Raw genomic sequence first — 115,343 nt, forward strand, 5'->3', positions numbered from 1 at the left:
CTGAGCCGTAGCTTGAGGTTCGAGAGTAGCTGCTTCGAGTTACTGCTGATGGGGTATTGCTACTTCGACTTAACCCTGACGCGCCAGACTTTTTCTTGGCATAGGGACTGGTAAACTGTTTGCCTTGGCGTTGGTACGATTGTTGAGTACGCTTGGCGAGTTCAGTTTGGCGTTTGTAGCTTTTATAACTGGTGTATCTATGACGACCATAGTCGCTGTAGTAACTGTATTTGCGGTGTTTACTCCAGCGACCATATTCAACATCACCAACAATATCGCCAAGCATGCGATACATGCCGTACCACATCCAAAAGCTAGTGCCGTTTGAATTGGTCTGCCATTCGCCATAGTTGGCATTACCAACAAGCTGATTGCCGACACCGGTCTGACCGTTTGCCGTTTGTTCCGCTTGCTGACTGATTGCGCCAACTCGCGCTAGCTTTCCATCTGACATATCGGCTAAAACATTGATTGGATCTGTCAGCGCATCATTGAACAAACTGATGGAAGCGGCTTCTTTTAACAAGAGCGCTTGGTTGATAATATCATCGCTGTTCATACTTGGAGCGGGGGACTTGAGGGACTGATAACGAGTCAATAAACTCTGATATAAGGTTCCACTGCTTGTTGCGTCTTGGGAAATAATTTGCGCAATTTCACTGAGCTGAGGTTTTTGCTGACCAAGTACTTTGCCATACTCAGTCAAAAGGTTGGCATTTCTCACCTGCTTTTTATCAAGGGCGGTTCCCAGCGTATTTATCGCTGTTGAAGCTTCTTGAAGTGTATGTGTAATGGTTTGCTGGATACGTTCTTCTTTCGATTCGCAGCCCAGCATTAGGCTCAAAACACACAGTAGGCTAACCAGTTTCCAAATTCTAAAGTTGGACATTCATTGTCACCTAATCTACCTTGACCATTCGTTTTAATGTGCTGTTTTATTGAGTTTAAGTCAACTCAAACGTGCCGTGAACGGCATGTTAAAGGGGCTTAAATTGTAACAATAAATCAGTCTAGAAAGTTATTACCTATACACCTTAACATTTGTATTAACATAAACCATAGCGTTAGGTGGACTGGGATAATAATAGAGTTTGTTCATATAGAAGTTGCATTCGTATGAATGCAACGATCACCAAAGCATCAATATAAATCTATCAATACTATAAGGTTAATATACCTTAGCAATTCGCCTCTAGAATGTCATAGATAGCATCTTCTAGGTCTTCTAAATCTGCTTCATCTATCAACAATCTGGCTTTTGACTCATCAAGGTCTAGCGCCTCCGCAAAGAAGCCTTTAAAGCCTCGCGCTTTGCGATCAATCTCAAAGATGATTTCGAGTTGCTCACCACGATTAAAGAAAACCACTTCTACCTCATCAAAGCGACCATGGAAGTCACCTGTGATCGTTTTAAACTCTAGTTCTTGTACGAATGGCAGGCGTGAGAATGATACTTCATCAATACCTTCACAGTCTGATTCATAGAGTTTAAAGCCAAGCGCTTCCATCGCATCGATAGCCGCTTGTTGTAGCTCGGTAGGTACGATATGTAAATAGTCCCTATCTGACTTGTCGAGCGCCATATCAATATCAAGGTTGGTAGCGATCCAAGTTTTGGATTGGCCAACAGTAAGCGGGGTTTCTTCAGCGAGGTCAAGCGTGAATGGAATGTGCTTTTCATCACCGGGTTCGATAGTAAATCGTTCGTTGATTTGAAATTTAGCAAGGGTGTGGTTTTTAGTGATGGTCGTTGTTTCACCTTCACTGTCTTCTCTTTCAACTGTGTAGTTGCACATTACGTTAAGATCTATTTTGTTGATCTCTTGAGCAACTTTGCCACCGATGATTTTAACCGTTCCAGAAATTTCTTCGCCAGGGGAGGCGTGATGGGTTTCTAAGATGGTATCTACTTTTGCTGCACCGATACCGACTGCGCCAAGGGCTTTTTTGAAAAAAGACATAGTCATCCTTATATATCTTGTGACCTTCCATCATGGAAAGCGCTGCCGTGTCGATTATAGGAATTATTATCAATTCGTCAATTGCTTTTCTCCTTCAAAGCCAATGACTTGAAAATATTTTTTATGATGCAGTCGGTAATTAACCTGAGGTTTGGATAAGGAATGTTCAAACTCATTGTTTCTAAAGAACAACTTAGTTTTTTCCTTGTCTAGCCAGAGAGTTTTAGGGAAAACAAGGCGAATTTACGCACCAATAGCTGGCTATTGGAAGTGAATTCAACGCAGTTAGCGCTAAAACTGGCTGCTAGAAAGGCATTAATTATGCGCAGCTCAGGTTAATTAGTCATTATTCATAAAATTGGTATATTATTTTTATAACGATAGCCGTAGATGAGCAGTGTTCATTGGCATGTTTCAAATTGCAAAGTTCAAGTTTATAGAATTATGGAACAGGATGTTGCAACGCCTCATGGTTAAGGACCGACGTATGGCCCGCACTCAAGCTTTGGCGCAACCGAGCTATGAGGAATTGGCGTCGACATTAAGTGCGATGCCGGATTTGATGTTTGAACTGGATGAAGAGGGGCGGCACTGGGACGCCAGAATACTTCGCCCTGAGTTGTTAGTCGCGCCTGCAGAACAATTGATTGGCCATACGGTGACTGAAGTGATGCCAGAGCAAGCCGCTAAAATAGTGATGCAGGCATTACAGGAAGCAAAAGTTAACGGCTATTCACATGGTAGCCATATTCACTTGTCTACACCGGTTGGTGAGCGTTGGTTTGAGGTCTCTATTGCCCGTAAGGTTGTCACTGCAAACGATAATCATGCTGAAACACGTTTTATCGTGTTATCTCGGGATATCAATGACCGTAAGTTGGAGTATCTCGAAGCCGAGAAGTTGGCCTATCATGACCAGTTAACCGAATTACCGAATCGCCATGTTCTCCAGCATGGATTGACGGAGCAACTCCGTGTAGGTCAAAAGCTTGGTAGTTACAGCGCAATCTTGTTTTTGGACCTTGACGATTTTAAAAAAGTAAATGACTTGCATGGCCACCATGTGGGGGACCAGCTACTTAAGGCGGTTGCCCAGCGTTTGTGTGCTAGCGTACGCCAAGATGATGTGGTGATCCGTTGGGGAGGCGATGAGTTTGTGATTCTAATCACTCACTTATCTCCACAACAGCCTCAAGCCGAATCTCATGTGGTTGGGATCTGCCAGCAAATAATCAACAAGGTAGATAAACCCTATCTTTTTGAAGGCAATAAGCTAAGTTGTCGGATTAGTATCGGCGTCAGTCTATTTAATAACCTCGACATCGAGACTGGGATCCAACAGGCAGATTCCGCTATGTATCAAGCTAAGCAATCTGACAGTGTGCGCTATGCTTTCCACGACAAGCCTATTAAGGATGTGGGAACCTAGATAAATTCATCTGGCAATAACGACAACCATGATACACTTCGCGACTTTTCAGCAGTTTGAGGTAGAGAATGAAAGTCGGGTTTGATTACGGAAGCTCTCATTGTGCAATGTCTAGTGTGTTATGCAAAATGGTTTCATTCCACGACAAGCCTATAAAGGATGTGGGAACCTAGATAAATTCATCTGACAATAACGACAACCATGATACACTTCGCGACTTTTCAGCAGTTTGAGGTAGAGAATGAAAGCCGGGTTTGATTACGGAAGTTCTAATTGTGCGATGGGTGTCATGCAAAATGGTGAAGTGGACTTACTGCGTCTCGAGCAAGATAAATATTACCTGCCTTCGACTATGTATGCGATGCACAATGCGTTAATTTCTGCATTTGTTAATCGTCATCTCAATGAACCAGATCCAGTCTACACACAGTCTCGCCAAGGGCTGCTAACGGTAGCGCAGCAAGCTAAGCGCGATCTTGATTTAGAAGCACATGAAGCGGGCGTTTTTTTTGGTCAAGCGGCAATTTCTGAGTATATTGAATTTCCCGAAGAAGGTTTTTTTGTTAAATCACCTAAGTCCTTCTTTGGGGCGGTTGGGCTTAAATCTCAACAAATCGCCTTCTTTGAAGATATTGCTGCGGCGATGATGGTTGAGATTAAGCGCCGTGCCGAGTCGCAGCTGCAACAGTCCATTACCGACACTGTGATTGGTCGACCTGTTAATTTTCAGTCCGTCGGCGGAGAAGAAAGTAATCAACAGGCGGTTAATATTCTTACTACCGCTGCAAAAAGAGCAGGATTTAAGGAAGTGGATTTTCTCTTCGAACCGCTCGCAGCGGGGATTGAGTATGAAAGTCGTCTTCAGCAAGATAAACTTGTGCTGGTCGTTGATATCGGCGGTGGTACTAGCGATTGTTCGTTTGTCCGAATGGGGCCAAGCTATCGCAATAATACACAGCGCCAGCAAGACTTTTTAGCGCATACGGGTAAACGTATCGGTGGTAACGATTTAGATATTGCACTTGCTTATCACCAATTAATGCCGTTGTGTGGTCTAGGCTCTAACATGAGTTCAGGTTTGCCGATGCCTAGTCAACTGTATTGGCAGGCATGTAAAATCAATGATATTCAGTCTCAACTAGACTTCTACAGCGATAAATTAGCGCGAGAATTGCAAAGCATGTTGCGAGATGTCGCCGAGCCGCAAAAGCTGGCGCGTTTACTTCACATTCAACAGAACAAACTTACCCATCAAGTGGTTCGTGAAGGTGAGCTTGGTAAGATAGCACTCTCTGAGCAAGCAAAGTTTAATGCCAACCTTGGTTTTATTGAGCCACAGTTAACCTCTGAATTTACGCAGCAAGATTTTGCCGAGTCGGTCATGTCGAACTTAGAGCAGATGGGCATGCTTGCGAAAGAAGCCATACATCAAGCGGGGTCAAAGCCCGATGTAATTTATCTGACTGGCGGTAGCGCGCAATCACCGTTACTCAAGGCAACGCTTGCACAGCAAATTGGCGATATTGAAATGGTGAACGGGGATAACTTTGGTAGTGTTACTGCAGGCTTGACTAAGTGGGCGGATAAAATATTTAAGTAATCGAAGTCAAAATCAAAGAAGCGGTCACAAACCGCTTCCTTACTCATCTATTTTATCAATCTAAGCGACTAGCAAGATACTGCTCATAATCAGGTAAATGTCTTGCGATTGGCTGGCTCATTTTATCGCACGCCATCAGTAAATCTGCCGTTGCTTCATTACAGGCAACGGGAATATTCCAAACAGCAGCGAGTCTCAACAGTGCTTTTACATCCGGATCGTGAGGCTGTGACGCAAGCGGATCCCAAAAGAAAATCAAGACATGAACATCTTGCTCCGCGATTTTGGCACCAATTTGTTGGTCGCCACCCATTGGGCCACTAAATAGCTTTGTTACTTCTAAACCAGTATGCTTTTCTATTAGGTTACCCGTTGTGCCCGTAGCGTAAAGCTTGTGCTGTTTTAGGCTATCTAAGTGGGTCTGACACCACTCAAGTAGGGCTGGTTTCATGCCATCGTGTGCAACCAAAGCAATGTGCTTTTTAGCTGGCAGTGGCTGTGAACGTTTTTGCATGTGTACTGCTCCTATTTTGCGTAACTGTTTAGAATAATAAGTTGACTGCCAATGCGATAAAAATTAAGCCTGAAATACGATCAATCCACACTGGCGCTGCAGGATGCTGCCTAAAATAGCCTGCGATTTTATCACCACCATAGATATACATGCAGTCGATGGGAAAAGCTAAAATAGGATACAGTAAACCAAACATGGCCAGTTGCATTGTTGTCGAGGTCGCCAAGCTACTATCGACAAACTGAGGAATAAATGCAATAAAAAACAGGGCGACTTTGGGATTTAAGACTTCCGTCATCATTGCTTGGAACATCACGTTTTTAGGCTTTTTGGTGCTCACGTGCGGTTTTTCCTCGCAAGCTATCTGCGCCTTTCCAAGCGTTTCTTTGATAGTCATTATACCTAGATAAGCTAAGTAAGCTGCGCCGAGATATTGCACTGTGGTATAGGCGGTCTCTGAGGCTTTTAGGAGTGCGGATAAGCCAACAACGGCAAAGAGTGTGTGGATCACCCCACCGAGTGCAAAGCCTAATGCGCTTTGCATGCCAGCTACGCGGCCATTAGTAAAGGTCTGCGCCATTAAAAACGCATTGGATGGGCCCGGTGCCACGGCAATTACCGTGCTGGCGATTAAAAATGAGAATAAGTATTCAAGATTTAGCATCGTATTATTAAATTAGATCTTTACCAATCCATACTACTTTACCGAGAATTTCCAGCTGCTCCAATTCATTCGGCATCACAACTTGTTCCCGGTATTCTTTATTATCGCTAATCAAGCGTACTGAGCCATCAAAGTTTTGTTGTAAGCGCTTTGCATAAAGCTCTTCACCAAGGCGGACAACATAGATCAGACCTTCGCTTAATTTTTTATCCGATAAATCCACCAAAATCGTATTGTTATTATTAATCGTGGGTTCCATAGAGTCGCCTTTGGCAAACACCACGACCAGCTGTGACTTATCTAGATTTTTAAATTCAATCCACTTTTTTCTAAATGCAAGGTAACGTGCAACCTCGGCACTTTGGTTAAATGCACCATAACCCGTACTGACAGAGACATGGTAGCCAGGCACAACAACAAAGTCCTCATTGAAGTCTTCCAAGGTAATACTTTGCTGGATGATTGGTGATTCGGTTTTGCAATCAAGTGGGATCCCGGTAACGAGCCACATCAAATCTACGTTGGCTTGTTTAGCAATGCGTTCAATTACACTGAGTTTTGGGTCTTCCCCTTTTAATATTCTGCGCAGCGTCCCTTCAGATACATCAATTTTTAACGCAAAAGCTCTAATACTGTCCGGCTTGATCGCATATTCTACGCGCTCCGCTAGGCTCATGAGACTTTGTTCCATGCGTTGCCTCTTAAATAATGATACGTGTGCGTCATTATATGGGCTATTTTTTGCGAAGTAAAATCATTTTTGACGCAAAAAAGATCTATTTTCTCGTTGAAATGCGTAAAAAATAGATCTATCATCTTCATTAAATTACGCAGTGAATGCATTTAGTCAGTGAGTGCGTAAATAAGTGATTTTTCTAAATGTCATATATTTGCGCAATTTTTTAAGGAATGAGTGTGATGTTAATGAGCCAACCTTTAGTTTCTGAACGCGCGCCGCTTGGTGCTGCCATACTTAGATTTGCACGTAAAAGTCGCGGTTTTACTCAAGCTGAATCAGCCGCAAGCTATGGTATAGAGGAGCGAACATTAAGGCGCTGGGAGAATAACGAATACAACCCTAAATGGAATGATGTGATTGCTTTGGTTGAAGATGTTTATTTAATGGACATTGTTAATGTCATTGTGGGATTAAGGACATCAAGCGCTGCGTAAAAAATTAAAGCCAGCTTGCGCTGGCTTTGGTCGATAAAATCGCTATGGCTAACATAGCGACTTATATTCTTTTACTCTTCGTCTTCAACAAGCGTCATCAGTGAAGTGTTACCACCAGAAGCTGTGGTATCGATACTGATGGTTTTCTCAGTCACTAGACGATTGATAAGCGTATCGTAGTACTCTGCACTGATCACCGGCAGGATTGCACCTTTGCGCTCCGCAAGTTGCTGTGAGAAGTAACCAAGGCGTGAAGAGCGCGCAGCCACAACAGCACCTGCAAGGTGAGGGTGTGCCAAAATCGCTTGTAGCTGGTTTTGCTTCGCTACTTGGAATACGCCTTCAGCAACGCCAGTTGAGATGAACTTATCTCTAAATGCCAATGCTTCTTCATAGAATAAGTCAGAGGCTACTGTGATCACTGTGTTACCGGCAGCAAGTGCTGTGATAATTGATATCGCCCAGAAGTTGAACGAAGTACTCTTATCGGCATATACCACTACACAACCACGCGCTTCTAAGTGCAGCGTGTTCGACTCACCAGTAGGTCCCGGTAGCGTTGTGTAAGTACGCATACGCTTTTCTAAGCGGTTTAGCTGAGCACGCGCATCAGAAAGCGTTAATGACAAATCATCCGCCAGCTCATCAATGATGTCTACTGTTGCCACTTTTGCGAGTAGCTGACGCACTGCCGAAACACGGTCATTAAGCGCAGTACGACGCCAGATCTTCTCATCACGCTTAGAGTTTTGCATCAGTTTTTCAACTTGCTCAACGGCACCTGGGAAGTGGTGGATCTCTAGCTCATCAGGCGTCAGATCTGTCATTTGTACGTTGTCTGGTGACGCTTTTTCTTTCACAAGGCGAAGTAGGTAGTTTGGACCACCTGCTTTTGGACCTGTACCAGAAAGACCACGCCCACCAAATGGTTGCACACCAACGATTGCACCAATCATGTTACGGTTCACGTATACGTTACCCGCGCGAGACATCTTAGCTAGGTATTCGCAGCGCTCTTCAATACGTGAATGAACGCCCATTGTTAGACCGTAGCCTGTACCATTGATTTGGTCGATCACATTATCAAGTTGATCTGCTTTAAAGCGTACAACGTGAACTACCGGACCGAATACTTCACGCTTAAGCACGGATAGATCAGAAATCTCATATAGGCGCGGAGCGAAGAAGTAAGCGCCGTTCTCACTGTTATCAGGGATCTTAGCTTCGAATAGTAGCTTACCGTTCGACTTCATGTAATCAACATGCTTAGTCAAAGTGGTCAGCGCTTTTTCGTCGATTACTGGACCTACGTCTGTAGATAGTAGCGATGGGTCGCCGATATGTAGCTCTTTAAGTGCACCTTGGATCATTTCGATGATACCGTCAGCAACATCTTCTTGTAAGAACAACACACGAAGTGCTGAACAGCGTTGACCGGCGCTTTGGAAACCTGATGAAATAACATCGTCAACCACTTGCTCTGGTAATGCTGTTGAGTCAACGATCATACAGTTTTGACCACCAGTTTCTGCGATCAGAGGAACCTGAATATCGTTACGCTCAGCAAGAATTTGCGAGATAAGCGTGCCTGTCTCTGTTGAACCTGTGAACATAACCGCTTGGATACGCTCGTCAGGCACGATGTGTTTACCCACTTCGCTACCGCGTGCGATAACCGGTTGTACTACGTGCTCTGGTAAACCAACGGTATGCATTAATTCAATACAACGCAGTGCAATCATACTGGTTTGTTCAGCTGGCTTTGCAATAACGGTATTACCCGTCACGATAGCAGCAGCTACCTGACCTAAGAAGATCGCAAGCGGGAAGTTCCACGGGCTGATACATAAAATCACGCCACGAGCTTCAAAACGCTCATCTTTAGAAAGCTCTTCTGCACGCGCTGCATAGTAGCGACAGAAGTCAACGGCTTCACGTACTTCATCGATGCTGTCTTGGGTTACTTTACCTGCTTCTTTAATACAGATAGCAACAAGTTCATCATGGTGACGCTCAAGGATGTCAGCAGTGCGGCGTAGTAAGTTTGCACGCTCTTCAACAGAGGTTTGAGACCAACTTTCAAAAGCCGCATCAGCATTGGCAAGCACGCTTTGCATGTGTGCTTCATCGTGTAAAGGCACAGATCCAATCACTTGTTTGTGGTTCGCAGGGTTACGAACAGCAAGGTGACCTTCTGGTACTTGGCTTTCATCGATTAGGTGTTCGGTAAACCAGTTGTCTAGGTTTTCTTTAAACGGTGTTAAATCGTTGATGTCCGTAAGGTCTTTACCTTTTGAGTTTGGACGCTCATCGCCATAAAGCTCGATAGGTAGCTTAATCTGCGTATTGTAACGGTTACGTAGGCCTTGCAGTGTTTCTACAGGATCTGGAAGTAGTGACTCAACAGGCTTCGTAGTATCAACAATTGCGTTTACGAATGATGAGTTTGCACCGTTTTCAAGTAGACGGCGTACCAGATAAGCAAGTAGGTCTTCGTGCTGACCAACTGGTGCATACACACGACACTGAATTCCTTCGTTTTCAACGATTTGGTCGTAAAGTGATTCACCCATACCGTGTAGGCGTTGGAATTCGAACCCTTTGTTATCGCCTTTGGCCACTTCTAGAATGGTTGCTGCGGTGTAAGCATTATGCGTCGCAAATTGCGGGAATAGCACATCGCGTGCTTCAAGGAGCTTAATAGCACACGCTTTATAAGAAACGTCAGTCGTTGCTTTACGAGTGAACACAGGGAAGTGCTCAAGACCATCTTGTTGAGTGGTTTTGATTTCTGTATCCCAGTAAGCACCTTTAACTAGACGCACCATCAGTTTACGGCCTACGCGGCGAGCAAGTTCAGCTACCCATTCCACAACGAAAATGGCACGTTTTTGATATGCTTGTACTGCAAGACCAAAACCATTCCAGTCGCCAAGTGCGTCGTCTGAGAATACCGCTTCGATGACATCTAGTGAGATATCTAAACGATCCGCTTCTTCCGCATCAACCGTGAAACCGATATCGTATTCTTTCGCAGCAATCGCAAGTTCTTTTAGCTTAGGTACAAGCTCGTCCATCACGCGGTCGCGATGTGTGAATTCGTAGCGCGGGTGGATAGCAGAAAGCTTCACTGAAATACCTGGGCTCTTAATTGGGCCACGGCCTTTCGCTGCTTTACCGATCGCGTGGATAGCAGTCATATAGCTTTGGAAGTAACGATCTGCATCTTTCATCGTACGTGCGCCTTCACCTAGCATGTCGTACGAATATACATAACCTTTTTGTTCTTTATCAGCGGCGCGATCGATAGCATCTTGAATGGTTTCACCCATTACAAACTGCTTACCCATGATCTTCATTGCATAGTTAACGGATTTACGGATAACTGGCTCACCAAGACGACCAATTGTACGCTTTAGCACGCCAAATTGTTCTTCTTTATTCTTGTCTGAATAGTTAACCATTTTACCGGTAACGAGTAGACCCCAGCTTGAAGCGTTAACAAATAACGAGTCGCTGCTGCCTAAGTGTGAACTCCAGTCGCCTTTTGCGAGCTTGTCGCGGATCAGGCTTTCTTGTGTTGCTTTGTCTGGTACACGAAGTAAAGCTTCGGCCAAACACATTAGTACCACGCCTTCTTCGGTAGAAAGAGAGAATTCATTTAAAAGCGCGTCGACACCGTTTTGACCATCTTGATCTCTACGAATGTTCAATACCATTTGACGTGCACGTTCCCATGCTCGGCTTCGAGCTGTAACGCCTACCTCTGCTAAAGGTAAAATATGATCAATTACTGCATTCTCATCGATGCGGTAAAAATCACGGATCTTTTGTCGGATAGGACAGTTAGTTGTCAAATCGCCGTTATAAAGCATAAGCAACCCTCAAAAATTGGAGTCAAAAATACATGTAATTCGCGCCTGCCTATGGAATCACACACCTGAATGTGCAGATTACAAAACTACATCTGAACTGATGCCAAACTAAGCAACCAAAGGTTGAAAGTGTAGTTTAATTTGTATAGGAAGCCTCAATTACGACAAAATGATGCAGTCACATTGCTAACCATAACACACCCATTTGGGGGTTCAAATTTTAGCCAGAATGCATAATCTAAATGTTCGAACAAAGCCGCGTTAAAGACTGAAATAAGCCGCTTTGCCCTTTATCGTTAATTTCGCGGGCATTCTATCGAAAAGACAGCAGAATATGCTGTTTTATTTTTAAGGAATACGGTAAATTTGCGGGTAATCTCAAACCCTCACAAAATTTTATGCTGATATGACGACTTCCATTAAAACTCGGGTATTAGATCGCATCGATTTAGCAATCTTAGACGCGCTCCAGCGCAATGGCCGGATCTCTAATGTAAACTTGGCGAAAGAGGTAAACTTGAGTCCGAGTCCGTGTCTCGATCGAGTAAAAAAACTCGAGTCGGAGGGGTATATCGAAGGGTATACGGCAAGATTAAATGCCGCAAAACTTGGCCAGCATTTGGTTGCGCATGTGGAAATCACCTTAAAAAGCTCGACCGAAGCGGTATTTGAGGTGTTTAAACAGCATATTGTAAAAATCCCCAACGTCGTTTCTTGTGATATGGTAGCTGGTGGCTTTGATTATTTAGTTAAAATCCGAGTCCAGGATATGCGTCAATATCGTGAGGTATTAGGTCAAATTGTTGAAATACCTGGAGTTGGTACAAATCATACCTATATGGTGATAGAACACGTCAAAGAAGACATGGGTGTAGAAGTACTGAACTATCAGTAGCTGTTGGCCCAATTTAAGGAATAATAGATGCAAAAAGTGGTACTTATCACCGGTGCGAGCCGTGGGATTGGTGCGGCAACGGCTCAACTGCTGGGACAACAAGGATTTACCGTTGTTATAAATTACAAGCAGAATGTGCAAGCCGCAGAAACGGTTGCTGATACCATCCTATGTAATAATGGTAAAGCGTATTTGTTACAAGCAGATGTCACAGATGAAAAATCCGTAGAGGCAATGTTTGACAAGATAAAGACCGATATTGGCATAGTTACGCATCTGGTCAACAACGCGGGCGTGCTGAACGTGCAGACTCGAGTTGAACACATGACTGCAGCGCGTATCAACAATATGCTTACTAATAATGTTACGCCGTATTTTATTTGTGCTCGCGAAGCAATTAAACACATGCGTTTAAGTGCCAATCCAGCACAATGCGCAATAGTGAATGTATCGTCGGCAGCTTCTTATTTAGGTGGAGCTAATGAGTATGTTGACTATGCGGCTGCAAAAGGTGCAATAGACAGCTTCACTAAAGGTTTATCTCTGGAATTAGCCGCTGAGCAGATCCGCGTGAACTGCGTGAGACCGGGCTGTATTTATACCGATATCCACGGCGACGGGGGCGAACCAAACCGAGTTGATCGCCTAGCCGATTTTTTACCGCTGAAGCGAGGTGGAACCGCGATTGAGGTTGCCAATGCCATCGCTTGGCTTTTAAGTAATGAAGCAAGCTTTGTTACAGGAACTTTTATTGATTTAGCTGGAGGGAAATAGCAATTTATGAAAAATAAAATTGTTTATGTCTCAGGAACATTTGATTTATTTCACAGTAATCATTTAAAAATGATTAGTTATGGCCGAGGTTTAGGAGACACATTGATCGTTGGTGTGAGCACCGATGAACTTGTTTGTTCTTATAAAAAGCCACCGGCAGTGCCATTTGAAGAGCGTTTAGCGATTATCGAAGGGTTAAGAGACCCAGATCTTGCTATTCCACAACGTACTTTAGATCATCGTGAAACAGTGAAAAATCTAAATATTGATGTGTTCGTGATTGGCGATGATTGGAAGGGAAAATATGATTATCTGAAAGAGCTTGGAGTTCAGGTATTTTACTTTCCTTATGGTGCTGGCGTTAGCTCCAGTAACTTAAAGCAAAAAATCTACGATCAGTATAAAAAGCTGATAGAGCAAAGTGACAATCATCCAATCCCAGAGCCACAGAAATGAAAGTGTTAATAACGGGCGGACAGGGTGGTCTTGCCGCTTATTTAAGCGATGAATTGAAGCGCTTAGGACACGAAGTAGAAGCACCATCACGCGCGCAGCTTGATGTCTCTAAACCAGCTGGAGTTGAGCGTTTTTTTGACGACAAATCTTATGACTGTGTAATCAATGCGGCAGGAACGCTTTACTCAAGTTTAGTGGCAGACTCAGACCCAAATCTTTGGATCCGTGACATCGAAGTAAATCTAATCGGTACTTATTTAATTTCTCGTGCTGCAATTAAAGCAAACAAAGCGGTACATTTGATCAATGTGGCGTCGACGGCGGCATTTAACAGTTACAAAGATTGGACGTCTTATTGTGCGGCGAAAGCGGGCGTGGTGACCTTATCTAAAGGTCTTCACAAAGATGGCTACAAAATAACGGTATTGTGTCCTGGGGCAATAGATACTAAGCTGCGCGATGGTCTTACTATCAATAATCCCAATGTGATGAGCATACCACAAGGCGCTGCGCCAATCTTAGAGGCTGTAACTACACCGCAGCACACCGGTAAGCTGTTTTTTTATCGCCTGAATGAAAGTCGTAGCGAGTCGCTTGATTAGACTGGTTTGCTAATATTCATTGGCATAATGCGCTTGAGCTAGGTTCTCAATACGATTGCGCAAGGTCGGTGCAAGCAGTTTGTAATAGTATGTGGTGGCATGGAAGTCACCGCGTTCATCACTGACAAAATGAGGGATTTGCCCAGCAACTTTAAAGCCCAAACTCTGATATAGGATTTCTGCGTCCGAATCCGATTGTGTATCAAGGACGAGTAACGATATCTGCTGCCGTGTAGATTCTTGCTCTATGGCTTGCATCAGCTTTGTTGCCACGCCTTTTCGTCGGCTGTTTGGATGCACCAATAGTTTTTCCACTTCTGCCCGGTGCTGAGCATTATCTTTTGTTGCTGGTGAGAGTTGCACACAACCTGCCATTACGCCATTAAGTTCAGCGATAATAAGCGTCTTTTGCGACTTGATCACAGCATCGAATACCTGCCACCAGTAGTTTTGTATTGCTCTGCTAGAGGATGAGCGCAAAAAGCCGATAGAGGCGCCAAGATTAATACAGGCTTGCGTCAGTGCGCTGAGTTGTTTTACCCAAAGCTGACAATCTAAGCGATTGTATTTCAAGCTAGGCGCCTGAATAATGCGAAGCTGCATAGCGCTATTAGACAAATTGTTCATGCAGTTCCTTATTTATCCGAGCCAGACTTCGCTCAAGCCTTGCCTTTTCATGCATTAATTTTTGCCATCGAGTTTGCTGTTTCTCTTGGGAGCGTCGCAGTGCTTCGTAAAGTGCTCTCTGCGACACATGATAGGCTTTTGCAGCTTGTGATGGGGTGAGCATATCGTTCATTACTGCGTGTACTGCTGTGTCTAGTTTGCCAAGTGTCATTGTGTCTTCTCCTTAACATCTACTGGGTTTGTTGCTGTATCGTGCACAGGCCAGATACTCACATCCAAATGCCAAAGTAAGTACATCGTTTGATATAAAGTGTACATAATTACGCTCCTTTCTTTGTCGTGTTAGTTGATAAGGAAAAACTGTGCCAGAAATTAAAATTATTTAATATCAATAGGATGTGATTTTTGTTGGTCTGTAAGTACGTTCACATTGCACTGCTTTAGTGAGGTGAGTGCAGCATTTGCACCGAATTGAACAGAATTAGCGCGAGAGTGCTTAAAAGTTAATTTGGATCAAATTAAAGTGAATAAAGTAAATAAAATGTTTATTTTTAATATTTGGATAGTAGGCTTTGTGCGACTTTATTGAAGGAGCATTTTTTCATGTCTGAATTATCCAGAACCCAAGATATTACAGACCCTGAGGGGTTACAGTTCCAAATTCAAATCGACGACATTGCGGTTAACGCATGCGATGGTGAAACCGTGTTGTCTGTTTTGCTTGCGGCAAACTACAAGCAAATTATGGAAAGCGATCGAGAGGCCGTATCTGGTGCTTATTGTGGTATGGGGGTTTGTCACTGTTGTCAGGTAACAATAAACAAACAACATAAACAAAAGGCTTGCCAAACCTTAGTACAACCCAATATGCAGGTTGAAACCAAACAAAATCGTTTCAAGCAGGTCGGGGTATAGTGTGATGTCTAGTTGTCAAAAAGAAAAAATCGTTATTGTCGGTGCAGGGCCTGCTGGCGTTAGCTGTGCAGCTGAGCTGGCTAAATATGGCATTAGTAGCACCTTAGTTGACGAAGCACCAAAAATTGGTGGGGTGATCTATCGCGGGCCACTTCGACAAGCAAGTAAGCTTCCTCATTTAGATGAAAATCTTAAACGAGCGATGGCTGCACTAAAGGTACGCTACGAACATCATAAACAAGATATAACACTACAACTACAAACCAAAGTGCTTGGGCCTGAAGGCGAGAGCGGTTTGCTGTTGCAAACACAAAATCAGTTAACACAAATTGATTACACCAAGTTGGTTCTGGCAACTGGTTGTCATGAGCGCAGTGTGCCATTTGAAGGATGGCAGTTACCTGGTGTGATGTTAATGGGTGGGATGCAACTTCAGCTTAAAAGTGGGTTAGTTCGACCAGGGAAAAAAGTGGCTTTAGTCGGAACTGGACCATTATTGCCACTGGTTGCTTGCCAGTTACATAAATCTGGTGCACAAGTGGTTGGCGTATATGAAGCGAGTCGCTTTAGTGAACTGGCGAAAGAGACTGTGGCGCTGCTTAATAAACCTAAGCTTACGCTTTCGGGATTGAGTATGTTGGCGTATCTCAAAAAGCATAATATTCCATTCAAGTATGGCTATGGCATTGTGAAAGCAGAAGGCCAAGAAAAACTCTCCAGTGTTACCGTAGCGCCTTACGATGAGCATTGGCATGCGGACTTGTCAAAAGCGCAGCATTTAGCCGTGGATAGTCTAGGGGTCGGCTATGGTTTTGTTGCCCGCACCCAGCTTGCCATGCTACTTGGGGTTTCTCATCAGTACACCACCACGAATGGCTATGTGCCTTTATTAGATGACAATTTACGCAGTAGCTTAAATTCAATTTTTGTCTGTGGTGACACCAATGGTTTGCTAGGTGCCGAAGCGGCTATCATTGAAGGGAAAATGGCCGCAACCATGCTTGCCTATGAACAAGCCTGTTTAAGCGAAACGGCCTTCCACACGCGGATGCGCAAGCTCAAAACTAAGCGTAAGCAAGCACAGAAGTTTAGAGCCGGATTTGACCGCTTCTCGGCGCGCAGAGAGGGGTTACTAGCGTTAACCCAACCAGATACTGTGGTGTGTCGCTGCGAACAAGTAAAGCGCCAGCAACTCGATTTAGCATTACAACAAGGTGCAAAAGATTTATCTAGCGTGAAAATGAGAACCCGTATTGGCATGGGAGACTGCCAAGGGAAAATGTGTTCTAGCTATGCACTAGACCGACTGCACGCGGCAGGGCACTTAGATACACTCGGTGTGATAAGGCCAAGATTCCCACTTGACCCAATTCCATTTACTTTACTGGAGAAAAACCATGAAGCAGTATGATGTCATTATCGCAGGTGGCGGTGTAATTGGTGCTGCCTGTGCCTATTTTTTAAGCCGCGATACCAACCTAAAAATCGCGTTAGTGGATTTAAAAAAGCCGGGTAACGCGTCTCGTGCATCTGCGGGTGGATTATGGGCGATTGGTGAGTCGGTTGGTCTTGGCTGTGGTGTGATCTTCTTCAAAACCTTGTCTAAGCTCCAAAGTGAAGGAGATACCGAAGCTGCGGAAACATTGCGGCCGCATCAATTACCAGAATGCTTTTTTGAACTTGCGCTCAAATCAAACGAGTTATATCCAGCACTGCATGAAGAAATGCTGACCAGACACGATGTCGACTTTAAGTTTGAACGTACCGGTCTTAAATTCATTATGTACAATCGCGATGATGAAATATATGCAGATAGCATAGTGTCAGGGATCCCTAATTTGTCTTCGCAGATCCGTTGGCTAGACCAACAGCAATTACGTGCAGAGGAGCCTTACATCACTCCTGATGCGATTGGTGCAATAGATTTTATTTGCGACCATCAGGTAAACCCATACCGATTAGTTGATGCGTATACCGAAGGAGCACGCCAAAATGGTGTTGAGTTATTTCTGAATACCGAAGTGCTAGAGGTACTGCGTGAAGGCAATAAGGTGATAGGCGTGAGGACGCAAGATAAAAGCCTGCATTGTGAGACCTTGATTAATGCCGCTGGTGCTTGGGCGGATGACATTTACCATCAGGCGACAGGTAAACACATGCCAGTTTACCCGGTTAAGGGTCAAATAGTGTTGTCCGAGCGCATGCCTAAAGTATTAAATGGTTGTATCAGTACCAGTGATTGCTACATTGCACAAAAGGACAATGGCGAGATTTTAATTGGCTCATCAACGGAGGAAAAAGGTTTCGACACCACCAATAGTCTAGATAAAATAACCGAGTTGTCACAAGGTGCTATGAAGTGTTTGCCGGTGCTAAAAGAGTCGAGTATTAAACGTTGTTGGGCAGGGCTTAGACCCGGTACACCGGATGAGCTGCCAATTTTGGGCCCCGTTGATGGCGTGGAGGGTTACATTAATGCGTGTGGGCACTTTAGGACGGGGATTTTAATGTCGGCCATTACTGGCACGCTTATTACTGAACTCATGACAGGCAAACCTACCTCTGTTGATTTAGCTCCATTTCGCGTTGAAAGGTTCGAATAAGCGTTTGATTCTGTTGTCTTAATGGGATATATCTAGTCGCTGATGAATATTCCATTAAGGCAAAATAGACGGTGCAATTACGCAAGCCTAAAAAACTAAACCGAGGTGATACCCTTGCGATTGTATCACCTAGCTGGGGTGGCCCAGGTACATTTCCTCACATCTTTGAGCAAGGGTTAGCAAACCTGCGTTCGCTTGGTTTTAATATTGTTGAAATGCCGTCGGCTCGAACGGCTGCGGATGTGCTCTTTTCACAGCCACAATTACGTGCAAAAGATATTAATGATGCCTTTGCCGACCCGAATATAGCCGGGATAATTTCTTCTATTGGTGGTTCAGATTCCGCGCGGATCCTATCTTATTTAGATAAATCCGTTATCTTGAATAACCCTAAGTTTATGATGGGCTATTCTGACTTTTCCACGCTCACCACACTGCTGAACCAGTGGGGATTAGTCACCTTTAACGGCCCATCGATCATGGCCGGTTTCTCCCAGTACCACAATGCTAGTGCTGAGTATCAAGCCTATTTAGCGCAGGCGCTACTAGGTGAAGTCCAATACCCAATATTCAACGCTTATTCTCATGGCTATCCGGAGTGGGCAATACCAGAAAACGTCGGTAAGCTGCATCCCGCTATTGCGACAAATGGTCCAAAAGTACTGCAAGGTACAGGGCAAGTGGAAGGGCGGCTATTTGGCGGCTGTTTTGAAGTGATGGAGATGCTAAAAGGCACTGAATACTGGCCATCGCCGTCATTTTGGCAAGACAAATTGCTATTTTTAGAAACCTCTGAGGATAAACCCAGTCAAGACTATATTCGTTTTTGGTTACGTAACTATGGGGTGATGGGGGTGTTTGAAAAAATATCCGGCTTAATGATTGGCCGTGCGCGGGATTACAGCGAGCGCGAGATGGCTGCGCTTGATGAGGTGATTTTATCGGTTGTACGTGATGAGTTTGGCTGTGACAGTTTACCCGTAATAACTCGGCTTGACTTTGGCCATACTGATCCGCAGTGGATTTTGCCGTTAGGAATACAGCACCGCTTGGATTTGGATAACTTCAGTCTAGTTGCGATAGAGCCGGTATTTGATTTGTTGTAGTGGTGTGATGCTGGGGCGACGTTTTCTTGGTTCGCTCGATCGCGTCGTTTCAAAAGAATGAACGAGAAGCGCATGGATGCGCTTTGATATTAAACATGGAGGTTTATTTTGCTAACAGCTGATAGCTCGAAATTTATCGTAAAGTCAGCTTGTCCTCCTGACTGGCTTCGACGCCCATCCATGGGCTACGACATACTTTTCTTTGATGCCCAAAGAAAAGTATGCAAAAGAAAGGGCACTCCCAACATCACACTGACTCCTCAAGCAAATTGCCAATATGAACGTCACCGCCGTGTAAGGGCCATCCTTGACCCTGTCACAGCTTTTCACGCATCCATGCGTTGAAATGACTCATTGGCAATTTACTTTCGGGTGTGATTAGGGAGGAAAACGGTGCTGATAGTTTTGTTTGGTGCTTGCAGGCAAATTTGCTGCTTTGAGAGAAAAACTAGAGCTCGCAGTCAAAACTAATCCCCCCTCCATCACACCCGAAAAGCATAAGCTGATATACAATGTGCCGACAGGATGTCGGCCAAGTCTTGTCTGGCATAGGGATGTGCCTTACAAGGCGGTTGCGATACCAATTGTATTAGGTAAATGAGCAATTTGAAGCGGAGAAATAGCTTTAGTAGCTAGGCAAAAATTTTGCTATTTAGTTGTTCTAAATGAGAAATTTTTAACGACGCTAATATGGTATTTCACCCTTCAAATTGATTGGAGACTTAGTGCAATTGGTATTATATATCGGCTTAGGGTTTGAGGATTAAGTGTGATGCTGGGGCGACGTTTTCTTGGTTCGCTCGATCGCGTCGTTTCAAAAGAATGAACGAGAAGCGCATGGATGCGCTTTGATATTAGCCAAGGAGGGTATGTTTGATTATGACTGCTTTGTAAAATCAAGTAGTTAACCTGCTTAATTGCTCTGGCTAGCGGCCTCTGCATGCGTAAAAAATATAATTGCTTATTAAGCCAAATTTAGGTGTAATGAATACATAATAAGCGCTGAGCAATGCAGGGAAAGCTTACATATGATTACACTAACTAGGAAAGTGAGTGCCTCCAAAAAGTCTATTTTTTTTAAGTAAGTCATAGTATAAACAACACCAACTCTGCCATACCGAGCAGGTAGCGGCTCAGTCCAACATGCGATTATGCAACACAAACTGCGTGTTGCATAAATACTAAAATGTTAGCTTTCATCGACCATCTATCTATCAAGGAATCAGGTAATAAATGTTTATAAAAATAGTTAAGACGTTTTTGATCGCACTGTCTTGCATAATCACACTAGGAGTTGTTAACGCATATATGTTCGTTCCTGACCTTCAGCGACATGGCGAGATCGTGGCCTATCGAGGAGGCGGAAGTGCAGTTAACTATGAAAAATTAAAAAAAACTGGCTGTACCTCCCTTTCAATAGAAGCATCAAACACCAATTCAGTTGAGAACACACTAGAAGCTGTGGCTTCTTCCGTTGCAGCAGGGGCTAACGTAATTCATTTAAATGTTCACAGAACGCGTGATGACCAACTGGTTGTTTTTCATGACTGGACGTTAGATTGTGCTACAAACGGGTCTGGGCCAGTACATAAAACATCGTTTGAGCAGTTGAAAAATCTTGATGCAGGATATGGATATACGTTTGATGATGGTGCGACTTTCCCATTTAGAGGAAAAGGTTTTAGGATTTCCAAGTTAGAGGCGTTTTACGAACGGTATCCAAAGCATGAGTTTTGGCTAAACCTAAAGGATAACGACATACGTTCATTCGAAACTCTATATGAGTATCTAGCTGGAAAAAAATCTAACCATATTGTAATTACCTCTTCAAAAGGTATGGAGTGGTTTCGAAACAAGGATTTATCTTTACGGTTAGCAAGCGTTGGTAGTGTAAAGAGTTGCGGAATAAATTATCTTTTAGTTGGATGGGCTGGACTAGTTCCTGAGTCCTGTAGGAACACCATTCTTTTTATACCACCCTCAATGACAAAGTATTTTTGGGGCTATCCTAAACGCCTCGCATCAAGATTGCAGAGCTATGGTTCGGATGTTTATCTTTGGTCTCGACATGAATCGATCACCCAATCCTACGATGACGTTGTCGCATCGGGTATTGGAGTTATCACTAGTGATCTTGATTTTATTCGTGCAACACAAGCTAGCAAACGCGTCAATCAGGACGCTCGCTAACTCGCGCACGCGAGCAGTATAAATACTTTCAGACACTGTGCGTAAATACATTAGGGAATAAATATGTCTTCGATTTATCAACGTTTTTTCTTGAGCAAGCTAACTTTAGCGATATTAATAATATTTAGTATTTATATATTGTTGCGTACTATTGCGTTTTTTGTTCATCAGCCAATTCCTCTTTCAGGCGACTATTTCTCATTTGAAGGCAAACAAGTGAGGTATGTCTGTAAAGGTAGCGGAAATCCCTATGTTTTTTTTGAATCTGGTTATGGCGATGACTCGGAACAGGTTTGGTCATCAATTTCTGAGCAATTACCACAGACATTCACGTCATGTTATTACGACCGATTAGGTCATGGCGGCAGTGACGACATTCCAACTGATTTTACGACGAAACAAAAGGCTCAACTTCAAGCATCTCTTATTCAACATGTTGCTGGTGACAACTCGGTCATTATAGTTGCGCGGTCATACGGCGGAATTATCGCAAGACACACTGCCGCAATAACCAACAGTAATTTGGCTGCGCTAATATTGTTAGATTCAGCGCACGAGAATCAACATGAAATATTACGCGGAACCTTCTCTCCCATCGCGACACATGTGCAAATTTGGCATTACGCTGATCCGATTCTGGGGATATCAGATATCAAGAATCTCTTTAAGAAATATGATTCTTCGTTGGCGCAACGACTAGACCAGTACTATTCCAGTTTTCGATACGCGCAAGTGATGTCAGCTTACCGAAACGAAGGCGGCTTCTTCACACCCTTAGAAGATTTCAATTATGACTTTGGTAATTTAAGAATGGTGGTAATGAGTCATGACAGAGAAGCCTACAAAACGGCACCTCGCTTCTACAACGTCGGAGATAAGTGGGCTGAAATGCAAAAAAGTATCGCTCAGCTTTCTCGCAATTCAGAACATATTGTTGTTAAAGGCGCTACTCATAACATTCCAGACGATGCGCCTGACGTGGTTATAAGTAAGATTATTGAAACTGTCGATATTATGTCTAAGCAACCGAGCTTAAGTAGTCGATTCTGAATATTGGCGTTTTGATGTTCTGAGACAAAAAATAAGGACAAAAATAAGGGTAAATAAGTCACGCCCATCACTATTAACATCCAAGCTGAGGAAGTGAAGTAAACACTTAATGCGATGTTTCCATCGCTCGCTATTGGAGCATATACGACCGTTAGATTTAACTAAGTTCTACCAATCAAATCTAACAGAGCAAGTTAAGGCTTACTCACATTAGCTCTTGCCCAAATTAGCATAAAAAAACCAGCGTACTGACGCTGGTTTTTTGGGTTACTTTTTCTTTTTAACCTTGGCGGCTTTCTTTTTCGCCTTGATTTTAACCGGATCTTTTTTCTTCTTCGGTGCTTTCGCTTCTTTATGTTTAGGTTCTAAGCCTTTAATTACACGGCGCTTAAGTTTTTGGTCGGTGTACCGCTCAACCTTTCCTAAAATTTCGACATCGTGGGCTTCAACCAAGGAAACCGCGGTGCCTTTTTTACCAGCACGGCCTGTACGACCGATGCGGTGTACATAAATATCTGCGGTGCGTGGCATATCAAAGTTAAATACGTGGCTGATATCCGCAACATCGATACCACGGGCTGCAACATCTGTTGCCACTAAGATATTCGTCTTACCACTGTGAAAACTTGCCATTGCAGCCATGCGTTTGTCTTGTGGCATTTCACCACGCAGCCAAGTGGTTTTAATGCCTTTGGCAAATAGCTCGCCAACGAGTGTTTCTAGGCGTTCACGCGTTTTTACGAAGATAACCGCTTTGGTTACTTCTTCGTCATCAAGCAGTTGTGCGAGCAAATTGACTTTGTGCTCGTAGTTATCTGCAAGATGAACCCACTGATGAATTTTACCTTTTTCTTTACGTGATGGCGTGGCTTCAAGTAGTGCTGGGTCTTGTAATATACGTTCAGCAAACTTCTCAACGCTTTCGCCCTCAAGGGTTGCAGAGAACAAAAAGCACTGACGACGGTTAACCGCTTCAGAGCAAATACGTAGCATTTCTTTTCGAAAGCCCATGTCTAGCATGCGATCCGCTTCATCTAAGATCAGTAGCTCAACGTTTTCTGCGTGGAAGTTCTCGGTTTCAAGATATTCCATCAAACGACCTGGGGTTGCGATGAGGATATCATTGTTCTTTTCGAAGATTTCTTTGTGACTACCGTAATTAATACCGCCAGTTACCACGCCTATTTTAAGGTTAACACCTGCGGCAAGGAGTTCACATTGCTCGTGTATTTGATAGGCAAGTTCACGCGTTGGCGTCATGATAAGTACGCGGGCAAAGCCTGGCTCTTTGCGAGGAAAATCAAGCAAATACTGAATCGCAGGGATCAAGAATGCAGCGGTTTTACCCGTACCGGTTGGTGCGCTGGCGAGAATATCTCGGCCAATTAGCGCTTCAGGAATAGCCATCTGTTGAATGCTGGTGGGAGTATCGAAACCCATTTTTTTAATCGCACTAATCAGCTTGCTGTCTAAATCAAATTCAGTAAATTGCATATTGCATCACAAATAAAGGACAATAGCGGAATTATACGTTGCTATTGCATTTTCTCAAAGGTATAGGATGTCTCAGTTTGCATTTAAACAGTTTTCGGTGACCCAGCATCATGCGGCAATGAAGGTTTCGACGGATGGTATTTTGCTTGGCGCATGGGTTCCACTCGCTGAAGCCAAGCGGATTGTTGATGTCGGAACGGGAACTGGGCTTATCGCATTGATGTGTAAACAGCGAAGTCCAATGAGCACAGTCCATGCGGTTGAGCTTGATGACGATGCGTTAAAGGATGCAGAGTCTAATATCAAGCACAGCCCGTGGCCTGATATTGAGCTACATCGCTGTGCAATACAAGAGTTTGATAGCGAGCTGCGCTTTGACCTCATGGTATCAAACCCACCTTACTTCAACGCGAGTTTGAAAGGAGAAAATCAAGCGAGAAATAGAGCGAGACACACGGACAGCCTAAGTTTTGATGCGTTGCTTGATGCCTTCGAAAAGTTTACGACGGATGCTGGGCAACTTGCAGTAATTTTACCCTATCAAGAGAGTTTGCTCTTTTGTCAGCTTGCCAAAGCGCGAAATTGGTTTCTTGTTTCAAGCTGTGCGATTAAAACCACCCCGAGTAAATCTTACTCTCGCAGATTGCTACTGATAGGCAAACAAAGCATAGCACAACCAAGTCATGAGCAATCGTTGGTGATATACGATGTAGATAACCAATATACGAATGATTTTGTTTCTTTATGTCATGAGTTTTACCTAAAAATGTGATGGATATTTTTTGCTCGTATCGTGATTTATCTTCTACACTTTAGCTGAGAAATGGTCAGAATCATCGTGTCAAAAGTGCAGTCTGATTTACGTGTACTTAGCTGGTTTAATTCGCTTGTGTAGGTGTTCATGAAAAAAGCCGAGATCCCAAATAACGAAGAAAATCGTCTCAAAGCGCTGCGCGAATATAAGGTATTGGATACAGCTGCAGAAGCAAATCTTGATGAAATTACGCAGTTGGTGTCAGAGATCTGTGAAACGCCTATCGCGCTTATTAGCTTGATAGACACAAATCGCCAATGGTTTAAGTCTAAAGTGGGGCTGGAGGTGGATGAAACCCATCGAGATATCTCCTTTTGTTCTCATGCTATTTTGCAAGAAGATGTATTTGAGGTGCAAGATGCCCTAGAAGATGAACGCTTTTTTGACAATCCACTGGTTACTGGTGGCCCGAAAATCCGCCATTATTCCGGTGCACCGCTGATTAGCTCTGGCGGTTATAAGGTAGGCACTATTTGTGCTATCAGTGATAAGCCCAAAAAACTCACCGATTTGCAAAGGAAAACACTCGTCACCTTGGGTCGTCAGGTAATTCGGCAACTTGAACTGCGCAGAGAAGTAAACGTACTTAAGCTGCTCAATGATTCCAAAGACAATTTTTTATCTGATATCAGCCATGAATTACACACCCAACTTAATGCCATCATTGGTTTTAATGATGTGGTACTCAACTCAGCTGAAGCTGAAGGGTTTTCTGAATCTACGACGAGCTACCTGCAAAATATAGAAACAGGGGGGAGTAAACTGCTTACTGTCATTGATTCCGTATTAGAGCTTGAGCTTATTGAAGGTGAAAAAGTTCAGTTTGAACCTATTCTTTGTTCATTATCCGATCTACTAAAGCAGTCAGTTGCTCGCTTTGCTACTGAGGCAAAACAACATGATATTACGATTACGCACTCTATTGCTGGCGTCTATAAAGGTGAGGCTTTGATGCTCGATAAGGATAAAGTGTCGCGCGTCATAGAGACTTTACTCGACACTGCAATTCAGAGCAGCGAGGCTGGGCAAGAAGTGGTACTCAGAGCATATGTCATTGGTAATGAAATACAGTTTATTGTAAAAGACAGTGGTAAAGGCCTTTCAGCGCTTGAGCAAAGTAATCTATTTGACCGCTTTAGCATGTTTGAGGGCAGAGGAAACTTAGGGGTTGGATTAAGCCTATGTGTGACTAAAGCACTTATTGATATTATGGGGGGGCGGATCAGCGTTTCCAGCCAAGAGGGTGAAGGGACTGAGGTGGTGTTTATTATTCCATGCAAAAGCGAAAGTGGAGTAAAAGTCGCTTCGCCACCAAAAACAGAGCATATCGCCATTTTCTATCATCAGATTGGTGTAATAGAAGACAATCCGCTTAATCAGCTACTGATCACTGCGATACTCGACAAACTTAGTTGTAGCTATGATATTTTCGAATCTGCTGAAGCCTATTTTGAAGTGGCAAAAGAAAAACACTTTGACATCATTTTTATGGATGTGAATCTTCCGGGTATGAGTGGTACAGAGGCCGCACATTTAATCAAACAAGAAAATTCAAGGTTACCGATTTTGGCGATAACCGCTGATATTTTCTTAACTCAAGCTCAAAATGAAGTTTTTGATAATGTGATCCATAAGCCGTATAAGCTATCACAAATTGAGGCCGCATTGAGTCAGTTTTACAGATGATATTAGGGATGGGCGTTAACACTTTGGATTAGTGCTAACGCTTACTGCGCTAAACATCTAATTCGGCGTATTCCGTCATGATTTGCTCTATCCAAGTCGCGATACGCTCGTCGCTTTTGTCGTATTGACTGTCTTCATCTAGTGCCAGACCAACAAACTGACTTTTATCTTCGGTCAGTGCTTTTGACGCTTCAAATTCATAGTCGTCTGAATTTGGCCAGTAGCCTAAAAAGGTGACGCCTTGAGGGGCAATTTTTTCATGTAGCATGCCTAGTGCATCTTGAAACCATTCACCATAACCTTGTTGGTCACCCATGCCGAATAGCGCTATGACTTTGTTGCTCAGATCAACGCCGTCGATATCGTCCCAGTGAGATTCCCAGTCTTCTTGAAGTTCGCCGAAGTCCCATGTTGAGATACCAAAAATGAGGAAGTCAAACTGCTCAGCTTGTTTTAGCGGCTCGTCCTTAATATTAAATAAGGTAATTGTGTCTTTGCCGATGATTTCCTGAATCTTTTCTGCGGCCATTTCTGTGTAACATGTTGTCGAGCCGTAAAATAACCCAATTTGCATTGTATTTATCACTTTCAATTTGACTGGTATTATAGGTGGCAAGTCTACATCATGACGTTAATAATTAATACAGGTACTCTGTGAGCGAACACCAAGCAACTACCCATACACTGTCTGATCTGCAATATATAGAAGCCTTTTTAGATGCGCTATTTTTAGAGCAAGGGCTCAGTGAAAATACCATTGCAGCCTATCGCAGCGACCTTGAAAAGTTTCTCTTATTTATAAAAGCAGAAACCTCGGTGTCTTCTTTACTGGCAATCACAAGCCAAGACGTCGAGGCTTATTTGGCACACAGAATAGACAAGGGCTTAAAAGCAAAGAGTAACGCGCGAGCCATCAGTGCATTAAAGAGATTTTATTTATATTGGTTGCGAGAAAAACAAATCGCGCAGTCTCCACTGGATACTATTGCGCAACCTAAAACAACACCATCGCTGCCAAAAACCTTGTCAGAGCAAGAAGTTGAGGCCTTGTTAAATGCTCCTGATTGTGACGATCCGATGGGGCTGAGAGATAAAGCAATGCTCGAGCTCTTGTATGCCACGGGGTTGCGCGTGACTGAGTTAGTCGGGCTAAGAATGGAGCAAGTCAACATGAGACAAGCTGTTGTACTTGTGCGTGGTAAGGGAGGCAAGGAGCGCTTAGTGCCTATGGGTGAAGAAGCATTGCATTGGATCGAACAATTTCTCAAAAAAGGGCGGGGCTTAATGATCAAGCATGCTACCGATTTTGTCTTTCCATCCAAGCGAGGCATAGGTATGACGCGACAAACTTTTTGGCATCGCATAAAACACTATGCTATTTTGGCAGACGTTAAGTCGCCGTTATCGCCACATACGCTACGTCATGCTTTTGCAACACATTTATTGAATCATGGCGCTGACTTGCGAGTTGTGCAAATGATGCTTGGCCATAGCGACTTGTCGACGACTCAAATTTATACACATGTTGCCAGTGAACGTTTAAAAACATTGCACCAGCAGCATCACCCAAGAGCTTAATTTTTGTTGCTTGGGAATTATTTATGGTTACTCCGGTCTTAGTGAGTAGCACAAAGGGGCGCGTGAACCCCTCAAATAACAGGTTTAGAGAGAACATAATGAAAAAACTAATAGTTGCCGCTTCACTGGCATTGAGCTTTGGCGCTTTCGCTGAGCAAGTTGAGGGTCCTGTCGCACCAACAGCACCAGTAGATCCAATTACAACGCAATTTAGCGGATTAGGTATAACGGTTAAGCAAATCAAAGATAGTCCGCTTGCGGGCTTAAAAACAGTGATCACAGATAAAGGGGTACTGTATTCAAGTGCTGATGGTAAATACCTAATTCAGGGCACTATGATTGATCTTGATAACCGCCGTAATATCACCGAAGACGCGTTGAGTGATGTGCGCCAAAAAGGTATTGCTGAATACGAAGACTCAATGATCGTCTACAAAGCGGAAAATGAAAAACATCAAATCACGGTATTCACAGACATTACTTGTGGCTACTGCCGCAAACTTCACCGTGAACTAGAAGATTACTTAGCAGCTGGTATTACCGTGAAATACCTAGCTTTCCCACGTGGTGGTTTGCGTGGTTCAGGCTATGAAGATTTGAAAAATGTATGGTGTGCAAAAGATGCCGCTGCTGCACTTACTGAGGCGAAAGCTGGTAGTGAAGTGAAACCAGTTGAAAACTGCCAAGCGCCAGTAGCCGAGCACTATCAACTAGGGCAAAGCTTTGGTATTTCAGGAACACCAGCGATCATTCTTGAAGATGGTTCAATGATCCCAGGTTATCAACCTGCAGCAGCTATCGCACAAATGCTAGATGCAAATAGCCCTAAGTCATAATGACTCACGCTTAGCGATGGAGTTCGCGTTGAGAACTCGATAAGATAGCAAGATAAAGAATATAAAAGGCCATTTTGGCCTTTTTTGTTTTGTGAAAAAGTATGCATACAGAAATTAAACCAAGAGAGCGGGTTGATGACAGCCATTTACCGGCTTCACTACATCCCGTGATCAAACAGCTTTATGCTGCCAGAGGGGTTAAATCGGTCGTTGAACTCGATAATAGCGCCGCAACCTTACACGATTTTAAATTATTTAAAGACATCGAGCTTGCAAGCCAAATTCTGGCTGAAGCACTTTCTTTGCAACAACAAGTGTTGATTGTTGGTGACTTTGACGCCGATGGCGCAACGAGCACCGCCGTGTTAATGGAGGGGTTACCTCAGTTTGGTTTTCAGCGTGTGGATTACCTCGTGCCGGATAGATTTAGCTTGGGGTACGGCCTAAGTCCAGCATTGGCCGAGCAAATCGTTGCCATAAAACCTGATTTGGTGATCACCGTAGATAACGGTATTTCCTGTATTCGCGGTGTCGAAATCGTGAAGCAGGCGGGTATTAAAGTGATTGTTACCGATCACCATTTACAAGGTGATGAGTTGCCGATTGCCGATGCGATTGTTAATCCGAATCGTCTTGACTGCGATTTCCCATCTAAGTCTATCGCGGGGGTTGGGGTTGCCTTTTACCTACTGATAGCGCTGAGGCATTACTTAAGAGCGCAAAACTATTTTGTGGAACAAAATGTCGCGATGCCAAATTTGGCGACATTATTAGATATTGTTGCCCTAGGAACCGTGGCTGACGTTGTGGCTCTGGACGCGAATAACCGCACTTTGGTACATCAAGGGCTCGCCCGGATCCGCAGCGGTCAGACGCGACCAGGGATCCAAGCGCTTATCGAGGTTTCTAACCGTAATAATGCTAGATTAAGTGCCAGTGATTTTGGCTTTGCGTTAGCGCCAAGACTCAATGCCGCCGGGCGTCTTGACGATATGAGTTTAGGTATTGCTTGCTTGTTATCGAAAGACATTAACCAAGCTCGCCGTATTGCGTCTGAGCTCGATAGTCTAAATATAGAACGACGCGAGATTGAGCAAAGTATGCAGCAAGAGGCGCAAGCGGTATTGGAGCGTTTGGTACTTAAAAGCCAAGAAGTACCAGATGCCTTGTGTTTGTATCAAGATGATTGGCATCAAGGTGTGATAGGTATTCTAGCGGGACGCTTAAAAGAAAAATATCACCGTCCGTGCATTATTTTTGCACAAGGCGACAACGGCGAGATAAAGGGCTCATGTCGTTCTATTGAAGGTCTACACATGCGCGACCTGCTGGAGTCAATCAATACCCAGCATCCAGAGTTAATTGTAAAATTCGGTGGCCATGCGATGGCAGCAGGACTGACCATTTTAGAGTCTGAATTTGCGCGGTTTAAACAGGTATTCGAACAAAACGTCAGTGCGACGCTGAGCGAAGAAGCAAAGCAAAGCATTCTGTTGACGGACGGTGAACTGCCGGGCGATTGCTTTACCATGGATTTTGCTTTTGAACTACAGCAGGCAGGTCCGTGGGGGCAGCAATTTAGTGAGCCGGTATTTCAGGATGTATTTGAGTTGGTGCAGCAACGTATTGTTGGCGACAAACATCTAAAACTTGTGCTTAAGCATCGCTCGGGTCGATTGGTTGATGCGATAGCATTTAACGTTGACGTTCGGGCTTGGCCAAATCTCCAGGCAACCCATGCTTTATTTGCTTATCAATTAGATATTAATGAGTTTCGTGGTAAATATAATTTGCAGCTCATTGTGCGTGAACTTCAGGCGCAACCGAATTAATAGAGATGTGCGTACTGAGTTTGTTAAAAAACTCCCAAAATTCTCACTTTTAGGGATGCTAAGCGCGGTTATTATTTGATACTATTGGTCGCTTAAATCTATGGTCTGACCCGTTGTCAGACCTGTTTGTGTGAATTCACAAACCGACAAATTTAGTTCTGGAGTAATGGTAAATGTTTGAAGTGAATCCTGTGATTAACCAAATCAAGGAAATTCGCGAACGTACAGAGCTTCTTAGGGGGTATCTTTGACTACGCTCTAAAGCAAGAGCGTTTAGAAGAAGTTAATGCCGAATTAGAAGATCCCGCTGTATGGAATGAGCCGGAAAGAGCCCAAGCACTGGGCAAAGAAAAATCGAATTTAGAAGTGATTGTTGAAACCATCGATAATCTCGTGTCTGGTGCCGATGACGCAGAAGGTCTGGTTGAGCTTGCTGTAGAAGCCGAAGATGAAGAAACCTTCACTGAAGCAGAGCAAGAGGTCAACGGCCTTGTTGAGCAGCTGGAAAAACTAGAGTTTCGTCGTATGTTCTCAGGCGAGCAAGATGCCAACGATGCGTACATCGACTTGCAGTCAGGCTCTGGCGGTACTGAAGCCCAAGACTGGTGTAACATGTTGCTGCGTATGTATTTGCGCTGGGCTGAGGCGAAAGGTTTTAAAGCCGAAATCGTTGAAGCGACCGATGGCGATGTTGCCGGTATTAAGGGCGCAACAGTTAAAGTCACGGGCGAATATGCTTACGGTTGGCTTCGTACAGAAACGGGCGTACACCGCTTAGTACGTAAGAGTCCTTTTGATTCAGGCGGCCGTCGTCATACTTCGTTTGCTTCTGTATTCGTTTACCCAGAAATTGACGACAATATCGAAATCGATATTAATCCTGCAGATCTTCGTATCGATGTATATCGTGCATCGGGCGCAGGTGGTCAGCACGTTAACCGTACAGAATCAGCGGTACGTATTACGCACTTACCAACCAATACGGTAGTGCAGTGTCAGAATGACCGTTCGCAGCACAAGAACAAAGATCAAGCGATGAAGCAGTTAAAGGCGAAATTGTTTGAACTTGAACTGCAAAAGCAAAACGCTGAAAAGCAAGCCCAAGAAGATGCAAAATCTGACATCGGCTGGGGCAGCCAAATCCGTTCATACGTGCTAGATGATTCACGTATTAAAGATTTGCGTACAGGTATTGAAAATCGCAATACCCAAGCCGTACTAGACGGCGATTTAGACAAATTTATCGAAGCAAGCCTGAAATCAGGCCTTTAATCCACAAGCTAAACTAAGAGCTAAACAATGACAGATCACAATCAAGACGAAAATAAACTTATTGCTGAGCGTCGTGGCAAGCTAGATGCGATCCGGGAAAATTGCCCTGCGAATGGCCACCCGAACTCATTCCGCCGCGAAGACTACACACAAGATCTACAAGCTAAGTTTGGTGATAAATCGAAGGAAGAGCTAGTAGAACTTGATCATCATGTTTCTGTTGCGGGTCGTTTGCTTGCGAAACGTGGTCCTTTCTTAGTGTTGCAAGACATGAAAGGTCGTATTCAGGCTTATGCTTCAAAAGACGTACAAAAAGACCTAAAAGAGAAGTATGGTCAATTAGATATCGGCGATATCGTTGGTGTTAAAGGTCCGCTTCATAAATCTGGTAAAGGTGACTTATATGTCGACATGGTTGAGTATGAACTACTGACTAAGTCGCTACGTCCACTACCTGAAAAGTTCCACGGTCTGACTGATCAAGAAGCAAAATACCGTCAGCGTTATGTTGATTTGATCACTAACATGGATACGCGTGAAACATTCCGTATTCGTTCAAAAGTGATTGAAGGTATTCGCCGTTTCTTAGCTGAACGTGACTTTATGGAAGTGGAAACGCCGATGCTACAGGTTATTCCAGGCGGTGCGTCTGCACGTCCATTTGTAACGCATCACAATGCACTAGATATTGATATGTATCTACGTATCGCGCCTGAGCTATATCTTAAGCGTCTAGTGGTTGGTGGTTTTGATCGTGTATTCGAAATCAACCGTAACTTCCGTAACGAAGGTTTATCTACGCGTCATAATCCTGAATTCACTATGATTGAGTTCTATCAAGCATACGCGGATTACAATGATTTGATGAACTTGACTGAAGACATGTTACGCACCGTGGCACAAGACGTGTTAGGCACTACTACGGTTGTTAATACTGTGAAGAATGCTGAAGGCGAAGTGACAGAGACGATTGAGTATGACTTTGGCAGTGCGTTCCAGCGTTTGTCTATGGCTGATGCTATTTTACAATACGGCCCAGATGCTGAAGCACAAGCTGAAATCTTTAAAGATCCAGAAAACCACTTTGAAGCACTAAAAGCATACGCTAAGAAAGTTCACGTTAAGATCCCTGAAAACTGTGTATGGGGCCCAGGTAAGTTCCTATGTGAAATATTCGAAGAAGTCGCTGAGCACAGACTTATCCAACCGACATTCATCACTGAATATCCTTGGGAAGTGTCTCCGCTGGCGCGTCGTAACGATGAAAATCCATTTATCACAGACCGCTTCGAGTTCTTCGTGGGTGGCCGTGAGCTTGCAAATGGTTTCTCTGAGCTTAATGACGCTGAAGACCAAGCTGCACGCTTTGCGCGTCAAGTGGAAGAAAAAGATGCAGGTGACGATGAAGCAATGCACTACGATGCGGATTATATTCGTGCGCTAGAGCATGGTTTACCACCAACAGCAGGTGAGGGGATTGGTATCGATCGCCTTGTGATGTTATTCACAGACTCACCGACTATTAAAGACGTTATCTTGTTCCCACACATGCGTCCTGAAGTACAAGCTGAACAGTAAGTATTTTCACGTAATCTGAAAATACATGTAGAAAAGCGCCTTATGGCGCTTTTCTGTTAATTGCGTAAGATAAATCTCACAGTATTTTTAAATACATAGTTTTATTATGTAGTTATTGCCAACTCCTATTCATAATAAAAGTTGTTTCTCTTTTGAAACTAGATTATCCCAATTTCCTAACTAGTCTTTTTCAAGTTCTAATGCTGCGTTAAAAATAACAAATAGGGAATCCGATAAGATGAGCAATAATGAGTTTGAAAATGTCGATGAGCACGAGCAAGCGAGAATTTTATATTATCGGGCTTGTATCGCTGAGTTTCAGCAGCTTGGTTATCAAGAAGCATTTTTGGACGAAGTTTTGCGTCAACAACGTGCATTAAGAAATACCTACAGCGATCCTAACCCCCTACAAAATGAGTAAAAATTGGCGTTAGTGCCGAGTAACTAAGCAGACTGCACAATCTATCACCATTCAGTGCGTTTTTACAAGAAAAGTATTTGACATATTTTTTCTAACCTATATTATACGCCCCACAAGACGGAGAGGTGGCCGAGTGGCCGAAGGCGCTCCCCTGCTAAGGGAGTATAGGGTTTGTAGCCCTATCGAGGGTTCGAATCCCTCCCTCTCCGCCATTTTTAATGGTTGTCTTGTACGGACGCATAGCTCAGCTGGATAGAGTACCTGGCTACGAACCAGGCGGTCGGAGGTTCGAATCCTCCTGCGTCCGCCACTTTTCTTTAAGTGGTTAAATATAAAGAAAGTTGGAAAACTATACATTCATAACGGACGCATAGCTCAGCTGGATAGAGTACCTGGCTACGAACCAGGCGGTCGGAGGTTCGAATCCTCCTGCGTCCGCCACTTCTCCTTGAGTGGTTAAATAATAAAGGTAGGAAACAGGAAGTCGGAGGTTCACCTTCACAAATTACGTCCTGTGTCCGGCACTTTTCTTTAAGTGGTTAAAATATAAAGAAGTTGGAAAACTATACATTCGTAACGGACGCATAGCTCAGCTGGATAGAGTACCTGGCTACGAACCAGGCGGTCGGAGGTTCGAATCCTCCTGCGTCCGCCACTTCTCCTTAAGTGGTTAAATAATAAAGGTAGGAAACAGGAAGTCGAAGGTTCACCTTCAAAAAATACGTCCTGCGTCCGCCACTTTTCTTTAGGTGGTTAAATATAAAGAAGTTGGAAAACTATACATTCATAACGGACGCATAGCTCAGCTGGATAGAGTACCTGGCTACGAACCAGGCGGTCGGAGGTTCGAATCCTCCTGCGTCCGCCACTTTTCCTCAAGTGGTTAAAGAATGAAAGTAAAAACAGGCGGCCGGAGGTTCACTCTCCACAACATACGTCCTGCATCCACTACTTATCTCAAGTGGTTAAAATAAAGAGATAAACAAGCCGACGAAAGTCGGTTTTTTTGTGTCTAATATCCATGTAGGAGCAGGTTTACCCTGCGAGCTGTTACGAAAGTTGAATACATCGACGCTCGGAGGTTCACCCTGCGATCTATTACGCAAGTTGAATACATCGACGCTCGGAGGTTTACCCTGCGATCTGTTACGGAAGTTGAATACGACAACGCTCAGAGATTCACTACTGCATGATTAAACTCCCGAAACACTTTTCATTTTTTTTCTGACTGATACCCTAATCGCGTATTTATTTAGAGAAAGCATTATATGTTTCAATCACTCAGAATTTGTTTACTACTTGTTTTTTGTTGTGTTCCTTTAACTGTTGAAGCGCTTACATTAGGTGCTGAGCGCGCAGAAGAGTATTTACCTGTGTTAAAAGGTAAGCGCGTCGGATTAATCGTAAACCAAACATCCCGCGTTGACGACCAACATCTAGTTGATTACTTACTTAATAAAGAAGTGGATGTTAAAAAGGTCTTTGCACCGGAACACGGTTTTCGTGGTAATTATGATGCGGGTGCTAAAGTAGATGATGCAAAGGATGTGAAAACTGGGCTACCAATCATTTCGCTTTATGGCAGTAATAAAAAGCCAAGGCCTGAGCAGCTCAAAGATATTGATGTGCTTATTTTTGATATTCAAGATGTGGGGTTGCGCTTTTATACATACATCAGCACTATGCACCTCGCGATGGAAGCTGCAGCCGATGCAAATATTGAATTTTGGGTTTTGGATAGGCCAAATCCAAATATCGCATATGTTGATGGCCCATTATTAGAAAAACCATTTCAATCTTTTGTTGGTATGCACCCCATTCCCGTATTGCATGGCATGACCGTTGGCGAACTGGCGACTATGATTAAAGGAGAAGGGTGGTTAACCTCGCTTACAGCGCTACAGTTACGTGTATTTCCAATGCGAAACTATAGTGGCAGCACTGAATATAGATTGCCGATACCACCAAGTCCTAACCTACCAAACCAACAAGCAATCTACTTGTATCCATCTTTGTGCTTTTTTGAAGCGACACCTATTTCTGTTGGTCGTGGAACGAATTTTCCATTTCAAGTTTTTGGCTACCCAGATCCTAAACTGGGTGAGTTTCAGTTCACACCTAGACCTGTGTTGGGGGCGGCTTCCAATCCTAAATTAAATGGTGTGACTGCGTTTGGCCTGGACTTAAGAAACAGCAATGTACGAGGTTTTGATTTAACTTGGTTTGTTGCTGCATACGCACAGTTCAAACACGAGAATAAAGCGTTTTTTCAGTCCCCCGATTTTCTCGATAAGCTTGCAGGCACGGACAAAATCCGCAAAGCCATTGAGTCTGGCCAATCGGCATCAGAGTTGAGAAAACTGTGGCAGCAGGATGTACAAGACTTTTTAAAGCAGCGGAAAAAGTATTTATTATACCCGAGATTGTAACGGGTTTTCGCTAGAGGTAAACGGCAGCACGAGTCTGCCGAGGGTGGCTTAAGTCTTACTCGCTACGCAATACTTGCATGTTTTCATTGGCCTTATCCACGCGTTTTTGCCAATGCAGGTTTGATTGTGCAAGTGCCGTGAATAAAACATCAATAAGGTAGGCTTGAGAAGTACGAGACAGCATACCTGAATGCTTAAGTGGCTCCCCTTCATTGATGCAATACAGTATCGCATCTGCCATTTCCGCAAGTGAGTGGCTACCATAACGAGAAATGGCAAGACATTTACAACCATTGTCCAATGCTTGATTAGTCAAGGTTAGTAAGCTCTTACTGGTTCCTGTATTGCTAATCACAATAAAAAGATCGTCTTTCCCCATCGTTGCAATAAAGCTAGAGGCGCTGATTTCATCAACCTGAGCAATTGCCGGAATACCAAGCTTTTGGAGTTTCCAAGTTAAATCTTGGGCCATAGTGAAAGTACTACCAAGTGCACACACAATGACTTTTCGTGCGGTCTTCACCAACTGAATTGCGTTCTCAAACTGTTTTGCTGAGTTAAGTTTTCGAGTTTCGGAAATAACATTTTGCTGTTTTAGTTGTAATTTATCTGCGATTAACTCGATGGAGTCATTACTGGAAATTAACTCATCAATTGGTGCGCTGGTATCCGTTTGCTCGTTGAGCGCATCAACAACGGCAAGTTTAAATGCTGGAAATCCTTTATAACCCAGCTTTTGGGCAAATTTTACGACGCTAGATTGGCTGACACCGGCTTCGCGTGCCAGCTCAACGGAAGAAAGCGCACGGATTTTATCGCCCGAGTTCAAGGTAAAGTCAGCAAGCTTTGCTTCACTATTTGATAGTGATGGACGAAGTGCTTTTATTTTGACAAATGTAGACATGCGATACTCAATCCGAACTAAATTAATCTGTCCATATTATAGGTTCAATTGGAACGTTACGATAGACCAAAAAGGAATATCATTGCACAAAACACACTCATTGTACCAGTATTGGGGTTAAATGTTGACTTAAATTTAATTTAGTCGCAAAGACTTGGTGTTTTAAACCGCTTAACTTAAGCTAAGTGTTTTGAATTTATAGATTAAACTATATGGCTTGGTACTCGATTTTGCCACCTTTGATTGCAATTGCAGTCGTGTTTTGGCGTAAAGAAGTGATTATCGCATTGATTTTAGCGCTAGTTTCTTCCGAATTTTTATTGGCTCTACATGGTCAGCAGTCGCTAATTGCAGGCACATTCGTAGGCAGTATTGAACGTGTTATTGAGGTTGCGACATCGGCAGGTAACAGCCGAATCTTGATTTTTAGTATAGTGATCGGTGCATTGCTCGCCTACATCAGAGAGTCTGGTGGAGTTGCTGCAACGGTGAATATGCTGCTTAATCGAGGTGTCGCTAAAAGTAAACGTCAGGTTGGCTTACTAACCATGTTTACTGGCACGGCAGTGTTCATCGAATCAAATATGAGTGTACTAACCTCTGGTATTGTTGCGAGGGGACTATTTGATAAGTTCAAAATGAGTCGGGCTCGTTTGGCTTATATCATCGATAGTACTAGCGCTCCTGTATGTATTTTGATTTTGCTTAATGGTTGGGGTGCTTATGTGCTTGGATTGCTGAGTAACTACGAACTTGAGCAGTCGGCAGTGAGTATTTTATGGGGTAGTGTCGCGTTTAATTTTTATGCGATTATTGCACTGTTAATTGTTCTCTATACGATTGTCTTTGATAAAGTTCATGGACCGATGAGGGCCGCAGAGCAAGAGTTAAAGCACCATACAGCTGAAATAAGTAGTGGGCCAAGTGCCACCAAATCGCGTTATATGCTGATCCCTTTGTTAACGCTGATTGTAAGTATGATTGGATTTATGTTTTGGACAGGCAATGGTGTATTGGCAAATGGTAGTGGCTCTAAGTCAGTACTTTATGCCACAATTTTAGCTTCAACCGTTGCGTACCTGCTGCTTTTAACTGGTAAGAGGTTTAGTCATCATGAGCTAATGGATGTTGGCTTTAAGGGGATGGGGGAGCTGCTGCCATTAGTAAGCATTGTGTTACTCTCTTTGACTTTAGGCGCAAGTCTAAAAGAGTTGGGAACAGGCACTTTTGTTGCGTCTTTAGTTGGTGACTATCTGCCTATTTACTTGATAGTGCCTGTACTCTTTATTACTGGTGCAATCATGTCATTTACAACAGGTACATCATGGGGCACCTTCGCCATATTAATACCGATTGGTGTACCACTGATTCAAGCGCTAGGCTTGCCACCATCGCTTGTGCTTGGTGCCATCTTAAGTGGTGGGATATTTGGCGATCACTGCTCGCCTATCTCAGATACCAGCGCGGTATCGGCACTGGCATCTGGATGTGACTTACTGACTCATGTTAAAACCCAGTTACCTTATGCATTGGTGGGTGGGGTATTAGCAATTATCTGCTTCTTTATTGCCAGCCTTATTATGATTTAAGAGTAAGTGCCAGTTAGGGGCAAGCCAAAACTTGGTTTTGCCCCGTACTTTCAATAGCAATAATTTGCCCGTTGTTGGCGGTCGACAGTGCTAGCATAACTGGCGTATTAAAATTGATAACACTAGTTTTTGGCTGTGGCATCACGCTAAGTAAGCTTTGTTTTAACTCGATGAGAGTATGGGTATTACACTCTTCAATTAACCAAGCATCATCGTTAATCGCAACGAGTCGACCGTAACGCTGTTCTTGAACTTGTTGTTGCGCAGCCTCAAATCTAGCATCCAGCACTTTTTTCTGTTCATCTATACGGGCAAGATACTGACCTTGCTGTAGCTCATGCGTTTCGATGTGTTGAAAATCTCCATAACTGACTAAATGAGCACTTGAGTTATATTCTTTATCAATATCAACATGTTGATTTTGATACCATAAGGTGAAAAGTAAAGCGACTGAACAAGTAACCGCGCTCCACTGCCAAGTTTCTATACGACCCAAAAAATGATGGGCAAAGCTAACTAGTCGCACCTTGATACGAGTAGCCAAAGTTAACGGTTTGTCCTGCTTGTTAGCTTGGTAAGCCGCTTTTAACTTGGCGTCAAATTTGTCTAAATTACTCATGATTTTCACCCACTTGAGACTTTAGTGTCTCTTTTGCGTATCTAATTCGAGTTTTTACAGTCTCTTGTGTGGCCCCTACAATTTGCGCTATTTCAGCTAAGCTGAACCCCTCTAACTGTAAGCTTAGCGCCTCTTTTTGTAATAAAGGAAGTGTAGCAATTTGCTGGTATAGCCACTGTTCCTCCGATGTTTTTGTAAACTCATTGGAGTTGGTCATACCTACTTTACTATCAGTCAACTCAGAGAGTTTACCTGATGCTCTGATTGAATCGATTAGCAGGTTACGTGCAATGTGAAACAAGTAAGCCTTGGGGTGGCCCTGCTGTCGATAAGCGCTTTTCTTTTCGATGACTTTTAGCCATGTTTTTTGACATATATCTTCTGCCGACGCCGCCTGTGTTTGTGTTTTCAGAAAGTGAAATAAATCACTTTGATAGCGCTCAATGACTTGCTCGAGGTATTTTACTTTACCCGTTGTTGCATATTCATAAAGCGGATCTTCTACGTTGCTGATGGCGCGAGCACGCCACATTTTCAAGCTACTCAGCATAGGTAATCCTAAGTCTCAAGGGTCAATAGACCCTAATATCAATAAGCTAAATTAAGAAGTTTACTTCGTGACTCAGCGACTCAAATTGATTACATATCAATGGCTGTTACTGTTCCAGTGTAAACTCTAATACAACGCGCTGAGCGTATTGCGGTTGCGGTTTTCCATCAACAATAAGTGGTCTATATTTCCATTTCCTTAGTGCTCTGACAGCAGCCTGATCAAATACTCTTTTAGGTTCCGCATTCGTCACTTTAACATCAATCACTTCGCCTTGTGGAGAAATGGCAAACTCCATTTCTACCCAGCCTTCCACTCCATCTCTCGCAGCCGCAGGTGGATAGTTAGGGTTGCTTCTAACAAGTGGAGTCGCTTGCCCATCGGTGGAGAATTGCAGCGTCATTGTGTTAGTAAACTTACCTAAATCTAAGCTAGGTGTCTCGCTACTAATTTGTAGATTCTCTCCTGTATCAACGATATTTTCAGTAGGTCTAATCGGGGCCGTTATTGGTTTTGGTGGTTCTGGCATTATCCTTTTTTCTTCGACTGGAGAGTCCTCTCTATCCGCTGCAATAGTAAGATCAAATACTTCTATGTCGATAATGGGGCGAGTGAGTTCTTGAGAAACCAAGTTTTGCATAAAGCCAAAGGTGGCAAAAGTAATAATAACTGCGCCAACAAGCGATAGTGCGAGTTTTGGAATTGCTGAATTAGGCTGTTGAAGAGTGGCTAATGTCGTCATGATTTTATCCCCGTTATGTTGTTCTCGTAAATAGAACGTTTGGGTAACGGAAACGGGGTGAAAGTTTTTAGATTTTTTTGATATGTATCTTGGTTTGGTCACAGGCCTTGGATTACAATGCACGAGGAGCAGAGTACATTATTTAATTTTTCGTGATCATAGGTTGTTATGAAGTTAGTTGAGATCAACAAGGCGCGTTATCGCAAACATCTAAATCAAGTTATCATTGCTTGCGTTGCAGCGCTAACAATCGGTAGTTTAGGGGTTGCTCAGTTATTGATCCAATTATTTCCTGATGTAGATGGTAGCCATTTTCATTGGAATTTAACTGGTGTAGTCGTGACCTGCATCGTTATTGGGCTCGTGCTCAAAAAGCATAAAGCGCACCCCTTTATGACCGAAGTAAGTTATGTGTGGGACTTAAAGCAATCACTGAACAAAATCACTCGTAAAATGGCGAAGTTAAAACAGGCTGCGCAGCAGGGGGATGTGGACGCGATGACGGCGATTCAGTATAGCTATGCGGGATCTCGTCAGCTATGGCAATTGGATGACAATACCATAACGATGGATGATTTGGCGATGTGGCAAGCGGAGCTGGATTCACTGGCTAGCAAATATCAAGTTGAAATAAAAGCAGAAAACTATAAAGAAACGATGTTGAAACAGTACTAACAAAGCGGCTTGATTCGGCGTTAAACTTTTTCACAATTTTTAATGTGACACTAATGTGTCAGAACGGTAATATAACAGTCGAATTTTCTATTAAAGGAACAATTTGAACTGTGCTATTGCGTCATCAGTTTCACCAGTTCGGCTGGTTGGTTCTTATCAACTCTCTTTGCTCAATCTTAATTACCATAAACGTTGTAAATACCAACCCTGCCGATTATCAAGGACTGACATTATTTTACGTTTCCGTATCAACGTGGAGCCATATGGCTTTACTCACAGCATTAGTGAGTATTGTCGCTATGCCTTTAGTATGGTTACAGTCAAATAAAGTGAGATCCGTATGCTTTGCTTTATTTTATGCATTGTTTTTCGTAGCACTTATTGCAAATAGCTTGTGCTTTGAGCTTTACAAGTTTCATATTAACGGTGTTATTGTCGATATGCTGCTTGCAGGCCAAGTTATTGAGCTCTCGCCAATTGCATGGGCTCAAGCGATAGCCATTTTTGTTATGATATTTGTTTTCCAGTTTTACCTGTCAACGTGGTTAAGTAAAGCCCGAGCCGTAATGCAGCTGCGTTTTGGTCGAAAGTTTACCAGCGTAACCATTTTTGCGCTGTTGGCGAGCAATACTATTCATGCTTGGGCAAGTGCGACGGTATATCAACCGATCACAGGGTTCAGTAAGTACTTACCCCTCTACAAACCCGCAACAGCAAACTCCTTTTTGCGTAGATATGATTTGCTAGATGAAGCTGCATTGGCGCAGCAGAAATCCATGTCTTTAACACAAGGACAATTTAACTATCCTTTACAACCTATTGAAGTAGAGCCAGTTAAGAAGCCTCTTGATATTGTTTTTGTGGTGCTGGACTCATGGCGGTATGATGCTTTTACAGCGCAAGTGACTCCCAATATTTGGCGATTCTCACAACAGGGAGTGGTCTTCAATCAACACTTCTCTACTGGAAATTCTACACGTACAGGGATAACCGGGTTATTTTATGGCTTGCCAGGCACCGCTTGGCAGGACATTTACAACAATCGTGTTACGCCGTTATTGATGGACAGAATGCGGGAGTTGAACTACCAACTTGGAATATTCTCTTCTGCTCAGCTTGTTCGCCCTGAGTTCAATGAAACAGTCTTTGCCAACATTATAGGCTTGAAAACACATACTGAAGGTGATGACGTTTTAGCTAGGGATGAGCAGATCACCAAAAATTGGGCTAAATGGTATGCTAATAAAGATCCAAACCAGCCGTCTTTCAGTTTTCTCTTTTATGATGCAATCCATGGCTACGCAGTTCCTGAGGGTTACCATGCCGGGTTTGAGCCAATGCACGGTCCCATTAACCATATGTTATTGGACAACGATTATGATAGAGAACCAATTTTAAATCGTTATCTTACCAGTACACACTTTGTAGATAGTCTTGCTGAATCGGTATTAGCGCAGCTTGATATAGAGAATACACTGGTGATTATCACGTCAGATCATGGTGAAGAGCTGAATGACAACAAGCTTAATTACTGGGGACATAATAGTAATTTTACTGAGCCGCAGATAAAGGTGCCATTTATTGTTGTTGGACCAAAAAGCGAAAAGTGGCAGCATTGGCAAGCCTCAAATGTGATAACCAGTCACTTAGACCTGGCTCCGACGTTGATGAATGAGTACTTAGGGATTAAAAACACACCTGAAGAGTATAGTACGGGTTATAACCTAACCGGGCCCGTTAAAGAGAGAAATTGGTTACTACTTAGTAGCTACAACAAATATGCGGTTGTGAGTAAGCAACAAATTATTGAAGTCTCGCCCATGGGAACTTACGAGACGCTCGATGAAACTAACAGGCCATCAGAGCAAGAGCCAAACTTTGAATATATTCAAGAGGCAATGCAGCAGATAAGTCACTTTCAGTAGATAAAGGCAAGTTAGGTGTGCTGGTGGACTGTCGTACATCGGTACACACTAATACCAATTAGTCTTAATACTTGCTCAATTTGAAGGAGTAAATCTGACGCTAACAGCGTTAAAAATTTCTCGTTTAGAATAACTAAATAGCAAAATTTTCGCCTAGTTATCGACAAGATTCTCTCGCTTCAAAATAGATCACTTAATTAAGCGAATTGGTATAACTTGAGCGGTAGGACTAAGCGCTTAACGAGTAAAATTGAAAGGCGTTTTTCTTGTCTTTTTTTACCGTATACATAGCGACATCAGCACACTCAATTAATTGGCTTAGCTCAACCGCGTCTCTTGGATAGCTTGCAATACCTATGCTCGCGCCAACTCGCAGTGGCAGTGATTTCCCCTCTGGCGTTTGCCAAATCATCTCGGTGTTTATCGCCTCTAGCAGGTTTTCAGCGATGCGCTGCAACTTTTCATTTTTAGCGCAGTGCAAGGCAATTAAAAACTCATCACCTCCCCAGCGACAAACCACATCTTGTTCTCTAACCTGAGTACTAATTTGAGTGGCGATATGCTTTAACATAGCGTCGCCGGCGTTATGGCCATAAATATCATTGATTGGTTTAAACTCATCTAAATCAATAATAAATAAGCTAAACGGAGTTTCGGTATCTAACCACTCGTTGATCTTGATCTCAGTACCATGGCGATTATAGAGGCCTGTTAGCTTATCGCGGTTAGCCTTTTTATTGAGTTCTTGAAACACGGTTTTTCTCAGCGTGATATCTGATAAAAACACCTGTAAATAGAATTGTCCGCTGCTTTCCACTCTCAGCATGATGACACTCAGCCAAACAGGTTGTTCGGTCATAGGGTTAATAAACTCAAACTCTGATTGAGTTGGCTGGTTAAGCTCCAAGGTATGCTCCGTAAAGGTGTAGAGAATATCCGGAGTTTTGCAGTAGCGACCGAAGCTTTCGGGAAAATATTCATCAAGGTCAATTGCCATACCTGCCAGCAAATCACAAGCGGCATCATTAGCTAATATCACTTCACCTTTGTCTTTTACCAGTAGAGTGGGAGAAGATGAGCGCTCAAACATGAGTCTAAAGCGCTTCTCAAGGATTTCGATGTCAGCTCGTAGTTGCCGTTCTTGCTCGAACATAGAAGCGGTTTTTGCAATAAGTTGATTGGTATTGCTCGCAATATCACCGATTTCACTTGATTCATGTCCTTTAGGCACGACTAAATCCAATGGTGCTCCGGGAATAACCTTAGCAATTTGACTACTTAAGTTACTTAGGGGTTTCGTCACTATGAAGTGTGTAACAACGGTAAAGATGATTAAGATAGGGATGATGACGACCAACAAAGTTTGAACGCTTGAACGAGCGATATCTCTAGCACTTTGCTCGATAAAAATGGAATTTGGTTGAATATAGATCTCACCAACGATTTCACTCAATAAAAACGGATGATTAAGCTTAATAATGGTAGCATTTTGCGGCTTAAATCCTACGCTTTGAGCGAGCCACTTTTCTTCACTTTTGATTGCGGCAGAAGAGATAACGTCGTTACTGACTAGGCCATTAATAACTTCTACAGCAAGGTCTTTGTCATTGAGATAAGTTGCAATAGAGGAAGAAGATGACACGGTTTGGCCAATTTGCCCGATAATAGTATTAGAGCGCCGAAGTTCACGCTCAACAATATGGTCGTGATATAACTTAGCGTAAAGCATTGAAAAAATTAAAGTCGAGACAACAAGCACGAGTGCTAGTCGCACGATCAGCCCATATTTAGTCATCGATTTGGTAAATTACCTTCACATCACCGGTCACAAAGTCTGCTGGAACATAGCCGATTGCATTTGGCGTATTTCTGATATTTTCAAGTATAGTCGACGGTGAGGAAAATGACTGAGGGGGAGAAACTTTGCCGCTGAATTTTATTCTTGACCAATAGGCGTTGATTTGGCTTTCATTACGTCCTGTCAGTGCCAGAAAAAAAGGGCCTCTTAAAGGGTGTGATTTTTCGTAGTCATAGGTCACGGCCATATCGCCGTTGGGAAAAGCAACGTATTTTCCCATGTACATGTCTATCAGTTGGCGCTGCGATATCGACTCGATGGGGTTGTCTTTGTTAACGATGACGGCAATATCGGCTGTTGCTGAAATTGGGTAAGAAACAAGGAAGAAAACAGCAATAAGTAACCTATTCATCAGAACACCCAATTAAAACTAAGCGTAAAGGTGTTGAAGGAAAGGTCAGGATCACTAAATTGCTCTGTATTGTGAAGGTAGAAAGCGCTGGGCAAATGGTCAGCAGAGGTATGTTTCCAATTGAACTTTAGCGCTAATGTTGGGCTCAATTCACGTCGCCACGTTAGGGAAGTGCTATGCTGATCCAGTTGATAAAAACCAGAGTGCATGGAAGCCGCCTCGTAAATTTGCATTAATTCAGGTAATGGGACGAGTGGACCAGGCTCTACACTTGGCTCATTATCGGACTTGGCAACTGAGTAGGTGAAAGACAAGGTATTTAAATCAAAGCGCTTGCCCAGAGTGATGTAGCCTGCTTTTAAGTGGTTGAGCACGCTGGAGTTGGAATCCGTCAGCGATATTTCACTCTGTAGTAGCCAATTTGAGTCATCGTATCTCATACTGACTGCGCTGTAGGTGAAGCGCTTGTCGATGATATAAAGAGAATCGATAAGCTCATTTTTGGTTGGCCAAACTTGTAGGGGAACTTGCGTGAGTGCATCGCGTAATTGCTTTTGCTGCTCGTGTTCATTAGCTGCTTGTGTTGTTGTATAGTTGGCTCTAAACAGCCAATTTAACGTTTCGTACTGTACCGCTACACCCAAGATAGATTTAAGTTCTACATTCCAAAAAAACTCATAATCGCTGTAGATAGGTGACTCGGAGCGCCCCCAATATGCCTTGATACTGGCGATGCCCTGATCAAGCGGCGTGCGGTACTGCATGTCAACGCCATCCAAGTTCTGATGTGGGATAATAGAGTAAAATTCAACGGGAGGGTGTTCCATATCCATCGAGTAGCCGATATCTCGATATTCAGTCATTAAGAATAGATCTAACCCGGTACGTCCTGCCCGGAATTGCCAGTTTGAGTTTAAGTGGTAACGTAAAAATGCCAGTTTAATAGCGTTTTTCACTCGGTCATCATGTTGTTCTTTTAACAGCAGCTGTCCAACAAGCTCCAAGTTATCACTAGCATGCCATTCGGCTTGTAGGCCCAAAGATGAAAATGAAAAGTCGAGTTCATCTCTTTCTACACCGTGCGGTTGTGAAATGGACTCTCTGATTTTGGCAGTATGGGAGTCTGTTTTAACCGCCTTGAGCGTAGCAAAGCCACTGAAATCGATGTCAGAGCCGTAGCTGAATGTGGTTAAAAATAGTAGGCAGATAAAAACAGAGCGCATGAGTTATAAATGTTTTCGCTTTCCTTTTTATATAGCCTAGTTCGAATTTTGACATTTACCAATGCGATGTCCGTCTTGCCCTTGTATAATGAACTTAGAGACACCATATCCCATTTATGGTAGCATATTGTTATATTATCACATTAGGCAAGATTAAGACGTGGCAGAAGTAAGAGCGAGAGTCGGGCTGAATGTAGGGCAGCATAGTAATATCCCTGCAGAAATAGTTTCTTTTTCAGGGCTAAAAGACGGCCAAGAACATGTTGCGCTGGTATTTAATAGCGCAGACAGTCAGCAGCAAATTCCCCTAATTCGTATGCACTCAGAGTGTTTAACCGGCGATGTCTTTCATTCTTCTCGTTGTGATTGTGGCGAACAGTTAAATGAATGTATCGAGGCGATGCATAAACAAGGCGGCATTTTGTTATATTTGCGCCAAGAAGGTCGTGGCATTGGCCTGTACAATAAAATCGATGCTTATGTATTGCAATCACAAGGGATGAACACCTACGAGGCAAATAACCACCTCGGCTTTGAAGATGACTTAAGAGATTTCTCTGATGCCGTGTTGATGCTTCAGGCGCTCGGATTAAACCACGTTAAGTTAATGACGAATAATCCAAGAAAGCTAAAGGCGCTGAGAAATGCGGGTATTACCGTCGATGAAGTAGTTGGCACTCAGGCACACGTTAAGGCAGGGGTTTCTGGTAATGAACAGTATCTAAAAACGAAGATCCAACACGGTGCCCACATGCTGGATATCAAAAAGATATCAAAAGCGGATTAGCCTAAGCGTATATGCTTATCACAACAAGCCGACTAGGTAAGTGCTTCGGTTGGCTTGTCATATCAAACATTCTATTCTCTTTCCAATCCCTTAAAACTTAAGATGTCCAAGTAGGTTACGTCTACCGCCAGTATTTGTTTAAAATATGCTAAAAAGCGCTGACAAATCCGCCTTTCATGCCTTTTCACTCGACGCGGTAATCAGTATAATCAAAGACGTTATAGCTTAAATTAAGTGGACTATGTCGACACCAATTAGAACATTCAAAGCAAGCATGGGCGTGCAGTGGCTAAAAGCCGGGTGGGCAATTTTCAAAACCCAGCCTATGACTTTCATGCTGATGTACATTTTCATGGCGGTAGTAAGCCTATTACCCCTGTTCGCACCTATTTTTCATATTATCGCAGCCTTGTCTGGTCCTTTTTTAAGCGCTGGCTTCTATCTTGCCGTTATCAATAAACAGATCAATAAACCAATAAAGTTGGCTGACATTTTTGAGCCTTTTGCAGCGAAAGGCCGCCGATTACACTTGTTCCGAGTTGGTATTTATCAAATGGCAGGTGCACTGTTGCTGACTATGGTTGCCGGTGTGCTATTTAGTGATGTGGCGACTGCACTCGAGAGTGTTGGCCCAAACACCGATCCGAATGAACTTATCGGACTTATCGCGGGCAATATTAGTTTTGCCGAAGTTGCCGTATTTGTGATTGCACAATCGGTCATTATGATGGCCTTTGCTTTTGTTGTGCCTCAGGTCTTTTTCCAAGGTGAAAAACGTATTTTTCACGCGATGAAGTGCTCGCTTGCCGCTTTTTATCATAATATGGCTGCGCTGAGTATTTACGGCTTAGTCGTCGCAGCGCTTATCGTCGCGTCTATACCGCTATCGATGATCCCGGCGATTATTATCATGCCAGTCGCCATGATAGGCTTTTTTGTTTCTTTTCAGGCGATGTTTATGCCAATTATCGTTGAAAAGAAGGAAAATGATGAAAATGCTAACATCTCTCAGTCTGACTCAGGACGCTTTGACGCCTGATGGACGAACAAGAAGTTAAAAAGCTAAAAAACTATGCGGTTTGGTTATTGTCGAGACAAGAGTACTCTGAGTTAGGATTGACGCAAAAGCTACTGCAAAAAGGGGCTACAGCGGCAGTCGCGGAGCAATTGGTATCTTGGCTAAAGTCGCTCGATTACGTTAATGACAACCGCTATGCAGAGAGCTTTTTAAACCGCCAGATTGCAAAAGGACTTGGAGAAAAGCGTGTATTAATGGATGCAGGGCAAAAGGGTGTGAGCCGAGAGACTTTGCATACGCTAATCGCTGAGCGTGAAATTGATTGGTACATGCAAGCCGCAAAAACCTATGAAAAAAAGTACGGTCTTTGCGCACAACCGATAGAATATAAAGAAAAAACTAAGCGCGTACGTTACATGAGTTATCGTGGCTTTAGTTTTGATGAAATAGATTTTGCAATTGAAGCTGCAATGACTGCAGCAGAGCAAGAAGAAATAAAGGGTGAATGATCACATGCAGCATATGACTACCGCACAAATCAGGCAAAGCTTCTTAGATTTCTTTGCTAAACAACAGCACCAAGTGGTGCCTTCAAGCTCGTTAATTCCGGGTAATGATGCCACCTTACTGTTCACCAACGCTGGTATGGTGCAGTTTAAAGATGCCTTCTTGGGTGCGGAAAAACGCCCTTATACGCGAGCAACCAGTTCACAGCGCTGTGTTCGTGCTGGTGGTAAACATAACGACCTTGAAAACGTAGGTTATACCGCAAGGCACCATACTTTCTTCGAAATGCTAGGTAACTTTAGCTTCGGTGACTATTTTAAAACCGACGCAATTAAGTTTGCTTGGGGTTTCCTTACGGATGTGATCAAGCTGCCAAAAGAAAAGCTACTAGTCACGGTTTACCATGAAGACGACGAAGCATTTGAGATCTGGTCAAAACAAGTTGGTGTTCCTGAAGACAGGATCATCCGTATTGCAACGGCGGATAACTTTTGGTCAATGGGCGACACGGGTCCTTGTGGTCCTTGCTCTGAAATCTTTTATGACCACGGCGAACACATTTGGGGTGGACCACCGGGCTCACCAGAAGAAGACGGTGATCGCTTCATTGAGATCTGGAACTTAGTATTTATGCAGTACAACCGTCATGCGGACGGCACAATGGAACCGCTGCCAATGCAGTCGGTTGATACTGGCATGGGCCTTGAGCGTATCTCTGCAATTATGCAAGGTGTGCACTCAAACTATGAGATTGATCTGTTCCAAGCGCTGATTAAAGCAGCTGCAAAAGTAACAGATGCTCAAGATTTAGAAGATAAATCACTACGTGTAGTAGCTGACCACATTCGTTCGTGTGCGTTCCTTATTGCTGACGGCGTTATGCCATCGAATGAAGGTCGTGGTTACGTGCTACGTCGTATCATTCGTCGTGCAGTTCGCCACGGTAATAAACTCGGTGCAAAAGGGGCATTCTTCTATAAGTTAGTTGCTGCACTTGCTGAGCAAATGGGTGAAGCTTACCCTGAATTAGTGAAGCAACAAGCAATTATCGAAAAAGTATTGCGTATTGAAGAAGATCAGTTTGGTAAAACCTTAGACCGTGGTTTAACTATTCTAGAGGAAAGCCTAGCTGGTATTGAAGGTGACGTTATTCCAGGCGATTTGGTGTTCAAACTGTATGACACTTACGGTTTCCCTGCAGACTTAACGGCAGATGTGGCGCGTGAGCGCTTTATGACGATCGACGAGCGCGGCTTCCAAGCATGCATGGAAGAGCAGCGTAAAAAAGCGCAAGCGGCTGGCAAGTTCGGTGCAGATTACAACGAGCGCTTGAAGTCTGATAAAAACACTGACTTTAAAGGCTATGACGCTGAGCACTATACCGGCACTGTGGTTGAAATCTTTAAAGAAGGTCAACATACCAATACTTTAGAAGATGGTGAACAAGGTGTGGTTATCCTTGACCGCACGCCTTTCTATGCTGAGTCAGGCGGCCAAGTTGGTGATACGGGTGTACTAAAAGTGGCTAACGGCGAGTTTGTCGTTACTGACACACAAAAGTTAGGTAATGCATTTGCACACTATGGTCATGTGGTTGGTCGCATTGGTGTTAACGATAAAGCCGATGCACGTATTGATGCTGAGCGCCGCGAGCGAGTGAAGAAAAACCACACTGCAACGCACTTAGTACATAAAGCACTGCGTGATTTATTGGGTGATCATGTTACTCAAAAGGGCTCATTGGTACTGCCAGATCGTTTGCGTTTCGACTTTTCACACTTTGAAGGCGTCACTAAAGCACAGTTGCAGCAAGTAGAAGATGCAGTGAACGCAGAGATCCGCCGTAACTTTGCTCTGCAAACTGAGTTGATGGATATCGATGCTGCCAAAGACAAAGGAGCGATGGCGCTCTTTGGTGAAAAGTACGATGATGAAGTTCGAGTCGTTTCAATTGGTGGGTACTCAATCGAGCTTTGTGGTGGTACACACGTGAAGCGCGCTGGTGATATTGGTCTCTTCAAGATTGTATCAGAAGGCGGTATCGCAGCGGGTGTTCGTCGTATCGAAGCAGTAACAGGTGCTGATGCTATCGCTTATGTTAATGAGCAAGAGCAAGTGCTTTCTGAAATTGCGGCTTTGGTTAAGGGTGATACCTCATCAGTGCTAGAAAAAGTATCTGCGCTACTTGAAAAGTCAAAAGGCCTTGAAAAGCAAGTTGCTCAACTAAATGACAAACTAGCAAGTGCCGCGGGTGCAACGCTACTTGACTCTGTAACGGAAGTGAATGGGATTAAATTGCTCGTAGCGAACGTTGCAGGAACTGAGTCTAAAGCACTGCGTGGCATGGTCGATGATCTGAAGAACAAGATTGGCTCAGGTGTCATTGCGCTAGGTGTAGCAAATGGCGATAAAGTAAGCCTAATCGCTGGCGTAACGAAAGACTTAGTTGGTCAGGTAAAAGCAGGTGAGCTAGTTAATCACATGGCTTCTCAAGTCGGTGGTAAAGGTGGCGGTCGTCCTGATATGGCGCAAGCTGGTGGTTCACAACCAGAAAACCTAGACGCAGCACTAAACAGTGTTCCAACTTGGTTAAATGAAGTAACGCAGTAATCAGCAAGTGGCGCTGATTGTACAAAAGTTTGGCGGCACCTCGGTAGGTTCGGTAGAGCGTATTGAGGCGGTTGCTGAACACGTTATCAAAACGCAACAACAAGGCCACCAAGTGGTGGTCGTGTTGTCTGCAATGTCAGGCGAGACAAACCGTCTCATTTCCCTTGCCCAACAAATCGATGCTCGTCCCAGTTCTCGTGAGCTAGATGTGTTGATCACCACCGGCGAACAAGTTTCTATCGCGTTATTGGCGATGGCCATCATTAAGCGTGGGCATTCTGCCGTGAGCTTACTTGCCGATCAGGTTGGTATTAAAACCGATAACATGTTCTCTAAAGCGCGGATCACAGAAATAGACACGACCCGCTTAAAGCAAGAGCTTGAGCATAACCGAATAACCATTATTGCCGGATTTCAAGGACGCGATGAAGAAGGCAATATCACCACGTTGGGGCGTGGTGGTACAGATACCTCAGCAGTTGAAATCGCAGGGGCTTTGCAAGCAGACGAATGTCAGATATATACTGATGTCGACGGTGTGTACACTACCGATCCACGAATAGAGCCAAATGCAAGGCGTCTATCACATATTACTTTTCCTGAGATGTTGGAGCTGGCAAGTGTAGGCGCTAAAGTTTTGCAGATCCGTTCGGTTGAAGCGGCCGGTCGATATAATGTACCACTGCGCGTACTTTCTTCGTTTTCTCCTGATAACGGCACCTTAATTAGCTATGAGGAAGGTAAGATGAAAAACACTAAAGTGGTCTCTGGGGTAGCGAGTGTCAAAGACGAAGCGCTTATCTTAGTTAACAATGTAGATGCAAAACCTAGTAATCTTGCCAATATACTTTCTCTTCTTGGTGAGCATAATATCGAAGTCGATATGATTAACCATTTGAACCACAGTGAGAAAAAAATAGACTATGCTTTTACTGTGCACGCAAATGATTGTATTCTGGCGGAAGAAGTTTTAGCGCAACATGCACAAAATTTAGGTGGCGCAACGGTAGAGGTTAATGCTAACGTGGCAAAAATCTCAGCGGTTGGCATCGGGATGAAATCTCATTCAGGTGTTGCTGGTCTCTTTTTTATGGCATTGGCCGAAGAAAATATTCACACTCTATTAGTATCTACATCAGAGATAAAAATCTCGGCACTAGTAGAAGAAAAATATTTAGAGCTAGCTGTACGGGCTTTACATGCCAAATTCGAATTGGAAAGTACTGAGTAAAAGAAGTTTTTGCTTACTTTTCTGGGAACTTTTATTTAAAATGGATTTGACGCGGAATCTTTTAAATTTTGGAATAACAGGAGCAAGAGAATGCTAATACTAACTCGTCGAGTAGGTGAAACCCTGATGATTGGTGATGAAGTGACTGTAACAGTACTAGGTGTTAAAGGTAACCAAGTACGTATTGGTGTAAATGCGCCTAAAGATGTTTCAGTTCACCGTGAAGAAATTTACATGCGAATTCAGGCTGAGAAATCTAGCCCGGGCAATATGTAATTGACCAAATACTGAATTACGATGTTAGTTAACATGGTTTGACTGGCATAAAAAACCCCGCCACTGCGGGGTTTCTTATTTCTGGCTTTGCTCAGACAAAAAAGCAATCGCTCCTTCGTTAAGTCCAGATTTACTGATATAGCTCGGTTTGTTTTGGTGAAACACCAAAAAACCTCTATTCGTTTCAACGAGTTTATCTAAGTCGTCAAATGGGTAAGAAAATTCGGCATGTGTCGCTTTGGTGTTAATACCTATTTTAGAGATTGAAACCTCGACGATATTGCCGGCAGCGCGAGAATATGACTGTCTTATCACCCACCAAGCTTTGCGATAGTAGAAAGCAACGCATTCAACTACAGCCAATAGAATAAGAAAGTTCCCGACGTAGTGCTCCTGCAAACCGTAAATAGCAAACAGCCCCAGTGTAATTAGCAGTACAAGCAAGCCATATTTCGGTTTAACAGCAAGCCCATTGGCTTCAGATTCTTCAAAACACTCTCGATAATAGGCTTTATCTAACTTAAATTGGCTTTGAAAAGATAAATTTTCATTTTGTTCAAGGGAGGGCATAGACGTTCGTTGTGGCAAAAATTTCCCCTTATTATACCCATCTATATTGAAAAAGCTGTAATGCGAATAAATTGTTTGCAGTTCCCTTTTACTATATCCAGCGAAATACGTGTTATACAGCATGACGTTTACGTAAACGTTACCTTTTGGTCAGTCCAATTTACAATTTATCTTGCGCAATCAAAAATTCTTTCTATATTCATTAGGAACTCAATATTAGTTAGCGCTATTTTGAATATTTTTCATATTTATTACGTTAATTTTCCACATTTATTAGTGCTTTCCTTGCTAACTCACTGATTATTTGTGAGTTAAGTGTTTTGGTAATACCAATTTACAGCGGGCTTTACAGTGGAACATTTTTTGTTATAAGGTGAATAAATATCTACAAAAAGTGAAGGTTTATACCAGTTCGTTAACATCGAGCAGGAAAACCAAATAGCAAGTAAGGGGTAAAAATGGATATTGGATCGCAGCTACTGCAAGCAGGAAATCTCATGCTGACCGGTATGGTTGGTGTTTTTGTTTTTCTGTCCATTTTGATTTTTGCGATGCGACTATTGGCCAACTTTGCTGCTCAATTTAAAGAAGTAGAGCCAAGTACCACAAGATCAAAAACAACTAGAGCAACATCGTCACAGGGTGTGCCACAGGCACATATTGCAGCCATTAGCGCTGCCGTTGCAGCCTACAGAAAAAACAATTAATAGGGGTTTTGCATGTCACAGTTAAAGCTAACCGAATTAGTGCTGCGCGATGCGCATCAGTCATTACTCGCCACCAGAATGCGCTTGGAAGATATGCTTCCTATCGCTGAGAAGCTCGACAATATGGGCTACTGGTCTGTTGAATCATGGGGGGGAGCAACCTTCGACTCGTGTATTCGCTATTTAGGCGAAGATCCATGGGAGCGGATCCGTGCACTGAAAGCTGCAATGCCAAAAACCAAACAGCAAATGCTACTGCGTGGTCAGAATCTATTGGGCTATCGTCACTATGCAGATGATGTTGTCGAAAAGTTTGTTGAGCGTGCCCACCATAACGGGGTAGATGTATTTAGAATATTCGATGCAATGAACGACGTGCGCAACTTAGAAACGGCTATTAAAGCGGCCATCAAAGTGGGCGCGCATGCGCAGGGCACGATTTCGTACACCGTAAGCCCTGTTCATACGCTGGAAATGTGGCTCACGCAAGCTAAGCAGCTCGAAGACTTAGGCTGTCATTCCATTTGTATCAAGGACATGGCTGGATTACTGAAACCCTATGATGCTGAAAAGTTAATCTCTGGGCTCAAAGCGTCCGTCTCTATTCCTATCGCAATGCAGTGCCATGCAACCACAGGGCTCAGTACTGCAACTTATCAAAAAGCCATAGATGCGGGTATCGATATGCTCGATACGGCGATATCTTCGATGAGTATGACCTATGGCCATAGTGCAACAGAAACTATCGCGGCGATTGTGGAAGGCACGGAACGTGATACAGGGCTTGATTTACTAGAGCTAGAAGAGATCGCAGCCTATTTCCGTGAAGTAAGAAAGAAATATGCAGCTTTTGAGGGCAGCTTGAAAGGAGTAGATGGTCGTATTCTATCTGCACAAGTGCCTGGTGGCATGTTAACCAATATGGAAAATCAACTGCGAGAGCAAGGTGCAGGTGACAAGCTTGACGCAGTACTAAAAGAAATTCCAAGTGTGCGTAAAGAACTTGGCTACTTACCGCTCGTAACACCAACCTCACAGATAGTCGGGACGCAAGCGGTATTAAACGTACTTACCGGTGAGCGTTACAAGTCTATAACCAAAGAAACAGCTGGCGTGCTGAAAGGCGAATATGGAGCGACACCAGCGCAAGTCGACCAAGCTTTGCAACAACGAGTGCTTGAAGGCGCAGAGCCTATTACCTGCCGTCCAGCTGACTTAATTGAGCCTGAGCTGGATAGTTTACAAAGCGAACTAGTCGCGACGGCAAAAGAGGAACAAATTACCTTAGCCGACGAGGTTATTGATGATGTGCTTACCTATGCATTATTCCCGCAGATTGGCCTTAAATTCCTGAAAAACCGCAACAACCCAGATGCGTTTGAGCCAAAACCGACGCTTGTTGAAAGCCAACAACAAAAAGCTGCAGCGGCGCCTGCTAAAGCTAAGTCATCAGCTACTGAGCGTTACAGCGTAAAAGTGGATGGCAAAGTATACGATGTAGTGGTTGCGCCGGGAGGTGAGTTACAAGAAGTACAAGTCAAAGACAGTGAGCTCATTCCGCAATCAACTTCGGTGAGCTCCAGTGAAACTTTGAATGCCCCACTTGCCGGCAACATCTTTAAGCTTATGGTGCGCGCAGGAGATGAGGTGCAAGAAGGCGATGTAGTACTTATCATGGAAGCCATGAAAATGGAAACCGAGGTGCGTGCAACACACAGTGGTCAAGTTGCAGAACTACTCGTCTCTGAAGGCGATTCCGTCAGTGCTGGCGATGCCATCATGTCTTTAGCATAAGGATGTCGTGATGGAAGGGTTACTTAATTTATGGCAAGCAACAGGGCTTGCCAACTTCACCGTGCCTGCACTTTGCATGATGGCAGTGGGCTGCGGACTTTTGTATCTTGCGATCGCCAAAGGCTTTGAGCCGTTGCTATTAGTGCCTATTGGCTTTGGTGCCATACTCACGAACATTCCTGTTGCTGGGCTTGCCGATCCCGGTGGGCTCTTGTACTACGTGTATTACATTGGTATAGACAGCGGAGTATTCCCCTTGCTGATCTTTATGGGGGTGGGCGCGATGACGGACTTTAGTGCACTGATAGCCAACCCCAAGATGCTGTTGCTTGGTGCCGCGGCGCAGTTTGGGATTTTTGCCACTTTGTTTGGGGCTATTTTGCTGAACTATATTCCGGGCTTTGAATTTACCCTGCAAGACGCTTCAGCAATCGCTATTATTGGCGGTGCAGATGGACCAACTGCGATATTCCTCGCGTCTAAGCTTGCACCAGAGTTACTAGGGGCAATTGCGGTGGCAGCCTATTCGTATATGGCGTTAGTGCCAATTATTCAACCACCAATCATGAAAGCACTCACGACGCAAGAAGAGCGTCAGATTGCGATGCCGCAGCTGCGCCATGTATCAAAAACCGAGAAAATCCTCTTTCCTCTGGCGGTACTGGGCCTAACGATACTGTTTTTACCTGCAGCGACACCTTTAGTTGGTATGTTCTGCTTGGGTAACTTGATGAAAGAGTGCGGTGTAGTAGACCGCTTGAGTAAAACGGCGCAAAACGAGTTGATTAATATCACCACTATTTTCCTCGGGTTGGCGGTGGGCTCAAAGCTGGCCGCTGATCAATTCTTAACGGTTGAGACGTTGGGGATTTTAGCGCTAGGTGCTGTGGCATTTGGAATTGGCACAGCTGCTGGGGTGCTAATGGCTAAAGCGATGAATAGATTTAGCGATACCCCCATTAATCCGTTAGTTGGCGCTGCTGGGGTATCCGCAGTCCCGATGGCTGCGCGTGTGGTCAATAAGGTTGGCCTTGAAAGTAACCCACATAATTTCTTACTGATGCATGCGATGGGCCCCAATGTAGCGGGTGTATTAGGCAGTGCGGTTGCAGCTGGTATTTTGCTTGCGTTGGTAGGTTAGTTTACACTTCTCCAACCATTTGCGTGGCGATTTTAGATTGCCGCGCATTTTTATTGCTGGACTTTATATTCTTGAACTTGATAGTCTTTCGTCACTTTTAATTAACACGAATAACTTCAGATGAAGTTTTTAGCTCCTTTCTTATTCTTGTTACCCTGCGTGACAGTTGCAACAGAAGCATCGACTTTAGTGGTAACGCCGATAGCAGAGCATGTTTATAAACATGAATCTTCGCTACACGTTGAACCTTGGGGGTTAGTGGCAGGCTCTGGGCTGGTTGTGGTCGACGGTCATGATGCGTACATTGTTGATACACCTTGGACCGAGCAAGACACAGAAGCGCTGCTTTTATGGACTGAAGACCGCAAGCTCAATGTTAAGGGAGCGGTGGTCACGCATTATCATCAAGATGCAAGCGGTGGCCTAGCGGTATTAAATAAACATCAGATCCCAACCTATGCATCAGCCCACACTAACCATCTATTAGCCCAAAAACACAGCGCAATCGCGTCACATAATTTGCCACAAGCCTCAGCAGCGATAAAGTCAGGTGTCGTTGAAACCTATTACCCAGGTGCAGGACACTCGAAAGATAATATTGTCGTGTGGCTGCCACAATCTAAGATTTTATTCGCAGGATGCTTTGTGAAAAGTGTGATGAGTAAAAATTTAGGTAACTTGGAGGATGCTTCGGTTGATGAGTGGCAAGCGTCTATACACAATGTATTGAGCCGATATCCGGAAGCAAACATGGTTGTCCCTGGGCATGGTAAAGAAGGGGATTTATCTTTGTTGCACCATACCGTTGAGTTAATCAAAATCGAGCAATCAAAAGATAAATAAAGGACTGACATGAAATTTATTCCATTTCGTAATTTACGCTGTCCGGGTTTAGAAACTGCGCTGTGGTATTGTCGCTTGTTGTTTTTAACGGGTGTAGCCTTGATAGTGCTCGGGGTTATCAAAGAGGGGATTGCAATCTATCATTGGCTAATCGCCATGATAGAGAATGGCGACGCGCCAATAAAAGCAGCCTATATCTATGACTTAGATTTGCTTTCCCACCCAAACTTTCATTTGATCATTGTTGGAGTGGTGAAGATCTACTTCTCCTGTGGCCTCGCGATTAAACTAAAAACAATGTCTCACGAGCAGGCGTTACAAAAATAACGAATACCACGTAAAGGAGTTTCATAGAGGAGTTTCTCAGAGAAATTTGTTAGACCCTTTTACGTGGCGGAGTTACTATTTAAAAATTAATACTCCAGCTGTCCACCATTTTGGATAAAGGCGACATATTCGTTCCAAACATCTTCAACACTTCGGCCCAAGATGTGTTGAAATGCAGCATCAAATGACCAAGTATAATTGCCCATATCTTTCGCCGCTTTATTAAACTTGTAGATAAACTCTGAGTCGTGCTGTTGTTTGACGTAATGTAAGAAAAATCCAGTTGTGGTGTAGCCACTAAGCCAGCGTTTAGCGTTGATGATATCTGGTGAGCGTGACTTATGAAAACCAGCACCGATCCGCACGGCATCAGCTAGACCTTCGGTGTATGCCCAGTTTGCCTTGCCATCACCATAGCTGTCATGAGTCAGCGGCGAGTTATTGTAACCATGGGTGACTTCGTGGAATAAAATGCCGTCGATTTCATCACGGATCACGGCATCGTTGTTATTATTATCGCGATAAATACGCTCTAAGTGCGCAGTGCTAACGACGATAGTCATCTCACCCGAACCGTCTTGTCCCATCTTATAGGCAACGAAATCCTTACCCCAATGATCTTTGGCTCTCAACTCAAACTGCAATTTTCTAAAACGCTGGGATTCACTGGCGTCGCGGTATAGCACTTTTGCTACATCTACACAGCGTTCGGCCATGTGTGCAGCTGGGTTTGGAATGATCCGTTTAAATAATGCCGAGCCTTGTGTTTCAGGATTTACATCAACAAAGTTTACTTCCGGACGTTGCCACGTGTCGTTTGGTGGTGTGCTATCGCTACTGACGGCTAATTCATAATTGGCGCTTTGGAAACCGTATACAGAAACATAAACCGGCGCATTTGAGCTTATATCGCAGCGCTCGTTGGAGCTGGCATCATTGATACTTTGGCAGTCATAACTTGCGGTGGTCGGTTGGCTATTTGCTTTTAGGTATAGATCCGCATCACCGCTGCCAGTCAAGGTTGCTGTGATAGGAGCTGAGCTTGTAAATGGCCCAAAATGCGCCCATTGGCCAGGGGTAACGCTACCACTTCGGTTAAATGGCAAGGTTGTACCACCGTTTGCCGGAGCACCGATAAATTCGATTTCTGCAAGCTGTAATAAATTGTCACCTTGCGTTGCGGTGACATTTAAGCGCACAAAGCGGTACGCTTGATTGATACTGACATTGAACTGCTTAGTTTGATGTCTCGAAGCAAAACTTTGATTGTTTTGCGAATCTATAGTGAACCACACTTGACCGTCTTGAGAGCCTTGAAGCGTCCAATTTTTGGGATCTCTTTGTGGCGCATCGTTCGCAGAAGTGAGGGTGTAAGCTGTTAAATTCACCGCTTCGTTAAACGCATAACTTATCCAACCGGAAGCTGAAAACGTAAGCCACTTGCTGTAGTGGTTATTATCAAATGCGTTGACTTTGCCCTCATAGGGCTGGTTTTCTCCTGAAGCGCTGATAGCAGCGGCATTGGCAGTAGTCAGATCGCTGTTTGCGTGCGCCGAGCTTAAGCCCAGGCTCACTAAAGCGGCTGCTATAAAAGAATGTTGGAATCGCGTTTTAGCTATAATGATGTTCATGTTGACCTCTTTTGTATCGTTCCACTTTTTGTGGGTAGATATCTGTTGATGTTGTATCCATGGCTATTTTTATTTTGGCGTCCAAATGAATTTGGAACGGTTTAATTGTTGTTGCTTTTATGTACGTTTGTCAAATAGAAATTTACTTTAATTTAACGATAAGGATAGAATTGGTGTTCCTGATTTAGGTTGAATTACAATGCGAAGGCTAGCACTATCAGGCTTTACAGGGCGTGATGTTAGGAAATGTTATTTATTTTGAACTGTGTTTTGTTGGGGCGTGTTTGATTGATTTTTCGGGACTTTTTTATTTGTAGTCTCCTGGACAGCATTTTGTTTGCGCTGTTTCTTTTTTAATCGCTTTCGCTCTGCTTTAGTTACGTGTTTTGCCACCCATTTGGCAATCTTCTGCATGAGCATTGGAGGGAAGTCATGACCCATCCCATTGACCAGTTTTAGTTTGGATTTGCGAATAGTAGCGGCGGTTTGCTGGCCAGCGGCCGCCGGAAAAATAGGGTCGTCTGTACCATGGATAACAAGTGTAGGCGTTTTGATCTTTGCCAGCGTGTGCTTGCGACATTGGCTTGCGACAATCGCCGCAAGCTGACGCTTAAATCCTTGCGGGTTATGTGCGCGTTCAATACTGTGTTTGGCTTGTTGATGTAGCGTCCATTCGTCTTGAGGATAGGCTGGGCTGCCGATCAGCTGGTTGAGTTTTATATTGTATTGAATGGCAGATTGGAGGCCGTCTGACTTTGGCCGTGCTTTTGCCAGTTGCAGCATGACTTTTACATTTGCTGCGGTAAACTTGGGATACGCTGAGGTTGACATAATTGAGGTCAAACTTACCACTTTCTTTTTATGCTTAGCGGCAACGATTTGTGCAATCATCCCGCCCATAGAAGCACCAACAAGGTGGGCGCGTTTAATCTTAAGTCCAGCCATCAAAGCGACAACATCTTCGGCCATATCTTCTAGGGTATAGGGAACAGAAGCGCGGATGGGAAGCTTTTTACTCAGCATGGTTTTTATCACACTCGGAGAACCTAAATGGTCCAAGTGGCTCGATAATCCCGTGTCGCGATTATCAAAACGGATCACCCGAAAACCTTTATTGACTAGCCCAAAGTACAATTCATCTGGCCAAATCGTCATTTGTGCCCCAAGACCCATTATCAAAATAATAACGGGGGCGTGAGGCGCACCCTCGTCCTGATAATGTATGCTGATCCCGGTTGCAATCTTGATATCGGTCATTGTCGCGAATGTTTAGCTTGACTTGAAAGGGCTGCATTTAAGTATAGAGCGTAGGTATGAACTTAACTTTAAAATAGCAGTCAAAAAAGACGAAAATTTATTGCTAAAAGCCATTGCGCTTTAAAGCATTTAGGTTAATATTCGCGCTTGTTGATGGTCGGAAATTATGCATCAACACTATCAATTGATACGATTCTTATTTGGAGTAAGTCATGACTAAAAAAAGCAAACTTCAGCATGCTCATCAGCGTGGTGAAATTAAAGACAACGCACTAAAAGCGTTGGTGACCAGCCCGTTGTTTAAGGCGAAAGTTGAAAAGAGCAAAAAAGGCAAAGGTAGTTATCAACGGAGCGTAAAGCACAAAGGCCAAGAGCCTTACCTTAAGGCAGCCTAAGCTTTAAGATAAGGTTTTTTGCTGATACATTTGCTTGTCAGCTTGTGCGATTAAGTCGCTGATATCTGTTATCGGGTGTTGGGAAAATGCTCGCCCGACACTACCTTGAATTGCTACCTCTTGTTTTCCATGACTAAATTGCAAGGTATTGAGTTGTTGTTGCAGCTGTTGTGCTTTTTCTTCTGCAGATTGTGTGTCGTCAAATAAGCAGAGCGCTGCAAACTCATCGCCACCTAGGCGTCCTACAATATCTTGTTTTCTGATACTTGATGACAAAAACGTCGCAACATGGGCAAGCGCCTTATCTCCAGCATCGTGACCAAATTGGTCATTAATCAACTTAAACTTATCTAAGTCAATGTAAAATAATGCCAAAACACCACCACGTTTATTAAATTGCTCGACTAGCACGTTGGCTTGTTTGTACCAGCCTCGACGGTTAAAAATGCCGCACAATTGATCGTAATTTGCTTCATTTTCAGCTTGTTGCTTTTGCTGTCTGAGTCGTCCAATGCGTTTAGATACCGCAACGGCAAGCAGTAAAGACTCAATGGCAAACGCAAAAATAAGTGCATAGCGCTGCATAAATGGGCTATATCCCACTAACAGCACGCGAAATACCATACCGACTAATACTAGGCTCAGAGCCGCAAAAACCAAACTTGCTTCGCCAATTTTACGCTTGGTTTGAAGAGCTGATAGCACAAAGATAGTGGCGACAATAACGAGGGTTATATAGGCCATAATTTGGCTTAATAAGTAGGACAATTGTGCTTGTTGAGTGGGAATTTTAAGTATGCTCAGGAGTATCACGATACCCGCGGCACTTTTAAGTACCAACACGAGTTTTGGCCACTGTTTGTCAACAAGTAGGATACTCAACATAAACCAGGTTGCCGAAACCACAGTGAGACCAATACTAAGTAAATATGCGTGTTTGAGTAATGGTTTATACTGAGATGAAACAAAAAGATTTAATTGTCCTTCTTGGAATAATACAAATCCACAAAGGCAGAAGATATAAGCGCCGTAGAGTCTAAATATAGGATCATTGAGGCGACTACCCATGATCAATACATAGCAAATCAAGGTAAAGCAAAGGCCATAAAATGCGCCCATGACTAGGCTGCTTTTTTGACTTTCCCAAATAAATTTCCCCATGCTCATCAGCCTAAATCTTGGCGTATGAATTTGCATAGAGTCTAAGCTTAAGGTTGCTGTGTACCTACCTTTTGGAATGATAAATGCGGGCTGTGAGAACTTAACGGGCAAAGGGGCGTTGACTCGCCACTGATAGTGATTAAGGCCAACATCTACAAATGAAAAAACGCTGTCTTCATTTAAATTGCAGGCTACCGAGACGGTATTGTTGCCGCGTTCAATTTTGCTATAAGACGTGGTATTGATAGTAAGCAAAATTGAGTCGCCGTGAGCGGTCGTGAGCGAGCAATTGTCATCAAGCGCAAAAATTGAGGGGCTAAACAAAAATACGGCGCCGTAAATAAAAGCGAGTAGGAGCGTAAGCTTCCCACTAAAGTTGCTGTGTATTTTGACGCCATTCAACCTAGACTGCAGCACAACCAAAACCTAAGGTTATTGTTGTAGTTAATGTAACAAACTTGTACGTAACTTAGCCAGTGTAAAATCCCTTTAACCAGAGACTTTTTACATCCTATCGAACAAGAAGCTAAACCAGGCAAAAAACAAGCAAAAGCTACTTAATCCAAATGCTAGAGTTCTTAACCGTAAGTTACTGCCTAGTACGTGCTCGTAGCTGTGCCAATATCGTGCTGCGACAAACACGGTGCAGAGTACAAACCAAAATTGTCCCGTCATTTGCTCAACATGCAAAAGTATCAGTAATGCAATAAATAACACCGGCTGTTATCGCTATAGTCAACTGCAAAATATGAGTACTACAGGAAACCAAACTATGGCAATACTAACTTGGACATGTGTTATATGTTTACTCGTAAAGTTTCTCTGTTGCTTCTTTAAGTCCTGAGTGGGGTAAAAATTGATCTGTGATTGTTAGAATTGAGTGCAGGTTATTTTTTAATTTATCAAGCTCTATGTTACCTGGCTTAATAGCCGTTTGTAATAGATGAATAGCCATATCAGCTAATAGAATACGCTGTTTTTCTAGCCATTCTTCATCGCCTTTGGTAGCGGGATTGCCAAGGTAGCTATTTTCTACCAAACGATGCAAATCCCAGCTAGTTTTGATTAACTTATTCCTTTCAATATCATTCACTGCCGACCTTCCGAAATATATAGATATAATGACTCCCACACTGTGCTAGTCTTCTCTTTTTCGTGGGTTCGCTTAATACAAAGCGGAGCCATAATTAATTTGTTAAATAACTGAACAGCTGAGGCTAGCATGAACAAACATAACATACTTTGTATGTGAACTAATACGCATAAAGCATTTAATGAAGTAGTCATATTTTGCTCAAAACCGCCTGTCAGCTAAAGTCCATACTAATTTGTCTACATGGTAAGGTAAGTGATGAGCAAATACAGTTGGAGGAATATTTTCCTCCATTCAGTCAGTTCAACTTGCTTAGTTTGAAGCGATGCAACGGGCACTCGGGGTTTCACCGGGTTCGATGATATTAATATTGACCTCTTTTAAGTCGCCAATTATGGGTTTTAAAGCTTTATCAAAACGATTTGCTGCGGCTTCGATTTTTTCGGCATAGTCGTCAATGGCATCAAAATTAGCGGCGTGACTTTCAATTACTGCCTCAATTTGCTTGGCCTTTTCTTCTTGTTTTGCCAGTAGCGCTTTATTGATCACAAGTCGATCGTCGTCTTCTTGTATCGCCTCTTTACTAATGGCTTCCATTTCTTTGCTGAGCAGTGCGAGCTTGTCTTCAATATCTTTCATTGGTAACTCAGAAGCTGACATATCAAGCTCTGCCGCTTTGAGTGCTTTGTATGCAGCCACCTGTTCGGCGTCCATGGTGTGTTTGATTATTGGGTTACAGTCTTGGTAAGCGATAAGCTGGTAGCTGCCTTGCGTTTGCGGCTCTGTTGGATTGGCATTGGAGTAGCCAACGCAGGCACTCAAAGCTAGTGTTACCGAAATAATGAGTATTGATTTTGTGGTTTTCATAAGCACCTCGAAGGAATAAGTCTGATTTACAAAATTAGTCGCGGTGCAGTTTGAAAAGGTTGGTTTTAGATGCGCAAGTATTAGTAACAAAATATGAATCGGGCAGTGAGCTTAGAATTAGTTGCTACTTTTATCAGGCGCTTGGCATTGGTATTGTGCAATTTCTTCGGCGTATTTGGCTTTAACTAACTCAACATAATGATTGAGGTTTTTATCAGGACGTACGGTAAAGGTCCGCTCACTTTTATGTATCGCGGTGATACGGTCCAAGCGAAATTCACGGTAATCACTGCGGAGCTGACAAAATGCGACCAGCGTCCACTTTCCACCCCAATAAACCAATCCGAGTGGCTCGATGATACGCTGGGTTTGTTGCTTTGCAACGTCTTGATATTCAAGTTGTACACACCGCTTAGCCGCAATGGCGAGCCTAAGTGTAGCGCTAAAGGATTGTTGTTGCGGTCCGTGCTTAAAACTCGAGACCAAATAAGGGGAGTGGTCATGCTGTTGTTTGAGGTGAGCGGGTAGCACGGCCTCTATTTTGGCAATAGCTGCTTTTGCATGTGCGCTTAGTTCGGGATCCGTCCATGCTCCAACCATTTTACTGCCAAGTAATAATGCGGTGAGTTCATCATAGCTAAACATCATAGGGGGCAGTGGGTAGTCACCAATAATATAGCCGACACCTGCTTCCCCCTCAATTGGCACGCCAGAACTTTGTAAGTCCTGAATATCGCGATAAATCGTACGCTCAGATACCGTAAAGTGATCGGCCAATGACTTGGCGGTAACCGCTAATCGTCGACCCTTGAGCAGATCCACTAACTGAAAGAGACGTTCTGATTTATGCACGAGTTTTCCTTGTTATTCAAATCTCAGATTAATTAACCGCTACATGGCGTTTGAGAGAGCACATTACTGTGACTAATGGTGACACTCTCGCTGTCTATGTATTGCGTTAATCTTTGGCATACTTCGGTTGTTGGGAATTGCGCCGAAACCGCTTTAGCATGCTCCATCGATTGCCAATAAATAATATCTAAATACTCGCCAGTCTGACTGTCTTTAGTCAACGAACGATATAGTAACCCAGGTTGCTGTTCAACCCACTCGGTAAATGCTGGGTTTACACCCATAATGTCACTCTCTGTAGCACCAAGAGCCAATTTAAATTTTACAATCTCTACGACATTTTGTTGCATGGTCTTTCTCCTTTTTGAGTTCAAAAAGAGTAAACCACGATGTTGTGTCAGGGAGTGTCAGTAGTGTTTAAATATACAGTGTATTTTATATCGAGGGCCTGTTTATCTTTCAAGTTTGTTTTTGCAGCAGCTTGATTGGTATTTATACAAGGCAGAGTCTGCGTAGCATAGTTGTTCTATGTAAGTCAGGCGATAAAGACTTTGTGCTCCTGCAAAGTCACCTTACCCCACATCCTTGTGGGGCAACACAGAAGAAATGCCAATCAAGCACTGCCCTTTGGGTTCACCTGAGTGCGCTTTGTTCATTGTTGCTCAACTTTTGCCTAGATTACTAGGCGGCAAGTCGAGCGTCGCAACCAAAACACACTCAGGAGAACAAAAGTCAAACAGCAAAGATCAACAGGCCCTGGCAAAACAAAGGATCTGTATTAGGATTTAGGGTACTGCAATTGGCAGGATTAACCGTGTAAAGGATAAGGAAATGAAATTAAGTACAAGCATATTTGCAACCTGTTTAGTTGCATCCGCTATCTGCGCTTCCCATGTTTTTGCAAAGGACATAAATGACAGCGATGTCAAAAGGCTGCATGTCTTGGCAAAGCAAGTCGCATCACAAAGTATCAGTGGGTCGTATACTTTTGCTATCAACTGTCATACTAACCCCAGCTTACTGAAACGTGCAGTTGAGCAAGTAAGTTGGCCTGTTGATGAAATTACCTATGCTATTCAAGGGCAATGTCAGGGCCCAATTAAGATCACGAGACCAGGTATCACCATTTCGGGGTCTGATAATACTCAAGATGTTATCTCTGCGGCGTTAAGCGGCGTGCAGCCGACCGTATTAGTGGAGTCTGGTTCGGTTAAGCTCAATAACTTAGGGCTTGTCAGCACCGCTCAGCAAAGTAGCGTAACGGTGACGGCGCAGGGAATGGCAAGATTGGATAATGTCGCGACTCAAGTGCAAGGCACTGAGCCTGAATACCACTATATCGTGACAGATAATAGTAATCTTTACTTAAGTAATCTAAACCAAGCTAAAGTGAAAATAGCAGGGGGGGCTTTTGCTGAATTTGTAGCCGGCAATCAGGCGATGACAGCATATGTGTTTGACACCGCCAATGCTAGAAGTACGCAAGGGAACCAGTTCGACGCAGTACAAGTTGCTGGAAATGGCTACTTTTTAGCAGATGGCCAGTCGCATATAAATCTATTGATGATCTGGAGTAAAGGCGCCGCCGAAATCGACCAGCAAAGTAGTGTTGGTGAACTGATGATGGGGGGCCAAACCTTGTTTTCTGCTTATAGAAACTCGACCTTGTCAGGGCCTTACAGCTTCTTTGGGAACGTGGTTTTTGAGTTGGAGCACTCCTCTGCGACAAATTGGGTAACGCAAGAAAGGCCGCACTCGCTGTTTTCTGGTAATAATGCCGTCGTGAATGGCGAACTATTTCCAAGTTGGAGTTGGCAAGGGCAGGCACCACAACCTGAGTAACCTGAGCTTCAAAACAATGAGTTAGCGTATTTCTTATTCAAACCTCAGGTTGAGTAATTTATGCTACTACGCCGCTTGGTATTATGCTTTACTACTAAGCGGCAACGATTAACCTAAAGGCAGAAGAATAAGATGGATCATCAACAAGTACACGACTACTTGCTTGCAAAACCCTATACCAGCGTAAGTCAACCTTTTGGTGAAGGCGTTGATGTATATAAAGTGAAAGACAAAATGTTCGCGACGTTGGCGCTTGGTAAAATGGGCAAAGAAGATGACGAGCATCCCCATTGGCGCGTAAATCTCAAATGCGATCCTGATGAAGCGCAAGCGCTGCGAGATATTTTTAGTGCGGTGTTACCGGGTTACCACATGAATAAAAAGCTCTGGAACACGGTGGTGCTCGATGGCTCCATTCCTACTGGAGAACTTGAGCGGATGATGGATAACTCATTTCGCCTTGTAGTCGAAAAAATGCCGAAAAAGCAGCAGGGGATTATCCTTGCGCAGCATCAATAGACGCACAAACGACTTGGTACACGGCGTTCACTTTAGGCTCTATGAGCGCTTGATTTGCCACAACAAAATTTACGGGGAGCGAAAAGTCTAGCAAACTAGACAAGGCAACCTCTGCTCCTTGATCTGCAATGGCGTTGGCTTCTATAAAGCTCACGCCGAGTCCTGCCTTAACTAAAGCCAAGCGGGAGCGCTCATCCGCAGCATTAATATTTACCGCGTTTACTTCACTTAGCTGTTGATCAAGTTGCTTATCAAAAGGGCAGCCTTTTCCCATACGTATCCACGTCATCTGTGCCAATTCGGCTTTATGTGATGGCATAGGCCAAGATGCAGGATAAGCGGTGGTAACTGCAACTTCTGTGAGCGGTACAGCGCTAAAATGTGCAGGTACTTCGCCATAAATAACCCCACCATCAAGTAGGCCATCACTGAGTTTGTCGACGATGACACCACTTGAGAGTAATTCCAGCGAAAAAGAAAGACTTGGAAAGTGCTGGTTGAGGGTTTTTATCAGTGTGCCAAGTTCGCTCGAAGTGCCGATAGGGTGGTTCAAGCCAAGTCTGAACTCGCCTGTGAGCAGTGTTTTGGCTTGTGCTGCGGTGTGCATTAAATCATTTGCACTTGCAAGCGTTAACTTAGCTTTGTCTAGCAAGATCTTACCTTGTTCTGTGAGCTGCATCCCTTTGCTAGAACGATGAAACAATACGGTATTGAGTTCTTGCTCAAGCGCTTTGATATGGGCGCTGATAGCAGGTGGTGTGGTGTAAAGTCGTTTCGCTGCTGCTGTTAGATTTTGGGCTTCTGCAACCGCAACAAACGACCTTAAATGGTAAAACTCCATTGCACTAAACTCAATTACGTATTGAATACCACCAGTTTAAATGAGCTTGCTGCGATTGCCTATTCTGAAATGATGAACATCGCCTTCAAAAAATATGAATTCATTAACGCTGATTGAATGCGTAACGTAGTTGACCTCGGGTGAGGTTAAATAATTATCCGCAGCTCAGATTATTTAGGACCCAGAGTATTTAAATAGGAGTTAGAAGATGAAAGTAGATGTATCACAGTATTTTGCAATGAAGCTGGCTTGCGAAACGGATTGTGCTGATGTTTATCAGGCGATGTTAACGGGGCAGCAGGATTTTGTGCTATTTGATGTCAGGTCGAATGAAGCCTTTGCCAAAAGTCATGCTCAAGGCGCAGTCAATATGCCAAGCGCAGACATAAGTGAACTGACGATGACTAAGTATGACAAGGTTACGCCAATCGTGGTTTATTGTTGGGGTCCTGGGTGTAATGGCGCAACAAAGGCCGCCTATAAGCTCGCAAAAATGGGCTATCAAGTAAAAGAGATGATAGGTGGTATTCATTACTGGGAGGATTTCGAGCGTTACCCCGTTAATCGCCGAGTGTCTCAGGCACAAAGTTGATGTAGGTGCATTTTTCTTCATCTCATGATTATACTGTTATTCATTCACGGCACATTTATCAGTGTGTAAAGTGAGTGAATAACGATAATAACAAGGGAAATATCATGTCGAAACTATTGTACTGCGCCATATTTTGCTCGTCTTTGCTAAGTCAGACATCCTTCGCCACTGACTCGGCTCAACATCAAGTTGAACAAGTTGCTCATAACCTCTTACCTAAAGTGCAGTTAGAAGGCCAAAAATACCAACCTGTAGATTTGCAGACGCGTCTTCAAGAAACACATTTGCCGGGCTTAAGCCTTGCCGTGATCAAAGATGGTAAAGTGGTGTGGGCTGAGGGTTTTGGCATTGCAGATAAAAAGCAAAATCGAAAAGTGACCACTGAAACGCTGTTTCAGGCAGGGTCAATAAGTAAGCCCGTTGCAGCGCTTGCGGTATTAAAGCTAGCACAAGATGGTAAAGTCGATTTAGATGCTGACGTTAATCAATATCTCACCTCTTGGAAAGTACCAACGAACGAATTTACCAAAGCCAATCCTGTTACTTTGAGACAGTTAATGACTCACACCTCGGGGCTCACTCAACATGGCTTTCCGGGCTACGTGCGTGGTAGTAAAATTCCAACCGATGTTGAAGTCTTAATGGGGAAAGGCAATACCGACTTAGTGACGGTTGACACTTTGCCAGGTAAAGCTTGGCGCTATTCTGGCGGTGGTTACACGGTAATGGAATTGCTCGTGGCAGATGTGACAAAAATGCCATTTGAAGAGTACGTCCAACAGGCAATTTTAACTCCGTTGGGTATGCACAATAGTACCTATGCGCAACCACTACCAAAAACGCTATGGTCAAAAGCCAGTGCTGCGTTTGACGATAAAGGCGAGCAAGTCGAGGGGGACTGGCATGTTTATCCAGAACAAGCCGCTGCTGGTCTTTGGACCACTCCGGTGGATCTTGCTAAATATATTATGGCCGTACAACAAGCGTATGCCGGCAATACCGTGGGGCCCATCACGCCAGAGCTGGCGAAGCAAATGCTTGAAGTTCATCATGACGTATGGGGTTTGGGACCAGAGCTTGAACAGCGTGAGCAAGGACTTATCTTCACCCATGGTGGTAAAAATAAAGGCTTTAGCAACCGTTTTGAAGCATATGTAGAAAAAGGCGAGGGTATGGTGTTGATGTCCAATGGCGACTCAGCGAGTACCGTATTTGGTGAGCTTCGCATTGCCATCAGCGAACATTACGGCTGGGATTTTCTACGCAGTAAAAAAATAACAGCGATTACATTATCTGAGGCACGCGCAAAGCAATTGGAAGGTCTGTATGCTTATGAGAAAGATCATCAGTTTAAAATGAAAATCACCCGAGATGGTACGCGATTTAACGTCTTAGATATGGCCCGCGATAACCTGATGGCATTCGTTGCCACAGAGGAAGACACCCTGATTGAGCTTGAAGGGGGCGCAGATGTCACCACTGAAACGAATGACAAAGGTGAGATCACTGCGGTGATTTGGCGTGGCCTATATCGTTTTGAGCGGATTTAATCGGAAGCTTCACTTCAACGAGTAGCCCGCCAAGCGGGCTATGATTGGCGTTGATAGAACCATGATGCGCCAACACAATATGTTTGCTAATCGCAAGTCCAAGCCCCGAGCCGCCAAGATCCCGGCTTCTGGAGTGTTCACAGCGATAAAGTCGTTCAAAAATTTTATCTAGCTCCGAGGTTGCTACTCCTGGGCTTGAATCTTCCACTGTGATAATGGCATATGAGTCGACTAAACGTGTATGTACTAGACTGGTTCCTGCTGCATCGGTGTAAAAATGACTGTTCCGTAAAAGGTTCAGGATGACCTGTTTTAGACGCTGTGGGTCGCCTTCTACTTGCAAGACTTGCCCACTTAAATTACAGCGCAGAGATTGTTGCTTTTTCGCAAAAACAGGCGTGAGTTCAGAGCAGCAATCCTTAACAAGGGTATTAATATCAAGCGGCCTGAGCTCTAACGACATCACATTATTGTCAAACTTAGCGGACTGATAAATGTCCGAGATTAAGGTATCCAGTTGGTTGATTTTACTGTTCACTTTTTTATAGGCGACATCAATATCAGGCTCGATATTAAATTGCATCGCCTCAATTGTCAGTTTTAGTCCGGTTAACGGGGTACGCAACTCGTGAGAAATATCGGCGAGCAATTGGTTTTTTTGCTCTAAAGCTCGCGCGGCCATGTGCTGTTCTAAGGCTTCTAGTTTTTGTTTCTGGCGTTGTCTTAAAAAGTATATGGCAAGCCCTGCGAGCAGCAACAGCGCAGAGGCGATGGCCAAGCCTCGCTGCAACTTTAGGTTTTCTAAATTTGCTTGTTGCAGCGACTGCTCTTTTTGTAACAGGCTAAGTGCTTGTTCCTTTTTCACAAGTTCTATGTTTAATGCCATTTTGTACGCTTTGTTTTTATCGCTAACCTTCTTTAGTTCAGTTTGTGCTTGCTGATATTGTTTTAATTGAGCAAGTGCGGCTTCAAATGCGCCTGCTTGTTGATAAATTGCGGCCAGCTGTTTGTGTATATCACTTTGAGTTTGAGTGCCAAGCTGAGGTTGCTTTAGTAATAGTTCAAGCTGTTCTTTGGCGTCTTCACTTTTATCTTGAGCCAAATAGACATTAGCAAGTGCCAGCCTAACGGTACGCTCTGTTCGGTTGGCACCGGATTTTATCGCAAGCGTAAGCGCTTCATTTGCACTATTTAAGGCTTCATTCACATCACCTTGAGCTAGTTGGACATTGACTAAATTACTTAATTGCCAAGCCGTGTCGCTGTCAGCCTCCATTTTTTTTGTTAGGGCAAGGCCGTTTAGAATAAACACCTGAGCTTGCTTATACTCTCCCTGTTGATATAAAACTTGGCCAATCTTACCGTAACTGTTGGCGATATGACGCGGATTACCTAATAGCTTATCAACCCTGAGCGCCTGCTCAAAATGTGATAGTGCAAGAGGAAATTCTTCTAAATCACGGTAGAGTTCGCCGATGTTGTACAGTGAGTTGGAGATCCCTTGCTGGTTATTGCGTTTGCGCTGAAGCATAAGAGATTGTTCATGATAGCTGATAGCTTGCTCAATTTGGCCCATGTAATCGTAAACAATGCCAATTTGGTTATAGAAACTTGCGAGTCGCGGAACATCATTAATGCGTTTTGCAATTTGGATGGCCTGCTCAGCATGATTTAGCGCGCTACGGTAGTTTGCCCGAAAGCGGTTAATATGAGCAAGGCGATCATGAATATCTGCAATTAACCGCTCATCGGCTTGAGAGGTGGTGTTGAGTGCCAGCTCAAGCTTTTCTTCTGCCTCTGTCGCACGATTTTGACTAAGTAGCACCGTGGCGTGGCTCAATAGCAATTTACTCTTGGCATCAGGGTCTGCCACTTTATCTAACACCTGATTGAGCTCATCTATCGCCTGATAAGCAGTTTCATAATGGCCAAGCAAAGAGTGGGCTTCAATCTTCATTAGGCTGAGTTTAAACCAAGCTGCTGAAAGATAAGTTGGAGTCGTGTTTTTGTTTAGGAGTGTGTCAATTTCTTCAAGCGCAACAGATGGGTTATCGGTTAACAGCAGCTTCAACGTTTCAAGCGTGGGTAATAGTGCACTGGCATGGGTGGAAAACGGAGTTAAAAGTAAAAATAGCGTAAATAGTGCTTGGACAAAAAGCAACCTAACTCTGTTTAACACTGCAAAAAACCCCATTACCAACAAATATATCTGCATTATAGTTGATAACCATGGAGCAAATATAGAGGAGTATTTACTCTAAATTTTCAGGCTCTATGAGTTGTTGTTGCATGTGGGCAATTAATTGTGGAAAAAAGACATTAAATCCTGACTCTAGTTGTTGATAGTGCTTTGTAATATCCCTTTCACTGCCAGCAAATTGGTTTTGAAAACGAATACGTTTAGCGATGTTATCGAGTGCATGGCCCACACCAGCTACGGATTCATAGGTGGCAAACCAATCATTTTGTGTCATTGCGCTAACAACTCGTTGCATGTGCGCAGGCATGATGTGTAAGTTATCGTGCAGCAAGGAAAAGCTCTGATGTTTAAAGTCGTCAAGTGAGGTGCTGTGATATTGCTGCCAGTGCTTAATCAAAAAGTGGTCATATAACACATCCAGTGCAATGCCTGCAAAGCGGCGACGCGTGGGCGAAAAAAGTTGTTTAGCAGATTTTGTAATCGAGTGGCTATCGGTAAATTTATCGACTTGTCTATGTGTTTGTAGACCAAGTTGCACAGGTTTAGGCAGTGCTTGTATATTCACGCCTTTTTGAAAGTCACCGAGCAAGTTGCCAAAGTGCGATGCGGCAGTCGGTTTGGCAAAGTACAAATGCGCCAAATAATTCACAGAAACATCTCTCCAACCATTCACTCTAAAACAGGGTACCGCATTTGTCCGCACATACAAATACCCGCATATATAAAGCACTGCTTAATTCAGGAAGGAGAAACTTAGCTTAGGCTATGCTTGTCTCCATTACTGGAAAATCAGGGGGAAGTGTGATGGCGTTAACGGCTGAATTGAAGCAGAAGACCAAGCGATTAGTGGAATCAAAAAATATGCTCAAAGGGATCACGGTTGCCTCTTTTTTAGAGTCAACCATCGTGCCTATTCCGCTTGAAGCTGTGATGGTGCCGCTAATGCAGGCAAGGCGAGAAAAGCTATGGCTAATTGCGTTAATGGCGACGGTTGGGTGTGTGATTGGTGCCTTATTTGGTTATGCGTTGGGTTACTATTTATTTGATGCCGTGGGGGATTCCGTTATTGAGCTGCTGTCGAGTCAGTCTCAGTTTGAGCAAGTGAAAGCGCAGATGCAAAGTCAGGGGTTTTGGTTTGTGTTGACCTTAGGTATTGCGCCAGTACCTTTTCAGATTGCTATGTTAGCAGCAGGCGCCACAAAATTTTCACTATTACAATTTCTAATTGCAACCTGTATTGCCCGTTCACTACGTTATTTTGGCTTGGCGGCGGTCGTTTACTTTGCTGGTAATCGGGCTGAAAAGCTAATTAAAAAACATAAAATAAAAGCCGTTATTCTCACAACGGCCATTGTGCTGCTCGCATGGTGGATAGCTAGTCGCTAGTATTTTCTATACAAAAACTTTGATTCATTTTGTGAGCGTGCAAAAGCGAGTAAATCATCGCTCAGTGTTAGTGGCTCTGACACTAGTATTTGATACTGTTGATAAAAGTTATGAGGGGCTCCGGCGTGCTCAAATAAAGTGAGCGCTGCTTCTCCCTTGCGTACATACTCTCTGTAATCTTTGGGTTTATTCAGTAGTTGAATATAGGCAAGATAAAAAGGCTCAAATTCAGCATGTCTGTCAGAACCTGCCTGCTTTAGCATGAGATCAATATTGTACAACAGCTCGCTTTGATGCTGCATCGTCTCAATTAACTTGTTTTGATCTTGGCGGATCATTGAGGCTACTACTCGTTCGTCAAAGTTATTAAGTTGTTCGGCCACTGTTTGATAAATCTTTGCAAATTGAGCTTGATGTAAAACACTGAACTGTTGTTGCAAGTGGCGTAAAAAAATAGCTTCCTGTTCAACTAGTAAACCTCGTTGCCGTTTTGCTTCTACTAATACCGCTTGGTAACTTTGAGATTGTCTTTGAATACTTTGCAGTGTTTCAATCTGCTCAGTAATTGTTTTTATCTTAGTATTTATGGCAAGCAGCTTTTGATTGATCTCGATAGTATTCCACTTGCTAGGAGAGTGGTTAAAAAAAGAGGTGAACGATATTTCATTTTTACTTGCTGTCGTGTGCAATTGGACTAATTCATCAATCAATTCAGTCAGTGGGTAATCGATAGATAACGCACGCAGCAATGTATCCGCTTGCAATGAGTTATTAATATCTTTGGATTGTTCAGCTCCTATCTGGGCTGTAACAATGTTGCCGTTGTCATAGGCGCGTTGTGCATCGGATAGCAAAGTGGAGGCATTCAATGTTTCTAGGTATAACGCTTGCCACTTATTATTATCATATTCATTGAGCGATTTGAGCGCGTTAAGTTGGGCATCTAAATTTCGTTGCTGTTGAGCAAGGGTTAATGCTTGCTCTATCTTGGTAATTTCTGATGGCGTGCAGGCCGTTAATGCAGTTAGAAATATAATAGAGAGTAGTTGCTTCATATCGTTATTGTTTTGTATTCCTTTTGTCTAACGTTAGCATCATCACTGCAATGGGGCAATATTCCTATATTGGGTATACATTTCGATATTTGCCCACACTTGCATTGTTCAATGGCTGTCTGATCTGCATTTTGCTGGCTGTCGCTGAGTAATAACCTTGTTTATAAAAGTGAAGTGCATTGTCTTGCCAATCCAACTCGAGAAATTGACAGACTTCCTTCATCACAGCCTGAGGTATTTCTACCAGCGATTCATAATTCACAAACTTAATTTGAGTCGGATGTTTTTGCGCGGCATCTTGCAAAAACGCATAAGTATCATCATACATAGCTTGAATATCTTGCATCTGGTATGAGTAACCATGGAAGGGGCTATTCGTTTGATATAGCTGACGGAAGTTTGCGATACAAGTATCTGTTCTGTCTCGCTTCATCACGACAAATTTCGCGCGTGGAAACGCCTTTGCGAGCAAATCGATGAAGAAAAAATGAAATGGTTGTTTGTCTATAAAACGTTGAGCACCAGCAACGGACTGCGTGGTGAAGATACGGTATTGCTCAATGGCGTTAGCTTCTTCATAGGCGTGGCTGATATGTTGAATATTGCTGTCGTAGTCATGAGAAAACCTAAGTGTTTGGGGCAATATACTGGTCTCTCCCAGCGGTTGTAGTGACAATTGCGCTAAGATCTGCTCCATTAAACTGGTGCCTGAGCGTGGTAGCCCAATGATAAATACTGGTGCAAGCGTTTGCTCTGGAGCAAAATCAATAGGCTTGTCTAGAAGCTTGCCAAGTGCTTGAAAATAGCCAGTCATTTGTTTAGATGAATAGGAAATTTCGGCACTTATCGCTTGTTTACTGGCAATAAGGCTTTGCCATGCCTTGGGATAATTTTCCTGCTTTTCGTATTCGAGTGCCTGCGCATGGTAAAGCCGTTGTAATGTAAGTGGTGCAGTTTTCGTTGTTATTTCAGTTGCTAACTGAGCGATGCGAGTCGATGCTAATTCTACAGGAGTAAGCTCTGAGTAGGCTAACTGGCACTTTGCATTACTTGGGTTTGCTTGCACTAAAGAGGCAAGCAGCGTCCGCGCTTGTGCTAATTCACCAGACATCTTTAAATGCATTGCATAGTTGAGCGCGATTTCAGGACAGTGTGGTGAGCGTGTATAGGCATGGCTAAAATGCCAACCAGCGTCAGTATATTGATTTAATCTCAGTAATATATTTGCGAGGGTATCGTGCTCTGACCCTGACAATTGTGTGTTACCTAGCAAATGCAGAATATAACGCTTTGCCACTAATGGTGCTTGGGTAAAAAGCGCAAGTTTGGCAGCGCTCAATGAGTAAAGTGCGCAGGGAAATAAACTTAGGCACTTGTCGTAAATTTTTAGCGCTTTGCTGAGGTTACCGAGAGCGATATTCAATTCGGCCAATAAGGCGTACGCGTGGTGATCGTTGGCATTGGAATTAATGCGAGCGACTAATGCGTGATGCGCCGCTTGAAATTGACGCTGTTGAATATAGCTTTGGATCTGATTGTATGATGTCATCGCAACGTAAAGAGAGTGAAGGTAACTTCACTCTCTATTTTAGTTTTTTGCTGATTATAACTCAAACTGGTAGTTAAGCTTGACCCCAACGGTACGAGGTGTTGTGACATAGTGTCCGTACACTCGCTGCTGCTCAGGCAAGGCTTTGTTTAGCGCCGCGAATTTAGCTTCACCAGCCCAAGACTTGTCGCGTCTTACCGAGGTGAAAGCAAATTTGTCAAACAGGTTGTCGACATAAAAAGTGATGGCCCATTGCTCGCTTGAAAGCTTCGCACTGAGGTTAGACAAGGCAAATCCTGGTAATACCTCTCCGTCAGCTTTGAGTCCGACTTTCGTGTATACGTCACTCTGTGCGGTTACTCCATAATTAACGTTAAGCATTTTGTCGTCGAACACTTCCTGCTCGTAGCTTAAACCGAATGAGAACTGCTGTTTTGGCGCGCCAGGTAGGCGGTCACCGTCCGCACCGTCATAGTACGGCTGGTAAAGCGCGATTTCTTCAGCGCTATAGTCACCTTCTTTGAATACCGCAAACAGGGCTGGTGCTTCATCAGTTAGCTGTGCTTTTGCATAAGAATAGGTTGCATACACCGTCCACTGATCGTTCAACATAGCCCGTGTTGATAGCTCAATCCCACTAGAGTTCGCAGATCCAGCATTGGAGGTAATGATCTCTTGGCCGTTTACCGTCACAGATGAAATCTGTGCATCTTCCCAATCAACACTGAATAATGCGGCATTAAAATGCAGCTTGTTATTCAGCCATGTAGATTTTAATCCCAGCTCATAGTTAGTGGTGGTATCTGGTTTATAGCTAAGCTCATGCGGCAGTGCACAGATGATCTGTTGCTCTGGTAGTGTTTCTGGGCACGACTCCAAACCGTTACCACCGCCTAACCTAAATCCTTCACTGACAGTGAAGTACGTCAGCAGTCCATCTTGCCAAGTGTAATTGGCATTAAACTTAAACAAACTACCATTGTCTTTGGCACTGACTTGTTCAAATGAAATTTGCTCAAGGCTTGGCAGGCCACCAGAATAGAGCGGGGTTTCAGCCGCTGACTCAGTTTTAACATCATAGCGATAGAAACGAGCGCCCACTGTGATATTAAAATCGTCTGAAAAAGCATAGCCAATTTCGCCAAACAATGCTGACTCTTTGCTAGTGGCATTGGTCAGTGCAATATACTCAAGATCTTGCTCAATATTGTCGATTTCATCGCCCCAAAACGCCGTGAGTCCTGGCGTGTACTCTCTATCGTCCGAACTAATTTCTTGTTTGCTGTAATATACCCCTGCAATCCAATTTAGCGCGTCATCCCCTTTAGAGACTAAACGGATCTCTTGGGTAAAAGTGTCTTGATCAGTAGTATCTTTAGTCAAAGCGGTAAAACTAGGAAAATCCGCATAACCCGGCCAAATATCATAAAGTAGATCGGTTTGATCTCGTTGGCCTTGTTGTTCTTTGCTTGACCAACCGGATGCCGAAACTAAATCAGCAAACTCTAAATCGGCGTTGATTTCAAGGCTAAGCAGGTCGTCTTCTTGCTCGTTAGGTTCAAGCACACGGTACGCTGACTCGTATGGTTTGATAGAATCGGCAAGCGGGTGCTGTGCTGCAAGGCTTTGATATTGTGAAATTGAGTTAGCGCCATTTTCTTGCTTCTGATGAAAATAGTTCAGCGTGGTATCGATGTTCTCGCTCACCAACCAACGTAGAGAAACCCGTGTGGTTGTTATGGTTTCATCATTTGCATCCGCAACTGCGTTGATGTTTGCTTTTACATCCTCAGTATCTGACCAATCAGGATCTGGGTTTGAAACACCGGCTTGCTTAACCACATAATTGTAATCCATAAAGCCGGGGTTGTGATAGCGGTTAATGCTCGCGCGAACGGCTAATTCATCCATCACTATAGGCATATTGAAGACAGCACCTACTTCATGACCATGACTGTCACTTTCATTGATACTGAATAAGTCACCACTTAGTTTACCTTCAATAACGTCAAGCACTGGCGCTTTAAGCATGGTTCTAATCGCACCACCTAGCGTGCCTGCACCGTAAAGCGTACCTTGTGGGCCGATCAAGACTTCAACACGTTCGATATCGGTTAGTCGCAAATCCACATTGATTGGGATTTCGCCGAGGTAAGTTGCCACTGTCCCTGAGTCAGAAGCACGTTCCGACGAATTAGTATTCAAGCCACGAACAATAATAGGTGAGCCCTCACGGCCACCTTGTTCTGTGATTGTCAAACCAGGAACCCATCTTGCTACATCTTCAAGGTCGCCAATATTTTGGTCGCTCATCACATCGCTGTCGACGGCAGTAATGTTTAATGGCGCTTCTTGAACTGTGCCTGCGCGTCGAGTGGCTGTTACTTGAATTCGTTCAATTGACTTTTCTTGAATCTTACTTTCTTCTGCTTGTGATTGATTAACAACAAAAAAACTCGAACTAACAGCTAGTGCGACTAAGCTTGGATGGAGCTTACTCATGGATGGTGGAACCTCAAATTAAGAATTAAACGTGACGAAATTTCAATCTTTAGAAATGGGTAACTATGCAGGTGGTGCATTTCTGTCCCGAGTTTAGAGAGAATTTCATACAACCGGTGGTGAATAAATTAGCCATGTTTTGTTCATGGTTTAGGTAAATTTAGCCACCCTGAAACTGCGGCGCATGCTAACATGCTTATTCGTATTTTGTGAATAATTATTTTGATTATTTGAATGGTTATCTCTTTTTTAGATAAGGTGATTTGCGAAAATTTTCAAATAGCTTAGAGTATTAACTCCGTATGTTTCTTTTGTACGTCGATTATCTTAAGGAAAAACAATGAAAAAGCTGATGTTTGCATTGTTGGCATCTTGTACGTTACTAGGTTGCTCTGACAGTGAAGTTGGTGATGTGTCACTCGGTCTATTTACGCTCAAAGATATAAAATTAGACTCTATGGTTGATCCCGTTGTAACGGGTGTGACCTGTCATGTGGCGAGTGTTGAAGATGATTTGAGCTTTTCGGACCCAAGCGATAGCTCTATTTCTTGCCGTCAAACGAGTGAAATAACACCGGCAATGCTGGCGAATATAGATAAAAGTGATTCAGGCGAAGTGGTATTTAAAAAATCAAAAAGTGTGTTTTTTAAATCAATGAAAGTGAGAAGGATCTTTGATGCAAAAAATCAAACCTTGATGTACTTAGCCTATACCACTAAGGAAACCTCTGGTAGCTTTAAGCATAGCTTGTCAACGGTGCCATTATGGGGAACTCAGGCTTATCAAGGCGTTAAAACCAATTAATTCGAATGTTGGCTAGCACATAAACCAACACGTTTTGATAATTGCATTTAGTAAATTATTTTTGTTTGAATTAAACCTTTTTGCTCACGATTTCGACTAAGCTTAGTAGTGATAAGTTTAGGAGAAATCGTGATGTTAAAAACACGCTTTTTAGGGAAAACGGTTAATATTGCATTTGCAGTGATGACTGTATTGTTTGTTATTTTAACGTTAACAACTGATGCTCATAGCATCTCATCTCAAGCAACTCAGGTTGAGGTGTTTAGCCAAGACGAGGTGATTACCGAGTCCAAATCGAAGTAAGTTTGGGCTGTGATTTATCTTGTTTTACTGATTAGTGCCATTCGAAACGATGAAAATATAATATAAATATTTCGCTCGGCTCAGTCTCTGTTGCGCGTGGGATTAAGTGCATAAATTTGCATGAAGTTTTTATGACATATACTCATGCTTCACTTACGCTCTGTATAGCGTATAAACTCTAAACTACCATCTCTGACTCATCTCATTAATAGTCTTAACTAGGCTGTCACCAAAATTGTAATTAATTTGTTGCGTTCTCCCCAGTCTGCATTAGCTTTAATTAGGGACTAAGAAAAAAGCAGCGCAGTTTGCAATCGGATATATGCAAGTTTCTGTTTTAAAAAATACGAATTTTAGCTGACGTACTCGTTATTCGTCTGACTAAAACGCTCACACACAAGGAAGAAATATGGCACGCCAATTCGATAACTTTTATAGTCATGGGGCAATTAATTTTAGTGATTTTATTAATTGTGTTTCTAGCTTATATACTGGTCCAGACTGCTTGGATGATAGTACATTAAGACTGCTTGCTGAGATGTTGTATCGGCTTTCGCAAAACAAGCAATTTCTCGCGGCTCAAGTTGCGGGCAGCAGTAATTACCAGCATCATGCCCGAGGAATGTTGGACAATGATGATCTATATGTACTTTATGAAAATAAACGACCATTTTTTAAAGTATGTGCACAAATTTGGCATCCAATGCCAAAGCGGGGGACTCAGCGCTGTTTTATTCCGCAAGTGCGGGACTACAATTTTACGGCATTGACAACCAATTATTTTGGCCCCGGTTGTGGCAGCAAGCTGTATCAATATGAATATAGGAAGGACTTACAGCAAGGCGAGCATTGTGATTTACAGTTTGGGCAGTTTTATCAATTTACCCCTGAATCTGTACTCTTTACAGAAGCGTCGAGAGATGTGATAGCGCAGGCTTTACCTAAAAGTTTGAGTATCACCATCAGCTTACAGTTGGAGCAAAGGCCACATGCTTGCTTTGTATTTGACAAGTCATCTGGTCGCGTGCAGCAGATTATTGCTGACCCTGCATTTGGCCACAACGCAATACCTGAACCTCTGCTGCTTGAAGACTAAGCACTCTATCTAAGGTTATGAACTTTAGTTCAGGTGTAGAGAAAGTAACTTATTTTGCAGGATTCTATCTTTTATAGCTGTAACAAAAGCGCAAATATGTTACTTGTAGTTGCATCTATGAGAATAGCGTGAGCACTTTATTGCATTCTGATTTCTCAATGAATGAAGTGCTTATACCAAATTGAACAAGTGTTCAGTCAAATTGGTATGACTATTCTATCACCAGTCTGATCTGCACTGGTATTTTTAGCTTTGACAACAACCCTAATGGAGCGGCGTAATAATGAATAAAATAAGCTTGGTAGCACTCTCTGTCGTGCTAGGTTTGAGCGGATGTGCTCAAGACAAGCCGGTAACGGAAACTACATCTGTTGCTAAAACCACTGAATCAACTCTCTCTCGTGCAGAAATCGACAAAGTCGTAGAGCAGTACACCAAGCAGTTTATTAACCACGAACCCGCACTTGCCACTTCGCTCAAATTATCAAGTAATGAATATGGTCACTATGCTAATAGACTGCCGGATTACTCGGTTGTCGGAATGCAGGCGCTTCAGGTGGATATGAACGCAGCCGCAGATAAATTAAAACAATTACAATCGGGCGTGGCGAACTCTGACGACTTGTTGCACCTTAAAGTAAATGAAGTTATTGCACGTTATTATGCTGGCGATAAAGGCTTCTCAGCAGGTTATATTGATACTTGGGGCGGACACCTGCCATATATTGTCAATCAATTGTCTGGCCCATTGCTGGATATTCCGAATGTGCTTAAAGACCAACATGGAATAGAGAGCGAGCAAGATGCAAAAGACTATGTTGCGCGCCTAAATGCCTTTGTTGAAGTCACGAAGCAAGTTGCAAGTAAGGTAAAAGCGGATGCCAATAAAGGCGTAATTTTACCAAAAGTATTATTTCCAAACACGCTAGGTTATTTAGATAACTTCACGGCGCCAAGTGGTGCAGAACATCCTTTGGTTGCGTCGTTTAAAGATAAACTTGCGAATATTGATGGTATTACGGATAAAGCCGCCGCTGATTATGTTGCACAGGCAACACAAATTGTTGAGCAAAAGCTTTATCCTGAATTTAAAAATGTGTCTGCGATTATGCACGCTCTAGAGAGCAAAGCGCCTGAAAATGTTGGTATTTGGGCCCAACCAAATGGCGAAGCTTTCTACCAGCATGAGATCACCTATTTGGCCGATTCTGATATGAGCGCGGAAGAGATCCACCAAATTGGTCTTGCTGAGGTGGAACGTATTTCAAAGCGTATGGACGAAATTCTCAAACAAAATGGCTATGCACAAGGCACCGTTGGTGACCGGATGAAGCAGCTAAATGAAGAGTCGAGATTCTTATATGCGGATTCTGACGAAGGTCGTGAAGCGTTATTATCGTTCTTGCGTGGTGAAATAGGGACAATTTTACAAAAAGCGCCAGATTATTTTTCTACTATTCCACCGCAACCTGTTGAAGTTAAACGTATACCAAAAGCCGTGGAAGCGGGTGCACCGGGTGGTTACTACAACGGTCCATCGCTTGATGGAAGTCGCCCAGGGGTATTTTCAATCAACCTAAAAGACATGAAAGCAGTACCAAGCTTTGGTATGAAAACCTTAACGTATCACGAGGCGGTTCCTGGTCACCATTTCCAAATTGCGCTTAATATGTTGCAAACAGAAATTGGTTTGATGCGTCAAAATGCCTCATTTAATGGCTATGTTGAGGGCTGGGCGCTGTATTCAGAGCTATTGGCTTACGAAATGGGGATGTATAAGGATGACCCATTTGGAGACTTAGGGCGTCTGCAAGCTGAGGCATATCGTGCTGCTCGACTGGTGGTTGATACGGGCCTACATTATAAAAAGTGGACACGTGACCAAGCGATCACCTATTTTGCTGATGCAACCGGTACGGCGATGAGTGATGTGGTATCGGCTATCGACCGTTATATCGCTTGGCCAGGTCAAGCGCTTGGTTATAAGTTAGGTATGCTTAAGTTGGTTGAGCTCAGAGAGCACGCTAAGCAACAGCTAGGTGATAAGTTTGATATTAAAGCATTCCACGACGTGGTGTTGCTAAAAGGCGCAAGGCCAATGGCGCTTGTTGAAGAAGATATCAAGACTTGGATTAACTCTTTGAAGTCGTAAATATACTTTTCGGCTTGAAGTCAGTACGCGATACTGGCTTCAAGCTGATGTTATTTAAAAACCTCTATTTATAGCTCTCGTTCATACTCACCGTACTTAAAGTCACTATCATAACCTGAGCTTCGGATAATTAATGCCTTTCTAGCAGCCAGTTTTAGCGCTAACTGCGTTGAATTCACTTCCAATAGCCAGCTATTGGTGCGTAAATTCGCCTAGTTATCCCCAAAACTCTCTGGCTAGATAAGAAGATAGTTTAAGGTGATTAAAAAACAATGAGCTAGCTCATTCCTTATCCAAACCTCAGGTTATCATAATTTGCAATTCGGCTTTGCCACGGCATTTTCAATAATTTCTTTGCTGCGATGTATATCTTTCTTTTTCAGCTCAAGTCCTGCTTCATCTTCATTTTTTACGGGTTGATAAGCGAGTTTTGCATAAAGCGCAAAGTGATCTGACCCTATGTTGTTGAGCCTTTTAATATCGATCACTGTGAAATGGTGACTCGCAAACAAATGATCTAGCGGCCAGCGTGCAAACGGGTACTGTGCATGAAAAGTGTTAAACATGCCTCGGCCAACTCGCGGATCAAGAAGCCCACTTATTTTCCTAAATAACCTCGTGGTTGGTGACCAAGCAACATCATTGAGATCGCCAGTGACTATGGTGGGCAAAGGCTCATTTATGACGCGTTTGGCGACAACCACCAGCTCTGCATCTCGCTCAATGGCCGTTTCGTTCTCAGTGGGGCTCGGCGGTGCCGGGTGCAAGAAATGGGTTTGGATCACGATATGGGGAGCGAGCTTGAGTCTTGCATGTATCGAAGGCACACCTTCCTCAACGATATACTCACATTTTGCCTCGTCTAGCGGGTAGCGAGAATAAACGTGCATGCCATACAAATTGGATTGTGGACATTTAACGCTGTAGGGCAGTATATCTAACAACGAGTCTAATTGTTGCTCCCATAGCTCATCACTTTCTAACGTGACTAAAATATCAGGTTGATGTGTCCTAACTTGCTCCAATAGCAGATTAAATTGTCGATTGGTTTGTAGGACATTGGCGGTGATCAAACTGACGGTGTCAGCATCGGTTGTCGCTTTTTTTACCTCGACCGGCCAAAGCGGGGTGTAGGGTAAAATCCACCACAGTTGAAAACTTAAACAACCCAATAGAGCAATGACAGCAAGCGCGGCTACGCTTTGAAGATTAAGGTAGAAAATGGACAGCAGTAGCGTAAATGCAGTAATAATAGCGAGCTGAAGCCGCGGGAACTCCATTGCTCTAACACTCCAGTGCGGGTGCTTAGCAAGTGGCAGTAACGTAGCAAGTAGGATAAAACCACACAGCGCGACGATAACCCAAGTCATGAAATTCCTCAGCAAATAGATGAATTTAAGAAGTATATTTCATGTTAGCTGAAATCGCTGTGAATAGTATCGGGTTTAGACGGTTGCCTAAACCCGATACTCGTTCAGGGATAACTAGTTGAGATTAGTTTTGGTACGGAGTGTTTTCCGCAAAATATTCATGGCTGTCAGCATTTTGAATCGCTTGACTTGGGTTTGAGTTTGCTAAGTTTTTCGCACCAGATTGGCCATAAACGATGTCATCTGTACCAGCAACGGCATTAAAGTGACTTAGCTCATGAACAATCGTGCCCGCACGTGAATCTGTACCTAGCTCATTTGCGCTCCAAAATGCGCGACATAGATAGACTTTGTATGGTTGATTTGGGTATACATAAGCAAAGTATGATTTGTTACAACTACAGTCAAAAGTGAGATCTTGGTTGTCGATTGCATCATTGATGGCATTGAAGTTAGATTTCACGGTTGCGTAACGGCTGTTTGTCGCTGCGCCAAACCAAGTTTGATAACGTGTAGACGGGTTGCTTGCTGAGTGGCTATTTAGGTAAGCAACAGAGTCATTAGTGATCTGATCTGCAGCATTTAGTGCTGACAAAATACTGGTTTTTTCACTGTTACTACAACGACCTGTAAAACAAGTGCCATCAGTACAGTCAGCCGCGCCCGCCGCTGGTTTTGCATTGACTTGAACATTGCCCTTTGTCATCGCCACGCCTTCAAGCCATAGATTGACCGAATTTGAGCTGAGTTCTGCTACATCGGCACGCATCATCGATTGCTGACCCATCGTTCTTGTAGTCATACTTGGGATTTCTTTTTTACCGAAAAGATCAAATGATTCAACATCATAACTAATTTCGTAGTTACCTGGCTGGCTAAGATCATAAAGGCCTGAAAGCTCAAATGATTTAGTGAGCGTTTCGCCAGACTTTAACTTGATAAAGTCAGCTTCAGTAGGTGCTGGGCGTTTGTAGTGAGGACCAAAGAAATTAACTTCTTTACCATCACGCGTAATTTTGAAAATATGCTCTTCTTCAAGGTCTGTATACCAACTTAAGATTTTCTGATTGCCTTTACCCTGATTGGTGATGTTTAGCGTCGCAATAACATCGCCATTGCTTTTTGTGTCGACATCAACGCTTACCGCTAGGTCTTTATTCATTGCTTGAGCATTCAGTGATGCGGTTACGGCTGCCGCGAGTAACCCTGTAGATAGTGTGCGTGATAGTAGCTTCATTATTTCTTCCTGTTGAGGTTGCTACAGTCTCTCGGCTGGCAGGTACAAAACCAGTGGCGAGGACTGAGTTTACTTGTTGTCATTTCGTTATTTTTAAAGGTGAATTCACTCTTCACTTTTAATTAACAATAATATATTCAATGTTTCAAGCAGAATTTTTACAACAGAGCTAAAAAATTCACATTAAAAAATTACCAATAATTTCAAATAACTGTAATGTTATTGAAAAGTATGGATAAATTTAATACAAAACTGGGGAGAGGGTAGTTGTGAATTTATTGTTTCATTCACATTGGTTTACATTGTGATGTTTGAAATGGTATTCCAACCGAAGTTGGAGTGGCACTGACGTTATCTAGCTAGCCATTATCAGTGCCAAACTGGGTCTTAGATTTCCGTAATGATATTGTCGATAGCAAGGCGAGATTTAGGTAATTTAGCATTAAAATCACCTTCGTCTCGGTAGCCCAGCGCGACAATGGCAAGGGCATCAAAGCCTTGCTCAGTTAACCCAAGCTCATTACTGAGAATTTCAGCGTCAAAGCCCTCAATGGGCACAGAGTCTATACCGAGTAGTGCTGTGCTTAGCAAAAATTGCCCAAGATTTAAGTAAACTTGTTTGCCTGTCCATGCTTTGATTGCTTCATCGCTGGTTTGATTTAAGCCGACAAAATAGCGACGGCCATTATTCATTTGTGCTTCTACCTCAGAGCCTTTTTCAAATCGGCCATCGGCACTTTCTTTGGCAAGCACTTTATCTAAATGTGCATCATCTATATTTTGTTTTGCAGCAAATACAACAACATGAGATGCATTTAGTACTTTTGCTTCATTAAATTTGTAATTCTCTTGTGTGCTTTTAGCCACTTGAGTTTTGCCAGCCTCAGTACTTGCGATGACAAAATGCCATGGCTGAACGTTGGTACTAGAGGGGCTTAGTCTTAGCGCCTGCTTGAGTAGGTCAATATCTGAATCACTAATTTTTTTATCAGGATCAAAGGCTTTTGTAGAATAACGATTGTGGATTGCATCGCGTAACGTGTACATATCAAACTCCTAATTGCTTTAAAGACATAATATGGATTTACATAATCAATAAAAAGATGATAATGAGTTAAATAGTTTCAAAAATTTTTTGAAAATGAATACACAAGATTTAATCGTCGTAATGAAAACGGCTAAACTTGGCAATATTAGCGCGGCGGCTGCGCAGTTAGATATGCAGGTTGCCACGGCAAGCGCCGCGATAAAGCGAGTGGAAAAGCACCTTGGCTTTCAACTTTTTGTGCGTTCTACGCGTAGCTTAAGGCTATCAAAGCAAGGTGAAACTTATTTGCCAATTTGCGAGCAGGCACTTGCGCTTTTGGCTGATGGCAAAAAGCAGGTGCTCGACAACGACAACGAAATTGATGGTGAGCTAAGGTTAACCGCACCGTCAGATTTTGGCCGTAATATCCTCCTTCCTTGGCTAGACGAATTACTTGATGAATACCCTAAACTTGCCCTGAAGCTTATTCTTAATGATCACAATCTCGACTTTTATCGTGATGGTGTTGATATCGCGCTGCGCTATGGTGCGCCTGAAGACAGTAGCTTCTACGGCTTTAAAATTTGTGATGTGCCATTGCTGCTTTGTGCCTCTACGGAATACCTTGAAAAACAAGGCACACCAAAGGATCATGAGGAATTAAGCGAGCACCAAGGGCTATTCTTTTTGATCAGAGGCAGTAAGTTTGATACGTGGAAACTGACGAAAAATGAACAAACTTACAAAGTGGTGCTTAAAGGGCGTAGAACCAGTAATGATGCGGATGTGGTAAAGCGTTGGTGTGCGCAAGGAGCGGGTATTTCATTGCGCTCCGCGATAGACGTAGCAGACCAACTAGAACAAGGTGTGGTGCAAAGTATATTAAATGACTACCGCGTTGAATGTAAGCCGCTGTGGTTGATCTGTCCTTCAAAGCAAATGATCAACCCAAGCGTGAGAGTGCTGCGCGATAAACTAAGAGTGTACTGCCAAGCGCTTGTAGAAAAGGCCGAGCGATATAAGTAACGCGCTAGGGCTTGACTGAAGCGGTATTCTTGGGTTTGTCGGGTAAGTGGGTTGGATAACCAAACAGCGCCAACCATTTGCCTTTTAAAGTGTGTGCTTGTGAAAAGCGGTGGAACATATGACGCCACTGAGCAAAGTTAACGTCTAAAGGGGTCTGCTTTGGTGCCGCACCTCTTATTCCATAGCAAATTGTTATATCTTCCCGCTCCTCAATAAAGGTGCCAAAAAGCTTATCCCAAATGATCAGCACCCCAGCAAAGTTCTTATCTATATAGTCAGGATTACTGGCGTGATGGACTCTGTGGTGGGAAGGCGTATTAAAAATTCGCTCTACCACTCCTAACCTATTAACCGTTTGTGTATGGACAAAAAACTGAAAAGCCAAGTTGATTGCGACGATGGCAAATACCAAGGTCGGGGTAAATCCAAGCAGTATCATAGGCAGCCAGAACAGCCACATACCGACAATAGGGTATAGCAAGCTTTGGCGAAATGCGGTGGTAAAGTTCATGTTGTTAGAACTGTGATGGACCACGTGTGCACTCCAAAGCCAGTGAATACAATGTGATGCGCGGTGAAACCAGTAATACAAAAAATCTTGCAAAATAAACCCAAAAAGCAAAGAGAAGAGATTTAATTCGATTGTGAATAAGGCAAATTGATGAAGCCAGTAAAAGAGCGGCATCAGTACAAGCAAAGCCAGCGCGTCGCTGCCTTGATGGAGCAAGGCGAGTAGGGCATTGAGTAATGAATCTCGCCAATCATAGTGTTCGTGGTGCTTGATATACTCCCAGGCAACACAAAGTAAAAAGATAGGACTGAGTGCCAGTAAAATTAGCGATACATCAACCATATATAGCTCCTTCTTTAGCCAAAGCTTTGGTACTTTATATGCACTAGCGTAACGGGTTAGCCATTGACAATCCTGCCAAACTGCGCCAACAATTTGTCCAAATACGACAAAAGGAACTGCAATGCACTCCACTTCGTTTGTATATTTTTATAGTGCATGGGTATATCTCCATGACCATTTTACCGATGACAAGAGACTGCAAGGCGAGTTTGCTGAGCTGGTAGCGTCACGGCCTGAACGTGTAGCACTCTTTGAGTATGAGCGGTTGCTTGAAGTAGGGCAGGAGCTGAGCGGCGATCCCTTAATTGGTTTTGAACTGGGTAAAGCCATTCAGTTGCATGACTATGGAGCGCTTGGTTACTTGGTCGAAACCAGTAAAGACTTGCAGCAGGCTATAACCTCATTATTGCATTACGACGCCATTGTTGCCGATATTGGCCTCGCTGTATTCACAAGTGATAGCGACAATGCCAAGTTAACTTGGCAACCAAAAACCTCGCTGGGTAAGCAAGCCATTTTGCGCAATATGACCGCTTGGGTGAGCGCTGCACGGCAGCTTTTGCGATCAACTTTATCGCCTAACCAACTCCAGCTTAGCTTTAGCGTGTGTGACCTAGAATTACAGCGTTTGCAAACTTGGTTTGGCTGCCCCGTATCACAAAACTGCCCTGAAAATGCACTGTCGTTTCCGTTAGATTTTCTTACCATGCCAGTCGCTACCGTCGACAGCCTAATGCACGAACATATTGAGCAAGCGGTTGCCAAAAGCGTATCAGCGCTCTGTGATAATCATGATTTAAAAACACGTGTTGCTAATTTACTGGCGGCAAAGCATTCACTGACTGGAGTCAACCAAGCAAGTATGGCTAAGGCATTAAACATGAGTGTGCGTTCGATGCAGCGTAAACTAAAAACACAACACACCAGCTTTAGAACCTTACTCGACCAAGAGCGAAAACATAGATTTGAACAACTCATCAGCAACACCAGATTGCTCGATATTGTAGACGCACTCGGTTTTACAGAACAAAGTGCGCTCAATAAAGTTTGTTTAAAATGGTATGGGAAACCACCGTCAAAGCTAAAGTGAAGAACCGAAGGTAGGTAAGTTTTGGTTTGTTAGGTTCGGCTAATCAGATTTAATCGAATTTGAGAGTTTTATAAGTGACAGAAGTGGAAATTGGGAGCGCCGAGTAGTATAAATCGCTGACACCCGCCTCAAATAGTGTCCGGGTTTATGAACCAAAACACATCCCCTTGAGTAGCGCAAGATTAAGGTTAACCGATGGCCCTAAACGATAAGTTGTATCGACTGATTTAGGCTGCGATGAGATCGCAATAAGAGACCCTCTATATGTGTTTGCCGTAAACGATTTAACGGCTAACCGACATAACGAAGTTGAACAGGTTTAAGCGTTGCCAATACAAATTAGCTGCTTAAAGGCAACTAAAAAGAATCGTTATGCTTACTTGACCGAATAAGGTTCATATGTGTTATGTGACATTTACCTGAACATTATCCGTGTCTTTAAGGATATCCAAGAGTGCCTGGAAGCTTAAATCGGATATGTGGTTGTGTCTTGGATCATACAGTCTATAAAGATCCAAGCCTAAATCGGTACAATGGTAACCGCTAAACCGCATCAATGTTGTCGCTCCAGTTTTTTGCCTTAAGTTTATCAGTTCTGCTTTCTTATCTTTCGTAGTCATTTCGATCGGTTCATCTGATGGTAGAACAAAGTCTCCATGCTGAACTAGACCCCAATCCATAAGCCCTGAAATCATATGTATAAGCACACCATGAAACTTTCCTTCTGTACTCTCTATATTTAATGTGAGGTCATCTTGATCGAGCGCAATAACAGGATATCCATCTAGGTCAATGCTGGAATCTAAAAACAGAGCGAAAGCATGAAACATTTGTGTTTCAAGAAGGCCTATATTCCACAAAGTTCTGAGTGATATGGAACCTGGTGAAACATCTTCAAGTGCAGCACATCGAGCGAGTAAATCTTCCCTCCAATCCTCATTCATCCTAGTAGCGATATCGCGAAACATATCAAACCATGATGGCGAGGTGTCTTCGTCCTCCTCTTCTTTTCGGACGACATCTTCTATATCTATGTATTTCAGAGATTTTTTCAATGTATTTATATATCTTGTGTATTTTTTAACAAGATTGATTTGCTCTTGAATTTGAATGGAATTGAACGGATCTTCTTGTTTTATTATTTTCTTACTTTCCTCCTCCATTCTCTTATCAAGCTCAACAAGCAGCTTATCGAACATGGCTTCATTATTTTTTAAAGAAGCCATTGTCATTTTTCCTTCGCTATAATTAGCAAGCACACCATTAGGTATAAATGGCAAAATTAACGTGCCAATTGGAGTCAATAAGTTTGGTAATAGTTGCTTTGCTTTTGTTAGAGCCAAAGTTGTTACATTTTCCATTAGCTTCCTACCGTGTCATGATCACATAACGCTTGGTTCAGGTGCGCCGAAGGCGTCACCAGAAACCACTGGTTATGTACCGGTTTATTCTTATACGTTGCTATCGATGACTAATTTCTCAGAAATATCAGAGTATTCACTTGTGATAACTTCTTCTGCCCATTCTTCAAGCAAACCATCCATACTGTCAAAAAATTCCCCCATTTCTCGATATGAGTCGAAAAACCCATGAAGATATTGCTCTGCGATAAAAGCAAAGCCAGGATCAAATTTCCATACGTGCTTCATTTCAAATTTAAGTGGACTTATAACTCCACCACTTAATGATTGTGCTCTCTGTGCTACATCGCAAGTTGTATATCCGATTTTGACGTAATTAAATAGAGGTTCATTTGTTTCATTGCTCTTATATTCACCTATGTAAACATAACCCGAAGAAGGCTCTTTTTTGATTTTGTTTTCAGAAAGTAATCTTTTTAGAATGTTAGAGAGTGCTGTTGCGGGAGAATAGCCTTCCTGTACTGTAGCAATAAGTTCATTGCGATAAGTTTTAATATTTTCTGAGGCTACAGGAACTTCTTCCTTAACTGCTCTCCAGAACTCAAAGAAAATATTTTTTGCTTCGTCATATTTTCGCTTCTTCAATTTTTGTTTTTTTGCAATATTAGCTGCTTTGGTTCTCTTTAAGTGCTGAGAAAAGCCAATATCTACTGAAGACCAGTCAAAGTTTTTTATTTTCACCCTCTCTATTTCAGGGTCAAGGTGTTCTGTAATACTCCTACCACATTCACCTGTATCTTGATTTATTACCAAGGCTCCAATATGAGGGCAACCATACTTTTCTGTGAATCTCCAAATTGTACCAAGCCTTCTGCCAATGTGTCGGTGATGGAGGCTTTTAACTTCAGGAATGCCTGGGTAAGTATCTTGTACTTTCTTTACTACTCCCTTGTACGTGATAGTTTCTCCAGTTGGGGCTAGTTCAACAAGAATTGGATAGATTAATTCTGCCATAAGCAAATCAAGCTCAGTGACATGAGGGTAATTGAGCTCTGGATAAATATCTTTCATAAGTACTGAATTAATGTTTAGCTTGAAGGCTTACTCTTTAGTAATGCTTGCTAATATGTGAAGCAAAGCGGAACCGAGCAAGCATTACAGTGTCCGATTTTTTAAACGCTTGTTAGAAGTTTACTATTCCCTATAGTTACATGCAGAACAAGTCCAATCACCAAACTTTTTCATGCTTTTAGGAAGTGCGCTCAAATATATAGGCTTAGATTTACTAGAGCAGTTTGGACAAATTGGCTTATTTGGATCTACTAATGTTGTAACTCCAAAATTTGAATTACCAGATTCACAATTTGATTTCCATTTTTGGATAGCACCATTTAACGCAGGATCCATACTCCATATAGGGGATGTTAAGTCTACCTCATGAACGAATGCGTTCATTACGCCCCTATCAAAAACTCCACGTGTAACACTCTTATGATGAAACATAATTAAAGGTAAACCTTTTGAGTATGCTAAAGATGCTTCAATATGGTTCCATTCTGTCGGAAGTAATAATTCTGATTCAAGATCATAATCTTTAATTTTACCCCCGGTAATAAGGAGTTGAGGAAAACCTAAGATTATTGCCCCCTTGCACTCATCCATTATTTCTATGACTTCATCAAGAGGAGCCTTACTTGGGTAGTCACTACTTCCCAGAGTTCTCGGGGTTAACCCCATATTTCGAATCGAAGTCAAAAAGACTTCCAAGCCTGCATCGAACTCAGGAGATACCCAAGTCGGTCGACTTACGAAAATGTGCACAGTACTCTCCTAAACTTCTAATAGCTGATTGGCGAGAATTCTTGAATATCTCGCTTATTCACAAGTAAGAAATAATAATTTCTAAGCTAGCTTTATTTAATAATTTTAGTTACTTAGAAGCAAAAAATTGCAATTTCAACATGCAAACCACCTGCAACAAGCAAGGAGTGACTTATCTGAGCCTTTTCACTTCTCTTTGAATGTCAATTTTGCAACATACTTTTATCATTTATTTTAAATAATTGAAATTACACTGCATTACACATTTGCATTGCTTTCTCTTAACTACGACTCAAGTAACCCAATTGCTCGCATTCTTAACGATTCGAGAGACCTTTAAATATCTATCTTGAAATCATCAATAGGTGCTCACTCTCGCTGTTTACTCACGACTTCCTATCAGATGAACTTAAGGCTTATCAGCTTGCAAATATAAGCAACTATAACCAAAGTACTCATAGCTCGTGGCGTTCCTAAGCATGCCTACCATGTGCTATTTCATCCTTGATATCTGTTTGTAAACACGAGAAATCTTAATCGTTTCAATCAAATCTGATTGTATATGCTTTTATGGTTTTTAACTGTTTGAAATTTAATGGTTTTATTCCGATCTTCGACAGCAAGAAAGATTTATCTTGAGAATCAAAATTACTCAATTGCTAAGTGCTATATTTAAGATTACAACTACTCCACTTTAATGTGGGCCTTGAATTTGCCCACTAACCCTATGTTAAATCGTGGGGTGCCTAAACCATCATGTACTGATGTGCTAACGCATCGCCACCTAAGGATTATTTAGATGCTATCTACTCTATTCGTTGTTGATCAAAATGCAGATGTACTGCCTTTGGCAAATAACGTAGTGACGTTTGAAACGTATTTGCAAGAGTACCCAAAGCTCGGTGAATCAAAACTTCGAGTGATTAATTTATGTGACTGTGACCGTTATTTAAGCCAAGGTTATTACTGCTCTTTACTTGCTGAAGCGCGTAATCACCAAGTGCTTCCGAGTCTAAAAGTTATTAACGGTTTACGTGATGGCGATAATGCGTTGTTTTTATCGCAAGCTTGGTTTGATAAGCGTGGGATCGCGATTACCAATGACGCTGAGTTGATCATTTGTATGGGCGAAACCCAACAGCCTGAGTTTAGTAAGTTGGCGGCGTATTTATTTCAGCAATTTCCAGCGCCTTTACTAAAAGTGACATTACAGCAGCAAGACAAAGGCGTGCGTGTGCAGGTGCAGCGACGCGACTTTTCGACTCTGCAGGTGGCGCAGCTTGAGTTTTGTACTCAAGTATTAGGTCATGTGCATGCCACTCAGTGGAACAAACGTAAGAGTCACAAAAAGTATCGCTGGGATATTGCGATGTTGGTGGACCACGATGAAAAGTTGCCGCCAAGTAACAAAGGGGCGATCAGCCGCTTTGTTAAAGCCGGTGAAAAGCTTGGCATTAAAGTTCATCCATTAGAAGCGGCTGAGTTATACAACTTAGGCCAATACGATGGGCTATTTATTCGTGAAACCACAGCGATTGATCACCATACTTATCGCCTTGCGCAAGAAGCAGAGCAAAAAGATTTAGTGGTAATTGACGATCCAAGCTCGATCCTACGCTGTTGTAATAAGGTGTTTTTACATGATGCCTTTAATTACAAGAAGGTGCCAAGTTTAGAAACGCGATTTGTGAGTCAGTGTAATGAACAAGTAATCGATAAACTCATTGCTGAGTTATCGCTACCTATGGTGCTTAAAATGCCTGAGAGTTCGTTCTCAAAAGGCGTATTTAAAGTAAAAACCAAAGAAGAACTTGGCGAACGTTTACAAGAGCTGATGAGCGTCTCTGCGATTGTGTTGGCGCAAGCTTACCTATACACAGATTACGACTGGCGTATTGGGGTGTTAAATGGCCGTGCAATTTACGCATGCCGTTACCATATGGCACGTAACCATTGGCAAATCTATAACCATGAGTCAAAACGCAATTTCTCGGGTGGGTTTGACACGCTACCAACGTTTGAAGTGCCAAAAGCGGTGTTACGCGCAGCGTTAAAAGCGGCGGCAGTCGTGGGTAATGGTTTGTATGGTATTGATATTAAAGAGCACAACGGCAAAGCCTACGTGCTTGAAGTAAACGACAACCCGAATATTGACCAAGGGGTTGAAGACAAATATCTCGGTGACGAGCTGTACATGCAAGTGATGTCTGAATTTTCAAGACGTCTTGAAGCGAGAGGTAAAAAGTAATGTTGCAAGCCGCGTTGGTGCTTGAAAAGGCGACACAACAAGATTTGAACTCACTGAATGCGCTGGAGCAAAACTGCTTTAGTGCGGATAGACTGAGTCGTCGCCAACTCAAGCATTACATCAGTTTTGAACATAGCCTGCTGCTCACTGCAAAGTTGGCAGGGGAACTTGTGGGCTATGGGTTGCTTTGGTTGCACCAAGGAACGCGGCTAGCAAGGCTTTATTCATTGGCGGTATCGCCTCATCATCAAGGTAAAGGGATCGCACGCCAACTGATGTCTGAGCTTGAAGTCAGAGCGGGTGAAATGGGCTGGTTATATATGCGTTTAGAAGTGGCTAAACGCAATGACGCGGCCATCGGCTTATATAAACGCATGGGTTATCGTGTATTTGGCGAGTATCAAAACTATTACGCGGATCATGATGACGCGCTAAGAATGCAAAAATGCGTGCGCAAGCTGTCGCAAAAGGCGGTGTTGCATCAGGCTCCTTGGTATCAGCAAACGACAGACTTTACCTGCGGGCCGGCGTCACTGATGATGGCAATGGCAAGCATAGATCCAGGCTGTATGGGCGATCAGGCCTTAGAGCTTGAAATATGGCGTGAAGCGACCACCATCTTTATGACTGCAGGTCACGGCGGCTGTCACCCATTTGGTTTGGCATTGGCTGCGGAGCGCCGTGGTTTTGCGGCAGAGGTGATGGTGAATACGGCGGGCCCACTATTTTTAGATGGCGTGAGAAGCGCGCAGAAAAAACAGGTGATGACCTTAGTTCATGAGCAATTCCGTCAAGAGTGTGAATATCGTGATATTGCTATTCACCAAGCCGATGTAAAGCTTGAACAGGTTGAACAATGGTTGTTACAGGGTAGTGCGGTATTGGCTTTGATCAGCACTTATCGGCTAAACGGTAAAAAAGCGCCGCATTGGGTGCTTATTACGGGTTTGGATGAGTTGTGTTTATATCTTAATGACCCTGATGTTGAGGATGACCAAAACCCTATCGACTGCCAGCAAGTACCCATTGCAAGGTCAGATTTTGAAAAAATGATGACGTTTGGCGCAAGCAAATTAAGTGCGCTGGTGGTGTTGCACGAGTCATTTTAACTAACGTTTTCGGTTATAAGTCAAAGGGCCTGTATTCGGCCCTTTGTTTTTAGCGTTACATGGCGTTTATAGCGTTTTCAAAAACTCAACGATTTGCCACTTTTCATTGTCACTCAAGGTAGTGCCGTAAACGTGACCGCTGTTATCATTGCCCGGCATCACTTCACCGCTGGCTTTGTTCACTTTGAACTCGTTCATGCCTTGATGAGTAATATAGCCAACATTGATAGGGTCGAATTCGCGACTGCCAACCCAGAAGGTATCTGGGCGTGACTCTGGTGATTGTAGTAGTGACCATAGGTTTGGCACAGAGCCATTATGTAAATAAGGCGCGGTTGCCCAAATTCCATTCAACGGCCTTGCTTTGTAGACACCCGCATCGTAAAAGCCATCCACACAATCTTCGTTAGTATTGGGGGTTAACTGTTGTCTATTTGCCAAATAGACTTTGAGGCGCTCTTCAATGGATTTTTTCACGGTGGTTTTCTTACCATCTGGCCCGGTGCGCTCTGCTATTAAGCCCGCCTCGATTGCTTTGATGGGATCTTTTAGCACTAGACCCACAACCCCATTTACTGGGATATCGATAGCGCTATCCACGGCTTGGAATTTGTCTCCCGCGATAATGTCGGTTTTTGTGCCTTCCAAGAACAATGTTTTTGCCATGTGGCAGCTTGCGTTATTAGACATAGTGGGATCGGTACCTATCTCTTTTACTGGTACTTTTACCGCTTCGTAATCCTTGAGTAGATTTTTTTGGTCAATTAATTGATGGCAGTTGGCGCAATTTGCTTGGAATAGCATTTTTCCTTGTGCCGCCTTATTGGTGTCAATCCCTGGAAGGTATTGCTCAGGCCAAGCTGGTGGCAGAAGTGTTTTTACCCACGCTTCTAGTTGCCCTAACGCATGCATGTCTACCGTTGAGCTATATCGAGCATGTTTCCCCCAAACGCGCTGCCAAACCGGTGCTTCTTCAATGGATAACGAACCAAACACACCGACAACTTCCCCAATGTTGCGTACTAATGGGCCGACCACAGGAATATTGGGGGCAGAAGCATTCCACTGCACAACATTTGACTGGTGCGTCCCCCATAAAAATGGATAGGAGACGGGTGCGGTGGGCGCATTTTTATTGTTAAGGTCGTCAAGCGCAAATGCCGTGCCGGCGTTTTGTATATTGCCAAACGCATCAAGTCGAGCATAGCTAGTAAAATCGTCTGGATAGTCTTCGGGCAAGTCATTAACGGTTTGTCGCTCGGCGGTTGCAAGCGCCACATGCTTGAGATCGTCTCGGAGATCATCAATCAATTCTTGCGATGCCCCTTCTTTTAATACGCGCATCGCGAAACGGCTAAACTTTTGATTATCGTTAAGGGTCGCCTCTAACGCGGCATTTAGGCGGCTAAAGAAGAGTACAAAGTTGGCGAGGGTGGGCGCACCTTCTACCAAGATTTTTGTGCCGTTATAGTCAATTTGGTTAGTGTGACATGCCGCACAGGTCATCCCGACCCAAGCTTGTCCCGTGGTTTGATTGTTATGCACGGCAAAACCGATGGGCAAGCCTGAAGGGTTATTGGCGGCGGTTTTACTGGGCAGGTAGCGCAGCATTTCCATATGTTCGCTATCGCGAAAGAGCTTTTTACTGTTGGGCTGCTCTAACCAAGTAAACCAAGTATAGGGAATGATTTGTGACCCTTGGCCTGTAAACCAAAAGTCCTGCCGAAGTTTATCTGACCACCCTTGATTGAGCCAAACTCGCTCAGGCACTTGGCCAGATTCTGCAACTGGGTCGAGCGTTTCTTTGGGCACTGAAGGTTTTTTACTTGGTGAGCTACAACTTGCGAGAAACAGTGTGCAAGCCACTGCCGCACTTACATATTTTATTACTAGTCTATTGTTCATGTTGAACTGTCCGTGACGGTGGAAGTATCAACTACCTTAGTACAAACTAATTAACAATCAAGTTACACGACATTACACGTGTCGCTAATTCACAAGATGAGAAAGTCTCATCTTTCCAAATATGAAATATTTATGTAAATTTATTTGTTTACACTAAATTTACTTTATTTATTTGGGAGCGGTTGTGCGTCGAAGTAGTTTTGCCATTTTTCATGTTATGGCGGTAATAGTTATCTTGGTTGGGTTACTGACTGGCCCTCGCTTGGGCATTATCAATCATGATTTTCTGGCGTTTCTTTCGCCTTTGCTTCCACAAGGCGCGTTGCTGTCAATGCATGTGTTATTTGGTTGCTTACTCACCTTGATTGCGATTGTTTTTACTGTGGCAACCATTCGCGCACCGTTTCGTGGCGCACCAAGTAAGTTTGATAAAGCCGTTAACTACTTTGGGTATCTGGTTATCGTGCTGAGTATAGTCACAGGATGGTTACTTTGGCTCAATCCAGAGAGTCTAAGTTTAGTGATTCATGGGTTATCAGCGACAGCCATTTTTTTGTATTTGGTGTTACATGGCATAAAGCACACGGTGTTTAAGGGCAAGCAAGTACTGAGCGTATTATTGCCCCGAAATGCGCTTATTTTACTCAGTTGCAGTATTGCTCTGGTGTATTTTTGCGGCCTTGGCATACAGCTTATTGTTGCAGATCAGCATTTACGGTTAGAAGTTGCGCCGCTATCAAGGCAAAGCCACGTTGAAATAGACGGTAAAGGAGACGAGCCACAATGGTTGCGTGCTAAGCCTATTAAATTAACTACATTTGGTGGTGCAAACTTCTTGGATGGGAGTAGCGAGGTCGAAATAAAAGCGTTGAGCAACCATGATGAAACCTTCTTTCTGATCCGCTGGCAAGATCCGACCGAAAGCCTAGAGCATCTGCCGCTGGAAAAAACCTCGGACGGTTGGCAAGTACAAGAAAATGGCTTTTATCGCTTTGACGAGCGCACTTATTACGAAGATAAGTTTGCCATCATGCTATCGACAACCTGTGAACTAGGAGGTGATGGCACCGTTCAATACGGCGATGCGCCGCTTGCAGGCAAGCCCCGTAACTGGCATGGCAAGGGCTATCATGCAAGTACGGACGGCCGCACGCGAGATTTATGGCACTGGAAAGCGCTGAGAACCAATGACATGTACTTGGCCGATGATAATTTTTTTGGGCCGCCTCAAAGCGTTGCACTTGGGCAAAGACGCTACACCGCAGGGTATCAACCTGATGGCAAAGAAAGCGGTGCTTATGTGATGAACTGGCGCTGGTACTCACCGACTGAGGTTACGCCAAAGCGAATGCCAATCCCATCGCCAGATATCACTGAGCGCAAAGTCCTTGATTGGTTTGCCAGCGAAACCTACAACCCACAACGAGACATGGCGAAAATTGGCGAACAGCTCCCGTCCGTGTTGTACCGTTCAAATCGTTTTGAGGGAGATAGAGCCGATGTTAGGGCTAGGGGAGAGTGGCACGATGGTTATTGGACGCTAGAGCTGGTACGTAAACACCAAACGCATTCTCCCCTTGATGTTGAACTACGCTCTGGTGTTTGCATGTGGGTCTCCGCATTTGATCACGCACAAATTGCGCATACTCGTCACCACAGAGCGATTCAATTGAGGTATATGCTATGACCGTTGCCTCACGTTTAATACTTAGTTTAGCGATTGCCACTGTGGCGATTAGCTACTTGTTATTCAGCGCCCCTGAGCGAGAAATTCCAACTCATGCACGCTTTATTAAAGTGACCAATGACATGCAATTTTTGTCTGTATGGCAGGGCCCTTGGCATTGTGTCTATGACAAAAAGCTTAATCTGCTTTGGGAAGTAAAACGAGATGATGAGTCTATTCACGATGGCTATTGGAGTTACTCTTGGTATGACGGTCAATTTGGTCATGCTGATCAAGGTGATTGTTATTTCGAAGCATCCCACTGCGATAGCCAAGATCTGATCCGTAAAACCAACCAAGCTTCATTATGTGGTAGTGCCGAGTGGCGCTTACCTACACCTGATGAGCTGCGCTCTTTAATTCAAACACCAAATAGTCCCGGACAACCCCATATCGCAAGTGATTTTTTCCCACACATTAAAAATGGTGACTATTGGAGTAGTGAGGCCAGCGTGCCGTTACCCAAGTCGTTTAAGCGTGAAAAGTTAGGAGCAACGGCTGTGAATTTTCAATCTGCCGAGACGCTTTCGCTCCCATATGCAAACGCCGCATTTGTCATGTTGGTGGCTACGCCGTCAACATCACTCTCATTGGCTCAAAGTCGTGTTGAGCCTGTTACTCTAAACTAGGAACCAAGGAAATGAAATATACTCAAATGGCAACTTTTGTGGTTGCAGCTGGTCTATCTTGTAGCAGTTTTGCTGCGAGTGACTACCATCGTCTTGTGTGGGACACCAGTCCAAGCACTTCAGCAACAATAGGATTTACACCCACGTCAGGCACTAATCATATTGTTAAATATGGCAGCACAACGGATGAGCAGAGCTGGCAAAGTGCTGCGGTCAGCGCAACGCATACCTTTGACGGGGGCCTCTCAAGTTCATTTGTGAAATTAACCGGCTTAGCCCCAGATAGTGCGGTTTATTATCGTGTTTGTGATTCACAAGGTTGCGGTCAGCGTTTGTGGTTCAGAACTGCGCCGCAAACGGCATCAGGGATCACTGCTGTAGCTGGTGGTGATACGCGCACGGGTTGGACAACACGCCGTAAAGGCAATGAGTTGATCGCTAAAATTCGACCGCTATTTATTATGCATGGTGGCGATTACACCAATGCAAACTCCGTTTCTGAAATGCGTGAATACTTAAAAGATTGGCAATTAACCTTTTCGGATGATTTGATTGATGGCCTTGCATACAAGCGAATTTATCCATTTGTAGCAACACATGGCAATCACGAAGACGATAACTACAAAACGCTATGCGAAGTATTTGGCGTAGATTATGACCAAGATGGTGCGTGTACAGCAAAAGATACCTATGGTGCTTTTAACGTGGCGGGGCTGTTAAGGGTTTATACCTTAAATAGCCAATTTAAAAATAGTGGCTGGTCGAGCTATGCCACAGCGATGAACAATTGGCTGAAAAGCGACTTACAGTCTCAGGGCAACAGCGCAACGTGGCGTATCGCTCAGTATCACAAGCCGATGTATCCTCACTATTCAGGTAAGTCAGACAACACCATATTACACACTTGGTGGGCACAAGACTTCTATAATAATGCGATGAACTTAGTGGTAGAGTCCGATACTCATATCAATAAACTGACTTACGCACTAACGCCTACCAGCAATGGCTTTACTGCAACGACCCAAGGCGGTACCGTTTATGTGGGTGAGGGAAGCTGGGGTGCACCGGCGAGAAGCGCCAATGATCCAAAAAGCTGGACTATCGACCTTGCGAGTATTCAACAGTTTAAAGTGTTGAGTGTGACAAATGATAAGCTTACTGTTCGAACTGCTGAGTTTTCAAGCAATGCAACTGCCTTATCTAAGGCGCAGCGAGATGCCGATCCGCTCGCGTTACCTATGAATATGACATGGTGGTATGCCGCCGAAATTGGTGATGAACTGAATCTGATCAAAGCAAGCAATAATCTATCTGTGATAGAAACCCCCATTGTTGAGCCGCCAGCTGCAATTGAACTTATCAGTGGTCAAACACAAGCGAATGTCACTGGTGCTAAGTCTTCTCAGACACTTTATTACATTGATGTGCCAGCAGGAGCGACGCAGCTAAAAGTTGAAACGGCGGGCGGCAGTGGGGATGTAGATATGTATGTGCGCTTTAATGCGGAGCCAACGAAACAAAACTACGATTGTCGACCCTATAAATCAGGTAATAATGAAGTCTGTACGATTACTCCAGTACAAACAGGTCGTTACTATGTCATGCTTGATGGCTATGAGAGTTATTCAGGCGTTGCGCTAACGGCTACGGTTTATACTGACACTCCTCCAGATCAAGGCAATAGCCAGCAATGGTTGGATCAATCCGCCAGTAAAGGTCAGTGGCAGTATTATACTTTTGACGTGGCACAGGGGACACAGAGCCTGCAAGTCAAGGCATCGGGTGGTACTGGAGATGCTGATTTATATCTGCGTTTTGGTCAACAACCAAATAGTAATACCTACGAATGTCGGCCTTATGAAAATGGCAATAATGAAACGTGCACAATCACCAATCCAAATGCGGGAACTTGGCATATTGGGCTCTATGGTTACGCCGCTTTTTCAGGGTTGACTCTACAAGCAGAAAGTCAATAATCCTGTAAATGAGAGCTTGGTGGTTATTGGTGTAACGATCAAGCTCATTTTAAAACTGACCGAATATTGAAAGTAGCTTGACCATTCACAATTAATGGAATTGAGACAATAATCGAGGTACAATACCGCTGCATTTTTGGACATGCAATTGTCTTTATGCAACGACCTCTGACGCGCGCAATCGTTGCGGTTCGTAGGGAAGAATAAATTTACCACGTGTTTGGCTATGTGCCGTGGTGATAACAAGGAATCAATTATGAATACAAAACTTCTCGTTGGCTTAGGTGCGGTGGCTATTGCCGTTGGTGCTTATGTAACCACTCAATCATCTTCTTCAAGCATTGCGATGGAGCAACTGGAATACGTTCCGGCTGATACCGCTGTATTTTGGGGGCAATTAACGCCTTTTGAGCAGCAAAAATATTTATCTTTTATGCCTGAAGCGCTTAGAAAAGTACAAAACCTTGAAGAAGCAACTGGGCTGCTTAGAAAAGAAAATGACAAACATCTGAATTTTCTGGCGACGTTATTAGAGCAGTACAATCTAGCGATGACATCCTCTGAGCAAATGAAAGCTATCTTAGGTATGGGTGAGACAGTTAGAAGTGTATTCTACACCGTTGGTTTGTTACCGACGCTGCGTTATGAGCTTGCAGATCCTGAAGCTTTTCAGCGCACAATAAAAATGGCTGCAAAAGATGCCGAAATTACATACCAAGAAGATACGCTTGATGGCGTCGCATTAACGCGTTATCAGCTTGAGTTCGCGCCAGAAGCTAAAATTGAGCTTATCACATCCGTGCAGGGTCAATGGGTAACGACGACATTTAACACGCCAATTAATACTGAAGCGGATTTAAAAGTTGCTTTGGGTATTGCCAAACCAGCCCAGTCACTGGCGCAATCTGGCAAGCTTGAGCAATACAATACGCAGTTTGGTTTTGATGGTTCGTCAATTGCGTTTCTGAACCATGTGGCTATCGTCGATGGCATTACTGCAAATAAGCAGTCTGATTTGACTCGTATGTTAGATAACCTATTGCAGCTAGGTGGTGGTACTGAGAAATTAGCAGCGGTACGTGCTCCTGAGTGTCAGGCGGACTACAGTGAAATCGCCAACCTGTGGCCTGCAACGGTATTGGGTACCAAGAATATCAAATTTACAAATTCCGCAATCGACTTTGAAGTTGATACTGTTGTGGTGGGTAAAGATGCTGAACTGATGAAAGCGCTTGGGTCGATCCGTGGCTTTATTCCTGCGCACGTCACCAACGGTGAAGAGAAAGTACTAGGGTTTGGCTATGGTGTTGATGTTGCAAAAGTTGCGCCGCTTGTAAACACCCTTTGGGGCCGCTTTACTAAAGCTGAATTCAAGTGCTCTGAACTCGTTGCACTACAGCAGCAAGCGAAACAAAACAGTCCAATGGCTATTGCGATGATGACAGGCATGGCGAACTCGGTTAAAGGCGTGAGTGCGTCCGTTTTTGATCTTGTTATGGAGCCAAACGACCAAGGCACGCCGGAACCTAAAACGTTTGATGCGCTAGTCACATTGTCTGCCGAAGATCCTTTAGTACTTGTTAATACGATAAAAGGCCTTGCACCTATGCTGGGTCAAATTCAAATCCCAGAAGATGGTACTCCGGTTTCAATTAACCAGTACATTCCATCTCCACAGCCATTGGGTATGGATATCAAGTTGGCGGTTAAAGGCGATCACTTAGTGTTGTTTACGGGTGAAAAGGCGACAATTATTGCTGAGAAAATGGCAAACCAAGCGCTAGAAACCAATGGCATGACGCATTTTAGTATGGATGTGCAAGCGTTTTTAGCACCAATGTTAGAAGCGGCAAAAGCGACAGATCTCACTATAACTGATAGTATGGATGCAGTTTTACAGCAAAATATGGTGCTTGAGTTTAGTATGGATGTTGCAGATCATGGCCTTGTATTTGGCACTGATATGAAGCTGAAAAAACTATAACGAGCAAAAAACCAAATGATGTTGAAAATGCCGACTTTAAGTCGGCATTTTTGTTTATACTGGCTGTAATTTTTGAGAAGGAGGTTTTATGAAATTACAAAATAGGTTGCTGCTGATGTTGGCATTGCTTAGCACTATATCTTATGCAAGTGATACCCAGTTTGGTGGTGGTGCAGACATGAGTAAGCTCGTTGCGGCCAAAGACGTATTGAAAAATACTGAGCAGTTTGTGGGGAGTCAGATCACGCTGTCGGGTGAAGTGGTCAAGGTGTGTAAAAAACGCGGTTGTTGGATGACACTGAAAGTAGATAACGGCGAGGAAATAAACGTAAAGGTACGGGATGGCGATATGGTTTTTCCAATGTCTGCCATTGGAAAGCAAGCCTATGCGACTGGAGTACTCGAGCAGTTCGAGTTAGACATTGAGAAAACGAAGCGTTATTTGGCTCATAGAGCACATGAAAACGGTGAAGTGTTTGATGCAAGCAAAGTCACTGAGGGAATGAATCTAGTTAGGCTCAAACCGGATGCAGTAACGATTTTAGAAGCACAATAAATGCTATTTCACAAGTACAGCGTACTCGAAGTTTGTGCGCTGTGAATTTGGACTGATCACTACTTGGTAAGTGTCAGCGCCAAGCATCACATAATTTACTTTGCCGACTTTAAGTGGCTTTGGTGTACTATCTAAGTCCATGATCCAGACACCAGTTTCCGTATCCGGAGCCAAGTTTATTAAGGTTCTTCCGGCGTTATTTGGAATATATAAAGCGGCATTGCTACTTTTACCCCAAATCGCTTTGAGTTTGTGGTTTTCCGACACTAATGTGTAATCCGCAGGACCGGAAGGGCGCATATCGGTCTGACGTTTGATTTCACACTGTTCACATTGAATTGAGGGAGCTGATAGGTGCGTTTGCAGCTGCCCATCAAAAATGATGCCTTCTGAGGCGATTCTCCACAAAGATTGACCTTCGCCCAGCTGGTGGCATCCCGACATCAGTAAGGCTGAAAATAGCAGGCTGTAATGTTTGTTGAAAATAGGCACCGGATCACCAAAAGAAACTAGTTAAACCGGTACAAATAGTAGCTAATCTTTAGCGCTAATATAAGGCCTTAACGTTAACGAATGTAAAAGGCCGCATCCTAGAAATACTTAGTGTTTAACTACTACAGCCGCTGCCACAACTTGAGCCACTACTACAACTTGAGTTTGAAGAGCTTGAGGAAGAGGTGCTGCTGTCGCCACTGTCCATTGACGTACACCCGATGTGTCCAGCATAGGTTGTAGTGCTGGAATCGCCTTTGGTAATGGGCTCTCGAAAATCGGTTGCCGAGTAGTAATAGCCATTTGGGATATTAAGTAAGGCATCCAGTGCGAATAATATAGGTAAAGCAGCTGGTCTTCGCGGGGATATGCGCTCGATGCTACAGCAGGCTAGCCATGTTTTACGTAGACTAAGTTGAGCTTTGTTTTTCCCTTTCATTGCCTCAGATGGACAATGATGTAAGAAACGGTCAAAGGCCTCGTAGCAAAAGGAGTGATACTCTTGGGTGTGTAAAATAAATTCATGCCACAGCGCATCGACAACCCGAGAGGGCATAGCTAAGGATTGATCTTCGAGCAATAAGTTCGCTTGAAAAAACTGCTTAAGACCTAACTCAACTTGTGTCAGTTGCTCATTAGTAAGCTCTGGATAATGGCGGCTAAGTTTGGGTCTTAAATGTGTGAGGTCGTAATCTTGAATAAAACTACGTCTACGTGCCGTCGTTTTTACTTTTTGATATTGTAATACGCCAACAAAGGCTACGAACGCCGCAACAAGTATAAGAAATCCAATCATGTTATTTCCCTATATTTTTGTGTCCTAGACTGACCGAATGCATAGAATGTGTCAATAACGGGAAATATTAGAAGCAAGATTGCTTGCCTCTAATTGATTGTAAGTTTCCTAAATACTCTGTTTGACGTATTCTCCGGGGGCATCGTAAATCCCCGGTTGTTCATCACTTTGCGCGGCACGGGCTGGAACTTGCTCTGGATTTATTTGATGTAACCACTGCGCCCAATGCGACCACCAGGAGCCGCTTTCATGCTTTGCCGAAGCAAGCCACTGGGCGGGGTTTTCTTGGTCTTGTCCATCAAACCAATAACCATATTTGTTTGCACTTGGCGGGTTGACCACACCAGCAATGTGACCTGACTCCCCAAGCACAAAGGTGAGCGGGCTGCTGAGTCTTTTGGCGCCCTCAAAAGTGCCTTGCCACAGCGCAATATGATCGTCACGAGTAGAGAGAAAGTAGACAGGTTGCTTTACTTTACTGAGGTCAATTTTAGTGCCACGAATACTGACAGACTTGTCTTCAATAAGCTGATTATTGAGATATAAGTCTCGTAAAATAAAGTTGTGGCAGGCCGCTGTTAGATTTGTACTATCACTATTCCAGTAGAGTAAATCTAAGTCGGCGGGCGCTTTGCCTTTGAGGTAGTTATTAACGAAGTAATTCCAATACAAGCTGTTTTCTCTCAGCATACTAAAAGAAGTACCGAGCAGATGCCCTGACATCACGCCATTTTGATTATTATACTGTTCTAGCGCATTAATGGTGGGCTCATTGATAAATGCGCCAAGTTCACCTGGCTGAGAGAAATCTAAAATTGTGGTCAGCAAGGTTGCACTTTTTACTCTTTGTTTGATGCGCTTAGCAGCAATATAGGCCATACATGTGGTGAGTAGAGTACCGCCGATACAATAACCCACAGTATGGATTTGCGTTTCGCCTGTTTGTTTTTCTGTTTGCTCTAAAGCACATAACACACCGTCGACGACATAGTCGTCAAACGCAATATTTGCCATGCTTGGATCTGGGTTTTTCCATGACATCATTAGCACGGTATACCCTTGTTCAAGTGCCCATTTAACCATCGAGTTATCTGCTCTCAAGTCCAAAATATAGTATTTATTAACACATGGCGGCACGATAAGCAGGGGAGTCTTGTGCACTTGCTCCGTAGTCGGGTGATATTGGATCAATTCAAACAAGTGGTTTTGGAATACCACTCTACCCGGTGTACAAGCTAGGTCTTCTCCAAGTGTATAGGCATTTTCATTGGTCATGCTGACTCGGAGCATTTCAGTACTTTTGGCTAAATCTTTTTTTAAGCGCGCCAGTCCATCGAATAGATTCTGCCCGTTACTTTCTAGTGTCAGCTTGAGTAATTCTGGGTTGGTTGAAACAAAGTTGCTCGGTGATACTGAATTAACGGACTGTCTCGCAAAGAACGCTAATCGCTCTTTAAGTTTAGGGTCGAGACCTGGAGTATTTTCAATGGTGTTTTGTAGTGATTGTCCAAACCAAAGATAGCTTTGTTTAAGGTAGTTAAACCAAGGATTTTCTTGCCAATCTGGGTCTACAAAGCGTTTGTCTCCACGCTCAGGGCTAATAATGTCTTCTTTCTCATCGGTAGTTTGCGGCATAAAACTGTTTTGAAAAATAGCAAACTGAGTTTGCCACCACGCATTTTGCTGTTTAATAAAGGTTTCCGGTTGCTGATTGAGTGCACTGAGCCAACTTTGTAAGTCGGCTTGGTTTTGCTCATTTAATGCATTTTGTAATGGATTCTCTTTACCAAAATTTGTCGCTGCGAGCTGCCACAATTCTTGGTTATATTGCCACCACGCAGTTAACCCTTGCTCAATATTTGCTTGAGTGCCCATACAGGTAGATCCTTTGTGTTGTTTGAACGGGTAAGGCGACCTAAGTCGCCCAAAATTGCAGGTTATTGCGCTTTCGCTGTTTTTAGCGTTTCTTTACCAAGAGATTCTAAGCTGTCTTTAAATTCTTGACCTAATTGAGAAAGCTTTTGACCATCTTGGATCATCTGTTGGCTTAGAGCGTTTAACGCGTTCAACTGACTTGCGTTAAAATCCATCATAGATTTTGCATCTTTGATTTCAGTCGCTTGCTTTAGCTGCTCAATGGATGTTTTAGTGATCTGTTCAGCCGAGTGCAGCTGAATTTTAGATAGTGCTTCGATGTTTTTTGCTACGATTTGGTTAAACTGTACCGCTGGTGCAAAGAATTGCTCAGTTTGTTCGTTGAATGTTTTGAATAAATCGCTGTACATGGTCTTTTCCTTGTTATCGATTAAATTAACACAATGGATGATAGTGATTAGTTAGCACCACCGAACATCAGGTACAGCTCGCTCCCTCGGTGGTATTTAACCTGAGGTTATTTAGGTTATTTAGGTTATTGCATATATAGGCCGCCATTGAGCGACAGGGTTTCGCCAGTAATGTAACCGGCTGCTTTTGATGCTAAGTAAGCAACCGCAGCTGCAACTTCGTCAGGCGTGGCTAAACGTTGCATCGGTACTTGTGCTTTTATGCTATTTAATACGTCTTCACGCATGGCGCTTACCATAGGCGTTTCTGTGTAGCCTGGTGCTACTGCATTGACGGTGACACCGCTTCTTGCACCTTCATAGGCCAGCGCTTTGGTAAAACCAATCATGCCTGCTTTTGCGGCGGAATAATTAGCCTGCCCAAATTGACCTTTTAGGCCATTAACGCTGGAGATATTAACGATACGGCCTTGCTTATTTGCGCACATTGCCGCAAAGACTGGGTTGGTCATATTAAAGAGAGAATTTAAATTGGTGTTGATCACCTCGCTCCATTGCGCGTGGGTCATTTTTTTAAACGCTGAGTCGCGTGTGATCCCGGCGTTGTTTACGAGTAGATCGATATTCCCAAATTCTTGTAAGACCTGAGTCATCGCTGTGTGGCATTGCTCAGCATTAGTCACATCCAAGAATAAAGGTTTTACTGCCGCTGGGTTTATTTGTAGCGTGTTAAGCCATAGATCAAAGTCGGCCTCATTACGCCTTTCGCTTGCTATCGCGACAACAAAAAAATCTTTTTCAATGAGTGTTTTCGTAATAGCAGAACCTATCCCACCAAAGGCACCAGTTACCACCGCAATTTGCTTGTTTTCCATAACGCTCCCGCGAAAAAAAGAGGCTATACCAACATACTTCCTAGCCGAGTTAGCTTATCGAGTATTTTTGCTGGTATTTATGACAAATTGGTCGCGAGTTGATGTCAGTTTGAAGACAGCGGAAACGAAATTAGGAACGCACAACGTAAATTTAATTAAGTTTTATCCGGTTTTTCCGATATGTATAGCAAACAGTGTCTATCCCAAGGAGTGAAAATGGATATTCAAATACATCAAGGTAGCTTATCACCGCTAAAGCAACAGACTGAATTGAAATCACAAGGCTCGGCCCAAGTTACTTCCAACCAGATAAAGACGAAATCACCAAGCGATGCGGAAGAAAAGCAAGAGGTACCCGCGATGCTCTCCAAAGAGCTTGATGATGAAGCAGCAGGTTATAAAGAAGATAACCCTGTATTTAAAGAGGATTATGAAAACTTAGAAAAGGCAATGGACCTTATTCAAGCGCAAATTCGTAAACTCCAAGAAAGAATTAGTAAGCTGATGCAATCCCGAGAACAGCGATTTTTAAAAGTCGAACAGCACCCAGACGCGATTAATGATGAGCAGCAAGCTTTAATCGAACACGTAGGCAGTAAAAAGTACCGTGACCAAACAAAAGTAGATGAAGTGGAAGTGCTTGAAGAGCAGCTCTCTGAATTTAAACAGCAAGAAGCGGAGCTTCGCATCCAGATGTTAAAGATGATTTTGGCGGAGCGAGAACGGTTGGAAGAGCTTAAACGCAAAGGAAAACGGTAACTTTTTACCACTAAAAGGTAACAGTATGTTGTATAAGTAATTTTTGAGAGTTATATTTTATTGGATAATCTTATTGGAAATAATGTGTGGCGTGCCAACGATATCCATTTAGAACAATAAACGCACTAGAAAAATAAAGTGTATCATATTCGGGAAATAAGGAGTTTAGAACGTGCAATATCAAGAGTCAGAGTTGTTTTATAGTGACCTTTTTGATGAGCTTTTCCCCATACTGCGTTCAATCACGGGGCCAGGCTTGCGTCAGAGTTATGATATTTTCTCTCGTTATATGCCCTTGACAGTTCAGTCTATCCCGACAGGTACCTCAGTGTTTGATTGGACAGTTCCACAAGAGTGGCACTGTAATGATGCATACCTTCTAGATCCGGATGGGCAAAAAGTCGCCGATATGAAACGTTTAAATCTAGAAGTGGTAAATTACTCTGAGCCTGTAAATAGTGAGATTGAGCTCGAAGAATTACAAAACCACCTTTACAGTCTTCCTGAGTTACCGAATGCCATTCCATATGTGACCAGTTATTACAAAAAAAGGTGGGGGTTTTGTGTATCTCAGAATACTCGGGATAAGTTAAAACCCGGCACATATAAAGCGGTCATTGACAGTGAATTTGTTAATGGTCATTTGGATATTGCACAGACTGTCCTTGAGGGAGAGTCAAAAAAGGAAATCCTGCTAAGTTCTTATTTATGTCATCCATCAATGGCAAATAATGAAATCAGTGGGCCTTTGGTGCTGCTCGGTTTATATCACCGAATTAAGCGCTGGCCAAAGCGACGTTATTCGTATCGCTTTGCTTTGCATCCGGAAACAATTGGTAGTTTAGGGTTGCTTCATTTAGAGGGCGATTACTTAAAGGAAAATTTAGTTTCAGGTCTTGTAATTAACTGTATGGGTGGTGAGCCTGAAGAATTAGTATTCAAGCATAGTCGTAACGATAATGGATTGTTAGATAAACTGCTATATCACCTTAATGAACATGGCTTTCACCACCAAAACATTCCGTTCAGCCCATTAAGTGGTTCAGATGAGCGTCAATACAATTCACCAGGTTTTCAATTTCCAGTATGTTGCGTGAGTCGATGTTTTCATGCAGGTTATAGTGAGTATCATACTTCGTTAGACGATAAAGAAAATATGGGGATTAAACCGATATTGGATAGTATCGACAAACTTGAGAAGATTCTCATTGCGTTGGAGCAGACAGCAACGTTCGAGAACAAGTTTCCTTATGGTGAACCAAATTTAGGCAAGCGAGGGCTGTACCCGACATTGAGCTTTTTCAGCAAAGAAAGAGTTGGCCAATTAGAAGAGTTGAATCATATCAGGATGTTACTCAATTATAGTGATGGAAAGCATGACACGATAGATATTGCGAACTTATCGGGTTGTAGCGTAGTAGATATGGAAAGTGCGATCAGTAAATTAGAGCAACAAAGCGTTCTTGAAATGCTTTAGAAACGGAATGATAGCCAAGCTTTAAGCTTGTGCTATCATTTTTTAAAACTAGTTATTATACAACTTCAACATCATACTTTTTAAGTATGTTTTTCCCTTCGCCGTATGAACTAAAGTCTATGATATCTTCCATTTCTAACATGATATCAAATGCATCTTCTAATTCTGCAACGAGTCCCATGTGACCGACTGAGTCCCACTCAGGAATTGCTTGATAGCCGAAGTCATCGGTGAGCTGTGCTTCAGTGATGTCAAAAGCTGTAATAAAGGCCTGATTGTACTTTTCTAAGTTACTCATTTATTGTTCCTATTTGACGACGAGCAATAACTATTATTGTGAAAGAATATTCGTTGACTATCAATAGCATCTATAAAAGAATGTCAGTATCTTGATATATTAAAACACACTTGCCATGACAGAATACTATAATGCACTCGTAGTGGAAAAAAAATCTCCAAGAGAATTTGAATATCGAGTTAAAAGCTTGCCAGTGACACATCTACCTAGTTCTGAAGTACTCGTAAAAGTGCACTATTCTTCTTTAAATTATAAAGATATTTTATCCTGTCAGGGCAATCCTGCAGTGACTCGCCGCTTCCCTCATACTCCGGGGCTTGATGCAAGTGGGGTGGTTGAGCAATCAAATTCAGCTCTTTTTAAAAGAGGCGATAGAGTAGCTGTGTTTTGCACGCCAATGGGGATGAATTATCAGGGCGGCCTTGCAGAGCATATATGCGTACCTGCTGAGTGGCTCATAAGATTGCCAGAAAATATGTGCCTAGAGGAAGTAATGGTATATGGAACCGCTGGGTATACAGCGGCACTTGCCGTTGAAGCAATCGAAAAGCATGGTATCGACAAGTCAGTTAGTAAGGTGCTGGTAACTGGAGCTAGTGGTGGTCTTGGTAGTATCGCAGTATTACTTCTTAAGCATCTTGGTTATGACGTTGAAGTGAGTGTAACTCGGGAAAACGGTAAAGTTTTCCTTGAGAATTTAGGGGTCACCGCTATTGTTGATTTAAATGCGTCAGATGTGAAGACGACACAAAACTTATTGCCTTCAAGGTGGCAGGCAGTCATTGATGTGGCTGGTGGAGATGTGCTCGCTTGTATTTTAAAGCAGGTATCAGAGAATGGCATTGTTGTGAGCACTGGGCTTGTTGCGGGGACGCATTTTGAGACAAATGTATTACCTTTTATTCTTCGTGGGATCAGTCTAATAGGTATCAACGCGGAAGGAACCTCGGTCGAAAGTAGAAAAAGTCTACTGATAAAACTGGCCTCAATTTGGCGAAGTTCTGCGCTTTGCGATGTCTACACAAAAGTGAAATTAGCAGGGGTCAGTTGTGCTATTGAAAACTTTAAGGAGCAGAATATATATGGCAGAGTTGTAGTGGATATGGAAGCTAAATGATGATGAAAACTGCGGAACAAATATCTACCGCTTTGGATATAACCGCCCCTTTTTTAATGATCGATAATTACGAGTTGATTGAGAAAGGGAAAACGGCTATCGCGACAAAGTCTATCTCCGTTGATGATTGGTTTTTTGAATGTCATTTACCAAAATCTGGAGTCATGCCGGGCACATTGCAGATAGAAGGTATGTTACAAACGTTGGTGCTACTGATTTACGACTCATTTGAGCACGGAGAACATCGGGCTTATGTAAACAATATTAACGTTAAACTGATGAAGGCTGTCACAGTGACCACTTGCTCGGAGTTGCGCTATGAAGCAACCATACTTTCTATGAGAAGGGGGATATGTAAGGGCGAAGTAATTGCTTTGTGTGACGGTACAAAAATTTGCGCAGGCACATTTAGTTATGCCTCTCCACACTTAATGGCGGTACCTAAGTCAGCTGAATGATTTACGACCAATAGCCTGAAATAACTATTGGTCGTAAAAGGGCATTAATTATCAGCAGCTTTGGGTATTAATTAGTGCGTTTAACTCTTTGGTGTACAGCTTATCTGCTACCTTGCCGGTGATCACTTCATGCTCTTGTTTCATCGGTCCATAGTAATCAACATATCGGTTATTTCCACTATTTAGATCTTGCAACATCATTTCATGTGCACAGAGTAGGTTGATGCTGTGAATGAGAAGAGGTCTTTTTAGTGTGGATAGGAGTTGGGATTCAATAACTGCTGCTTCTCTAAAGGCTCTATCTCCAGTATGGGTTAAAGAAGAAAAGTCACAGGTATCTAGGTCTCGAACATAAAACTGAGTTTCAATGTGCTGCTCTTTGGTGTTTTGTAAGAGCAGCGAACCTGAAAATGTTTTGACGTAGCGATAATCAACATCGGCACAATGCTCTGCATGGTGAATGCTTGAGAGTGATTTTACATAGTGATGCCCAACGCAGATTAGCTGAGTGTTGTTATTTATCACCCACTCAAAAATGGAATCGGGTCCAGTGCTTTTAGCGATATAATTTTGTGTGAGAGAGGGGTAGGCGTGACCA

General features: G+C 43.3%; 106 protein-coding genes and 5 tRNA genes (2 of these 111 running past the window's edge). 64 read left to right on the forward strand and 47 right to left on the reverse strand.

Going from position 1 to position 115,343, the window contains the following annotated elements:
- Together MHN30_RS01050 and MHN30_RS01055 are read right to left on the reverse strand one after the other, a co-directional pair.
- Positions 1 to 889 carry the 5' portion of a CHAD domain-containing protein gene (locus MHN30_RS01050; protein ID WP_130125895.1) on the reverse strand. The gene continues 50 nt to the left of window position 1, outside the view, so the window shows 889 of its 939 coding nt (coding positions 1-889); its start codon is at positions 887 to 889; its stop codon lies off the left edge, out of view.
- Positions 890 to 1,178: 289 nt separating this feature from the next.
- Entirely contained in the window at positions 1,179 to 1,961 is a 783-nt protein-coding gene (locus MHN30_RS01055) for a sporulation protein (RefSeq protein ID WP_239357146.1), read from the reverse strand.
- Between the two features lie 487 nt (positions 1,962 to 2,448).
- Here MHN30_RS01055 and MHN30_RS01060 point away from each other — a divergent pair, with 487 nt between their 5' ends.
- Entirely contained in the window at positions 2,449 to 3,390 is a 942-nt protein-coding gene (locus MHN30_RS01060; protein ID WP_239357162.1) for a sensor domain-containing diguanylate cyclase, read from the forward strand.
- A 241-nt stretch (positions 3,391 to 3,631) separates the two neighbouring features.
- The gene (gene yegD, locus MHN30_RS01065) at positions 3,632 to 4,990 is read left to right on the forward strand and encodes a molecular chaperone (protein ID WP_239357164.1); all 1,359 of its coding nucleotides are present in this window, start codon (positions 3,632 to 3,634) and stop codon (positions 4,988 to 4,990) included.
- 55 nt (positions 4,991 to 5,045) lie between these two features.
- Here the strand turns inward: yegD and MHN30_RS01070 are convergent, their stop codons facing one another.
- The 3 genes from MHN30_RS01070 to MHN30_RS01080 are packed head-to-tail and all read right to left on the reverse strand — an operon-like array spanning position 5,046 to position 6,859.
- Entirely contained in the window at positions 5,046 to 5,504 is a 459-nt protein-coding gene (locus tag MHN30_RS01070) for a methylglyoxal synthase (RefSeq protein ID WP_010371978.1), read from the reverse strand.
- Positions 5,505 to 5,532: 28 nt separating this feature from the next.
- A complete protein-coding gene (locus MHN30_RS01075) occupies positions 5,533 to 6,168 on the reverse strand; it encodes a LysE family translocator (RefSeq protein ID WP_239357166.1) in 636 nt (211 codons plus the stop codon).
- Positions 6,169 to 6,175: 7 nt separating this feature from the next.
- Positions 6,176 to 6,859 (reverse strand): S24 family peptidase, encoded by a 684-nt coding sequence (locus MHN30_RS01080; RefSeq protein ID WP_130163579.1) that lies wholly within the window; start codon positions 6,857 to 6,859, stop codon positions 6,176 to 6,178.
- Positions 6,860 to 7,086: 227 nt separating this feature from the next.
- Between MHN30_RS01080 and MHN30_RS01085 the strand changes: the two genes are divergently transcribed.
- The gene (locus MHN30_RS01085; protein ID WP_045990720.1) at positions 7,087 to 7,341 is read left to right on the forward strand and encodes a helix-turn-helix transcriptional regulator; all 255 of its coding nucleotides are present in this window, start codon (positions 7,087 to 7,089) and stop codon (positions 7,339 to 7,341) included.
- Positions 7,342 to 7,412: 71 nt separating this feature from the next.
- Here MHN30_RS01085 and putA read toward each other — a convergent pair whose 3' ends face one another.
- Positions 7,413 to 11,216, reverse strand: a complete 3,804-nt coding sequence (gene putA / locus MHN30_RS01090) for a bifunctional proline dehydrogenase/L-glutamate gamma-semialdehyde dehydrogenase PutA (RefSeq protein WP_239357178.1) — start codon at positions 11,214 to 11,216, stop codon at positions 7,413 to 7,415.
- Positions 11,217 to 11,622: 406 nt separating this feature from the next.
- On the opposite strand from putA, the gene MHN30_RS01095 reads away from it, so the two are divergent.
- Genes MHN30_RS01095 through MHN30_RS01110 form a run of 4 tightly spaced genes read left to right on the forward strand, consistent with a single transcriptional unit; the run spans position 11,623 to position 13,943 of the window.
- Positions 11,623 to 12,111, forward strand: coding sequence for a winged helix-turn-helix transcriptional regulator (locus tag MHN30_RS01095; RefSeq protein ID WP_010371968.1), 489 nt, complete (start codon positions 11,623 to 11,625; stop codon positions 12,109 to 12,111).
- A 27-nt stretch (positions 12,112 to 12,138) separates the two neighbouring features.
- Positions 12,139 to 12,885: an SDR family oxidoreductase gene (locus tag MHN30_RS01100; RefSeq protein ID WP_239357181.1), complete on the forward strand. Its 747-nt coding sequence runs from the start codon at positions 12,139 to 12,141 to the stop codon at positions 12,883 to 12,885.
- A 6-nt stretch (positions 12,886 to 12,891) separates the two neighbouring features.
- Positions 12,892 to 13,341: an adenylyltransferase/cytidyltransferase family protein gene (locus MHN30_RS01105; protein ID WP_010371961.1), complete on the forward strand. Its 450-nt coding sequence runs from the start codon at positions 12,892 to 12,894 to the stop codon at positions 13,339 to 13,341.
- Complete coding sequence (locus MHN30_RS01110) at positions 13,338 to 13,943, forward strand: SDR family oxidoreductase (RefSeq protein WP_130125902.1); 606 nt, start codon at positions 13,338 to 13,340, stop codon at positions 13,941 to 13,943. Before MHN30_RS01105 ends, MHN30_RS01110 begins: the two co-directional genes overlap by 4 nt.
- Positions 13,944 to 13,952: 9 nt before the next feature.
- On the opposite strand, the gene MHN30_RS01115 is transcribed toward MHN30_RS01110, so the two are convergent.
- A complete protein-coding gene (locus tag MHN30_RS01115) occupies positions 13,953 to 14,570 on the reverse strand; it encodes a GNAT family N-acetyltransferase (RefSeq protein ID WP_130163585.1) in 618 nt (205 codons plus the stop codon).
- Entirely contained in the window at positions 14,554 to 14,781 is a 228-nt protein-coding gene (locus MHN30_RS01120; protein ID WP_069018978.1) for a helix-turn-helix domain-containing protein, read from the reverse strand. The genes MHN30_RS01115 and MHN30_RS01120 overlap by 17 nt, the downstream gene beginning before the upstream one ends.
- Before the next feature lie 392 nt (positions 14,782 to 15,173).
- Here MHN30_RS01120 and MHN30_RS01125 point away from each other — a divergent pair, with 392 nt between their 5' ends.
- From MHN30_RS01125 to MHN30_RS01150, 6 genes are all read left to right on the forward strand, one after another.
- Positions 15,174 to 15,485, forward strand: a complete 312-nt coding sequence (locus MHN30_RS01125; RefSeq protein ID WP_010371949.1) for a 2Fe-2S iron-sulfur cluster-binding protein — start codon at positions 15,174 to 15,176, stop codon at positions 15,483 to 15,485.
- A 4-nt stretch (positions 15,486 to 15,489) separates the two neighbouring features.
- Positions 15,490 to 16,896 (forward strand): FAD/NAD(P)-binding oxidoreductase, encoded by a 1,407-nt coding sequence (locus MHN30_RS01130; RefSeq protein ID WP_039493625.1) that lies wholly within the window; start codon positions 15,490 to 15,492, stop codon positions 16,894 to 16,896.
- The gene (locus tag MHN30_RS01135; protein WP_130163586.1) at positions 16,883 to 18,088 is read left to right on the forward strand and encodes an FAD-dependent oxidoreductase; all 1,206 of its coding nucleotides are present in this window, start codon (positions 16,883 to 16,885) and stop codon (positions 18,086 to 18,088) included. The genes MHN30_RS01130 and MHN30_RS01135 overlap by 14 nt, the downstream gene beginning before the upstream one ends.
- Before the next feature lie 71 nt (positions 18,089 to 18,159).
- Positions 18,160 to 19,194: a S66 peptidase family protein gene (locus MHN30_RS23875; RefSeq protein ID WP_130163587.1), complete on the forward strand. Its 1,035-nt coding sequence runs from the start codon at positions 18,160 to 18,162 to the stop codon at positions 19,192 to 19,194.
- Between the two features lie 1,233 nt (positions 19,195 to 20,427).
- Positions 20,428 to 21,384, forward strand: coding sequence for a glycerophosphodiester phosphodiesterase family protein (locus MHN30_RS01145; protein WP_130163588.1), 957 nt, complete (start codon positions 20,428 to 20,430; stop codon positions 21,382 to 21,384).
- A gap of 63 nt (positions 21,385 to 21,447) precedes the next feature.
- Entirely contained in the window at positions 21,448 to 22,434 is a 987-nt protein-coding gene (locus MHN30_RS01150; protein WP_130163589.1) for an alpha/beta hydrolase, read from the forward strand.
- Between the two features lie 267 nt (positions 22,435 to 22,701).
- On the opposite strand, the gene srmB is transcribed toward MHN30_RS01150, so the two are convergent.
- Positions 22,702 to 23,928 carry an ATP-dependent RNA helicase SrmB gene (gene srmB / locus MHN30_RS01155; protein ID WP_010606189.1) on the reverse strand — a complete coding sequence of 409 codons (1,227 nt, stop codon included), beginning with the start codon at positions 23,926 to 23,928 and terminating at the stop codon, positions 22,702 to 22,704.
- A 67-nt stretch (positions 23,929 to 23,995) separates the two neighbouring features.
- Here srmB and MHN30_RS01160 point away from each other — a divergent pair, with 67 nt between their 5' ends.
- Positions 23,996 to 24,700, forward strand: coding sequence for a methyltransferase (locus MHN30_RS01160; protein WP_130163590.1), 705 nt, complete (start codon positions 23,996 to 23,998; stop codon positions 24,698 to 24,700).
- 129 nt (positions 24,701 to 24,829) lie between these two features.
- Positions 24,830 to 26,428 carry a hybrid sensor histidine kinase/response regulator gene (locus MHN30_RS01165; RefSeq protein WP_130163591.1) on the forward strand — a complete coding sequence of 533 codons (1,599 nt, stop codon included), beginning with the start codon at positions 24,830 to 24,832 and terminating at the stop codon, positions 26,426 to 26,428.
- Positions 26,429 to 26,477: 49 nt separating this feature from the next.
- Here MHN30_RS01165 and fldB read toward each other — a convergent pair whose 3' ends face one another.
- On the reverse strand, positions 26,478 to 27,002 hold the full coding sequence (fldB, locus tag MHN30_RS01170) for a flavodoxin FldB (RefSeq protein WP_130163592.1): 525 nt from the start codon (positions 27,000 to 27,002) through the stop codon (positions 26,478 to 26,480).
- A gap of 80 nt (positions 27,003 to 27,082) precedes the next feature.
- On the opposite strand from fldB, the gene xerD reads away from it, so the two are divergent.
- From xerD to MHN30_RS01230, 12 genes are all read left to right on the forward strand, one after another.
- Complete coding sequence (gene xerD, locus MHN30_RS01175) at positions 27,083 to 28,006, forward strand: site-specific tyrosine recombinase XerD (RefSeq protein WP_017216320.1); 924 nt, start codon at positions 27,083 to 27,085, stop codon at positions 28,004 to 28,006.
- Positions 28,007 to 28,104: 98 nt separating this feature from the next.
- Complete coding sequence (gene dsbC, locus MHN30_RS01180) at positions 28,105 to 28,842, forward strand: bifunctional protein-disulfide isomerase/oxidoreductase DsbC (protein WP_239357192.1); 738 nt, start codon at positions 28,105 to 28,107, stop codon at positions 28,840 to 28,842.
- A 101-nt stretch (positions 28,843 to 28,943) separates the two neighbouring features.
- Positions 28,944 to 30,674, forward strand: a complete 1,731-nt coding sequence (recJ, locus tag MHN30_RS01185; protein ID WP_239357206.1) for a single-stranded-DNA-specific exonuclease RecJ — start codon at positions 28,944 to 28,946, stop codon at positions 30,672 to 30,674.
- A 173-nt stretch (positions 30,675 to 30,847) separates the two neighbouring features.
- A protein-coding gene (prfB, locus tag MHN30_RS01190) for a peptide chain release factor 2 (protein ID WP_099030198.1) occupies positions 30,848 to 31,946 on the forward strand; the annotation gives its coding sequence in 2 pieces (ribosomal slippage) (positions 30,848 to 30,922 and positions 30,924 to 31,946; 1,098 coding nt in all).
- Positions 31,947 to 31,973: 27 nt separating this feature from the next.
- Complete coding sequence (lysS, locus tag MHN30_RS01195; RefSeq protein WP_010375973.1) at positions 31,974 to 33,524, forward strand: lysine--tRNA ligase; 1,551 nt, start codon at positions 31,974 to 31,976, stop codon at positions 33,522 to 33,524.
- A gap of 238 nt (positions 33,525 to 33,762) precedes the next feature.
- On the forward strand, positions 33,763 to 33,945 hold the full coding sequence (locus MHN30_RS01200) for a hypothetical protein (protein WP_010375970.1): 183 nt from the start codon (positions 33,763 to 33,765) through the stop codon (positions 33,943 to 33,945).
- A gap of 119 nt (positions 33,946 to 34,064) precedes the next feature.
- A tRNA-Ser gene (locus tag MHN30_RS01205) sits at positions 34,065 to 34,157 on the forward strand.
- Positions 34,158 to 34,178: 21 nt separating this feature from the next.
- Positions 34,179 to 34,255, forward strand: a tRNA-Arg gene (locus MHN30_RS01210).
- Between the two features lie 54 nt (positions 34,256 to 34,309).
- Positions 34,310 to 34,386: transfer RNA gene (locus MHN30_RS01215), tRNA-Arg, on the forward strand.
- A gap of 137 nt (positions 34,387 to 34,523) precedes the next feature.
- A tRNA-Arg gene (locus MHN30_RS01220) sits at positions 34,524 to 34,600 on the forward strand.
- A 136-nt stretch (positions 34,601 to 34,736) separates the two neighbouring features.
- Positions 34,737 to 34,813, forward strand: a tRNA-Arg gene (locus tag MHN30_RS01225).
- Between the two features lie 400 nt (positions 34,814 to 35,213).
- Positions 35,214 to 36,374, forward strand: coding sequence for a DUF1343 domain-containing protein (locus MHN30_RS01230; RefSeq protein ID WP_239357208.1), 1,161 nt, complete (start codon positions 35,214 to 35,216; stop codon positions 36,372 to 36,374).
- A gap of 55 nt (positions 36,375 to 36,429) precedes the next feature.
- On the opposite strand, the gene MHN30_RS01235 is transcribed toward MHN30_RS01230, so the two are convergent.
- A complete protein-coding gene (locus MHN30_RS01235) occupies positions 36,430 to 37,278 on the reverse strand; it encodes a MurR/RpiR family transcriptional regulator (protein ID WP_239357210.1) in 849 nt (282 codons plus the stop codon).
- A gap of 212 nt (positions 37,279 to 37,490) precedes the next feature.
- Between MHN30_RS01235 and MHN30_RS01240 the strand changes: the two genes are divergently transcribed.
- Complete coding sequence (locus MHN30_RS01240; RefSeq protein ID WP_222241194.1) at positions 37,491 to 38,867, forward strand: Na+/H+ antiporter NhaC family protein; 1,377 nt, start codon at positions 37,491 to 37,493, stop codon at positions 38,865 to 38,867.
- 13 nt (positions 38,868 to 38,880) lie between these two features.
- Here the strand turns inward: MHN30_RS01240 and MHN30_RS01245 are convergent, their stop codons facing one another.
- The 3 genes from MHN30_RS01245 to MHN30_RS01255 all read right to left on the reverse strand — a co-directional run bounded on the left by MHN30_RS01245 (position 38,881) and on the right by MHN30_RS01255 (position 40,778).
- The gene (locus tag MHN30_RS01245; RefSeq protein WP_239357212.1) at positions 38,881 to 39,486 is read right to left on the reverse strand and encodes a hypothetical protein; all 606 of its coding nucleotides are present in this window, start codon (positions 39,484 to 39,486) and stop codon (positions 38,881 to 38,883) included.
- Positions 39,479 to 40,036 (reverse strand): RNA polymerase sigma factor, encoded by a 558-nt coding sequence (locus MHN30_RS01250; RefSeq protein ID WP_239357214.1) that lies wholly within the window; start codon positions 40,034 to 40,036, stop codon positions 39,479 to 39,481. Before MHN30_RS01250 ends, MHN30_RS01245 begins: the two co-directional genes overlap by 8 nt.
- Positions 40,037 to 40,142: 106 nt before the next feature.
- The gene (locus MHN30_RS01255; protein ID WP_239357216.1) at positions 40,143 to 40,778 is read right to left on the reverse strand and encodes an energy transducer TonB; all 636 of its coding nucleotides are present in this window, start codon (positions 40,776 to 40,778) and stop codon (positions 40,143 to 40,145) included.
- Positions 40,779 to 40,946: 168 nt separating this feature from the next.
- On the opposite strand from MHN30_RS01255, the gene MHN30_RS01260 reads away from it, so the two are divergent.
- Together MHN30_RS01260 and MHN30_RS01265 are read left to right on the forward strand one after the other, a co-directional pair.
- Positions 40,947 to 41,453: a DUF3087 domain-containing protein gene (locus MHN30_RS01260; protein WP_017216312.1), complete on the forward strand. Its 507-nt coding sequence runs from the start codon at positions 40,947 to 40,949 to the stop codon at positions 41,451 to 41,453.
- 110 nt (positions 41,454 to 41,563) lie between these two features.
- Entirely contained in the window at positions 41,564 to 43,378 is a 1,815-nt protein-coding gene (locus MHN30_RS01265; protein ID WP_239357218.1) for a DUF3413 domain-containing protein, read from the forward strand.
- 229 nt (positions 43,379 to 43,607) lie between these two features.
- Here the strand turns inward: MHN30_RS01265 and MHN30_RS01270 are convergent, their stop codons facing one another.
- The 3 genes from MHN30_RS01270 to MHN30_RS01280 are packed head-to-tail and all read right to left on the reverse strand — an operon-like array spanning position 43,608 to position 46,811.
- The gene (locus MHN30_RS01270; protein WP_239357226.1) at positions 43,608 to 45,152 is read right to left on the reverse strand and encodes a sensor domain-containing diguanylate cyclase; all 1,545 of its coding nucleotides are present in this window, start codon (positions 45,150 to 45,152) and stop codon (positions 43,608 to 43,610) included.
- Positions 45,153 to 45,165: 13 nt separating this feature from the next.
- Positions 45,166 to 45,588, reverse strand: coding sequence for a hypothetical protein (locus MHN30_RS01275; protein ID WP_069018962.1), 423 nt, complete (start codon positions 45,586 to 45,588; stop codon positions 45,166 to 45,168).
- Positions 45,588 to 46,811 (reverse strand): hypothetical protein, encoded by a 1,224-nt coding sequence (locus tag MHN30_RS01280; RefSeq protein WP_130163604.1) that lies wholly within the window; start codon positions 46,809 to 46,811, stop codon positions 45,588 to 45,590. Before MHN30_RS01280 ends, MHN30_RS01275 begins: the two co-directional genes overlap by 1 nt.
- A 160-nt stretch (positions 46,812 to 46,971) precedes the next feature.
- Between MHN30_RS01280 and ribA the strand changes: the two genes are divergently transcribed.
- From ribA to csrA, 6 genes are all read left to right on the forward strand, one after another.
- Complete coding sequence (ribA, locus tag MHN30_RS01285) at positions 46,972 to 47,598, forward strand: GTP cyclohydrolase II (protein ID WP_010606207.1); 627 nt, start codon at positions 46,972 to 46,974, stop codon at positions 47,596 to 47,598.
- 241 nt (positions 47,599 to 47,839) lie between these two features.
- Positions 47,840 to 48,637 (forward strand): BPSS1780 family membrane protein, encoded by a 798-nt coding sequence (locus MHN30_RS01290; protein ID WP_069018961.1) that lies wholly within the window; start codon positions 47,840 to 47,842, stop codon positions 48,635 to 48,637.
- Positions 48,637 to 49,125, forward strand: a complete 489-nt coding sequence (locus tag MHN30_RS01295) for a regulatory protein RecX (protein WP_039493582.1) — start codon at positions 48,637 to 48,639, stop codon at positions 49,123 to 49,125. Before MHN30_RS01290 ends, MHN30_RS01295 begins: the two co-directional genes overlap by 1 nt.
- A gap of 4 nt (positions 49,126 to 49,129) precedes the next feature.
- The gene (gene alaS / locus MHN30_RS01300) at positions 49,130 to 51,733 is read left to right on the forward strand and encodes an alanine--tRNA ligase (protein WP_239357228.1); all 2,604 of its coding nucleotides are present in this window, start codon (positions 49,130 to 49,132) and stop codon (positions 51,731 to 51,733) included.
- A 7-nt stretch (positions 51,734 to 51,740) separates the two neighbouring features.
- Positions 51,741 to 52,964: an aspartate kinase gene (locus tag MHN30_RS01305; protein ID WP_130163605.1), complete on the forward strand. Its 1,224-nt coding sequence runs from the start codon at positions 51,741 to 51,743 to the stop codon at positions 52,962 to 52,964.
- Positions 52,965 to 53,054: 90 nt separating this feature from the next.
- Positions 53,055 to 53,240 (forward strand): carbon storage regulator CsrA, encoded by a 186-nt coding sequence (gene csrA, locus MHN30_RS01310; RefSeq protein WP_010375935.1) that lies wholly within the window; start codon positions 53,055 to 53,057, stop codon positions 53,238 to 53,240.
- 75 nt (positions 53,241 to 53,315) lie between these two features.
- Here csrA and MHN30_RS01315 read toward each other — a convergent pair whose 3' ends face one another.
- On the reverse strand, positions 53,316 to 53,828 hold the full coding sequence (locus MHN30_RS01315) for a YcxB family protein (RefSeq protein WP_223193675.1): 513 nt from the start codon (positions 53,826 to 53,828) through the stop codon (positions 53,316 to 53,318).
- 440 nt (positions 53,829 to 54,268) lie between these two features.
- On the opposite strand from MHN30_RS01315, the gene MHN30_RS01320 reads away from it, so the two are divergent.
- The 5 genes from MHN30_RS01320 to MHN30_RS01340 all read left to right on the forward strand — a co-directional run bounded on the left by MHN30_RS01320 (position 54,269) and on the right by MHN30_RS01340 (position 58,622).
- Positions 54,269 to 54,517 (forward strand): OadG family transporter subunit, encoded by a 249-nt coding sequence (locus tag MHN30_RS01320; protein WP_010375931.1) that lies wholly within the window; start codon positions 54,269 to 54,271, stop codon positions 54,515 to 54,517.
- A gap of 12 nt (positions 54,518 to 54,529) precedes the next feature.
- Positions 54,530 to 56,311, forward strand: a complete 1,782-nt coding sequence (oadA, locus tag MHN30_RS01325; protein ID WP_239357230.1) for a sodium-extruding oxaloacetate decarboxylase subunit alpha — start codon at positions 54,530 to 54,532, stop codon at positions 56,309 to 56,311.
- Between the two features lie 10 nt (positions 56,312 to 56,321).
- Positions 56,322 to 57,452: a sodium ion-translocating decarboxylase subunit beta gene (locus tag MHN30_RS01330; RefSeq protein ID WP_069018957.1), complete on the forward strand. Its 1,131-nt coding sequence runs from the start codon at positions 56,322 to 56,324 to the stop codon at positions 57,450 to 57,452.
- A 120-nt stretch (positions 57,453 to 57,572) separates the two neighbouring features.
- Positions 57,573 to 58,295 (forward strand): subclass B1 metallo-beta-lactamase, encoded by a 723-nt coding sequence (bla, locus tag MHN30_RS01335; RefSeq protein WP_239357232.1) that lies wholly within the window; start codon positions 57,573 to 57,575, stop codon positions 58,293 to 58,295.
- A gap of 9 nt (positions 58,296 to 58,304) precedes the next feature.
- A complete protein-coding gene (locus MHN30_RS01340) occupies positions 58,305 to 58,622 on the forward strand; it encodes a hypothetical protein (protein WP_010606216.1) in 318 nt (105 codons plus the stop codon).
- Positions 58,623 to 58,708: 86 nt separating this feature from the next.
- Here the strand turns inward: MHN30_RS01340 and MHN30_RS01345 are convergent, their stop codons facing one another.
- Together MHN30_RS01345 and MHN30_RS01350 are read right to left on the reverse strand one after the other, a co-directional pair.
- Complete coding sequence (locus tag MHN30_RS01345; RefSeq protein WP_239357244.1) at positions 58,709 to 60,253, reverse strand: basic secretory protein-like protein; 1,545 nt, start codon at positions 60,251 to 60,253, stop codon at positions 58,709 to 58,711.
- A gap of 249 nt (positions 60,254 to 60,502) precedes the next feature.
- Positions 60,503 to 61,510 (reverse strand): alpha/beta hydrolase, encoded by a 1,008-nt coding sequence (locus tag MHN30_RS01350; protein WP_239357246.1) that lies wholly within the window; start codon positions 61,508 to 61,510, stop codon positions 60,503 to 60,505.
- A gap of 212 nt (positions 61,511 to 61,722) precedes the next feature.
- On the opposite strand from MHN30_RS01350, the gene MHN30_RS01355 reads away from it, so the two are divergent.
- Positions 61,723 to 61,905, forward strand: coding sequence for a ribosome alternative rescue factor ArfA (locus tag MHN30_RS01355; protein ID WP_010606219.1), 183 nt, complete (start codon positions 61,723 to 61,725; stop codon positions 61,903 to 61,905).
- A gap of 3 nt (positions 61,906 to 61,908) precedes the next feature.
- On the opposite strand, the gene MHN30_RS01360 is transcribed toward MHN30_RS01355, so the two are convergent.
- From MHN30_RS01360 to MHN30_RS01385, 6 genes are all read right to left on the reverse strand, one after another.
- Positions 61,909 to 63,483: a diguanylate cyclase gene (locus MHN30_RS01360; protein ID WP_239357256.1), complete on the reverse strand. Its 1,575-nt coding sequence runs from the start codon at positions 63,481 to 63,483 to the stop codon at positions 61,909 to 61,911.
- Positions 63,484 to 63,570: 87 nt separating this feature from the next.
- The gene (locus MHN30_RS01365) at positions 63,571 to 63,783 is read right to left on the reverse strand and encodes an MAPEG family protein (RefSeq protein WP_338139169.1); all 213 of its coding nucleotides are present in this window, start codon (positions 63,781 to 63,783) and stop codon (positions 63,571 to 63,573) included.
- Between the two features lie 88 nt (positions 63,784 to 63,871).
- A complete protein-coding gene (locus MHN30_RS01370) occupies positions 63,872 to 64,159 on the reverse strand; it encodes a hypothetical protein (RefSeq protein WP_130163612.1) in 288 nt (95 codons plus the stop codon).
- Between the two features lie 312 nt (positions 64,160 to 64,471).
- Positions 64,472 to 65,026 carry a hypothetical protein gene (locus MHN30_RS01375; RefSeq protein ID WP_239357271.1) on the reverse strand — a complete coding sequence of 185 codons (555 nt, stop codon included), beginning with the start codon at positions 65,024 to 65,026 and terminating at the stop codon, positions 64,472 to 64,474.
- A gap of 117 nt (positions 65,027 to 65,143) precedes the next feature.
- The gene (locus MHN30_RS01380; RefSeq protein ID WP_239357274.1) at positions 65,144 to 65,878 is read right to left on the reverse strand and encodes a YafY family protein; all 735 of its coding nucleotides are present in this window, start codon (positions 65,876 to 65,878) and stop codon (positions 65,144 to 65,146) included.
- A 32-nt stretch (positions 65,879 to 65,910) separates the two neighbouring features.
- Positions 65,911 to 66,228: a hypothetical protein gene (locus MHN30_RS01385; protein ID WP_010375910.1), complete on the reverse strand. Its 318-nt coding sequence runs from the start codon at positions 66,226 to 66,228 to the stop codon at positions 65,911 to 65,913.
- Between the two features lie 481 nt (positions 66,229 to 66,709).
- Here MHN30_RS01385 and MHN30_RS01390 point away from each other — a divergent pair, with 481 nt between their 5' ends.
- Both MHN30_RS01390 and MHN30_RS01395 read left to right on the forward strand, forming a co-directional pair.
- Positions 66,710 to 67,720, forward strand: a complete 1,011-nt coding sequence (locus tag MHN30_RS01390; RefSeq protein WP_239357277.1) for a hypothetical protein — start codon at positions 66,710 to 66,712, stop codon at positions 67,718 to 67,720.
- Positions 67,721 to 67,852: 132 nt separating this feature from the next.
- Complete coding sequence (locus tag MHN30_RS01395; RefSeq protein WP_010606232.1) at positions 67,853 to 68,239, forward strand: MmcQ/YjbR family DNA-binding protein; 387 nt, start codon at positions 67,853 to 67,855, stop codon at positions 68,237 to 68,239.
- Here the strand turns inward: MHN30_RS01395 and MHN30_RS01400 are convergent.
- Positions 68,217 to 69,080, reverse strand: a complete 864-nt coding sequence (locus tag MHN30_RS01400) for a LysR family transcriptional regulator (protein WP_239357302.1) — start codon at positions 69,078 to 69,080, stop codon at positions 68,217 to 68,219. The two genes, MHN30_RS01395 and MHN30_RS01400, sit on opposite strands and share 23 nt — an antisense overlap.
- A gap of 208 nt (positions 69,081 to 69,288) precedes the next feature.
- On the opposite strand from MHN30_RS01400, the gene MHN30_RS01405 reads away from it, so the two are divergent.
- Both MHN30_RS01405 and MHN30_RS01410 read left to right on the forward strand, forming a co-directional pair.
- Positions 69,289 to 69,672 (forward strand): rhodanese-like domain-containing protein, encoded by a 384-nt coding sequence (locus tag MHN30_RS01405; protein ID WP_039496749.1) that lies wholly within the window; start codon positions 69,289 to 69,291, stop codon positions 69,670 to 69,672.
- Between the two features lie 104 nt (positions 69,673 to 69,776).
- A complete protein-coding gene (locus tag MHN30_RS01410; RefSeq protein ID WP_239357317.1) occupies positions 69,777 to 71,222 on the forward strand; it encodes a serine hydrolase domain-containing protein in 1,446 nt (481 codons plus the stop codon).
- Here the strand turns inward: MHN30_RS01410 and MHN30_RS01415 are convergent.
- Positions 71,176 to 73,383, reverse strand: coding sequence for a tetratricopeptide repeat protein (locus MHN30_RS01415; protein ID WP_239357322.1), 2,208 nt, complete (start codon positions 73,381 to 73,383; stop codon positions 71,176 to 71,178). The genes MHN30_RS01410 and MHN30_RS01415 overlap by 47 nt on opposite strands.
- Before the next feature lie 91 nt (positions 73,384 to 73,474).
- Positions 73,475 to 74,071 carry an ACP phosphodiesterase gene (locus tag MHN30_RS01420; protein WP_193521363.1) on the reverse strand — a complete coding sequence of 199 codons (597 nt, stop codon included), beginning with the start codon at positions 74,069 to 74,071 and terminating at the stop codon, positions 73,475 to 73,477.
- Between the two features lie 155 nt (positions 74,072 to 74,226).
- On the opposite strand from MHN30_RS01420, the gene MHN30_RS01425 reads away from it, so the two are divergent.
- Positions 74,227 to 74,808, forward strand: a complete 582-nt coding sequence (locus MHN30_RS01425; protein ID WP_239357707.1) for a VTT domain-containing protein — start codon at positions 74,227 to 74,229, stop codon at positions 74,806 to 74,808.
- Here MHN30_RS01425 and MHN30_RS01430 read toward each other — a convergent pair.
- From MHN30_RS01430 to MHN30_RS01440, 3 genes are all read right to left on the reverse strand, one after another.
- A complete protein-coding gene (locus tag MHN30_RS01430; protein ID WP_239357325.1) occupies positions 74,805 to 75,863 on the reverse strand; it encodes a hypothetical protein in 1,059 nt (352 codons plus the stop codon). The genes MHN30_RS01425 and MHN30_RS01430 overlap by 4 nt on opposite strands.
- A 64-nt stretch (positions 75,864 to 75,927) precedes the next feature.
- The gene (locus MHN30_RS01435) at positions 75,928 to 77,412 is read right to left on the reverse strand and encodes a sulfotransferase (RefSeq protein ID WP_239357338.1); all 1,485 of its coding nucleotides are present in this window, start codon (positions 77,410 to 77,412) and stop codon (positions 75,928 to 75,930) included.
- A 54-nt stretch (positions 77,413 to 77,466) separates the two neighbouring features.
- Entirely contained in the window at positions 77,467 to 79,914 is a 2,448-nt protein-coding gene (locus MHN30_RS01440; RefSeq protein WP_239357350.1) for a TonB-dependent receptor, read from the reverse strand.
- 340 nt (positions 79,915 to 80,254) lie between these two features.
- Between MHN30_RS01440 and MHN30_RS01445 the strand changes: the two genes are divergently transcribed.
- The 4 genes from MHN30_RS01445 to MHN30_RS01460 all read left to right on the forward strand — a co-directional run bounded on the left by MHN30_RS01445 (position 80,255) and on the right by MHN30_RS01460 (position 84,270).
- Positions 80,255 to 80,719 (forward strand): CreA family protein, encoded by a 465-nt coding sequence (locus MHN30_RS01445; protein WP_045964078.1) that lies wholly within the window; start codon positions 80,255 to 80,257, stop codon positions 80,717 to 80,719.
- 129 nt (positions 80,720 to 80,848) lie between these two features.
- Complete coding sequence (locus MHN30_RS01450; RefSeq protein ID WP_162484726.1) at positions 80,849 to 81,022, forward strand: hypothetical protein; 174 nt, start codon at positions 80,849 to 80,851, stop codon at positions 81,020 to 81,022.
- Between the two features lie 409 nt (positions 81,023 to 81,431).
- Positions 81,432 to 82,118: a transposase gene (locus MHN30_RS01455; protein ID WP_239357352.1), complete on the forward strand. Its 687-nt coding sequence runs from the start codon at positions 81,432 to 81,434 to the stop codon at positions 82,116 to 82,118.
- A gap of 283 nt (positions 82,119 to 82,401) precedes the next feature.
- Positions 82,402 to 84,270, forward strand: a complete 1,869-nt coding sequence (locus tag MHN30_RS01460; RefSeq protein WP_222241157.1) for a DUF885 domain-containing protein — start codon at positions 82,402 to 82,404, stop codon at positions 84,268 to 84,270.
- A 308-nt stretch (positions 84,271 to 84,578) separates the two neighbouring features.
- Here MHN30_RS01460 and MHN30_RS01465 read toward each other — a convergent pair whose 3' ends face one another.
- From MHN30_RS01465 to nfsB, 3 genes are all read right to left on the reverse strand, one after another.
- Positions 84,579 to 85,640 carry an endonuclease/exonuclease/phosphatase family protein gene (locus tag MHN30_RS01465; RefSeq protein WP_239357363.1) on the reverse strand — a complete coding sequence of 354 codons (1,062 nt, stop codon included), beginning with the start codon at positions 85,638 to 85,640 and terminating at the stop codon, positions 84,579 to 84,581.
- Positions 85,641 to 85,764: 124 nt separating this feature from the next.
- Positions 85,765 to 86,877, reverse strand: a complete 1,113-nt coding sequence (locus MHN30_RS01470) for a M35 family metallo-endopeptidase (RefSeq protein WP_239357376.1) — start codon at positions 86,875 to 86,877, stop codon at positions 85,765 to 85,767.
- A 387-nt stretch (positions 86,878 to 87,264) separates the two neighbouring features.
- Entirely contained in the window at positions 87,265 to 87,924 is a 660-nt protein-coding gene (nfsB, locus tag MHN30_RS01475; protein WP_239357379.1) for an oxygen-insensitive NAD(P)H nitroreductase, read from the reverse strand.
- 94 nt (positions 87,925 to 88,018) lie between these two features.
- On the opposite strand from nfsB, the gene MHN30_RS01480 reads away from it, so the two are divergent.
- Positions 88,019 to 88,930 (forward strand): LysR family transcriptional regulator, encoded by a 912-nt coding sequence (locus MHN30_RS01480; protein WP_039496764.1) that lies wholly within the window; start codon positions 88,019 to 88,021, stop codon positions 88,928 to 88,930.
- A 4-nt stretch (positions 88,931 to 88,934) separates the two neighbouring features.
- Here MHN30_RS01480 and MHN30_RS01485 read toward each other — a convergent pair whose 3' ends face one another.
- The gene (locus tag MHN30_RS01485) at positions 88,935 to 89,783 is read right to left on the reverse strand and encodes a sterol desaturase family protein (RefSeq protein WP_193521370.1); all 849 of its coding nucleotides are present in this window, start codon (positions 89,781 to 89,783) and stop codon (positions 88,935 to 88,937) included.
- Positions 89,784 to 89,904: 121 nt separating this feature from the next.
- Between MHN30_RS01485 and MHN30_RS01490 the strand changes: the two genes are divergently transcribed.
- The gene (locus MHN30_RS01490) at positions 89,905 to 90,873 is read left to right on the forward strand and encodes an AraC family transcriptional regulator ligand-binding domain-containing protein (RefSeq protein ID WP_239357390.1); all 969 of its coding nucleotides are present in this window, start codon (positions 89,905 to 89,907) and stop codon (positions 90,871 to 90,873) included.
- 404 nt (positions 90,874 to 91,277) lie between these two features.
- Here MHN30_RS01490 and MHN30_RS01495 read toward each other — a convergent pair whose 3' ends face one another.
- The 3 genes from MHN30_RS01495 to MHN30_RS01505 all read right to left on the reverse strand — a co-directional run bounded on the left by MHN30_RS01495 (position 91,278) and on the right by MHN30_RS01505 (position 94,055).
- Positions 91,278 to 92,234 carry a DUF2806 domain-containing protein gene (locus MHN30_RS01495; RefSeq protein WP_239357393.1) on the reverse strand — a complete coding sequence of 319 codons (957 nt, stop codon included), beginning with the start codon at positions 92,232 to 92,234 and terminating at the stop codon, positions 91,278 to 91,280.
- 90 nt (positions 92,235 to 92,324) lie between these two features.
- Positions 92,325 to 93,305 carry a GIY-YIG nuclease family protein gene (locus tag MHN30_RS01500; protein ID WP_239357407.1) on the reverse strand — a complete coding sequence of 327 codons (981 nt, stop codon included), beginning with the start codon at positions 93,303 to 93,305 and terminating at the stop codon, positions 92,325 to 92,327.
- A gap of 123 nt (positions 93,306 to 93,428) precedes the next feature.
- On the reverse strand, positions 93,429 to 94,055 hold the full coding sequence (locus MHN30_RS01505) for a hypothetical protein (protein ID WP_239357409.1): 627 nt from the start codon (positions 94,053 to 94,055) through the stop codon (positions 93,429 to 93,431).
- A 799-nt stretch (positions 94,056 to 94,854) separates the two neighbouring features.
- Between MHN30_RS01505 and MHN30_RS01510 the strand changes: the two genes are divergently transcribed.
- Both MHN30_RS01510 and MHN30_RS01515 read left to right on the forward strand, forming a co-directional pair.
- Positions 94,855 to 96,303 carry a RimK family protein gene (locus MHN30_RS01510; protein ID WP_239357411.1) on the forward strand — a complete coding sequence of 483 codons (1,449 nt, stop codon included), beginning with the start codon at positions 94,855 to 94,857 and terminating at the stop codon, positions 96,301 to 96,303.
- Complete coding sequence (locus tag MHN30_RS01515; RefSeq protein ID WP_045964265.1) at positions 96,303 to 97,412, forward strand: GNAT family N-acetyltransferase/peptidase C39 family protein; 1,110 nt, start codon at positions 96,303 to 96,305, stop codon at positions 97,410 to 97,412. The genes MHN30_RS01510 and MHN30_RS01515 overlap by 1 nt, the downstream gene beginning before the upstream one ends.
- Positions 97,413 to 97,478: 66 nt before the next feature.
- On the opposite strand, the gene MHN30_RS01520 is transcribed toward MHN30_RS01515, so the two are convergent.
- Positions 97,479 to 99,317 carry a di-heme-cytochrome C peroxidase gene (locus MHN30_RS01520; RefSeq protein ID WP_069018929.1) on the reverse strand — a complete coding sequence of 613 codons (1,839 nt, stop codon included), beginning with the start codon at positions 99,315 to 99,317 and terminating at the stop codon, positions 97,479 to 97,481.
- Positions 99,318 to 99,501: 184 nt separating this feature from the next.
- Between MHN30_RS01520 and MHN30_RS01525 the strand changes: the two genes are divergently transcribed.
- The 5 genes from MHN30_RS01525 to MHN30_RS01545 all read left to right on the forward strand — a co-directional run bounded on the left by MHN30_RS01525 (position 99,502) and on the right by MHN30_RS01545 (position 106,188).
- Positions 99,502 to 101,004 carry an ethylbenzene dehydrogenase-related protein gene (locus MHN30_RS01525; protein WP_239357423.1) on the forward strand — a complete coding sequence of 501 codons (1,503 nt, stop codon included), beginning with the start codon at positions 99,502 to 99,504 and terminating at the stop codon, positions 101,002 to 101,004.
- On the forward strand, positions 101,001 to 101,672 hold the full coding sequence (locus MHN30_RS01530; RefSeq protein ID WP_239357435.1) for a DUF1566 domain-containing protein: 672 nt from the start codon (positions 101,001 to 101,003) through the stop codon (positions 101,670 to 101,672). The genes MHN30_RS01525 and MHN30_RS01530 overlap by 4 nt, the downstream gene beginning before the upstream one ends.
- 11 nt (positions 101,673 to 101,683) lie before the next feature.
- Entirely contained in the window at positions 101,684 to 103,648 is a 1,965-nt protein-coding gene (locus MHN30_RS01535) for a pre-peptidase C-terminal domain-containing protein (RefSeq protein WP_239357449.1), read from the forward strand.
- A 256-nt stretch (positions 103,649 to 103,904) separates the two neighbouring features.
- Positions 103,905 to 105,632 carry a hypothetical protein gene (locus MHN30_RS01540; RefSeq protein WP_239357451.1) on the forward strand — a complete coding sequence of 576 codons (1,728 nt, stop codon included), beginning with the start codon at positions 103,905 to 103,907 and terminating at the stop codon, positions 105,630 to 105,632.
- 88 nt (positions 105,633 to 105,720) lie between these two features.
- Positions 105,721 to 106,188 carry a DUF4920 domain-containing protein gene (locus tag MHN30_RS01545; RefSeq protein WP_239357453.1) on the forward strand — a complete coding sequence of 156 codons (468 nt, stop codon included), beginning with the start codon at positions 105,721 to 105,723 and terminating at the stop codon, positions 106,186 to 106,188.
- Positions 106,189 to 106,191: 3 nt separating this feature from the next.
- Here MHN30_RS01545 and MHN30_RS01550 read toward each other — a convergent pair whose 3' ends face one another.
- The 5 genes from MHN30_RS01550 to MHN30_RS01570 form a co-directional block, all read right to left on the reverse strand.
- Positions 106,192 to 106,680, reverse strand: a complete 489-nt coding sequence (locus MHN30_RS01550) for a hypothetical protein (protein WP_017216263.1) — start codon at positions 106,678 to 106,680, stop codon at positions 106,192 to 106,194.
- 115 nt (positions 106,681 to 106,795) lie between these two features.
- Entirely contained in the window at positions 106,796 to 107,476 is a 681-nt protein-coding gene (locus MHN30_RS01555; RefSeq protein ID WP_045988373.1) for a hypothetical protein, read from the reverse strand.
- Positions 107,477 to 107,584: 108 nt separating this feature from the next.
- Complete coding sequence (phaC, locus tag MHN30_RS01560) at positions 107,585 to 109,351, reverse strand: class I poly(R)-hydroxyalkanoic acid synthase (RefSeq protein ID WP_239357469.1); 1,767 nt, start codon at positions 109,349 to 109,351, stop codon at positions 107,585 to 107,587.
- Positions 109,352 to 109,413: 62 nt separating this feature from the next.
- Positions 109,414 to 109,761, reverse strand: coding sequence for a phasin family protein (locus tag MHN30_RS01565; RefSeq protein ID WP_017216260.1), 348 nt, complete (start codon positions 109,759 to 109,761; stop codon positions 109,414 to 109,416).
- Positions 109,762 to 109,886: 125 nt separating this feature from the next.
- Positions 109,887 to 110,636, reverse strand: coding sequence for an SDR family oxidoreductase (locus tag MHN30_RS01570; protein WP_039496779.1), 750 nt, complete (start codon positions 110,634 to 110,636; stop codon positions 109,887 to 109,889).
- 216 nt (positions 110,637 to 110,852) lie between these two features.
- On the opposite strand from MHN30_RS01570, the gene MHN30_RS01575 reads away from it, so the two are divergent.
- Together MHN30_RS01575 and MHN30_RS01580 are read left to right on the forward strand one after the other, a co-directional pair.
- Entirely contained in the window at positions 110,853 to 111,395 is a 543-nt protein-coding gene (locus MHN30_RS01575; protein ID WP_130163643.1) for a hypothetical protein, read from the forward strand.
- A gap of 172 nt (positions 111,396 to 111,567) precedes the next feature.
- On the forward strand, positions 111,568 to 112,872 hold the full coding sequence (locus MHN30_RS01580; RefSeq protein ID WP_045989169.1) for a DUF4910 domain-containing protein: 1,305 nt from the start codon (positions 111,568 to 111,570) through the stop codon (positions 112,870 to 112,872).
- Between the two features lie 55 nt (positions 112,873 to 112,927).
- Here MHN30_RS01580 and MHN30_RS01585 read toward each other — a convergent pair whose 3' ends face one another.
- Positions 112,928 to 113,170 (reverse strand): acyl carrier protein, encoded by a 243-nt coding sequence (locus MHN30_RS01585; protein ID WP_039496786.1) that lies wholly within the window; start codon positions 113,168 to 113,170, stop codon positions 112,928 to 112,930.
- A 142-nt stretch (positions 113,171 to 113,312) separates the two neighbouring features.
- On the opposite strand from MHN30_RS01585, the gene MHN30_RS01590 reads away from it, so the two are divergent.
- Both MHN30_RS01590 and MHN30_RS01595 read left to right on the forward strand, forming a co-directional pair.
- A complete protein-coding gene (locus MHN30_RS01590) occupies positions 113,313 to 114,287 on the forward strand; it encodes a YhdH/YhfP family quinone oxidoreductase (RefSeq protein ID WP_239357471.1) in 975 nt (324 codons plus the stop codon).
- On the forward strand, positions 114,284 to 114,745 hold the full coding sequence (locus MHN30_RS01595) for a FabA/FabZ family ACP-dehydratase (protein WP_239357473.1): 462 nt from the start codon (positions 114,284 to 114,286) through the stop codon (positions 114,743 to 114,745). The genes MHN30_RS01590 and MHN30_RS01595 overlap by 4 nt, the downstream gene beginning before the upstream one ends.
- Positions 114,746 to 114,796: 51 nt before the next feature.
- Here the strand turns inward: MHN30_RS01595 and MHN30_RS01600 are convergent, their stop codons facing one another.
- On the reverse strand, positions 114,797 to 115,343 hold the 3' portion of the coding sequence (locus MHN30_RS01600) for an AAC(3) family N-acetyltransferase (RefSeq protein WP_045989171.1). The gene runs 371 nt beyond the window's last position; the window shows 547 of its 918 coding nt (coding positions 372-918); the start codon falls outside the window, past its right edge; the stop codon is at positions 114,797 to 114,799.

It is taken from the genome of Pseudoalteromonas sp. OF7H-1 (assembly GCF_022347825.1).
GTDB lineage: Bacteria > Pseudomonadota > Gammaproteobacteria > Enterobacterales > Alteromonadaceae > Pseudoalteromonas > Pseudoalteromonas maricaloris.

What these genes read in the sequence shown, in the direction of transcription:
- MHN30_RS01055 (WP_239357146.1), bottom strand. Translation starts at nt 1,961, where the DNA reads ATGTCTTTTTTCAAAAAAGCCCTTGGCGCAGTCGGTATCGGTGCAGCA.
- nfsB (WP_239357379.1), bottom strand. Translation starts at nt 87,924, where the DNA reads ATGTACACGTTACGCGATGCAATCCACAATCGTTATTCTACAAAAGCC.
- MHN30_RS01460 (WP_222241157.1), top strand. Translation starts at nt 82,402, where the DNA reads ATGAATAAAATAAGCTTGGTAGCACTCTCTGTCGTGCTAGGTTTGAGC.
- yegD (WP_239357164.1), top strand. Translation starts at nt 3,632, where the DNA reads ATGAAAGCCGGGTTTGATTACGGAAGTTCTAATTGTGCGATGGGTGTC.
- MHN30_RS01485 (WP_193521370.1), bottom strand. Translation starts at nt 89,783, where the DNA reads ATGGTTGATGTATCGCTAATTTTACTGGCACTCAGTCCTATCTTTTTA.
- srmB (WP_010606189.1), bottom strand. Translation starts at nt 23,928, where the DNA reads ATGCAATTTACTGAATTTGATTTAGACAGCAAGCTGATTAGTGCGATT.
- MHN30_RS01340 (WP_010606216.1), top strand. Translation starts at nt 58,305, where the DNA reads ATGAAATTTATTCCATTTCGTAATTTACGCTGTCCGGGTTTAGAAACT.
- MHN30_RS01385 (WP_010375910.1), bottom strand. Translation starts at nt 66,228, where the DNA reads ATGCAACAAAATGTCGTAGAGATTGTAAAATTTAAATTGGCTCTTGGT.
- MHN30_RS01425 (WP_239357707.1), top strand. Translation starts at nt 74,227, where the DNA reads ATGGCGTTAACGGCTGAATTGAAGCAGAAGACCAAGCGATTAGTGGAA.
- MHN30_RS01280 (WP_130163604.1), bottom strand. Translation starts at nt 46,811, where the DNA reads ATGCGCTCTGTTTTTATCTGCCTACTATTTTTAACCACATTCAGCTAC.
- MHN30_RS01260 (WP_017216312.1), top strand. Translation starts at nt 40,947, where the DNA reads ATGAAGTTAGTTGAGATCAACAAGGCGCGTTATCGCAAACATCTAAAT.
- MHN30_RS01515 (WP_045964265.1), top strand. Translation starts at nt 96,303, where the DNA reads ATGTTGCAAGCCGCGTTGGTGCTTGAAAAGGCGACACAACAAGATTTG.
- MHN30_RS01355 (WP_010606219.1), top strand. Translation starts at nt 61,723, where the DNA reads ATGACTAAAAAAAGCAAACTTCAGCATGCTCATCAGCGTGGTGAAATT.
- MHN30_RS01125 (WP_010371949.1), top strand. Translation starts at nt 15,174, where the DNA reads ATGTCTGAATTATCCAGAACCCAAGATATTACAGACCCTGAGGGGTTA.
- MHN30_RS01405 (WP_039496749.1), top strand. Translation starts at nt 69,289, where the DNA reads ATGAAAGTAGATGTATCACAGTATTTTGCAATGAAGCTGGCTTGCGAA.
- MHN30_RS01530 (WP_239357435.1), top strand. Translation starts at nt 101,001, where the DNA reads ATGACCGTTGCCTCACGTTTAATACTTAGTTTAGCGATTGCCACTGTG.
- oadA (WP_239357230.1), top strand. Translation starts at nt 54,530, where the DNA reads ATGTCACAGTTAAAGCTAACCGAATTAGTGCTGCGCGATGCGCATCAG.
- MHN30_RS01110 (WP_130125902.1), top strand. Translation starts at nt 13,338, where the DNA reads ATGAAAGTGTTAATAACGGGCGGACAGGGTGGTCTTGCCGCTTATTTA.
- MHN30_RS01095 (WP_010371968.1), top strand. Translation starts at nt 11,623, where the DNA reads ATGACGACTTCCATTAAAACTCGGGTATTAGATCGCATCGATTTAGCA.
- MHN30_RS01375 (WP_239357271.1), bottom strand. Translation starts at nt 65,026, where the DNA reads ATGAAAACCACAAAATCAATACTCATTATTTCGGTAACACTAGCTTTG.
- MHN30_RS01240 (WP_222241194.1), top strand. Translation starts at nt 37,491, where the DNA reads ATGGCTTGGTACTCGATTTTGCCACCTTTGATTGCAATTGCAGTCGTG.
- MHN30_RS01535 (WP_239357449.1), top strand. Translation starts at nt 101,684, where the DNA reads ATGAAATATACTCAAATGGCAACTTTTGTGGTTGCAGCTGGTCTATCT.
- MHN30_RS01510 (WP_239357411.1), top strand. Translation starts at nt 94,855, where the DNA reads ATGCTATCTACTCTATTCGTTGTTGATCAAAATGCAGATGTACTGCCT.
- MHN30_RS01520 (WP_069018929.1), bottom strand. Translation starts at nt 99,317, where the DNA reads ATGAACAATAGACTAGTAATAAAATATGTAAGTGCGGCAGTGGCTTGC.
- MHN30_RS01135 (WP_130163586.1), top strand. Translation starts at nt 16,883, where the DNA reads ATGAAGCAGTATGATGTCATTATCGCAGGTGGCGGTGTAATTGGTGCT.
- MHN30_RS01575 (WP_130163643.1), top strand. Translation starts at nt 110,853, where the DNA reads ATGGATATTCAAATACATCAAGGTAGCTTATCACCGCTAAAGCAACAG.
- recJ (WP_239357206.1), top strand. Translation starts at nt 28,944, where the DNA reads ATGCATACAGAAATTAAACCAAGAGAGCGGGTTGATGACAGCCATTTA.
- putA (WP_239357178.1), bottom strand. Translation starts at nt 11,216, where the DNA reads ATGCTTTATAACGGCGATTTGACAACTAACTGTCCTATCCGACAAAAG.
- MHN30_RS01495 (WP_239357393.1), bottom strand. Translation starts at nt 92,234, where the DNA reads ATGGAAAATGTAACAACTTTGGCTCTAACAAAAGCAAAGCAACTATTA.
- alaS (WP_239357228.1), top strand. Translation starts at nt 49,130, where the DNA reads ATGCAGCATATGACTACCGCACAAATCAGGCAAAGCTTCTTAGATTTC.
- lysS (WP_010375973.1), top strand. Translation starts at nt 31,974, where the DNA reads ATGACAGATCACAATCAAGACGAAAATAAACTTATTGCTGAGCGTCGT.
- MHN30_RS01245 (WP_239357212.1), bottom strand. Translation starts at nt 39,486, where the DNA reads ATGAGTAATTTAGACAAATTTGACGCCAAGTTAAAAGCGGCTTACCAA.
- MHN30_RS01395 (WP_010606232.1), top strand. Translation starts at nt 67,853, where the DNA reads ATGGATCATCAACAAGTACACGACTACTTGCTTGCAAAACCCTATACC.
- MHN30_RS01200 (WP_010375970.1), top strand. Translation starts at nt 33,763, where the DNA reads ATGAGCAATAATGAGTTTGAAAATGTCGATGAGCACGAGCAAGCGAGA.
- MHN30_RS01490 (WP_239357390.1), top strand. Translation starts at nt 89,905, where the DNA reads ATGCACTCCACTTCGTTTGTATATTTTTATAGTGCATGGGTATATCTC.
- MHN30_RS01105 (WP_010371961.1), top strand. Translation starts at nt 12,892, where the DNA reads ATGAAAAATAAAATTGTTTATGTCTCAGGAACATTTGATTTATTTCAC.
- phaC (WP_239357469.1), bottom strand. Translation starts at nt 109,351, where the DNA reads ATGGGCACTCAAGCAAATATTGAGCAAGGGTTAACTGCGTGGTGGCAA.
- MHN30_RS01060 (WP_239357162.1), top strand. Translation starts at nt 2,449, where the DNA reads ATGGCCCGCACTCAAGCTTTGGCGCAACCGAGCTATGAGGAATTGGCG.
- MHN30_RS01445 (WP_045964078.1), top strand. Translation starts at nt 80,255, where the DNA reads ATGAAAAAGCTGATGTTTGCATTGTTGGCATCTTGTACGTTACTAGGT.
- MHN30_RS01465 (WP_239357363.1), bottom strand. Translation starts at nt 85,640, where the DNA reads ATGACTTGGGTTATCGTCGCGCTGTGTGGTTTTATCCTACTTGCTACG.
- MHN30_RS01500 (WP_239357407.1), bottom strand. Translation starts at nt 93,305, where the DNA reads ATGAAAGATATTTATCCAGAGCTCAATTACCCTCATGTCACTGAGCTT.
- MHN30_RS01230 (WP_239357208.1), top strand. Translation starts at nt 35,214, where the DNA reads ATGTTTCAATCACTCAGAATTTGTTTACTACTTGTTTTTTGTTGTGTT.
- MHN30_RS01160 (WP_130163590.1), top strand. Translation starts at nt 23,996, where the DNA reads ATGTCTCAGTTTGCATTTAAACAGTTTTCGGTGACCCAGCATCATGCG.
- MHN30_RS01100 (WP_239357181.1), top strand. Translation starts at nt 12,139, where the DNA reads ATGCAAAAAGTGGTACTTATCACCGGTGCGAGCCGTGGGATTGGTGCG.
- MHN30_RS01330 (WP_069018957.1), top strand. Translation starts at nt 56,322, where the DNA reads ATGGAAGGGTTACTTAATTTATGGCAAGCAACAGGGCTTGCCAACTTC.
- MHN30_RS01455 (WP_239357352.1), top strand. Translation starts at nt 81,432, where the DNA reads ATGGCACGCCAATTCGATAACTTTTATAGTCATGGGGCAATTAATTTT.
- MHN30_RS01390 (WP_239357277.1), top strand. Translation starts at nt 66,710, where the DNA reads ATGAAATTAAGTACAAGCATATTTGCAACCTGTTTAGTTGCATCCGCT.
- MHN30_RS01435 (WP_239357338.1), bottom strand. Translation starts at nt 77,412, where the DNA reads ATGACATCATACAATCAGATCCAAAGCTATATTCAACAGCGTCAATTT.
- MHN30_RS01470 (WP_239357376.1), bottom strand. Translation starts at nt 86,877, where the DNA reads ATGAAGCTACTATCACGCACACTATCTACAGGGTTACTCGCGGCAGCC.
- MHN30_RS01555 (WP_045988373.1), bottom strand. Translation starts at nt 107,476, where the DNA reads ATGATTGGATTTCTTATACTTGTTGCGGCGTTCGTAGCCTTTGTTGGC.
- MHN30_RS01145 (WP_130163588.1), top strand. Translation starts at nt 20,428, where the DNA reads ATGTTTATAAAAATAGTTAAGACGTTTTTGATCGCACTGTCTTGCATA.
- MHN30_RS01570 (WP_039496779.1), bottom strand. Translation starts at nt 110,636, where the DNA reads ATGGAAAACAAGCAAATTGCGGTGGTAACTGGTGCCTTTGGTGGGATA.
- MHN30_RS01585 (WP_039496786.1), bottom strand. Translation starts at nt 113,170, where the DNA reads ATGAGTAACTTAGAAAAGTACAATCAGGCCTTTATTACAGCTTTTGAC.
- MHN30_RS01565 (WP_017216260.1), bottom strand. Translation starts at nt 109,761, where the DNA reads ATGTACAGCGATTTATTCAAAACATTCAACGAACAAACTGAGCAATTC.
- dsbC (WP_239357192.1), top strand. Translation starts at nt 28,105, where the DNA reads ATGAAAAAACTAATAGTTGCCGCTTCACTGGCATTGAGCTTTGGCGCT.
- MHN30_RS01290 (WP_069018961.1), top strand. Translation starts at nt 47,840, where the DNA reads ATGTCGACACCAATTAGAACATTCAAAGCAAGCATGGGCGTGCAGTGG.
- MHN30_RS01070 (WP_010371978.1), bottom strand. Translation starts at nt 5,504, where the DNA reads ATGCAAAAACGTTCACAGCCACTGCCAGCTAAAAAGCACATTGCTTTG.
- MHN30_RS01120 (WP_069018978.1), bottom strand. Translation starts at nt 14,781, where the DNA reads ATGACACTTGGCAAACTAGACACAGCAGTACACGCAGTAATGAACGAT.
- csrA (WP_010375935.1), top strand. Translation starts at nt 53,055, where the DNA reads ATGCTAATACTAACTCGTCGAGTAGGTGAAACCCTGATGATTGGTGAT.
- MHN30_RS01235 (WP_239357210.1), bottom strand. Translation starts at nt 37,278, where the DNA reads ATGTCTACATTTGTCAAAATAAAAGCACTTCGTCCATCACTATCAAAT.
- MHN30_RS01295 (WP_039493582.1), top strand. Translation starts at nt 48,637, where the DNA reads ATGGACGAACAAGAAGTTAAAAAGCTAAAAAACTATGCGGTTTGGTTA.
- MHN30_RS01275 (WP_069018962.1), bottom strand. Translation starts at nt 45,588, where the DNA reads ATGAATAGGTTACTTATTGCTGTTTTCTTCCTTGTTTCTTACCCAATT.
- MHN30_RS01545 (WP_239357453.1), top strand. Translation starts at nt 105,721, where the DNA reads ATGAAATTACAAAATAGGTTGCTGCTGATGTTGGCATTGCTTAGCACT.
- MHN30_RS01440 (WP_239357350.1), bottom strand. Translation starts at nt 79,914, where the DNA reads ATGAGTAAGCTCCATCCAAGCTTAGTCGCACTAGCTGTTAGTTCGAGT.
- MHN30_RS01345 (WP_239357244.1), bottom strand. Translation starts at nt 60,253, where the DNA reads ATGAACATCATTATAGCTAAAACGCGATTCCAACATTCTTTTATAGCA.
- bla (WP_239357232.1), top strand. Translation starts at nt 57,573, where the DNA reads ATGAAGTTTTTAGCTCCTTTCTTATTCTTGTTACCCTGCGTGACAGTT.
- MHN30_RS01250 (WP_239357214.1), bottom strand. Translation starts at nt 40,036, where the DNA reads ATGCTGAGTAGCTTGAAAATGTGGCGTGCTCGCGCCATCAGCAACGTA.
- MHN30_RS01130 (WP_039493625.1), top strand. Translation starts at nt 15,490, where the DNA reads ATGTCTAGTTGTCAAAAAGAAAAAATCGTTATTGTCGGTGCAGGGCCT.
- MHN30_RS01165 (WP_130163591.1), top strand. Translation starts at nt 24,830, where the DNA reads ATGAAAAAAGCCGAGATCCCAAATAACGAAGAAAATCGTCTCAAAGCG.
- MHN30_RS01400 (WP_239357302.1), bottom strand. Translation starts at nt 69,080, where the DNA reads ATGGAGTTTTACCATTTAAGGTCGTTTGTTGCGGTTGCAGAAGCCCAA.
- MHN30_RS01150 (WP_130163589.1), top strand. Translation starts at nt 21,448, where the DNA reads ATGTCTTCGATTTATCAACGTTTTTTCTTGAGCAAGCTAACTTTAGCG.
- MHN30_RS01320 (WP_010375931.1), top strand. Translation starts at nt 54,269, where the DNA reads ATGGATATTGGATCGCAGCTACTGCAAGCAGGAAATCTCATGCTGACC.
- MHN30_RS01430 (WP_239357325.1), bottom strand. Translation starts at nt 75,863, where the DNA reads ATGAAGCAACTACTCTCTATTATATTTCTAACTGCATTAACGGCCTGC.
- MHN30_RS01080 (WP_130163579.1), bottom strand. Translation starts at nt 6,859, where the DNA reads ATGGAACAAAGTCTCATGAGCCTAGCGGAGCGCGTAGAATATGCGATC.
- MHN30_RS01540 (WP_239357451.1), top strand. Translation starts at nt 103,905, where the DNA reads ATGAATACAAAACTTCTCGTTGGCTTAGGTGCGGTGGCTATTGCCGTT.
- MHN30_RS01075 (WP_239357166.1), bottom strand. Translation starts at nt 6,168, where the DNA reads ATGCTAAATCTTGAATACTTATTCTCATTTTTAATCGCCAGCACGGTA.
- MHN30_RS01085 (WP_045990720.1), top strand. Translation starts at nt 7,087, where the DNA reads ATGTTAATGAGCCAACCTTTAGTTTCTGAACGCGCGCCGCTTGGTGCT.
- MHN30_RS01350 (WP_239357246.1), bottom strand. Translation starts at nt 61,510, where the DNA reads ATGACCGATATCAAGATTGCAACCGGGATCAGCATACATTATCAGGAC.
- MHN30_RS01595 (WP_239357473.1), top strand. Translation starts at nt 114,284, where the DNA reads ATGATGATGAAAACTGCGGAACAAATATCTACCGCTTTGGATATAACC.
- MHN30_RS01255 (WP_239357216.1), bottom strand. Translation starts at nt 40,778, where the DNA reads ATGACGACATTAGCCACTCTTCAACAGCCTAATTCAGCAATTCCAAAA.
- fldB (WP_130163592.1), bottom strand. Translation starts at nt 27,002, where the DNA reads ATGCAAATTGGGTTATTTTACGGCTCGACAACATGTTACACAGAAATG.
- MHN30_RS01480 (WP_039496764.1), top strand. Translation starts at nt 88,019, where the DNA reads ATGAATACACAAGATTTAATCGTCGTAATGAAAACGGCTAAACTTGGC.
- MHN30_RS01115 (WP_130163585.1), bottom strand. Translation starts at nt 14,570, where the DNA reads ATGAACAATTTGTCTAATAGCGCTATGCAGCTTCGCATTATTCAGGCG.
- MHN30_RS01410 (WP_239357317.1), top strand. Translation starts at nt 69,777, where the DNA reads ATGTCGAAACTATTGTACTGCGCCATATTTTGCTCGTCTTTGCTAAGT.